The 110,254-nt window shown below is 62.1% G+C and carries 114 protein-coding genes, 1 tRNA gene and 2 pseudogenes (1 of these 117 cut by a window edge); 57 read left to right on the forward strand and 60 right to left on the reverse strand.

Going from position 1 to position 110,254, the window contains the following annotated elements; translation table 11 throughout:
• Window positions 1-107 precede the first annotated feature (107 nt).
• The 7 genes and pseudogenes from CO667_RS02465 to CO667_RS02495 all read right to left on the reverse strand — a co-directional run bounded on the left by CO667_RS02465 (window position 108) and on the right by CO667_RS02495 (window position 7,053).
• Window positions 108-643: pseudogene (locus CO667_RS02465) on the reverse strand (glyoxalase superfamily protein).
• Between the two features lie 194 nt (window positions 644-837).
• Window positions 838-2,016 carry a GGDEF domain-containing protein gene (locus CO667_RS02470; RefSeq protein WP_097616909.1) on the reverse strand — a complete coding sequence of 393 codons (1,179 nt, stop codon included), beginning with the start codon at window positions 2,014-2,016 and terminating at the stop codon, window positions 838-840.
• Window positions 2,017-2,232: 216 nt separating this feature from the next.
• Window positions 2,233-3,288 (reverse strand): dihydroorotase, encoded by a 1,056-nt coding sequence (pyrC, locus tag CO667_RS02475; RefSeq protein ID WP_097616910.1) that lies wholly within the window; start codon window positions 3,286-3,288, stop codon window positions 2,233-2,235.
• 111 nt (window positions 3,289-3,399) lie between these two features.
• Complete coding sequence (locus tag CO667_RS02480) at window positions 3,400-4,032, reverse strand: nucleoside triphosphate hydrolase (protein ID WP_097616911.1); 633 nt, start codon at window positions 4,030-4,032, stop codon at window positions 3,400-3,402.
• Window positions 4,029-4,811 (reverse strand): ATP-binding cassette domain-containing protein, encoded by a 783-nt coding sequence (locus tag CO667_RS02485; protein WP_097616912.1) that lies wholly within the window; start codon window positions 4,809-4,811, stop codon window positions 4,029-4,031. Before CO667_RS02485 ends, CO667_RS02480 begins: the two co-directional genes overlap by 4 nt.
• Window positions 4,812-4,813: 2 nt before the next feature.
• Entirely contained in the window at window positions 4,814-5,878 is a 1,065-nt protein-coding gene (locus CO667_RS02490) for an ABC transporter permease (RefSeq protein ID WP_028756640.1), read from the reverse strand.
• 155 nt (window positions 5,879-6,033) lie between these two features.
• Complete coding sequence (locus CO667_RS02495; RefSeq protein ID WP_028756641.1) at window positions 6,034-7,053, reverse strand: sugar ABC transporter substrate-binding protein; 1,020 nt, start codon at window positions 7,051-7,053, stop codon at window positions 6,034-6,036.
• Window positions 7,054-7,281: 228 nt separating this feature from the next.
• Here CO667_RS02495 and CO667_RS02500 point away from each other — a divergent pair, with 228 nt between their 5' ends.
• Both CO667_RS02500 and CO667_RS02505 read left to right on the forward strand, forming a co-directional pair.
• Window positions 7,282-8,529, forward strand: a complete 1,248-nt coding sequence (locus CO667_RS02500) for an ROK family transcriptional regulator (RefSeq protein WP_097616913.1) — start codon at window positions 7,282-7,284, stop codon at window positions 8,527-8,529.
• Window positions 8,513-8,986 carry an RbsD/FucU domain-containing protein gene (locus CO667_RS02505; protein ID WP_097617292.1) on the forward strand — a complete coding sequence of 158 codons (474 nt, stop codon included), beginning with the start codon at window positions 8,513-8,515 and terminating at the stop codon, window positions 8,984-8,986. The genes CO667_RS02500 and CO667_RS02505 overlap by 17 nt, the downstream gene beginning before the upstream one ends.
• A 346-nt stretch (window positions 8,987-9,332) precedes the next feature.
• Here CO667_RS02505 and CO667_RS02510 read toward each other — a convergent pair whose 3' ends face one another.
• Window positions 9,333-10,223 carry a type 1 glutamine amidotransferase domain-containing protein gene (locus CO667_RS02510; RefSeq protein ID WP_097616914.1) on the reverse strand — a complete coding sequence of 297 codons (891 nt, stop codon included), beginning with the start codon at window positions 10,221-10,223 and terminating at the stop codon, window positions 9,333-9,335.
• A 231-nt stretch (window positions 10,224-10,454) separates the two neighbouring features.
• On the opposite strand from CO667_RS02510, the gene CO667_RS02515 reads away from it, so the two are divergent.
• Entirely contained in the window at window positions 10,455-10,934 is a 480-nt protein-coding gene (locus CO667_RS02515) for a MarR family winged helix-turn-helix transcriptional regulator (protein WP_245433044.1), read from the forward strand.
• Window positions 10,935-11,059: 125 nt separating this feature from the next.
• Here the strand turns inward: CO667_RS02515 and CO667_RS02520 are convergent, their stop codons facing one another.
• Window positions 11,060-11,599 carry a MarR family transcriptional regulator gene (locus tag CO667_RS02520; RefSeq protein WP_097616916.1) on the reverse strand — a complete coding sequence of 180 codons (540 nt, stop codon included), beginning with the start codon at window positions 11,597-11,599 and terminating at the stop codon, window positions 11,060-11,062.
• A gap of 88 nt (window positions 11,600-11,687) precedes the next feature.
• Between CO667_RS02520 and CO667_RS02525 the strand changes: the two genes are divergently transcribed.
• The 3 genes from CO667_RS02525 to CO667_RS02535 all read left to right on the forward strand — a co-directional run bounded on the left by CO667_RS02525 (window position 11,688) and on the right by CO667_RS02535 (window position 14,814).
• Window positions 11,688-12,488, forward strand: coding sequence for an SDR family oxidoreductase (locus CO667_RS02525; RefSeq protein WP_097616917.1), 801 nt, complete (start codon window positions 11,688-11,690; stop codon window positions 12,486-12,488).
• A gap of 104 nt (window positions 12,489-12,592) precedes the next feature.
• Window positions 12,593-13,690, forward strand: a complete 1,098-nt coding sequence (locus CO667_RS02530) for an NADH:flavin oxidoreductase/NADH oxidase (RefSeq protein WP_097616918.1) — start codon at window positions 12,593-12,595, stop codon at window positions 13,688-13,690.
• A 116-nt stretch (window positions 13,691-13,806) separates the two neighbouring features.
• The gene (locus CO667_RS02535) at window positions 13,807-14,814 is read left to right on the forward strand and encodes a helix-turn-helix domain-containing protein (protein ID WP_245433045.1); all 1,008 of its coding nucleotides are present in this window, start codon (window positions 13,807-13,809) and stop codon (window positions 14,812-14,814) included.
• 49 nt (window positions 14,815-14,863) lie between these two features.
• Here the strand turns inward: CO667_RS02535 and CO667_RS02540 are convergent, their stop codons facing one another.
• Window positions 14,864-15,766: an alpha/beta hydrolase gene (locus tag CO667_RS02540; protein ID WP_097616919.1), complete on the reverse strand. Its 903-nt coding sequence runs from the start codon at window positions 15,764-15,766 to the stop codon at window positions 14,864-14,866.
• Between the two features lie 254 nt (window positions 15,767-16,020).
• Between CO667_RS02540 and CO667_RS02545 the strand changes: the two genes are divergently transcribed.
• Window positions 16,021-16,602 carry a TetR/AcrR family transcriptional regulator gene (locus CO667_RS02545; RefSeq protein WP_097616920.1) on the forward strand — a complete coding sequence of 194 codons (582 nt, stop codon included), beginning with the start codon at window positions 16,021-16,023 and terminating at the stop codon, window positions 16,600-16,602.
• Between the two features lie 43 nt (window positions 16,603-16,645).
• Here the strand turns inward: CO667_RS02545 and CO667_RS02550 are convergent, their stop codons facing one another.
• From CO667_RS02550 to CO667_RS02560, 3 genes are all read right to left on the reverse strand, one after another.
• Complete coding sequence (locus CO667_RS02550; protein WP_097616921.1) at window positions 16,646-17,740, reverse strand: alkene reductase; 1,095 nt, start codon at window positions 17,738-17,740, stop codon at window positions 16,646-16,648.
• A 76-nt stretch (window positions 17,741-17,816) separates the two neighbouring features.
• Window positions 17,817-18,821 carry an NADP-dependent oxidoreductase gene (locus tag CO667_RS02555; RefSeq protein WP_097616922.1) on the reverse strand — a complete coding sequence of 335 codons (1,005 nt, stop codon included), beginning with the start codon at window positions 18,819-18,821 and terminating at the stop codon, window positions 17,817-17,819.
• Between the two features lie 32 nt (window positions 18,822-18,853).
• Window positions 18,854-19,717: an alpha/beta hydrolase gene (locus tag CO667_RS02560; protein ID WP_097616923.1), complete on the reverse strand. Its 864-nt coding sequence runs from the start codon at window positions 19,715-19,717 to the stop codon at window positions 18,854-18,856.
• A gap of 677 nt (window positions 19,718-20,394) precedes the next feature.
• Between CO667_RS02560 and CO667_RS02565 the strand changes: the two genes are divergently transcribed.
• From CO667_RS02565 to CO667_RS02585, 5 genes are all read left to right on the forward strand, one after another.
• Window positions 20,395-21,942: an EAL domain-containing protein gene (locus CO667_RS02565; protein WP_097616924.1), complete on the forward strand. Its 1,548-nt coding sequence runs from the start codon at window positions 20,395-20,397 to the stop codon at window positions 21,940-21,942.
• Between the two features lie 196 nt (window positions 21,943-22,138).
• Entirely contained in the window at window positions 22,139-22,549 is a 411-nt protein-coding gene (locus tag CO667_RS02570) for a GFA family protein (RefSeq protein ID WP_097616925.1), read from the forward strand.
• A 156-nt stretch (window positions 22,550-22,705) separates the two neighbouring features.
• A complete protein-coding gene (locus tag CO667_RS02575; protein WP_097616926.1) occupies window positions 22,706-23,287 on the forward strand; it encodes a TetR/AcrR family transcriptional regulator in 582 nt (193 codons plus the stop codon).
• Window positions 23,284-23,646: a nuclear transport factor 2 family protein gene (locus tag CO667_RS02580; protein ID WP_097616927.1), complete on the forward strand. Its 363-nt coding sequence runs from the start codon at window positions 23,284-23,286 to the stop codon at window positions 23,644-23,646. The genes CO667_RS02575 and CO667_RS02580 overlap by 4 nt, the downstream gene beginning before the upstream one ends.
• Window positions 23,639-24,019 carry a TfoX/Sxy family protein gene (locus CO667_RS02585; RefSeq protein WP_097616928.1) on the forward strand — a complete coding sequence of 127 codons (381 nt, stop codon included), beginning with the start codon at window positions 23,639-23,641 and terminating at the stop codon, window positions 24,017-24,019. The genes CO667_RS02580 and CO667_RS02585 overlap by 8 nt, the downstream gene beginning before the upstream one ends.
• A gap of 42 nt (window positions 24,020-24,061) precedes the next feature.
• On the opposite strand, the gene CO667_RS02590 is transcribed toward CO667_RS02585, so the two are convergent.
• The 9 genes from CO667_RS02590 to CO667_RS02630 form a co-directional block, all read right to left on the reverse strand.
• Window positions 24,062-25,099 carry a 4-hydroxyproline epimerase gene (locus CO667_RS02590; RefSeq protein ID WP_097616929.1) on the reverse strand — a complete coding sequence of 346 codons (1,038 nt, stop codon included), beginning with the start codon at window positions 25,097-25,099 and terminating at the stop codon, window positions 24,062-24,064.
• Between the two features lie 40 nt (window positions 25,100-25,139).
• Window positions 25,140-26,390: an FAD-dependent oxidoreductase gene (locus CO667_RS02595; RefSeq protein ID WP_097616930.1), complete on the reverse strand. Its 1,251-nt coding sequence runs from the start codon at window positions 26,388-26,390 to the stop codon at window positions 25,140-25,142.
• Window positions 26,391-26,469: 79 nt separating this feature from the next.
• Window positions 26,470-27,747 carry an alpha/beta hydrolase gene (locus tag CO667_RS02600; RefSeq protein WP_097616931.1) on the reverse strand — a complete coding sequence of 426 codons (1,278 nt, stop codon included), beginning with the start codon at window positions 27,745-27,747 and terminating at the stop codon, window positions 26,470-26,472.
• 561 nt (window positions 27,748-28,308) lie between these two features.
• On the reverse strand, window positions 28,309-29,190 hold the full coding sequence (locus tag CO667_RS02605) for an aldo/keto reductase (protein WP_097616932.1): 882 nt from the start codon (window positions 29,188-29,190) through the stop codon (window positions 28,309-28,311).
• 263 nt (window positions 29,191-29,453) lie between these two features.
• Complete coding sequence (locus tag CO667_RS02610) at window positions 29,454-30,086, reverse strand: TetR family transcriptional regulator (RefSeq protein WP_097616933.1); 633 nt, start codon at window positions 30,084-30,086, stop codon at window positions 29,454-29,456.
• Between the two features lie 19 nt (window positions 30,087-30,105).
• Window positions 30,106-30,777, reverse strand: coding sequence for a methyltransferase domain-containing protein (locus CO667_RS02615; RefSeq protein WP_097616934.1), 672 nt, complete (start codon window positions 30,775-30,777; stop codon window positions 30,106-30,108).
• 464 nt (window positions 30,778-31,241) lie between these two features.
• Complete coding sequence (locus CO667_RS02620) at window positions 31,242-31,538, reverse strand: hypothetical protein (protein ID WP_097616935.1); 297 nt, start codon at window positions 31,536-31,538, stop codon at window positions 31,242-31,244.
• A 154-nt stretch (window positions 31,539-31,692) separates the two neighbouring features.
• Window positions 31,693-32,064: a cell surface protein gene (locus tag CO667_RS02625; protein ID WP_097616936.1), complete on the reverse strand. Its 372-nt coding sequence runs from the start codon at window positions 32,062-32,064 to the stop codon at window positions 31,693-31,695.
• Between the two features lie 191 nt (window positions 32,065-32,255).
• On the reverse strand, window positions 32,256-32,576 hold the full coding sequence (locus CO667_RS02630) for a hypothetical protein (protein WP_097616937.1): 321 nt from the start codon (window positions 32,574-32,576) through the stop codon (window positions 32,256-32,258).
• Window positions 32,577-32,753: 177 nt separating this feature from the next.
• Here CO667_RS02630 and CO667_RS02635 point away from each other — a divergent pair, with 177 nt between their 5' ends.
• Window positions 32,754-33,455 (forward strand): class I SAM-dependent methyltransferase, encoded by a 702-nt coding sequence (locus tag CO667_RS02635; RefSeq protein ID WP_097616938.1) that lies wholly within the window; start codon window positions 32,754-32,756, stop codon window positions 33,453-33,455.
• Between the two features lie 86 nt (window positions 33,456-33,541).
• Here CO667_RS02635 and CO667_RS02640 read toward each other — a convergent pair whose 3' ends face one another.
• Window positions 33,542-34,141: a hypothetical protein gene (locus CO667_RS02640; protein WP_097617294.1), complete on the reverse strand. Its 600-nt coding sequence runs from the start codon at window positions 34,139-34,141 to the stop codon at window positions 33,542-33,544.
• Between the two features lie 280 nt (window positions 34,142-34,421).
• Between CO667_RS02640 and CO667_RS02645 the strand changes: the two genes are divergently transcribed.
• Both CO667_RS02645 and CO667_RS02650 read left to right on the forward strand, forming a co-directional pair.
• Window positions 34,422-34,847: a hypothetical protein gene (locus tag CO667_RS02645; RefSeq protein ID WP_097616939.1), complete on the forward strand. Its 426-nt coding sequence runs from the start codon at window positions 34,422-34,424 to the stop codon at window positions 34,845-34,847.
• Window positions 34,848-35,081: 234 nt separating this feature from the next.
• A complete protein-coding gene (locus tag CO667_RS02650; RefSeq protein WP_097616940.1) occupies window positions 35,082-36,572 on the forward strand; it encodes a hypothetical protein in 1,491 nt (496 codons plus the stop codon).
• An 18-nt stretch (window positions 36,573-36,590) separates the two neighbouring features.
• Here the strand turns inward: CO667_RS02650 and CO667_RS02655 are convergent, their stop codons facing one another.
• The gene (locus tag CO667_RS02655; protein WP_097616941.1) at window positions 36,591-37,199 is read right to left on the reverse strand and encodes a pyridoxamine 5'-phosphate oxidase family protein; all 609 of its coding nucleotides are present in this window, start codon (window positions 37,197-37,199) and stop codon (window positions 36,591-36,593) included.
• Between the two features lie 8 nt (window positions 37,200-37,207).
• The gene (locus tag CO667_RS02660; RefSeq protein WP_097616942.1) at window positions 37,208-37,912 is read right to left on the reverse strand and encodes an SDR family oxidoreductase; all 705 of its coding nucleotides are present in this window, start codon (window positions 37,910-37,912) and stop codon (window positions 37,208-37,210) included.
• A gap of 116 nt (window positions 37,913-38,028) precedes the next feature.
• Between CO667_RS02660 and CO667_RS02665 the strand changes: the two genes are divergently transcribed.
• The gene (locus CO667_RS02665) at window positions 38,029-38,904 is read left to right on the forward strand and encodes a LysR substrate-binding domain-containing protein (protein ID WP_097616943.1); all 876 of its coding nucleotides are present in this window, start codon (window positions 38,029-38,031) and stop codon (window positions 38,902-38,904) included.
• A 25-nt stretch (window positions 38,905-38,929) separates the two neighbouring features.
• Here CO667_RS02665 and CO667_RS02670 read toward each other — a convergent pair whose 3' ends face one another.
• From CO667_RS02670 to CO667_RS35740, 4 genes are all read right to left on the reverse strand, one after another.
• The gene (locus CO667_RS02670; RefSeq protein WP_097616944.1) at window positions 38,930-39,109 is read right to left on the reverse strand and encodes a hypothetical protein; all 180 of its coding nucleotides are present in this window, start codon (window positions 39,107-39,109) and stop codon (window positions 38,930-38,932) included.
• A gap of 148 nt (window positions 39,110-39,257) precedes the next feature.
• Window positions 39,258-39,725 (reverse strand): SEL1-like repeat protein, encoded by a 468-nt coding sequence (locus CO667_RS02675; protein WP_245433046.1) that lies wholly within the window; start codon window positions 39,723-39,725, stop codon window positions 39,258-39,260.
• A gap of 84 nt (window positions 39,726-39,809) precedes the next feature.
• On the reverse strand, window positions 39,810-40,070 hold the full coding sequence (locus CO667_RS35735) for a hypothetical protein (protein WP_245433047.1): 261 nt from the start codon (window positions 40,068-40,070) through the stop codon (window positions 39,810-39,812).
• A 36-nt stretch (window positions 40,071-40,106) separates the two neighbouring features.
• Entirely contained in the window at window positions 40,107-40,598 is a 492-nt protein-coding gene (locus CO667_RS35740) for a hypothetical protein (protein WP_245433049.1), read from the reverse strand.
• Between the two features lie 218 nt (window positions 40,599-40,816).
• Between CO667_RS35740 and CO667_RS02685 the strand changes: the two genes are divergently transcribed.
• The gene (locus tag CO667_RS02685) at window positions 40,817-41,338 is read left to right on the forward strand and encodes a hypothetical protein (RefSeq protein WP_097616945.1); all 522 of its coding nucleotides are present in this window, start codon (window positions 40,817-40,819) and stop codon (window positions 41,336-41,338) included.
• Between the two features lie 143 nt (window positions 41,339-41,481).
• Here the strand turns inward: CO667_RS02685 and CO667_RS02695 are convergent.
• From CO667_RS02695 to CO667_RS02710, 4 genes and pseudogenes are all read right to left on the reverse strand, one after another.
• A pseudogene (locus CO667_RS02695) lies at window positions 41,482-41,719 on the reverse strand (transcriptional regulator).
• Window positions 41,720-41,842: 123 nt separating this feature from the next.
• A tRNA-Arg gene (locus CO667_RS02700) sits at window positions 41,843-41,919 on the reverse strand.
• 139 nt (window positions 41,920-42,058) lie between these two features.
• The gene (locus CO667_RS02705; protein ID WP_097616946.1) at window positions 42,059-43,579 is read right to left on the reverse strand and encodes a HAMP domain-containing sensor histidine kinase; all 1,521 of its coding nucleotides are present in this window, start codon (window positions 43,577-43,579) and stop codon (window positions 42,059-42,061) included.
• A 241-nt stretch (window positions 43,580-43,820) separates the two neighbouring features.
• On the reverse strand, window positions 43,821-45,818 hold the full coding sequence (locus tag CO667_RS02710) for a methyl-accepting chemotaxis protein (RefSeq protein WP_097616947.1): 1,998 nt from the start codon (window positions 45,816-45,818) through the stop codon (window positions 43,821-43,823).
• A 436-nt stretch (window positions 45,819-46,254) separates the two neighbouring features.
• Between CO667_RS02710 and rpmH the strand changes: the two genes are divergently transcribed.
• The 6 genes from rpmH (at window position 46,255) to CO667_RS02740 (ending at window position 50,399) form a co-directional block, all read left to right on the forward strand.
• Entirely contained in the window at window positions 46,255-46,389 is a 135-nt protein-coding gene (gene rpmH / locus CO667_RS02715) for a 50S ribosomal protein L34 (RefSeq protein WP_003570740.1), read from the forward strand.
• Window positions 46,390-46,410: 21 nt separating this feature from the next.
• Window positions 46,411-46,812, forward strand: a complete 402-nt coding sequence (gene rnpA / locus CO667_RS02720; protein ID WP_097616948.1) for a ribonuclease P protein component — start codon at window positions 46,411-46,413, stop codon at window positions 46,810-46,812.
• The gene (gene yidC / locus CO667_RS02725; protein ID WP_097616949.1) at window positions 46,812-48,605 is read left to right on the forward strand and encodes a membrane protein insertase YidC; all 1,794 of its coding nucleotides are present in this window, start codon (window positions 46,812-46,814) and stop codon (window positions 48,603-48,605) included. The genes rnpA and yidC overlap by 1 nt, the downstream gene beginning before the upstream one ends.
• A 155-nt stretch (window positions 48,606-48,760) precedes the next feature.
• Entirely contained in the window at window positions 48,761-49,414 is a 654-nt protein-coding gene (gene yihA / locus CO667_RS02730) for a ribosome biogenesis GTP-binding protein YihA/YsxC (RefSeq protein ID WP_097616950.1), read from the forward strand.
• A gap of 261 nt (window positions 49,415-49,675) precedes the next feature.
• Window positions 49,676-49,885 (forward strand): cold-shock protein, encoded by a 210-nt coding sequence (locus tag CO667_RS02735; RefSeq protein WP_179874046.1) that lies wholly within the window; start codon window positions 49,676-49,678, stop codon window positions 49,883-49,885.
• A gap of 238 nt (window positions 49,886-50,123) precedes the next feature.
• The gene (locus CO667_RS02740) at window positions 50,124-50,399 is read left to right on the forward strand and encodes a hypothetical protein (RefSeq protein WP_097616952.1); all 276 of its coding nucleotides are present in this window, start codon (window positions 50,124-50,126) and stop codon (window positions 50,397-50,399) included.
• 184 nt (window positions 50,400-50,583) lie between these two features.
• Here the strand turns inward: CO667_RS02740 and CO667_RS35745 are convergent, their stop codons facing one another.
• On the reverse strand, window positions 50,584-50,748 hold the full coding sequence (locus CO667_RS35745; protein WP_245433062.1) for a hypothetical protein: 165 nt from the start codon (window positions 50,746-50,748) through the stop codon (window positions 50,584-50,586).
• Here CO667_RS35745 and CO667_RS02745 point away from each other — a divergent pair.
• The gene (locus tag CO667_RS02745) at window positions 50,692-51,720 is read left to right on the forward strand and encodes a histidine kinase dimerization/phosphoacceptor domain -containing protein (protein WP_245433060.1); all 1,029 of its coding nucleotides are present in this window, start codon (window positions 50,692-50,694) and stop codon (window positions 51,718-51,720) included. The genes CO667_RS35745 and CO667_RS02745 overlap by 57 nt on opposite strands.
• 116 nt (window positions 51,721-51,836) lie before the next feature.
• Here CO667_RS02745 and CO667_RS02750 read toward each other — a convergent pair whose 3' ends face one another.
• The 3 genes from CO667_RS02750 to CO667_RS02760 form a co-directional block, all read right to left on the reverse strand.
• The gene (locus CO667_RS02750; protein ID WP_097616954.1) at window positions 51,837-52,391 is read right to left on the reverse strand and encodes a fasciclin domain-containing protein; all 555 of its coding nucleotides are present in this window, start codon (window positions 52,389-52,391) and stop codon (window positions 51,837-51,839) included.
• 124 nt (window positions 52,392-52,515) lie between these two features.
• Complete coding sequence (locus tag CO667_RS02755) at window positions 52,516-53,235, reverse strand: anti-sigma factor (RefSeq protein WP_097616955.1); 720 nt, start codon at window positions 53,233-53,235, stop codon at window positions 52,516-52,518.
• A complete protein-coding gene (locus CO667_RS02760; protein ID WP_097616956.1) occupies window positions 53,232-53,771 on the reverse strand; it encodes a sigma-70 family RNA polymerase sigma factor in 540 nt (179 codons plus the stop codon). The genes CO667_RS02755 and CO667_RS02760 overlap by 4 nt, the downstream gene beginning before the upstream one ends.
• 144 nt (window positions 53,772-53,915) lie before the next feature.
• Here CO667_RS02760 and argB point away from each other — a divergent pair, with 144 nt between their 5' ends.
• Complete coding sequence (gene argB, locus CO667_RS02765; RefSeq protein ID WP_010065789.1) at window positions 53,916-54,803, forward strand: acetylglutamate kinase; 888 nt, start codon at window positions 53,916-53,918, stop codon at window positions 54,801-54,803.
• A 431-nt stretch (window positions 54,804-55,234) separates the two neighbouring features.
• Window positions 55,235-56,383, forward strand: a complete 1,149-nt coding sequence (locus tag CO667_RS02770; RefSeq protein ID WP_097616957.1) for an alpha-hydroxy acid oxidase — start codon at window positions 55,235-55,237, stop codon at window positions 56,381-56,383.
• 65 nt (window positions 56,384-56,448) lie between these two features.
• Here the strand turns inward: CO667_RS02770 and CO667_RS02775 are convergent, their stop codons facing one another.
• From CO667_RS02775 to bchE, 3 genes are read right to left on the reverse strand one after another with little or no spacing between them, the layout of a single operon-like run.
• Complete coding sequence (locus CO667_RS02775) at window positions 56,449-57,219, reverse strand: isocitrate lyase/phosphoenolpyruvate mutase family protein (RefSeq protein ID WP_097616958.1); 771 nt, start codon at window positions 57,217-57,219, stop codon at window positions 56,449-56,451.
• Window positions 57,216-58,289, reverse strand: a complete 1,074-nt coding sequence (locus CO667_RS02780; RefSeq protein WP_097616959.1) for a trifunctional transcriptional activator/DNA repair protein Ada/methylated-DNA--[protein]-cysteine S-methyltransferase — start codon at window positions 58,287-58,289, stop codon at window positions 57,216-57,218. The genes CO667_RS02775 and CO667_RS02780 overlap by 4 nt, the downstream gene beginning before the upstream one ends.
• 55 nt (window positions 58,290-58,344) lie before the next feature.
• On the reverse strand, window positions 58,345-59,874 hold the full coding sequence (gene bchE, locus CO667_RS02785; protein WP_097616960.1) for a magnesium-protoporphyrin IX monomethyl ester anaerobic oxidative cyclase: 1,530 nt from the start codon (window positions 59,872-59,874) through the stop codon (window positions 58,345-58,347).
• Window positions 59,875-60,062: 188 nt separating this feature from the next.
• Here bchE and CO667_RS02790 point away from each other — a divergent pair, with 188 nt between their 5' ends.
• Together CO667_RS02790 and CO667_RS02795 are read left to right on the forward strand one after the other, a co-directional pair.
• Complete coding sequence (locus CO667_RS02790; protein ID WP_097616961.1) at window positions 60,063-60,776, forward strand: pyrimidine 5'-nucleotidase; 714 nt, start codon at window positions 60,063-60,065, stop codon at window positions 60,774-60,776.
• 120 nt (window positions 60,777-60,896) lie between these two features.
• Window positions 60,897-61,547, forward strand: coding sequence for an EF-hand domain-containing protein (locus CO667_RS02795; RefSeq protein WP_097616962.1), 651 nt, complete (start codon window positions 60,897-60,899; stop codon window positions 61,545-61,547).
• 79 nt (window positions 61,548-61,626) lie between these two features.
• Here the strand turns inward: CO667_RS02795 and CO667_RS02800 are convergent, their stop codons facing one another.
• Window positions 61,627-62,493, reverse strand: a complete 867-nt coding sequence (locus CO667_RS02800) for an LOG family protein (protein ID WP_097616963.1) — start codon at window positions 62,491-62,493, stop codon at window positions 61,627-61,629.
• Window positions 62,494-62,686: 193 nt separating this feature from the next.
• Between CO667_RS02800 and dapD the strand changes: the two genes are divergently transcribed.
• The 3 genes from dapD (at window position 62,687) to CO667_RS02815 (ending at window position 65,421) form a co-directional block, all read left to right on the forward strand.
• Complete coding sequence (dapD, locus tag CO667_RS02805; RefSeq protein ID WP_097616964.1) at window positions 62,687-63,547, forward strand: 2,3,4,5-tetrahydropyridine-2,6-dicarboxylate N-succinyltransferase; 861 nt, start codon at window positions 62,687-62,689, stop codon at window positions 63,545-63,547.
• 97 nt (window positions 63,548-63,644) lie between these two features.
• The gene (gene dapE, locus CO667_RS02810) at window positions 63,645-64,838 is read left to right on the forward strand and encodes a succinyl-diaminopimelate desuccinylase (protein WP_097616965.1); all 1,194 of its coding nucleotides are present in this window, start codon (window positions 63,645-63,647) and stop codon (window positions 64,836-64,838) included.
• The gene (locus CO667_RS02815; RefSeq protein ID WP_097616966.1) at window positions 64,825-65,421 is read left to right on the forward strand and encodes a hypothetical protein; all 597 of its coding nucleotides are present in this window, start codon (window positions 64,825-64,827) and stop codon (window positions 65,419-65,421) included. The genes dapE and CO667_RS02815 overlap by 14 nt, the downstream gene beginning before the upstream one ends.
• Before the next feature lie 6 nt (window positions 65,422-65,427).
• Here CO667_RS02815 and truA read toward each other — a convergent pair whose 3' ends face one another.
• From truA to CO667_RS02845, 6 genes are all read right to left on the reverse strand, one after another.
• A complete protein-coding gene (truA, locus tag CO667_RS02820) occupies window positions 65,428-66,246 on the reverse strand; it encodes a tRNA pseudouridine(38-40) synthase TruA (RefSeq protein WP_097616967.1) in 819 nt (272 codons plus the stop codon).
• The gene (gene fmt, locus CO667_RS02825) at window positions 66,246-67,181 is read right to left on the reverse strand and encodes a methionyl-tRNA formyltransferase (RefSeq protein ID WP_097616968.1); all 936 of its coding nucleotides are present in this window, start codon (window positions 67,179-67,181) and stop codon (window positions 66,246-66,248) included. The genes truA and fmt overlap by 1 nt, the downstream gene beginning before the upstream one ends.
• A 20-nt stretch (window positions 67,182-67,201) precedes the next feature.
• The gene (locus tag CO667_RS02830) at window positions 67,202-67,624 is read right to left on the reverse strand and encodes a type II toxin-antitoxin system VapC family toxin (protein ID WP_097616969.1); all 423 of its coding nucleotides are present in this window, start codon (window positions 67,622-67,624) and stop codon (window positions 67,202-67,204) included.
• Complete coding sequence (locus CO667_RS02835) at window positions 67,621-67,905, reverse strand: plasmid stabilization protein (RefSeq protein WP_097616970.1); 285 nt, start codon at window positions 67,903-67,905, stop codon at window positions 67,621-67,623. Before CO667_RS02835 ends, CO667_RS02830 begins: the two co-directional genes overlap by 4 nt.
• Window positions 67,906-67,970: 65 nt before the next feature.
• Window positions 67,971-68,486, reverse strand: a complete 516-nt coding sequence (def, locus tag CO667_RS02840; protein ID WP_085735894.1) for a peptide deformylase — start codon at window positions 68,484-68,486, stop codon at window positions 67,971-67,973.
• 97 nt (window positions 68,487-68,583) lie between these two features.
• Window positions 68,584-70,080, reverse strand: a complete 1,497-nt coding sequence (locus CO667_RS02845) for a globin-coupled sensor protein (RefSeq protein WP_097616971.1) — start codon at window positions 70,078-70,080, stop codon at window positions 68,584-68,586.
• Window positions 70,081-70,284: 204 nt separating this feature from the next.
• On the opposite strand from CO667_RS02845, the gene CO667_RS02850 reads away from it, so the two are divergent.
• The 3 genes from CO667_RS02850 (at window position 70,285) to CO667_RS02860 (ending at window position 75,093) form a co-directional block, all read left to right on the forward strand.
• Entirely contained in the window at window positions 70,285-71,511 is a 1,227-nt protein-coding gene (locus tag CO667_RS02850; RefSeq protein WP_097616972.1) for a DNA recombination protein RmuC, read from the forward strand.
• An 80-nt stretch (window positions 71,512-71,591) separates the two neighbouring features.
• Entirely contained in the window at window positions 71,592-72,491 is a 900-nt protein-coding gene (locus CO667_RS02855; protein WP_097616973.1) for a ribokinase, read from the forward strand.
• A gap of 241 nt (window positions 72,492-72,732) precedes the next feature.
• Complete coding sequence (locus tag CO667_RS02860; protein WP_097616974.1) at window positions 72,733-75,093, forward strand: methyl-accepting chemotaxis protein; 2,361 nt, start codon at window positions 72,733-72,735, stop codon at window positions 75,091-75,093.
• Between the two features lie 72 nt (window positions 75,094-75,165).
• On the opposite strand, the gene ptsN is transcribed toward CO667_RS02860, so the two are convergent.
• The 7 genes from ptsN to lptC all read right to left on the reverse strand — a co-directional run bounded on the left by ptsN (window position 75,166) and on the right by lptC (window position 81,430).
• Window positions 75,166-75,630 (reverse strand): PTS IIA-like nitrogen regulatory protein PtsN, encoded by a 465-nt coding sequence (gene ptsN / locus CO667_RS02865; protein WP_003570770.1) that lies wholly within the window; start codon window positions 75,628-75,630, stop codon window positions 75,166-75,168.
• Window positions 75,631-75,700: 70 nt separating this feature from the next.
• Window positions 75,701-76,276: a ribosome-associated translation inhibitor RaiA gene (raiA, locus tag CO667_RS02870; RefSeq protein WP_003570772.1), complete on the reverse strand. Its 576-nt coding sequence runs from the start codon at window positions 76,274-76,276 to the stop codon at window positions 75,701-75,703.
• Between the two features lie 292 nt (window positions 76,277-76,568).
• The gene (locus tag CO667_RS02875) at window positions 76,569-77,489 is read right to left on the reverse strand and encodes an EamA family transporter (protein ID WP_097616975.1); all 921 of its coding nucleotides are present in this window, start codon (window positions 77,487-77,489) and stop codon (window positions 76,569-76,571) included.
• 80 nt (window positions 77,490-77,569) lie between these two features.
• On the reverse strand, window positions 77,570-79,132 hold the full coding sequence (rpoN, locus tag CO667_RS02880; RefSeq protein ID WP_097616976.1) for an RNA polymerase factor sigma-54: 1,563 nt from the start codon (window positions 79,130-79,132) through the stop codon (window positions 77,570-77,572).
• A gap of 152 nt (window positions 79,133-79,284) precedes the next feature.
• Complete coding sequence (lptB, locus tag CO667_RS02885) at window positions 79,285-80,061, reverse strand: LPS export ABC transporter ATP-binding protein (RefSeq protein WP_097616977.1); 777 nt, start codon at window positions 80,059-80,061, stop codon at window positions 79,285-79,287.
• Between the two features lie 40 nt (window positions 80,062-80,101).
• Window positions 80,102-80,749, reverse strand: coding sequence for an LptA/OstA family protein (locus CO667_RS02890; protein WP_097616978.1), 648 nt, complete (start codon window positions 80,747-80,749; stop codon window positions 80,102-80,104).
• Window positions 80,750-80,764: 15 nt separating this feature from the next.
• The gene (gene lptC / locus CO667_RS02895) at window positions 80,765-81,430 is read right to left on the reverse strand and encodes an LPS export ABC transporter periplasmic protein LptC (protein ID WP_097616979.1); all 666 of its coding nucleotides are present in this window, start codon (window positions 81,428-81,430) and stop codon (window positions 80,765-80,767) included.
• A 224-nt stretch (window positions 81,431-81,654) separates the two neighbouring features.
• On the opposite strand from lptC, the gene sppA reads away from it, so the two are divergent.
• From sppA to CO667_RS02910, 3 genes are all read left to right on the forward strand, one after another.
• Complete coding sequence (gene sppA, locus CO667_RS02900; RefSeq protein WP_097617295.1) at window positions 81,655-82,605, forward strand: signal peptide peptidase SppA; 951 nt, start codon at window positions 81,655-81,657, stop codon at window positions 82,603-82,605.
• 29 nt (window positions 82,606-82,634) lie between these two features.
• The gene (locus CO667_RS02905) at window positions 82,635-82,934 is read left to right on the forward strand and encodes an integration host factor subunit beta (protein ID WP_003544934.1); all 300 of its coding nucleotides are present in this window, start codon (window positions 82,635-82,637) and stop codon (window positions 82,932-82,934) included.
• Window positions 82,935-83,050: 116 nt separating this feature from the next.
• Window positions 83,051-83,383 carry a LapA family protein gene (locus CO667_RS02910; protein ID WP_097616980.1) on the forward strand — a complete coding sequence of 111 codons (333 nt, stop codon included), beginning with the start codon at window positions 83,051-83,053 and terminating at the stop codon, window positions 83,381-83,383.
• Between the two features lie 24 nt (window positions 83,384-83,407).
• Here CO667_RS02910 and CO667_RS02915 read toward each other — a convergent pair whose 3' ends face one another.
• Together CO667_RS02915 and CO667_RS02920 are read right to left on the reverse strand one after the other, a co-directional pair.
• A complete protein-coding gene (locus CO667_RS02915; RefSeq protein ID WP_097616981.1) occupies window positions 83,408-83,842 on the reverse strand; it encodes a GNAT family N-acetyltransferase in 435 nt (144 codons plus the stop codon).
• A 64-nt stretch (window positions 83,843-83,906) separates the two neighbouring features.
• Window positions 83,907-84,362, reverse strand: a complete 456-nt coding sequence (locus CO667_RS02920; RefSeq protein ID WP_097616982.1) for a carbon monoxide dehydrogenase subunit G — start codon at window positions 84,360-84,362, stop codon at window positions 83,907-83,909.
• 103 nt (window positions 84,363-84,465) lie between these two features.
• On the opposite strand from CO667_RS02920, the gene CO667_RS02925 reads away from it, so the two are divergent.
• The 6 genes from CO667_RS02925 to CO667_RS02950 all read left to right on the forward strand — a co-directional run bounded on the left by CO667_RS02925 (window position 84,466) and on the right by CO667_RS02950 (window position 90,986).
• On the forward strand, window positions 84,466-85,056 hold the full coding sequence (locus CO667_RS02925) for an NUDIX hydrolase (RefSeq protein ID WP_097616984.1): 591 nt from the start codon (window positions 84,466-84,468) through the stop codon (window positions 85,054-85,056).
• Between the two features lie 153 nt (window positions 85,057-85,209).
• Window positions 85,210-86,307 (forward strand): class I SAM-dependent methyltransferase, encoded by a 1,098-nt coding sequence (locus CO667_RS02930; protein WP_097616985.1) that lies wholly within the window; start codon window positions 85,210-85,212, stop codon window positions 86,305-86,307.
• Entirely contained in the window at window positions 86,304-87,164 is an 861-nt protein-coding gene (locus CO667_RS02935) for an RNA methyltransferase (protein ID WP_097616986.1), read from the forward strand. The genes CO667_RS02930 and CO667_RS02935 overlap by 4 nt, the downstream gene beginning before the upstream one ends.
• Window positions 87,161-87,664, forward strand: coding sequence for a signal peptidase II (gene lspA, locus CO667_RS02940; RefSeq protein ID WP_097616987.1), 504 nt, complete (start codon window positions 87,161-87,163; stop codon window positions 87,662-87,664). Before CO667_RS02935 ends, lspA begins: the two co-directional genes overlap by 4 nt.
• Window positions 87,665-87,719: 55 nt before the next feature.
• Complete coding sequence (locus CO667_RS02945) at window positions 87,720-89,999, forward strand: ATP-binding protein (protein WP_097616988.1); 2,280 nt, start codon at window positions 87,720-87,722, stop codon at window positions 89,997-89,999.
• 108 nt (window positions 90,000-90,107) lie between these two features.
• Window positions 90,108-90,986, forward strand: coding sequence for a GNAT family N-acetyltransferase (locus tag CO667_RS02950; protein ID WP_097616989.1), 879 nt, complete (start codon window positions 90,108-90,110; stop codon window positions 90,984-90,986).
• A gap of 80 nt (window positions 90,987-91,066) precedes the next feature.
• Here CO667_RS02950 and CO667_RS02955 read toward each other — a convergent pair whose 3' ends face one another.
• Entirely contained in the window at window positions 91,067-92,056 is a 990-nt protein-coding gene (locus CO667_RS02955) for an AraC family transcriptional regulator (RefSeq protein WP_097616990.1), read from the reverse strand.
• A 228-nt stretch (window positions 92,057-92,284) separates the two neighbouring features.
• Window positions 92,285-94,567, reverse strand: a complete 2,283-nt coding sequence (locus CO667_RS02960) for an NADP-dependent malic enzyme (protein WP_097616991.1) — start codon at window positions 94,565-94,567, stop codon at window positions 92,285-92,287.
• A 113-nt stretch (window positions 94,568-94,680) separates the two neighbouring features.
• Here CO667_RS02960 and mutS point away from each other — a divergent pair, with 113 nt between their 5' ends.
• The 4 genes from mutS to murJ all read left to right on the forward strand — a co-directional run bounded on the left by mutS (window position 94,681) and on the right by murJ (window position 102,342).
• Window positions 94,681-97,407, forward strand: a complete 2,727-nt coding sequence (mutS, locus tag CO667_RS02965; RefSeq protein ID WP_097616992.1) for a DNA mismatch repair protein MutS — start codon at window positions 94,681-94,683, stop codon at window positions 97,405-97,407.
• A gap of 12 nt (window positions 97,408-97,419) precedes the next feature.
• The gene (locus tag CO667_RS02970) at window positions 97,420-97,695 is read left to right on the forward strand and encodes a hypothetical protein (RefSeq protein WP_097615071.1); all 276 of its coding nucleotides are present in this window, start codon (window positions 97,420-97,422) and stop codon (window positions 97,693-97,695) included.
• A gap of 135 nt (window positions 97,696-97,830) precedes the next feature.
• A complete protein-coding gene (locus CO667_RS02975; RefSeq protein WP_097616993.1) occupies window positions 97,831-100,737 on the forward strand; it encodes a [protein-PII] uridylyltransferase in 2,907 nt (968 codons plus the stop codon).
• Window positions 100,738-100,761: 24 nt separating this feature from the next.
• Window positions 100,762-102,342, forward strand: a complete 1,581-nt coding sequence (gene murJ / locus CO667_RS02980) for a murein biosynthesis integral membrane protein MurJ (protein ID WP_097616994.1) — start codon at window positions 100,762-100,764, stop codon at window positions 102,340-102,342.
• Between the two features lie 27 nt (window positions 102,343-102,369).
• Here the strand turns inward: murJ and CO667_RS02985 are convergent, their stop codons facing one another.
• Window positions 102,370-102,774: a nuclear transport factor 2 family protein gene (locus tag CO667_RS02985; protein WP_097616995.1), complete on the reverse strand. Its 405-nt coding sequence runs from the start codon at window positions 102,772-102,774 to the stop codon at window positions 102,370-102,372.
• A gap of 181 nt (window positions 102,775-102,955) precedes the next feature.
• Here CO667_RS02985 and CO667_RS02990 point away from each other — a divergent pair, with 181 nt between their 5' ends.
• A complete protein-coding gene (locus CO667_RS02990) occupies window positions 102,956-103,549 on the forward strand; it encodes a TetR/AcrR family transcriptional regulator (RefSeq protein WP_245433052.1) in 594 nt (197 codons plus the stop codon).
• Window positions 103,550-103,628: 79 nt separating this feature from the next.
• On the opposite strand, the gene CO667_RS02995 is transcribed toward CO667_RS02990, so the two are convergent.
• A complete protein-coding gene (locus tag CO667_RS02995; protein ID WP_097616997.1) occupies window positions 103,629-104,057 on the reverse strand; it encodes a D-Ala-D-Ala carboxypeptidase family metallohydrolase in 429 nt (142 codons plus the stop codon).
• 187 nt (window positions 104,058-104,244) lie between these two features.
• Here CO667_RS02995 and CO667_RS03000 point away from each other — a divergent pair, with 187 nt between their 5' ends.
• The 9 genes from CO667_RS03000 to miaB form a co-directional block, all read left to right on the forward strand.
• Window positions 104,245-104,643 (forward strand): VOC family protein, encoded by a 399-nt coding sequence (locus CO667_RS03000; protein ID WP_097616998.1) that lies wholly within the window; start codon window positions 104,245-104,247, stop codon window positions 104,641-104,643.
• A gap of 127 nt (window positions 104,644-104,770) precedes the next feature.
• Window positions 104,771-105,835, forward strand: a complete 1,065-nt coding sequence (gene trpS / locus CO667_RS03005) for a tryptophan--tRNA ligase (RefSeq protein ID WP_097616999.1) — start codon at window positions 104,771-104,773, stop codon at window positions 105,833-105,835.
• 130 nt (window positions 105,836-105,965) lie between these two features.
• On the forward strand, window positions 105,966-106,457 hold the full coding sequence (locus tag CO667_RS03010) for a universal stress protein (RefSeq protein ID WP_097617000.1): 492 nt from the start codon (window positions 105,966-105,968) through the stop codon (window positions 106,455-106,457).
• 105 nt (window positions 106,458-106,562) lie between these two features.
• Entirely contained in the window at window positions 106,563-107,129 is a 567-nt protein-coding gene (locus CO667_RS03015; protein WP_097617001.1) for a NifU family protein, read from the forward strand.
• Between the two features lie 88 nt (window positions 107,130-107,217).
• Window positions 107,218-107,880 carry a tRNA (adenosine(37)-N6)-threonylcarbamoyltransferase complex dimerization subunit type 1 TsaB gene (gene tsaB, locus CO667_RS03020; protein ID WP_097617002.1) on the forward strand — a complete coding sequence of 221 codons (663 nt, stop codon included), beginning with the start codon at window positions 107,218-107,220 and terminating at the stop codon, window positions 107,878-107,880.
• Window positions 107,877-108,377, forward strand: a complete 501-nt coding sequence (locus CO667_RS03025) for an N-acetyltransferase (RefSeq protein ID WP_179874047.1) — start codon at window positions 107,877-107,879, stop codon at window positions 108,375-108,377. The genes tsaB and CO667_RS03025 overlap by 4 nt, the downstream gene beginning before the upstream one ends.
• An 82-nt stretch (window positions 108,378-108,459) precedes the next feature.
• The gene (locus CO667_RS03030; RefSeq protein ID WP_097617004.1) at window positions 108,460-108,888 is read left to right on the forward strand and encodes a Fur family transcriptional regulator; all 429 of its coding nucleotides are present in this window, start codon (window positions 108,460-108,462) and stop codon (window positions 108,886-108,888) included.
• A gap of 27 nt (window positions 108,889-108,915) precedes the next feature.
• Window positions 108,916-109,713 (forward strand): 1-acyl-sn-glycerol-3-phosphate acyltransferase, encoded by a 798-nt coding sequence (locus CO667_RS03035; RefSeq protein WP_097617005.1) that lies wholly within the window; start codon window positions 108,916-108,918, stop codon window positions 109,711-109,713.
• 49 nt (window positions 109,714-109,762) lie between these two features.
• Window positions 109,763-110,254, forward strand: partial view of a tRNA (N6-isopentenyl adenosine(37)-C2)-methylthiotransferase MiaB gene (gene miaB / locus CO667_RS03040; RefSeq protein ID WP_097617006.1) — the 5' end (the start) only. Its footprint extends 930 nt past the window's final position; only the first 492 of its 1,422 coding nucleotides appear in the window; the start codon lies at window positions 109,763-109,765; its stop codon lies beyond the right edge, outside the window.

The following is a 110,254-nucleotide window of genomic DNA, read 5'->3' on the forward strand; positions in this document are numbered from 1 at the left end:
CAATTCTCCTGCTTGCAACAAGAGAATCAGAAGGCAATCCCATAGGCAATTTTAAATGTGTGAATGCCATAGCCCCGCTGGGGAGAAGAGGGAGTCCAGCCCCCAGCCTACTTCTGCTCGCAAAAAGCAATGCGGTTGCTGAAAGGATCGATCACCATCATCTCCAGCCCCCAGGGCGCCTCCTCCACGCCGGCTTCATATAGCGGTAGTCCTTGCCGGCGAGTTCGGCGTGGTAGGCGCGGACATTGGCGACGCGGACGAAGGCTTTGGCGCCGGGGCTGGCATCGCCGGAATGTTCGCTCAGGTGCAGCGCCATGCCGTCGCGCGAGACCTGGCAATAGAGCAGGAAGTTTTCGCCGAAACGGTGTTCCCAATCGAGCGTGAAGCCGAGGAAGCCGCAATAGAATTCCATCGCCTTTTCCACGGAGAAGATGCGGAAGATCGGCATCGGCGGCTCGATGCCGATGACGGAGGGGGCGGCACCCGCCGCATCGATCTTGGCCGAGAGGATATTCCATTGATCGAGCCCGAACTGGCGGGCGACGATTTCGAGGGTCTCGCTGTGGGTCAGCGAAATGTCGCGGTCGGCGAGAGCCTGCCGCAATGTCTTTGCCATGAGCTTGGCATCGCGAAAATCGCGCATCATGTCATCCTTCCGTTGGCGGCAAACAGGAAGATCAGTGCCCGCGTCTGCTGACCCGTTCGCCATCGATCGCCAAACGGCAAGGGATGTGAAGGATGTTTCTGGATGCATTCACCATAACGCCAGGGTCGGGCGTCGCGGGGCGGCTGGCCGCATCCGGCCGAGGGCGATATTATGAGAGGGTCGGTCAGGAATCAAGACGCGGTGCGCGATGCCTCGAGCGGAACCGCCTGTAGGTGGCCGGCAAGCTCGACCCGGTTGCGGCCGGCGCGCTTGGCGGCGTAGAGCGCCTTGTCGGCGGCGCTCAGCATGGCGTCGAAATCCAGCGGCTTGGAGCGGCCGGGCGCGACACCGACGCTGACCGTGCATTTGAGCATCTCGCCGTCAACAGGGATCTCGCGGGTTTCGAAGGCCCGGCGGATGTGTTCGGCCGCCAATTCCGCCCGGCCGGGCATGATCTCCTTCAGCACCATCGCGAATTCCTCGCCGCCGAGGCGGGCCACGGTGTCGCCGGCGCGGCAGTTGGCGGCGAGTTCGGCGGCAAAGACCTTGAGCACGTCGTCGCCGGCGGCATGGCCGAAGCGATCGTTGACAGATTTGAAATGATCGATATCGAAGACGATGACGGCTGTGGTGGTGCCCATCGGCCGCGTGCCGTATTCGTCGAACAGGGCGCGGCGGTTGAGCAGCCCGGTCAGCGGATCGGTGATCGCCTCAAGGCGATGGCGGGCGGCGAGCCGCCATTGATGCAGCGCCAGCGACAGCGCGCCGATCCCGGTCATGCCGGCGATGCAGACGGCCAGACTCAGATCTTCGGCCCAGTTGCTGGGGGCCTTGCCGAGCACCAGCTTTCCATCGGAGATCAGCACGGCGGCGCAGAGGACGAAGGAGATCGCCGTCAGCGTATAGAGCGCCGCGATACCGAGGATCGGCGCCGGCGCCTCGGCGCGGGCGAGCCAATATTGCCGGGCGGTGGCAAAAAGCAAAAGAGCGATGGCGATATTGTCGGCGATGAAGGCGAGGCCGTCATACCCTGATAACATCGGCACGACGGAGAAGACCATCGCCGCAAGGGCGCGGATCACGATCGCCGGGACGGACGGGCGGCCGGTGAGGAACTGTCTGCCGGCCCCCCATATGGTGGCAAAACCGGCATGAAACAGCACGAAATTGGCGACGCCCAGCCATGTCTCCGGCGTATTGACATAGGCGCTGTAGACAAAAATACCGCTGACGACGAGGACCAGGCCGACAGTGGCGGTCAGCAGCACCGTTTCCGCCCGACGGGCAATCCAGCTGCCCATCAGCGTCACGGCCAGGCATGCCGTGGAAACGCCGAGCGCTAACAAGAGGGAGTTGTAGTCAAGCGTCATGCTTTTTCACTCTCCGCAGCTATTCAAAGTGCTACAGCGTCCTTTGCGCGTCTGAAAAGATGCGTGGCGCCGTCGCGTCGGATGTTGGCAGCTTATGGGGTCCGCGGCGAGGAATGTCTTATGCATCCGTTAACAAATGATGCACTGCACAATGCAAATGTTACGCGTTTAACGTCGCGCCGAAACTTAAGATGAATATTCTATTTAAAATTGAATTCAGAAAGCTTGTGCCCGTTGCATCACCTGCCAATGCAGGGGAAACATCGGATCGAACACCGTCACCGGACCGGCGCCGGTTTCAATCCTCGCGGGAAAGACGACCGGCTCGGCCTGCCGCGAGAGCGTGATGCGCTCCTCGTTCGGCGGAAGCCCGTACCAGGCCGGTCCGTTCAGCGAGGCGAAGGCTTCGAGCCTATCCAGCGCGCCTTCCTGTTCGAAGACATGGGCAAGGCAGCTCATCGTATTGATCGAAGTGTAGATGCCGGCGCAGCCGCAGGCGCATTCCTTCAGCGGGTCGACATGCGGGGCGGAATCGGTGCCGAGGAAGAAGCGGGCGTCACCGCTTACGGCAGCAGTGCGCAAGGCCAGCCGATGGTTTTCGCGCTTGGCGACCGGCAGGCAGTAATAATGCGGGCGGATGCCGCCGACCAGGATGGCGTTGCGGTTGATAATCAGGTGATGGGTGGTGATCGAGCCGGCGAGATTTGATTTGGCCGCCTTGATGTAATCAATGCCGTCTGCGGTCGTCACATGCTCCATCGTCACCTTCAGCTCCGGCAGGCGTTTCCGCAACGGATCAAGCACGGTGTCGATGAAGACGGCCTCGCGGTCGAAGATATCGACATCAGGCGTCGTCACCTCGCCATGGACGCAGAGCGGCAGGCCGATCTCAGCCATGCGCTCCAGCACCGGCATCGCCTTTTCCATGTCGCGCACGCCGCCATGCGAATTGGTGGTGGCGCCGGCGGGGTAAAGCTTGACGGCGGTGATGAGGCCGCTTCTGGCGCCCTCCTCGACATCGTCGGGGCTGGTGTGTTCGGTGAGATACAGCGTCATCAGCGGCTGGAAGCGGTGGCCTAGCGGCAGGGCCTTGAGAATACGCTCGCGATAGGCCTTGGCGTCAGTGGTAGTGACAACGGGCGGCACGAGATTGGGCATGATGATGGCGCGGGCGAAGGTGCGGCTCGTATCGGCGATCACGCCTTCCAGCATGGCGCCGTCGCGCAGATGCAGGTGCCAGTCGTCAGGACGGCGGATGGTGATCGATTGCATGGCAGGCCTCCGAAGCGATGCGTCTGCGGCCTCGATAGCACTAAAGCGCGTCGCATTGAAATTGATTCATGCGATGCGCTTTCGCTCTTTTTTCGTGCATGTCGCGCGGCATCACGCCAGCGCGATCTCCAGCGTCACATCGGCCGGGCGGCGGTTTTCGAGGATCAGCCGGCCGTTCGGCAGGTCGTTGCCGTAGACCTTGGCACTCGCCTCTTCCTCGGTCAGCTTGTAACCGCGCCAGCGATCCCAGAGCCGCGCTTCCAGCACCTCGATCGGCGGGGCGAGCATGATCGTGTAGTCGAAGATGCCGTCGAGTTCAGCCCATTTGCCCAGAGTGAAGAGCAGATAATTGCCTTCGATGATGATGAAACGATCCCCGGGAGCGATCGGGCGGGCAGAGGCAATCGCAAGCTCGCGCGCGCGGTCGAAAACGGGAACGAGAACTTCCTGATCTGCGGGGCGAACGGCGCGGACGATATCCAGGAAGCCGCGCACATCGAAGGTTTCCGGAATGCCCTTGCGGGCAAGCAGGCCGCGTTCGATGAGAATGGCATTGTCCATGTGGAAACCATCCATCGGCAGTACCGCGACGCTCTCGCCTTTTGCCTTCAGGGCGTCGGCGAGATTGTCGGCCATGGTGGATTTGCCGGCACCGGGCGGCCCGGCGATCGCCACCAGGAAACGCCTGGAGTTGCCGGCGCGGCTCAGGACCTCGCCGGCAATTTCGTCTACTCCAGCCGTCATGCAGCAACCGGCTCCGTCGGCACCGCCTTGGCGCCGGTCATGAAGGCAACGGCATCGGACATGGTGTATTCCTTCGGATCGATCACCGTGAGGCGCCGGCCGAGGCGGTGGATATGGATCCGGTCAGCCACCTCAAAGACATGCGGCATGTTGTGGGAGATCAGCACGATCGGCAGGCCGCGAGCGCGCACGTCGAGGATCAGTTCCAGCACGCGGCGGCTTTCCTTGACGCCAAGGGCTGCCGTCGGTTCGTCCATGATGATGACCTTCGAGCCGAAGGCGGCCGCACGGGCGACCGCGACACCCTGGCGCTGACCGCCGGAGAGCGTTTCCACCGCCTGGTTGATGTTCTGGATGGTCATCAGGCCGAGTTCGGACAGCTTGTTGCGCGCCAGCTTTTCCATGGCCGGCCGGTCGAGCATGCGGAACCAGGAGCCGAGCGGACCTGGTTTGCGGATCTCGCGGCCGAGGAACATGTTGTCGGCGATCGACAGCGCCGGCGACAGAGCGAGGTTCTGATAGACGGTCTCGATGCCGGCCTCGCGCGCTTCCATCGGCGAGCGGAACTGCACCTGCTTGCCTTCCAGCGTGATCACCCCCTCGTCCGGGGTGACGGCGCCTGAGATCGCCTTGATCAGCGAGGATTTTCCGGCGCCGTTGTCGCCGATGACGGCGAGGATTTCACCCGGATAGAGATCGAAATCGGCATTGTCGAGCGCGGTCACGCGGCCATAGCGCTTGACGAGACCGCGGGCGGTGAGAAGGGGTTCGCGAGCCATGATTACACCGAAACCTTTCTGATCCACTGGTCGATGGCGACGGCGGCGATGATCAGCACGCCCGTCAAGAGGACTTTCCATTGCGGGTCGGCGCCGAGCATGTTGAGGCCCATCGACACCACGCCGACGATCATCGCGCCGAAGAGCGTGCCGAGAATGGAGCCGCGGCCGCCGAACAGCGAGATGCCGCCGATCACGGTTGCGGTGATCGCCTGCAGGTTATAATCGGTGACCGCCGAAGACGGCGAGATCGAGCCGTTGCGGCCGATCGAGACCCAGGCGGCGAAGGCGGCGATGACGCCCGAGATGGTGTAGACGGTCAGCAGCACCTTCTTGGTCTGGATGCCGGAGAGCTTGGCGGCTTCCGGATCGTCGCCGACCGCGTAGACATGCCGGCCCCAGGCGGTGTGATTGAGCACATACCAGAGCAGCAGGACGAGCAGCACCATGGCGATGACGCCGAGGGTCAGCACAGCGGTGCCGGCTTTGAAGCTCATGGCGAACAGATGCAGCAGCGGCGCCTGTTCGTCGACGTCGGTGTCGCGGATCGTCTCATTGGCGGAATAGATGAAGTTCGTCGCCATGACGATATTCCAGGTGCCTAGCGTGACGATGAAGGGCGGCAGTTTCATGTAGGCGACGAGAAAGCCGTTCAGCAAGCCGCATAGGCCGCCGACAAGCATGCCAGCCGCGACTGCGATCGGCGTCGGTATGCCGTAGGTGATGGCGACATTGCCCATGATCACCGCCGAGATCACCATGATGACCCCGATCGAAAGATCGATGCCGGCCGTCAGGATGACCAGCGTCTGGGCAGCACCCAGAATGCCGACGATGGCGATCTGCTGCAGGATCAGCGTCAGCGTGTAGGACGAGAAGAACCGTCCGCCGATGGCGATGCCGAAGATGATGATCGCCAGCACCAGCACGATCAGCGGCACGGCGGCCGGCGTCGAGTGCAGAAAATGCTGGGCGCGCTTGATCAGCGAGACATCCTGGTGCTCGAAGGAGGCGACGCTCTTGTCGCTGCCGTCGAGAACGCGTTCGAATTCCTGTGTTCCGGTCATGGTTCCTCCTCCGCATCCGCGCGCCGAACTCGCGCGGGGGCCGTCACCGATATCATTCCGGTCTTTGCTGAGCCGGTTCGTGAGGCGACGGTACATCGTCCGTCGAAAACGGCCGGGGATCAAGCCCCGGCCGGTCTGCTTTCAATAAAGCGGGCTCAGCCCCAGCACTTGTCGGTGCCTTCCTTGGTGTCGATCGACTTGACGCCGGAGACCGGCTTGTCGGTGACGAGCGAAACGCCGGTGTCGAAGAAGGACTTGCCTTCGGTCGGCTTCGGCTTTTCACCGCTGTCGGCGAACTTCTTGATCGCCTCGATGCCGAGCGACGCCATCAGCAGCGGATATTGCTGCGAGGTGGCGCCGATGACGCCTTCCTTGACCGACTTGACACCCGGGCAACCGCCGTCGACCGAGACGATCAGCACGTTCTTTTCCATGCCGACGGCCTTCAGCGCCTGATAGGCACCGACTGCAGCCGGTTCGTTGATCGTGTGGATGACGTTGATGCCAGGATCCTTCTGCAGAAGGTTTTCCATGGCCTTGCGGCCGCCTTCTTCATTGCCGTTGGTCACGTCATGGCCGACGATGCGCTTGTCGTCTTCGTCGCCGATCTTGTCGGGGTTCTTCGGGTCGATGCCGAAGCCGATCATGAAGCCCTGGTCGCGCAGAACGTCGACCGTCGGCTGCGACGGGGTCAGGTCGAGGAAGCCGACCTTGGCGTCCTTGGCCTTGTCGCCGAGCGTTTCCTTGGCCCACTGGCCGATCAGCTTGCCGGCGAGCAGGTTGTCGGTGGCGAAGGTGGCGTCGGCGGCATCGGCCGGCTCGAGCGGCGTGTCGAGCGCGATGACCAGCAGGCCGGCATCACGGGCCTTCTTGACCGAAGAGACGATGCCCTTGGTGTCGGAAGCGGTGAGCAGGATACCCTTGGCGCCGTCGGCGATGCAGCTTTCGATCGCGGCCACCTGGCTTTCGCTGTCACCATCGATCTTGCCGGCATAGGACTTCAGCGAAACGCCGAGTTCCTTGGCCTTGGCCGTCGCACCTTCCTTCATCTTGACGAAGAAGGGGTTGGTGTCGGTTTTGGTGATGAGGCAGGCAGCAACATCAGCCGCCATGACAGGAGCTGAAAAAGTGACACCAAGCGCGAGCGCGCCGAAAGCGAGAACAGATTTCTTCATGGAACTCCTCCCAGAGTTTGCCGGCGCCGCCCCTGCGGGACCGGAATCTTAAGATATGACACTTCGCCGTGGATCGCTAATGCCTCCCAGCGGTCCCGTGCCCTTGACGACAGCAATTTAGAGCGAAAAGAAATCAGCTTGTCAATAAATAAATCCAATTGAATTATTAATTCGATGTGGCATGCTCCATCGAATTAGGGCATAGGCCAACAATCGGGAGGAGCGGCCATGTCGTCCTTGGATGGACCGGCGAATATACCGGTCCCGCCACCAATTCTGAATCCGGCCGGCGGTGCGAACCAGGTCAGGGTGCGAGCCTATAACGAACGGCTCGTGCTGTCGCTGGTGCGTCTCTACGGCGCGCTGTCGAAGGCCGATATCGCGCGCCGCAGCGGCCTGTCGGCGCAGACCGTCTCCGTCATCATGCGGGTGCTGGAGAAGGAAGGGCTGCTGTCGCGCGGTGAACCGGTGCGCGGCCGGGTCGGCCAACCGTCGATCCCGATGCATATCAATCCCGACGCCGTCTATTCCTTCGGCCTGAAAATGGGCCGGCGCAGCGCCGATCTGGTACTGATGGATTTCGTCGGCCGCATCCGCATGCAGCTGCACAAGACCTACGCCTATCCGCTGCCGGAAGAGATCCTCACCTTCGTCACCGCGGGCATCCAAGAACTCGAAGACCGGCTCGACGACAAGCAGCGCGGCCGCATTGCCGGCCTCGGCATCGCCGCGCCTTTCGAGCTCTGGAACTGGGCCGAGGAGGTGGGCGCGCCGCCGGGCGCCATGGAGGTCTGGCGCGAGGTCGACCTGCAGGCCGATATCGCCGCGCGCGTCTCCCATCCGGTCTTCATGCAGAACGATGCGACCAGCGCCTGCGGCGCCGAACTCGTCTTCGGCGTCGGGCCTTCCTACCCGGATTTCGTCTATTTCTTCATCGGCTCCTTCATCGGCGGCGGCATCGTCCTGAACTCGGCGATCTTTTCCGGCCGCACCGGCACGGCAGGCGCGATCGGGCCGCTGCCGGTGCGCGGCAAGAACGGCGAGACCAAGCAGCTGCTCGAAATCGCCTCGATCTTCGTGCTCGAAAACATGCTGCGCGAACGCGGCATCGATCCCGAGCCGCTCTGGTATTCCGCCGACGACTGGGTGGATTTCGGCGAGCCGATGGAAAGTTGGATCCAGGACAGCGCCAAGGCGCTGGCGCAGGCGATCGTGGCGGCTGCCTCGATCCTCGATTTCAGCGCGGCCGTGATCGACGGCGGCTTTCCCCATTGGGTGCGCAGCCGCGTGGTGCAGGCGACGATCGACGAAGCCGCCAAGCTCGATCTGCAGGGCGTCGTCATGCCCGAAATCATCGAGGGCGCGGTCGGCGCGCAGGCCCGCGCCATCGGCGGCGCCAGCCTGCCGATCTTTGCGCGTTACCTCACCGACCAGAACGTTCTCTTCAAGGAGGTAGACCATGCTGAAAGGACTTGACCCGCTGTTGAGCCCGGAGTTGCTTTCGACACTTCGGGCCATGGGCCACGGCGACGAGATCGCCATCGTCGACGGCAATTATCCGGGCGTCGAACATGCGCGCCGGCTGATCCGGCTCGACGGCCACCACCTCATCCCGGTGCTCAACGCCGTGCTCAGCGTGCTGCCGATCGACGATTTCGTGCCCGAGGCGATCTTCCGCTCGACGGTCAAGGCCGAGCGCGACAAGCTCGACCCGGTGCATGAGGAGATGATCGACTGCTGCGCCCGCCACGAGCCGCACCGGCAGGTGGTGCCGCTGATCGGCCAGGATTTCTACGGCCGGGTGAAAACCGCCCATGCGCTGATCCAGACCAGCGAACCAAGGCTCTATGCCAATATCATCCTGCGCAAGGGGGTGATTTATCCGAGGGAGCCAGGTGCGCAGGCGGCCGAGGTGGATCCGTTCGTGTATTAGGACAGGAATGGCTTCAGGCCGAGTCAGTAGATTTCGGCCTGCAGACAAGGTGGGCCAACTGCTCTTTGTCGTAGGCATGCGTTACAAGAGAACCGAGAGGCTGCGGCATGCCCTCTTCTCCCCGCTGGGGAGAAGTGCCGGCAGGCGGATGAAGGGGGCCACACGGCGCATTACTAAATAGCCCTTACACGCATCCTTCGCGTACTTTCCTGCATGCCCTGAACAGAAATCAAAATGGTTTCTTAGCGCAATTTGCGGAGTCCCGAGCATGATGACTCGCCAGAGCGAACGCAAGGCGGGCGACAGCCGACGGGTTAGCCGCCGGATCGGGTCGCCCGCCGCGCCGTCACTTCGTGGCGAGCTGTGTGTTCAAGGCCTGAACAAACGCTGTGCCGAACGCCGCGTCGGACATCGGCTGTTGGCCGGTTATCAGTTCGCGATCGACCACAACATTACTTGCCCAGGGTGCCGACGCATTCTGCACAACGGCTCCCGCGGAGGCTAGCGCCTCGTCAGCGTAGAACACGACATTACCGCCCAGTAGCACATCGCCTTCGACCTGCTTTTCCTCGGCGGCAGAGAACGCTGTCAGGCGATAGCCGGCATAAGCCCAACCCTGGCTGAGCGATTGCAGCTGCGTGCTGTCGTTCGCGCTGAGTGCGAGACGATAAGCCTGCGGGTCAGGTAGCGTGGAAAGCAGTGCCACCGGGCCATGACAGATAATGCCCGTCGGTCGGCCGCCGTCGTGGAATGCGCGCAATATCTGTCCCAGCGATCGATCCTGGACAAGGTCCTGCATCGGCGCATGCCCACCGGGAATAAAGACGCCGACGAACTCCCTGACGCCTGCAGATTGAACAGCCGAGAGGCGAAGCGGTTGCTTCAGGTTGTCGAAACCGTTGATGTAATTCTCCGCCTCGGCACGCTTGGCATCGTCGCCCCCGAAATAGTTCTTGTGATTCGAGTTCGAGTCCATTTGCGGTGTATCGCCGTTTGGATTGGCAAACACAGGTGTGTAACCAGCATCGACGATCTGCTTCAGCGGAACGGCGAGTTCATTCAGGAAATAGCCGGTTTTGTAGGTCTTGCCGTCTCGAAGTTCGAGCTGATGGGCGCTCGACATCACCACCAGAACTTTGCCCTTGCTCTGCGCGGAGGCCGCCGTTGGCGCTACGATCGCCAGTCCCATCGCCAATCCCATCGCGAGGACAGCGCTACCCATACGTACAATACTCATCTGCTTTTCCTTTGTGTTGATCGGTTTGGTCGAGCTCTCTCGGAGCCGATTCGTCCGAGAGCAATCCCTTCAACGGTTTAGGAAGCACCTGGCCAAACCAATTTCAAAATACCGGCATATGCCGATAATTTATCTATGGCATATGCGGTTATCTTGTCAAGACGACGGAATAGGGCTAGTGAAAATGAGAAAACAATCGCCTGTGTCCGAGGCTCAAAGGAGGTTTGTCGGTTGAAGAAGAAAGCCAGTGTCGACCCGAATTATTGCAACAACACCGTTTTACGGCAGGCCACGCGGCGAATGGGCCAGCTCTATGACAGCATCATCGCACCGAGCGGTTTGAGGGCCACTCAGTTGGGATTGTTGACCCATGTGGTCTCACTGGGCGAGCCTACAATGCGGGAACTCGCCGAGGATATGGTCATGGACCAGTCTGCGCTTGGCCATACGTTGAAGCCGCTTGAGCGCAGCGGCTACCTTGAGCTGATCGTCGATCCTCAAGATCGCCGTGCCCGTCGGATTCGTCTTACCCAAGCGGGGACACGCAAGTTCGAAGACACGTTGGTCCTGTGGAAAACGGCCCAGGATAGCTTTGAGGCCGCCTTTGGGGCAGAGAAGGCGGCCGAATTACGGGCGGTCCTGACGTTCCTGGCATCGGACGATTTTGAGTTGGCGTTTAACGCGCCAACACCCAGGGCCCCCGGCGATTGATCGAAACATCGCTTGCCGGTTCTTCGGTGCCAGGCAGCCGGCATTTCGCTTCCCTCGGATTGAGAACAAGCCACGACACCACCTGTCCCAAGCGAAAGGCGTTCACCGAGCTTAGGACAAGGCGGTCAGTCTTTCAGACTGCGACGCGCCTCATAGGCTTCTAGGAATTCCGGAGAGGCGACGTCATCCGCCAGCGTGCGGAGCGCAGCCGCGGAAGGACCTAGTACGACCTCAACGCGCTGATTGGCGTCAGCCCAATGGACCAACGCCTCATGCATGCGGTGCTCGCCAGAGCTCGTCAGCATTGCGTGCTTCGTTCGGCCGTCATGTTCGTCAGGCACGAGTTCGACGAGCCCGTCCCGGACCAGCGGGCGAAGCGCGTGGGTCAAAGCGGAAATGCTGACGGCAAGGCGCTCGGCGAGCGATTGCAAGGTGGGCCATGGATGGCCGCCCTCGCGCAACGCGGCTATCTGGGTCAGAAGCCCGACTTGAGTAGCCTTTAGCCCGGTTGGCGCTACCGCATCATCGTAAAGCTGGCTCAGCCGCCGTGACGCGCGCCGAAGAGCAGTGTTGGTGCACACGAGTTCAGACAGAAGCTCCGGCGGGCTCAGCCTGCCTGTGCGCAGCTCCTCTGCCGCATCGTCAATCGAAAGTTTCTTACCCATCACACGAAAATAGTTGAGCACTCAGCCATTGACAAGGGCCAAACGTGGCCATACTTAAACTTGAGCACTCAACAAAAAGGAACTTCACATGTCTGCATCATCGCTCAAGCCCGTTGCTGTCGTTACGGGCGCCTCTGCCGGCATCGGCGCCGTCTATGCCGAACGCCTCTCCGAAAGGGGCTATGACCTTATCCTTGTTGCTCGGCGCGCTGAAGGCTTGAAGGCGCTCTCGGACAAACTGGGTGCGGCCCACGGCACGAAAGTTGAGGTGGTGGAAGCCGACCTCACGAAAGACGCCGACCTGGCGCGTGTCGAAATGGTGTTGAAGGCTAATTCGGCGATCACGCTCCTCGTGAACAATGCCGGCAACGCGACGCTGGCTCCCATCGCCAAGACCTCTGAGGAAGACGCGGCCTCAATGATCGCACTCAACGTCATCGCGCTCACACGCCTGACGCACGCCGTTCTGCCGGAATTCCTGGGCCGCGGTGAGGGTGCAATTATCAACGTTGCCTCGGTCCTGTCCTTCCACGCACTGCCGATCAGTGCGATCTACAGCGGCACCAAGGGCTATGTGATGAACTTCAGCCGCGGCCTGCAGCAGGAATTGGCTGGGACCAATGTTCGCCTGCAACTCGTCATGCCGGCATCTACGGCAACCGAACTCTGGGACTTGTCGGGAATCCCGTTGGCGTCCCTCAACCAGGCCGCAGTGATGACGTCCGAAAACTTGGTGGATGCTGCTCTGGCCGGGTTCGACAGCGGCGAAGACATCACGTTGCCATCCGTTGCCGACGACACTCTCTGGGACACGTTCGACGCAGCCCGGTCCAAGCTGTTCGCAGCGACGCAGACCGGTGAACCTGCACCCCGCTATCGCACCGCCTAAGCCAGCGGTGTACCCCCCCGATCGACTGCACCGGGTGACGCGTGCGCCAGCCGGCGTAAGCAGGTCCATGCAGAAAATCTGCTTTCCTTATTGAGGAGAACCAAATGCCCCATTTATTTGACCAATTCACGCTGAAAGGCGTGACACTCCGAAACCGGATTGCGGTTTCCCCCATGTGCCAATATTCTGCGATCGATGGCATCCCCAACGACTGGCACAACGTCCATCTCGCGAGCCTGGCGCGTGGTGGCGCTGGCCTCGTCAACGTCGAAGCCACAGCGGTCTCTCCCGAGGGCCGGATCACGCCGGGCTGCACCGGTCTTTGGAACGATGACCAGGCCGAGGCTTTCGCGCCAATCGTTGCCGGCATCGACAAGGCCGGTGCGGTCGCAGGGATCCAGATCGGCCATGCCGGCCGCAAGGCCAGTGCAAACCGGCCGTGGGAAGGCGACGATCATATCGCCGAGGGCGACCCGCGCGGCTGGGAGACCATCGCACCCTCCGCCATTGCGTTCGGCGGCGGCTTGCGGAAGGTACCACGGGCGATGACAAAAGCGGACATCGATCGCGTTCGTGGCGATTTTGTCGCTGCGGCGATCCGCGCGCGCGACGTCGGATTCCGCTGGCTCGTGCTGCATTTTGCCCATGGCTATCTCGGCCAGAGCTTCTTCTCGTCGCATTCGAACCAACGCGACGACGAATATGGCGGCAGTGCCGAAAACCGCGGACGCTTCCTCCTCGAAACACTGGCGGCCGTTCGTGAGGTCTGGCCCGAGGACCGTCCGCTTACGGCTCGCTTCGGCGTCATCGAATTTGACGGCCGTGACGAAGAAACTCAGCAAGACGCGATCGATCTTGTTGGGAAATTCAAGGCAGCCGGCCTTGATTTCCTCGACACCAGCCTCGGCTTTTCGACGCCGACGGCCAACATTCCGTGGGGTCCTGGGTTCGTCGCGCCCTACGCCGACCGCGTCCGGAAGGCCACTGGCCTCCCCGGCTCGGCGAGCTGGAGTATCACTCAGCCGGAGCAAGCGGACGAGCTCATTCGCAGTGGACAGCTCGACCTAGTCATGATCGGCAAGGCGATGCTCGCCGATCCGCATTGGCCGTACTCAGCCGCGCGCAAGCTCGGTATCGAGCGTCCGTCCTGGACATTGCCCGCCCCCTACGCACATTGGCTCGCATCCTACCGCGCGGCTTGAATGATCGGGCGCCTTCGACATTTTTCGAAGGTGCCCGTTTTCTGGATGTCGATATACGCAAACAGGACGACGCGCCTCATCTCAACCTGTTCGCATTCCACTCTGGAGAGTTTCTCATGTTCGATAATTCGGAGTTGGCTCCCAGATGGGCCGGAACAAACTTCGAAAGTATGTTGGAAACCTTGGTCGAAGTCGCGCCTTTTGAGGGGTACTCGACTGATGCCATGGAAGGCTTCACTTGGAGCGCCAACGCGTGGTCGGATGGGACTTTGACCCTCACCGAGATGGCTTGCAACAGGCCGTGGCATCTCTCGGCGACATCGGGCACGCCGGAGTGGCTGACGATCATGGTCCCGCGAGACGGCATCTGCGGCGTAACCCTGGGGCAGAACACCGCCACAGCGTTGCCGGGTCAACTTCTGCTCGGCCAGAATCACGAGGTGGATCGTTTCTTCGTGCAGGGTACCCTTCATCGATCCGAGAAACTTCATCTGGACTGGAGCGTGATATCGCAGACAGTTGGGGAACTGCTCGAGGCGCCAGTGAGCGGATCGCTTGATTTGTTGCCTCAAGTTGACCAGCATAGCCCCGCTGGGATTCTGTTCAAGAATCTGGTCGAGACCATCATCTCCGGCATGCGTGAGGACGGCGTCCTGCTTCATTCGCCGATCGCGATGACCAACCTCACACAAGCGCTCGGTCATTTGGTCGCGCGCTCAATGCCCCACCGTTATTCCAGGCAACTGGAAAAGAAGATCTTTGCGCCGGCACCTTGGCACATTCGTCGCGCCATCGATTTCATGCGCGCGAACATCAGCACGCCAATTACCATGTCGATGGTGGCTCATGCTGCCAACGTATCGGTTCGGACATTGGAAACCGGTTTCCGCACATTCAAGGAAACAACGCCGGCGGCCTACCTGAGAACATTGCGGCTACGAGCCGCCAGGCAAGACCTTCTCGACCCGTCGAACCGACTAGAGATCAAGGACATCTGCCTGAGGTGGGGCTTCTTCCACGGCGGCCGCTTCTCGGCAATGTATAGATCGGTTTACGGGGAGACGCCCCAGGAAGCGAGAAGGCGTCGAGGTCACCCGCTTGCCAATAGTCGCCTGAAATCATAGCTGCCGCGACCTGACCGCGTGACTGCGCTCCGGTGCAATGGTCCGAATTTTACTCCGACGCAGGGGTAAAAGGATGACGCCTGAGAAACGCAGCCACTTGTTCTGTAACCTCGCCCGGTGAGGAATCAGGGAAAAAATGCCCGCCCGGTATAGCTCGGGCGTCCATGGTCGTGCAGCGATCCGCCCAGGTGGCTGGGAGATTATAGAGTTTGGCCATCACGCCACGAGCGCCGTAGAGGATCAGCGCCGGCGCGGATATACGTCTGCCCTGTTCCGCCAGATCGTCGGCGAGATCGACGGCCAGCGCCGCGCGATAATCGTTGCAGCCGCCGGCAATCGCCTTGGCATCATGCCATGACGCCCGGTAGGCGGCGAGCTGGTCGGCGTCGAAATCCTGTCGACCCGTCGCGCCCCATCCAAACAGGCAGGTTTCATAGAAGAGATCGGGGCTTGCTTCGATCATTCGCTCCGGGAAGGGCGCGGGTTGAGCGAGGAAGAACCAGTGCCAGTAGCTTTGAGCGACCTCCCTGCGCAGGTCGGTCAACAATACGGCCGTCGGCACGATGTCCATCAGAATGACACTCGCCACAGCCGCAGGATGGTCAAGCGCCAGCCTGTGCGCTACTCGGGCACCACGGTCGTGACCCACGAGGTGAAACCGCTCATGCCCCAGGGTTTTCATCAAACCGACCTGATCGGCGGCCATGGCGCGGAAGCTGTAGTTGGCCAGATCAGTTCGAGCCGGTGGTTTGTCGGAGGCGCCATAACCGCGTAAATCAGCACAAATCACCCGATAGCCGAGGGTGACCAGCTCCGGTGCGATCCGTGCCCACAACGCCTTGGTCTGCGGAAAGCCGTGCAGCATCAGCAGTGGCTCTCCCGCGCCCGCGGCGACATAGGCGATCTCCACGCCATCGACGGCAATGCGGCCGCTTTCAAAACCGTCAAACATACTCCCCTCCCCGCTTTCGCAACGACAACAGTGCCTCAACGGTCAGGGCGCCAACCCTGGCCGCGGCCGATGGAGAGAGCCACAACAGGAGGCGGTTACCCCGACCTCGACGAAACGGGCGGGTTCCGTGAGATGCGTATCTGCCATCAAGTACTCGTACTGGCTACCGTTATTAATGATATACATCATCAATAAGTCAAGCTACAATGACACATGACATCATAGCTCGGAATAGCGGTCGAAAGGGCTGTAAAGTGCGGATCACCAAGGAAAAGAAGCAGGAAAACTACGAGCGGATTATCGCCACCGCGTCGGAGCTGTTTCGCGAGCGCGGATTCGACGGCGTGGGCGTGGCGGAATTGATGGAACGTGCGGGGCTCACCCATGGCGGCTTCTACAATCACTTCGGCTCCAAGGAGGAGTTGATCGCGGAGTCGACCGAGAATGGTTTGAGCGAGACCCTGAGGCGCTATGGCGGTCATGACGTCCTCGCCGTCATGGAACTTTATCTGGCGCGCGAACACCGGGATGGACGCGGCCAAGGATGCACGGCCGCGGCGCTGAGTTGCGATGCCGCTCGACAGCCTGAAGAAACGAAGGCCGTTTTTGCTGAGGGAATAGACAATCTGGTGCGCGCACTGGAGGGAGGCATTGCAAGAAGACACGCTTCCGGCGTCGGCGGGCGCGCGCAAGCCATCACCATCCTCGCTCAGGCCGTTGGAGCAATCGTGCTTTCAAGGGCCTGCCCGGACGATTCCCCGCTGGCGGACGAACTGCTCGACGCCTGCCGCGCGGATTGCCGCGACGCCATCGAAAATCGGGCGCGCAAGCAATAGGGCCGCGCATACGCGGCCCTATTGCTTGGTTTTCCTCATGCCGTCAGGGGTTTACGAGCGCGGCCATGGTAGGATAGTCGGTGTAGCCCGCAGCACCTCCGCCATAGAGCGTCGCCATATCGAGATTGGCGAGCGCCGCACCGGCTTTCAGGCGGTCGACAAAATCCGGATTGGCGATGAACGGCTTGCCGAAAGCGAACAGATCCGCCAGCCCCTGCTCCAGCCTGGTCGCCGCGAGTTCCAGATCGTAGCCGTTATTGGCGATGTAGGTATTCCCGAACCTGCGGCGAAGCGCCTCATAGTCGAAGGGTGCGATGTCGCGCGGGCCGCCGGTGGCACCTTCGACGACATGGAGGTAGGCAATGCCCAGCTCGTCGAGCTTCTCGACGATGTAGTTGAACTGCGCCTGCGGATCGGTTGCCGATATCCCATTGGCCGGCGATACCGGTGAAATCCGAACGCCGGTTCGCTCCGCCCCAATTTCCTCGATGACCGCGGCCGTCACCTCGAGCGTCAGCCGGGCGCGGTTTTCGATCGACCCGCCATAGGCGTCGGTGCGGGTGTTGGCTCCGTCCTTGGCGAACTGGTCGAGCAGGTAGCCGTTTGCGCCGTGAACTTCGACACCATCGAAACCGGCGGCAATCGCATTGGCGGCGGCGCGACGGAAATCCTCGACAATGCCGGGGATCTCGTCCAGTTCGAGCGCGCGCGGTTCGGATACGTCGACGAAAGCATTGTGCACGAAGGTCTTCGTCGCAGCCCTGATCGCCGAGGGCGCGACCGGCGCCTGGCCATTCGGCTGCAGGTCGACATGCGATACCCGACCGACGTGCCAGAGCTGCAAGAGAATACGGCTGCCCTTGGCATGCACCGCCTCGGTCACCTTTCGCCAGCCGTCGATCTGCGCCTGCGTGTAGATGCCGGGTGTGTCCTGATAGCCCTGGCCCTGCTGCGAAATCTGGGTCGCCTCCGAGATGATCAGGCCGGCCGAAGCCCGTTGCCCATAATATTCGGCCATGAGATTGCCCGGCACAAAACCGACGCCGGCTCTGTTGCGCGTCAACGGCGCCATGACGATGCGGTTGGATAGCGTGAGGGAGCCGAGTGTGGCGGGCTCAAAGAGTGTCTTGCTGGTCATTTTTCACTTTCACCAAGAGTTGGAAGTTATGTCTGGCGTTCGCCTCACAACAGACGCCGCGTCGGTCAGGTCGACCTCAGTCCGCGACCGTGATGACCACCTTGCCCTTCGCACGCCCGGTCTCGACATAGGCCAGCGCATCGCCGGTCTTCTCGAACGGGAACACCTTGTCGACGACCGGTCGGATCACGCCTGACTCGATCAGGCGGGCAATCTCGCCCAGTTGCTGCCCCTCGGCGCGCATGAACAGGAATGAATAGGTGATGCCGAGACGCTTGGCCTTTTTCCGAACCCCGCGGCTCAGCAGGCGCAGCACCAGTTTCAGGAACAGGTTCAGGCCGAGTTCCCCCGCGAAGGCAGGATCGGGCGGACCGGAAATGGAAATGAGCCGGCCACCCGGCTTCAGCACGCCCAAGGATTTTTCGAGCGTCTTTGGATCCTGACTGTTCAGCACGAGATCGTAGCCCGACAGGAGCTTCTCGAAATCCTGCGTCTTGTAGTCGATCACCACATCCGCCCCGAGGCTTTTGACCAGCTCGGCATTCGCAGCGCTCGTCGTCGTCGCCACCGTCGCGCCGAGATGCTTGGCGAGCTGAATGGCGAAAGTCCCGACACCGCCGGAACCGGCCTGAATGAAGACCTTCTGGCCGGGCCTTACCTTGCCCACCTCGACCAGCGCCTGCCAGGCAGTCAGCCCCACCAGCGGGATGGATGCCGCTTCGCTCATGCCGAGGTTGTTCGGCTTCAGCGCCACATCGGCTTCATCGACGGCAATGAATTCGGCGAACGTGCCGACCCGATGATCGCGCGGCCGTGCATAGACCTCGTCGCCCACCTTGAAGCGCCTGACCCTGGATCCGGCTTTGACGACCGTTCCGGCAAGGTCGTGCCCGAGGATGAAGGGCGGACGATAGGGGAGAATGAGCTTGAATTCTCCGTCCCGGACCTTGGAGTCCAGCAGGTTTACGGCCGTCGCCTGAATCCGGATCAGGACATCATTGTCCTGCAATTGCGGTTCCGGCAGATCGGCCAGGCGCAGAGCGCCCTTCTTCTTGTACTTATCAACGACGAATGCCTTCACGGGGCCTCTCCAATTCGAATTTTAGTGCGGCGTCAGGCGCCGAGGAAGGACAAAGCCTTCGGCACGAAATCGGCGTGGTTCTGGAAAATCCCGCCATGCCCGGCGTCGTCGTAGATCACCAGTTGCGCGCCGGGGATGCGGCGGGCCATATCGGTGCTGTTTACTGTGGGGACCATGATATCATTGTCGCCATTGGCGATCAGGACCGGGATATCGATGCGGCCGAGATCCTGAGGCGCCTGCTGCCCCCAGGCCTTGATCGCCTTCAGCTGCCGCAGGAAGGCCCTCGGCGTCGGGCCCTTGTCCCTCCCCGCCTTCCGCTCTTTCAAGCGATCCAGAAAGGCTTTCGCGGCTTGCCGGCCATTGGCCGTCGAGGTGAAAAACAGATAGGTTTTCGGATCGCGCAGCGTCAGCAGGCCTTTGATGATCAGCGGCCAGGACACCGCTCCGACCTGCTTGATCCCTTTGCCCCCGGCCGGGCCAGTTCCGGTCAAAATGAGCTTCCGCACAAGGTCCGGCGCCTTCAGCGTGATGTCCTGTGCGACAAATCCCCCGAGAGAAAAGCCGAGCAGATCGACTTTTTGGAACCCAAGCGTTCGGATCAGCGCGATCGCGTCGTGCGCCATCTCGGCGATGGTGAGCGGGGCCGTGCCGCCCGAGGTGCCGATGCCCCGGTAATTGGTGGCGATGACGTGATGCTTGGTGGCAAGACCATCGACAATCCGGGGATCGAAATTGTCCAACACCGCGCCCCAATGGTTGAGAAGAACGACCGGCACGCCGCCTTGGGGGCCAAGGTCGCGATAGGCAAAAGCTGTTTCCCCCACATTAATCCAGAGATTGGGCGCCTCGGCATAGCAGGTAGCAGGCCGAAGGTACCTGATAGACGTGTTCATCGTTTACTCCATTATCCCGGAACCGGCACGCTTGAGAGCCTTGCCGATGCCGCTCGATGTCCCGGCGAGAAACGCCGTTTTCCCAATCATCGCCTTAGCCTTCCGTATGACCGCCGACCGTCGCGGTGGTCAGCTTCAGTCACTCCACTATAATGACAACTATCATCATAAAGATTAATGATATTCATCATCAAAGCTGTCAAGCGGAATTTTCCGGGAAACGCCGACATTCAAGAGAGCCTCATCGGCATTCCAACGCTCGATGCGTGCAAGGAGCGTCGTTGCGGCGTGTCCTTCGAGGCTTCGCCTACGGGCTTCGCGCGGGATGAGGGAGGTTGGAGGGTGCCGCAGCCCGGCCCCTCTTCTTCTCATCGCGCTCATCCACGAGGGAAGGCACGATGGAATCGAAGAACCGTCCGATTTGCGGGAAGAATATCCGTTTCGCGCAGGGAACCGCCCGCGCCTTCATCAATGCAACGCGCCATTAACCTTCAAAGGTCAGACGATCTTACGGATTTGTCGGTACTGTGCAGCTTGATCAATGACTGTAATGCCCGACCCTCTTAATTCCGCCCGAATGAGTTGTGGCGGTCTTCGATCACGGTAGGACGACCGGGGACGATGCGGTCCTGCAAACTGGCCATGACGGCTCTTCACATAAACAGGAGCCTGTTCATATGCCTCGCATCCAACCGACCAGACCCCAGGTGGAGATCGTTGCCTGGCTCGCGGTCTTCCTGCTTCTCCTCTGCCTGTCCTGGTCCTTCCATTGGCATGAGGGGCTGGATGCGTTCATCGAGGCGCATCACGACTATCCCTTGGACCACGCGCTCCTCGCCCTGAATATCTCCGGCTTTCTCGGGCTGATTTATTCGGCGCTGAGGATCAGGGATCTTTCAAGAGAGATCAGTCGCAGACTGCAGGCCGAAAAGAATGTGGACTGGATTGCCTGTCATGACACGCTGACCGAACTGCCGAACCGCAGATTTCTGGAATCCATCTGCGCGCAAGCAATGAGCGATCAGAGGGCGCAAGAGACCTATGCCGTGTTCAGCATCGATCTCGACGGCTTCAAGAAGATCAATGATCTGCTGGGGCACGATCACGGCGATGCGGTGCTGAAGACTGTTGCTCAGCGGCTCTCCTCGCTGTTTCCGCGGGAGCACGTCTTCCGCCTTGGTGGAGACGAGTTTGTCGTTCTGGCCCGGCGCACGGGAAATCCCGATCTTGCCGCACTGGGGAACCGCATCGTGAGCGTGATCGGCAAGCCGTTCACATTCAATGGCGTCGCCGTCGACCTCGGCGCCAGTGTCGGCTTCGCGCTTTATCCGGAGAACGGCGACGACCTCAGCCAGGTCATTCGACATTCGGATTGCGCGATGTATGTGGCCAAAAAGCAGGGGCGCAATCTGGTGAAGCCCTTCGTGCCTTCGATGCAGGACGAGTTGGCGAAGCGGGTCCGGGTAGAAGCCGATCTCCGAGCCGCCATCAAGAAGGCTGAGATCATTCCCTATTATCAACCGCTCGTCGACCTGAAGACGAACAAGATCATCGGCTTCGAGGCGCTGGCACGCTGGAAGACCGCTTCCGGCGAATTCATCCCGCCGAACGAATTCATTCCTGTGGCGGAGGAAGCCGGGCTGATCGTCGAACTGACCGACCAATTGCTACGCCACGCCTGCACCGATGCGCTGTCCTGGCCAAGCGAACTTGTCCTGTCATTCAACCTTTCTCCGATCCAGTTGAGCGACCGGCTGCTGGGGCTCAGAATTCTCAAGATATTGGGCGATGTCGGTCTGCCCGCGCACAGGGTCGAGCTTGAGGTGACGGAGAGCGCCATCATCCAGGACGCCGTCACCGCACGCATCGTCCTCGACGATCTGGTGAACGCCGGCGTCAGGATCGCTCTCGATGATTTTGGAACAGGCTATTCCAGCCTCTCGCAGCTCTCCAACTACCGGTTCGACAAGATCAAGATCGACAGGAGCTTCGTCGCTTCATTCGAAACCAACGACAAGCAGGACAAGGTGATCAAGGCGATCATCGCTCTCGGTGCCGGCCTTGGCGTGACGATCACCGCCGAAGGCATCGAAGAGGAGAGCCAGCTGCAGCGGCTTCAGGATTTGGGTTGCGACATCGGCCAAGGTTATCTGCTTGGCAGGCCGGCCCCGGTCGAGGAGCTCGCCGCAGACAGCGTCAGCGCCAGACTTTCGCAACGCCGGTGATGGAACGACCCTAAACGGTCAGATGGGTTTTCCCGTAGACTTCGGCATTTCCGCGATCTAAGTTGGTGCTCGTTGAGCCTGAAGTCGCATCAGGTCTCAACCCCTTCGCAACGCCTACCGCAATGAATTTCGGTTCCGGCCTGCGCTTCAGCCCTCAATTCAACGTAATCTCACCGCGCAAGCGGGAGGAGTTTCCATGGCCAATGCACAATGCGCCTGTGGCGCTCTCAGATTGATGCTTAGCGAACCACCGCAATTGACTGCGCTCTGCCACTGTTTGGCTTGCCAGCGAAGAACGGGTGCGCCGTTCAGCGCGAATGCGTTCTACTCGATTGACTGTGTCGCAATATCGGGAACGTCTACAGAATTCATTCGTACCGCTGAGAGCGGTCGCCAGGTCCGAATGCATTTCTGTCCAACTTGCGGTTCGACCGTCTATTGGAAGGCCGATGCCGCGCCATTCTGGATCGGCGTGGCGGTAGGTTCACTTGCCGACCCGGCCTTCGCGCCACCTGCCCTCTCTGTATTCGAGCAATCGAAACATAGGTGGGTGCAGCTCAACGAAACGGTAGAGCATTTCCAAGGCCTCCCAATCGACCGATATTAGCATCGACGTGGGAACTGGAATTCGGCGACCGTGCTTTATCGCCTGGCATGACCGAGGTCGACCAGGCGAGAATTCTCGCCGAAAGTCATGGGAGGCGATTGCGTTTATATTCTTTATCAGTCATTCTAGAACAATCGATAAAGAATCGGAGTGACGATGGGCCGAACGCGGGAATTCGATGAGGAGGCGGTGCTGACGGGGGCGATGCACATCTTTCGCAAGCAGGGCTATCAAGCTGCGTCCATCCGAGACCTCGAGGAGGCGACGGGGCTCAAAGGCGGAAGCATCTATCACGCCTTCGGCGACAAGGCCGGCCTCTTCGACGCGGCGTTCGGGCATTACAACCGGACGGTCCTGGAGGGACGCATCGAGCGGTTTGCGCCGCCAGGAAGCGGGCTTCAAGGCCTGCGCGAATTGTTCCTGTCGCTCCTGCATGAGCCCGACGATGGCTCCCTCGGTTGCCTGATCACCAACATGGCGGTGGAATTTGGCGGCGGCGTCGAACCGCATCCCCGTGTCGAAGCAGCGCTCGGCCTCCTTCGCACCACGTTCCGCTCGCGGCTCACCGAGGCGTCAGCCTTTGCTCGGGGCGCCGACGGAGCCAAGGCGACGTGGACAGCCATCCGCCTTCTTGCCCTCTATCAGGGCCTCCTCGTGCTCATTCGCGGCGGCGAAGACAAGACCGGCCTGCGGCAAGCGATAGAAGACGAATTCAATCAACTGGAGACTCTCCTATGACACCTGAGGCCTTATGGAATCGATATGCGGCCATCTGGTCGCTGGATGCCGACGCTCGCGAGCCGGAAATGTTGGCTTGCCTCGCTGACGATGTGACCTATTGCGATCCCAATGGAGCGATCGCCGGACGAGCCGGTCTCTCGGCCTACATGGCCGGATTTCAGCAGAGCGTACCAGGAGGCCGGTTCAAGATATTGAGCGTTCTCCATCATAATGAACGTTCGCTGGCGCGCTGGGCGCTGCGCCGGGAGGACGAGAGGGTCTTGCAGACGGGCACGAGCTTCGGGGTGACTTCCGATGGCCGGCTCGGCGCGATCACCGGCTCCTTCGATCCTCTGGCGGAGCAGCCGCATGAGTAGCGAGACGACACGCAGGCTGGCGCTCGACTTTGCGAGCCAGCTCGCCCCGCCCGGCTCCGTCGATGTCCGACGCTTCTTCGGCGGATCCGCCTTGGTCCGAAACGGCGCGCAATTCGGATTCGTCATGAAGGGCACGCTGTATCTTCGCGTCGACGATGCGATGCGCGCGGAGTTCGAGGCAGATGGTTCCGAACCGTTCAGCTATCGCGCCGCCGGCAGGGAGGTGACGGTTCGTCGCTACTACGCCGTCCCGGCACATGTGATCGACGATCCCGCATTGCTGCGCGCGTACTCAGAGCGAGCATTGCACGCTACCTCCTCGGGCGGCCGCCGACTCTCCGACACGACCCTGGCCGTGAGCCCATGTGGTTAATGCCGATGCCCACGCCCGCCCCGCGGATTCATGCCCGAACGCTCAAATCTCCCCAGCCGAGGGTCCCCAGACATCCGTCAGGGCGAAGCCGCCGGGATGGGGGTCGAAGGGGTCGAGGGCTACCTGGGTCAGGCCGAAGGTGAAGCCGCGGCCGGTGATGGTGGGGATGACGGCGGGGCGGCCGGCCACTTCAGTGACGGCCTGCAGACCGACCTCGAACTCGGAGCCGATGATCGATTTCGAGGTGAAGATATCGCCGACCTTGGCCTTGCCGCGGGCATAAAGCGTGGCGAGATTGGCGGAGTTGCCGGTGCCGCAGGGCGAGCGGTCGGCGCGACCCGGCCACATGGTGGTGCAGGTGCGCACCGTGCCGTCGGCCTCGGTATCGCGGAACATCACATAGGCGACGCCTGAGATGGCCGGGATCTCGGGATGGACGACCTTGATGTCGCGGTTGATCAGTTCTTTCAGGATCATGCCAGCCTGGACGAGGCCGGCGGCATTGGCCTTCTCGATCGTCAGACCGATCTGGCCGACATCGACGAGCGCATAGAAGATGCCGCCATAGCAGAGATCGGCCTTGATTCTTCCCCAATGCGGCGTGTCGATCTCGACATCGAGCTCATGCACAAAGGAAGGCACCATGGTCAGCCGGACCTTCTCGCAGCGCCCGTCGCGGCAGGTTGCCGTCGCCTTGACGAGGCCGGCGGCGGTTTCGAGCGTGACGATCGTTTCCGGCTCCTGCATCTCGACGATGCCGGATTCAAGCAAGGCGGTGGTGACGCAGATCGAGTTCGAGCCGGAGCTCGCATGCGCCTGATCGGGCTGCAGGATGATGAAGGCCGCGTCGGCCTCCGGGTGCCTCGCCGGCAGCAGCAGATTGACCGAGCCGATCGGGGCGCCGCGCGGCTCCAGGCAAAGAAAGCGACGAAGCTCGTCGCCCTTCGGATCGGTGTTCAGCCAATGCAACTGGGCGGCGATGGTGTCGCCCGGGATTTTCGGCACGCCGCCGATCGCCACACGGCCGATCTCGCCTTCGGCATGAACATCCAGCAGCTGAATCGTGCGCTTCCATCTCATATCGAAATCTCCAGATCAGACGCGGCGGATGATGCCGCCCTCAATATCGGTCTATGCGGAACGGGGTCATGTCGAGCGGCGGCTCAGTGCCGGTCACCATATCGGCAATCACGAGCGCTGTCGTTGCGGCATAGGTCAGGCCGAGATGGCCGTGGCCGGTCGCATAGAAAACACCTGATATCTTCGAGGACGGCGAAATGATCGGGATGGTATCGGGCAGCGCCGGGCGATGCCCCATCCATTCCGTCGTCTCCTCGGCCTTCAGCCCCGGCAGCGCCCGCTGGGCATGGCGCACCAGCACCCTGGGGCGGCGGAAATCCGGAGCCGCATCGAGGCCGGCGAGTTCGACATTGCCGCCGACGCGGATGCCGCCCGCCGTCGGCGTCACCATGAAGGCGCGATGCGGCCAGATCACCGAATAGCGCATGGAGATGCCGGGCTTCATGATCTGCGTGTGATAGCCGCGCTCGGTCTCGAGCGGGATCGGCTCGCCGAGCTTTTCGGCAAGGAAGCGGGTGTGGACGCCGGCGGCGAGCACCACCGAACCAGCCTCGATGCGCCTGCCATCCTCGAGAAGAACGACGGCGGTGCCATCGCCCTTGCGCTCGATATTCCTGACCGCGCCGGAGATGAAGGCCGCGCCCGCAGCTTTGGCGGCGTCGGTGAGTTTCACCACCAGCTGGTAGGGATCGCGGATCGACTTGTTGTCGGGCAGCAGCACGGCTTTGGCGATCGCCGGCGATAGGGCCGGCTCATAATATTGGATGGCGCCGTTGCTCAACACCTCGAATTCGAGACCGTAGCGCTGCATCATGGCGAGATGGCCGCGATCGGCGGTAAATTCCGCCTCGGTCTCGTAGATGGCGAGACAGCCCTCCTCGGTCATCAGCTCGGGCGCGCCGATCGCCTGCAGCATTTGCCTGAAATCGCCGAGCGCCCGGTGCGACAGGCTCATGCCGGCATCCTCGATCGCTCGCAGCCGCGACGGCCGGCCGGCGGCGAGGAAGCGCAGGAACCAGGGCAGCATTTTTGCCGCATAGGACGGCCGCAGCCAGACCGGGCCTTCCGGATCGAGCAGCCAGCCGGGGATCTTCTTCCAGGTCGAAGGGCCGGAACCGGCGGCAAAATCCAGTGCGATGCTCGCCATATTGCCGAAAGAGGTGCCGCGTCCCGGCTCACCCTTGTCGATCAGCGTCACCTGCAAACCACGCCGCTGCAGCTCGAAGGCGATCGCGGCGCCGATCACGCCCGCGCCGACGACAACCACGCTTTTCTTCGTCTCATCCGCCATGAATCAACCCATCGCACGGCAGACAGGATTGCCGTCGCGACTCTGATATATCAGATCAGCGGTACTGCCTACGAAATTTTTACTGGCTTTCGGGCAGGCCGGCGCCGACGCTGTCGCCGACCGAGCCGACGGTATTGTTCATCGACTGGCCGAGACGTTTCAGCTGGGCGTCGTAGTTGCGCCTTGTGCGCGGATCGAAGATCGCGATCGGTGTGCTGACGGCGACGCTGACCGCGCTTCCGGCGGTCTGGGCGGCGCCCATCGCCACCGCGCCGACGGCCTCGCCGAGCCCGACATTGGAATCGGTGATCGTCTGGCCGGCGATCAGCCGGTCGCCGATCAGCTTCACCACTTCGGGGCTTTCGGCAAACTTGCCGTGGTTCAGCCGGTCGCCGCCCTTGAGCTTGGTAAGATCGAGCACGGTGATGCCGGCTGCCTCGAGCTTGCTGCGATAGGGTTCGGCGGAGGGATCGATCTGGCCGAGCCGGTCGACATTGCCGGAGATGCGCCGTGACAGCGCCAGAGCCCGGTCGTCCTGCGAGACGAAGATGGTGAAATGCGGCCGGTCCTTGCCGAGGCTTGCGAACTGGCGGCCGAAGACGTCGACATCGAGATCCGGCGAAGCGAGGATGACATTGTTGATCTTCGAAGCGACGTGACCATTGCGGATCGCCATCTGCCGCAGCGCCTCGACGGTCAACCACGTGCCCATCGAATGGGCCATGATGGTGACGTCGCTGACGGCCGGATTGGCGGCGGTGCGGGTCAGCAGCTCTTCCAGCGCATCGCGGGAATAGTTGGTGCTTTCCTTATCGTAATTGTAATCGAAGATGCTGGCGCGCGACGGCCAGGTGAAGACGACGGGCGCGACGTCCGCATGGGAATCATGGACGATCTGCGCGAAGCGGTAGACGGCATCCTCATAACGATTGTTGAAGCCGTGCACGAAGACCAGCACGCGGCGGCTCTTCGGCATATGGCCTTTCAGCCAGGTCTCGCCCGCCCGCTCGCCCTCCAGGGGATCGACGGATACGGTGACGAAATCGCGTAAGGGATCGGCCGGCAGCCGCTTTGGCCATTGCACCTGCCCGACCTTGCGATTGGCTTCCGGCGGGATCGAGACATCGACGGCATTGACGGCGAGCCCGGTGCCACGCTCACCGGAGAACAGCACGGCGGGATTGTCATCGGCAGCGCGCGTCGTCGCGACGAGAAGATCGACCTTGGAGGTGCCCGGCGGCACGGTGCCGGCCGCCTGCATGACGCCGACCGGCCTGCCGCCGCAGCTGGAAAGCACAAATGCTGTAACCAGAAGACCTGTCAGGGCTGCATGCGAGGCGCGCCATTTGCCGATCATGACCAAACTCCAACCGGTTCACGCGCCGGACAGGCGGCACACGTTCAAATAGTCCGACGACGCCGGCCGAGTCAAACCGGATGAGGTGGAAAGCCTGAGCGGAAAATGAAAAGAGCCTGGCGCGGGAGGAGGTGCGCCAGGCTCTTGATCCTGACTGACAACTGGGAGGAGGAGTGTTGTCAGTCCGATGTAAGAGCGCTGGGAGGAGGAGTGCGCTGCTTACGAAGATAGTGATACCCCATTCATTTAATCGGGAATAGCGAAAATACCGCAATGCAGCAATGCAGGAAACGCATAGCATGCCCTTGAAATGACAGGTAATCGCCTCATTTTGCAGCATGTTTGACCATGTGGTCAAAATTGTGCTGAAAAATGTGGCCGGGGGAGATCGCCGATGGCTTGCCCCTCCGGCTGCCGCCACCGACCGGGGTCGAGCCACGTGTCTCGACCCGTCCTTCGGACCCCCGTAAACGGGGCGAAGGGGATAGCCGCGACCTCTCGACTCCCTCTTCTCCCCAGCGGGGAGAAGAGGGCATGCCGCGCCCTCTCCGTTCCCACCCATCAAGCCGCCTTGAAAACCCTCCGACCCTCAGCGTCGAGCGCCGAAAACTCCTCGTCCGACAGCGTGATCTCCACCGCCGCAACGTTTTCCTCCAGATGCTTGACCTTCGAGGTGCCGGGGATCGGCAGCATGACCGGGCTGCGCTTCAGCACCCAGGCGAGCGCGATCTGGCTCGGGGCGGCATCGTGCTTCCTGGCGATGGTATCGAGCAGCGAGCCGGGTTTGGCGAGATCGCCGGCGGCCAGCGGGTACCAGGGGATGAAGCCGATATTGTGCTTCGTGCTGTAATCGAGCACGTCCTCGCTGGTGCGGTCGACGAGATTGTAGCGGTTCTGGACGGTTGCGACCTTGAAGTGCTTCGACGCCGCCTCGATCTCGGCAACGGACACTTCGCTCAAGCCGGCATGGCGGATGAGACCGGCATCGAGCAGCGATTTGATCGCGTCGAACTGTTCCTTGGCCGGCACCTTCGGATCGATGCGGTGCAGCTGCCAGAGATCGATCTGCTCGAGGCCGAGATTGCGCAGGCTCTTATGCACCTGCTGAATGAGATATTCCGGACGGCCCACGGGCAGCCAGATGTTCGGGCCGTGGCGGGTGAGGCCGCCCTTGGTGGCGACGACGGATTTGGCGGCATAGGGATGCAGCGCCTCCTTGATCAGCCATTCGGAGACATCGGGACCGTAGGAATCGGCCGTATCGATGAAATTGACGCCGAGTTCCGGCAGGCGCTTCAGCGTGCGGATCGATTCGGCATGATCGGCGGGCTCGCCCCAGATGCCGTCACCGGTGACGCGCATGGCGCCGAAACCGAGACGGTTGATCTCGATCTCGCCGCCGATCTTGAAGGTGCCTGACTTGGCTGCATTGTGACTGGACATGGTCTTTCCTCTCTTGGTCAATGAAATCATCAAAGTCGGTGGAGCGGTGGGGAGCCGCCCGGCTCAAGGGCCGCGACATGAATGCCGGGGCTTTTGGAGATGCCTTCGAATTCGAAATGTCTGCGCTGATCGAAGCGATGCCCGGCATGGCGAGGGGATGAATGAGAATGCGGGCGCTGCGACGCCTGCACATATAGGACGGCACCGCCGGGATTACAGTGACGGCGCTGAAAACATCGACAGCGCGGCTGAGGCGAGATCCGTCAAAGCCTGGGCTTGGCCTCGTCGCCGAATTCCGCCAGGATTGTCCAGAGCTCGGCGAGGATCTCATGCGCGAAATCCTGCAGCGAGGCGCCCGGCGGGCGCTGCTGCCAGAGTTCGCTGCCGACGCGCAGCGCACCGATGACGACTGCCGCAAGGACCCGCATGCGCGCGCGCTCAGGATCATTTCCCTTGCGCAGCAGCAGCGCCTCGGCGAGCTTCTGTTCGAGCCTGGCATATTTCAGCTGGTCGCGGGCCCTCAGCGCCGGCGTGTCATGGATGAGTTCGGCGAGCGCCAGACCCCGCTCGTCGACAGAGGCGATAACGGTTGCGGTGAGCGCCGCCTCGACCGCCGCGACGGACGATTCATCGGCAGGCCTTGCGGCAATTTCCGCCATCAGCCGATCGGCGAAACTATCCTGCCAGGCGAAAACCACCTCTTCCTTGGAGGGGAAATAATCGAAGAAACTGCGCTTGGAGACGTCGGCCGCCTCGGTGATGTCCTCGATGGTGGTGGCCTCGAAACCGCGCTGGAGAAAGAGGGTCATCGCCGCCTGCTCGATGCGCTCGCGCGTCTGCCGCCGCTTTCGTTCCCGCCGGCCTTCCCCCGTCTGCGTCCGCTTGCTCTCAGCCATTCCTGCCCGGCATCACAGTTCAGCCGCCGGTTTCGTTGGAAAAGGCGGCGACATCGTCGAGTTCGGCTTCGCTCTCACGATAATTGAAGCGCTCGCGCGACAATTCCAGCGGCTCGCGGCGCGAGATCCGATAGACCGAGGCCGGCGGCAGGTTGCGCACCGTGCCGCCGATGCGCACCGCCTCCAGGCCGAGGCGGTCGAGGATCGGCCGCGGCACCGGGCAGCGCGGACCATAGGTAAACTGATAGACGGCCCCGCCCGGCCTGACATAGGCGAAGGCGCCGGCCAGGATCGAGGCGATCTTGCCCGGCGACATGGACAAAAGCGGCAGGCCGCTGACGACAGCGCCGACCGGCTCGCCTTCGAAAATATCGGCATGGGCGAGTTGGGCCGCATCCATCTGCAACACGCGCGCGCTGGGGAAACGCGCCTGCAGCGCCGTGATGAACTCCGGACCGTATTCGATCAGGGTCAGATCCGCTTCGCTGACGCCGCGCGCCAGGAGCGCCCGGGTGAAGACGCCGGTTCCGGGACCGAGTTCGATGATCGGCCCGTCGAGTGCGGCAATCTCACTGGTCATGATCCTGGCAAGCGAATCGCCCGAGGGCGCGATGGCCGCGACCCGCAGCGGGTTGCTGATCCAGGAGCGGAAAAAATGCAGGAAATCGGCGCATGCAGCCTTTGCGGTCATGACTATCCCACCCGTTTGAAATTCGATTGATTATGAAAAGCGACCATCGCGGCGAGCATGGCAATTCCAAGGCAGATGCGTCAATCACTCTTCGATGCGGCGTTTCGCAGCGCCACCATCGGCAATTTGCTTGATTCTGTACTTATTGCATTTTTGCACTTGATGCAATATGTGCGCGTGTGAGTTGGGGAAAGACAGGCCGCTACTCCAAGCAAAGGGTGGCCCAAGGCGGCGAAAAATGTGGACTGGTGCAGCCCCTCATCCGGCTGCCGCCACCTTCTCCCCGCTCGCGGGGCGAAGGGGATATGCCGCACCCTCTCCGGTGCCACTCGCTCTCGCAAGGCAAGTCCCCTCTCCCCGTTTTTTACGGGGGGTCCGAAGGACGGGTCGAGACGAGTGGCTCGACCCGGTAAGGTTAGGGTGAGGGGCAGCCACAAGCGCGAACCGGACTGCCGCAGACGTCCTCAGTAATTGCAGCTGGAGCTGCTGGTCGGGTTGAAGCCGAGTTTGCAATCCATGTTGAGCGGCTTCTTCGGGTTCGTCATATAACGTGTGGTCATGCCCGAGTTTTGCTCGCCGATCGAGCCGGTCGTGCGCCGGTCGTGGTCAACCTTGGTTTCTTGGCTGGCAACCGGGCGGGCAGTCGCACCCTGCTCCGTCGCGCTCGACTGGAGGGGAGCTGCCGCGGCGGAAAAGGCCGAGAGGCCGAGCATTGCACCGAGCGTCGCGGCGATCAGGCCGGTCTTGAAAGTGGTGGTCATCATCGTCTCCTTGGGAGGATTCAGGGAATTTACGCCCCGCAGTTAGGAAGGCGATCTGTCACAAACCACGGCCCGCAAGCAGAGATCACAGACATGTGAGCGGAGACCATGATCGAGAAAAAGGCGGCTCATCGCCGCCTTTTCATTTGCCGGCTCAATAGCCGTTATCGCAGGGCATGCTGCCGGGACCGATCGATCCTGAGAACGTAGGGTTGCACATTTCCGGGGCTGCAGGTCTGTTCACCGGCTGGCGGATAATGGAGCCCGTGGTGCCGGGTTCGACGCCGAAGGCGGCCAGCGGATACCAGTAGCCATCGGAATGGCGGCGGGTGCCGGGGCGTTCGGTGCGGAAGCCTTGATAACCATGCCAGGACCCGGCATGTGGTTTATATTGCACCATTTTTACATCAGAGATACCGGGCGGGAAAGCCGTCTGGACGGGGGCCGCCTGCGCTGATGCAATCGACGCGAAGGCGAAAAGGGCACCGAGCGCGACGGTGGAAGGGGCAAGTCTGAGCATCTTCATGATAAACCCTCCTTACTGGATTTATCCGACGAAAATGCCTTTCCCACCTGTGGAGTTCCGCGCTCCCATGCAACTTCCAAAACTCGTGATTGCAGGCGATCCGGCGTGACTAAATCGCCGAAAAACGTGAAAAGTCGCGATCAGCAGAAGGGCTCAACGAACACCGGGGCGGAAACGTGAATTCTCTGTTCTCAATTCGCGTATAATGTCCGGTAGCCCTGGCCGGAGAGGCAGGCGACATATTGCCGATGGGCAGCGGCACGCGCCGTCGTTTCCGCCTCCAGCTCATCGGCTCCGGCATAGCCGGTCAGCTGGGCGCGCAGCTGATACTGCTTCCTCGCCTCATCATACATGGCGTTGCCGTCGGTCATGCAGATACCGTGGGCAACAGCAGGCGGATTGACCGGCACGCCGATCGCCAGGAGCACGGGATCGTTGGCGTGGTCGATGCAGCCGGCAAGCGCCGTCATCATCGCCAGGGCTGCCGGAGCCCGAAAAATTCCCACCGTCATGCATTCCTCCGGCCGAAGCGCCTCTGAGATCATCAAACCCGCGGATACATCAGGAAGGTTGCGCGAAACTAATGCCTGTCGCCGTGGGCTAAGAACGGCAGCGCTCCGAGAGTTTAAATATTGCTTAAAATGCTTACTTATGGTCGCAGACACTAATCTCTTCGGGGGAGGAAGATTATGGCTTCGCCGTGGGTAAACGACGCGCTGTCGCATGCGCAATCAGCGTTTTCCGGCAAGATCAACACGGATATTCTTGAGGTTGGCGGCGGCTCCCGCACGCACATCCCGCTGAAAGGCGCACGATATACGGTCCTCGACATCTCGAAGGAGCAGCTCGAGAGGAACAAGGATGCCGCGGAGCGGATCCTCGGCGATGCTCAAACCATAGATTACGGCGATCGCTACTTCGACGCCTGCGTCTTCTGGGACGTTCTCGAGCATCTGGAAAGCCCGCGCTCGGCCTTGTTGAGAGCCCATGACACCCTGTCTCCCGGTGGCCTGGTGTTCGTCAAGGGCCCGATCCTCAGCTCGGCCAAAGGCATCTTCACCGATCTCACGCCCTGGTGGAGCCACGTGTTGTTCTATCGCTACGTCCTCAGGCAGAAAAACGCCGGCAAGCCAGGCTATGCCCCATTTCGCGTCGAGCACGCCGCCGAGGCATCCCATTTTGAGATTGCCGGGACATTGAAGGATCTCGGCATGGATATCGTCTTCGTCGGCGAATATGTGTCGACCCAGGTGCATGCCCTCAAGGACCGAATTCCCCCGCTTTACTGGCTCTATGAGGCTTTCGGCCTTCTGCTTCGCACCGTTTCGGCCGGAAAGATCGGCGGGCGGGAGACGGAGTTTCTGATCGTGGCAAAGTGCCTTCGTCAGTAACTCCCCACCAGAATCTATATAGCACCTCGGAATCCCGAAATTGGCTGCGGTATTGAAATCCTTCAATATTTTTCCTGGCTCACCCCTCAGGAAGCGCGGCGCATTTCGGAATCCCGAAGCGGCAGTATTTCGGGATTCCGAAGCGGCGTTTTTTTCTTCCTGCCGAGGCGGCCGCGTTTGTCGGCGGCAAGCTTGCGGTCGGTCTCGGACCATTTCCGGCAGTTTTCGGCCGTGCACCGCTTCCACTCGTCGGTGGGTGGTGCGCCCTCGTGGTCGCCGACAAATGTCAGCGTGAACCGGTTGGGATGCGCGACGCCGCTGCCTGCCCGGCCGCGGCGAACTTTTATCAGCCCCTTATATTCCAGCTCATCGAGCGCATCGGCGACATATTCGCCGGTGACGCCGTAGGACACGAATTGCGGATGGGTCACGACAAGCTTGCCGTTTTCCAAGGCGGCGTGCGCGGTGTGCTCGATGACGATGCGGAAGAAGGCGCGGCAGGCATTGGCGCTCAATGTCGTGAAAGCCAGCGATTCCAGCAACTGAATGGTGAACCATTGCCAGCGAAGGCTGCCGTCATCGGGCCCGCTTTCTTCCGATCTGGGCGGAGCGGTATGCTTGCGCACCATCGCCCGCGTCTTGCCGGCACTGGTTCGGCTCTTGTCACGAGGGTTGAATTCCCCCATCAGCCCCTCGCCCCCGTCGCCGGCCGATCCTTCGGCAATCTGCCTGTGCTGCGAGACCGGCAATTCTGTTTATAAGGCGGGCGACGGCCCAGGCTCGTCCGGGCGATCACCTCGCCGATAGGGAAAAATTTGCTCGACATCCGGCATTCCATGGTTGCAATTGCGGGCAACCTAGCGCAAGAACGATCCATGAACTAGGAAAATATTCTTAGTTTTGATCTTACATTGTTCGGTTGCGCCTGCTACGATCAGGGCCTGAATATCGAGGGGTAGGAGCGCGATGCGAATGATCGGCATGGGGGAAAAGAGCGTGGTGGTTTGCGGCAAGCGATTGCTGGCCTTGTTTTCGATCTTACTGGGAAGCGCCGTCCAGGCCTTTCCCTGCGATCAGCCGATCATGATCTCCAATTGGTCGCTCTGTGCGATCGCCAATGTGAGCGCTGAGGGCGGTGCCGCTGATTGGAAAGCTGTGCCTGCGTGGACTCGCGAGAAAACCATAAGCGCGTATTTCGAAAACGAGCCGCGGCTCTTAGCAAACCACGGACTTTGCAACGCCAAATTCCATCGCGTTGTACTCTGCCAGCCGGGATGGGAAACGGGCGACCCGGATGAGTGCTCATATCTGATTTGCAGTGGCTATTACTCATCCGTGTTCGGGAAGGAAGAGAGGGAAGCCTATGAGAGAGACCACCCGACCGCTCAATAGTTTTTCGCTTCGCTGCCTTGGGGCTTTTCGCTTCGCTGTCTTGGGGCAGAGACTAGAGCGGCCGATGAGAAGTGCTTAACCTTGATCTCTCGATCTCGATCTTGAAAACCTGAAGCAGTTTCGCGCAGAACGATTATCGCAGCGTCGGCACTACCCATCCTCCTCATCGGCAAATATGCTCGCTGCCGGCAGCCGGACGGCCGCCATAAGCTGCACTGTCAAAGGTCCGCCAGCATGACATCATTGTACTGGAAGAGTTTTGTCTGGTTTTGCGTGAGCGTCACACTCTCCCATCCGGCATGGTCCGCCGATGGCATCACAATCCCGGCCTATGCGCCGGCGACCGGCGTCGAGCACGGCTACAGCGTTCAAAAAGCCACCGAAACCGATATGTCGTTCTGGTTCGACAAGCCAGGCGCCTCGGTGACTGTGCGCAGTGCGTTTCGCCAGCGCATGACCGTTCTGTCGCGGGATGAAAACGGCATGCGGGTCCGCTGGTCCCTCAGCGCCGATCTGCCGGCAGACATCGCGGGCTCTCCCGACAGCTATCAGATGAACCTGCTCTATCGGAATTCGCTGACAGCCTATGGCACCACAACCCTCGAGCTGGAAACGGAGCTGAACGGCCATCCCAACACTCTGTTCGGCGTCGATCAGATCCTGGCACATATGCGGGAGATGGCCGCCAATGGGCCGGGTGGGGTCGCCGCAGCAGGCGCCTCCGCGACGCGGGCAAGCGGTGTCGATGACATCATCAGCAAAATAGAGCAGAATCCTCTGCAAATCGTGGCCGCCTTGGTGCCGGAGGCATTGCTGCTTGCGACGGGGCAATCCTATCAGGACGAGGTCATGCAGATCGGCCAGGCCCTGGCGGTGTCGCAAACCGAGGATTATGGCGGTATGGATGTCCCTGTGGTGTCGACCTGGATCCTGGAATCCACCGACGCGGTCTCGCGCACCGCGACCCTTTCCCTGTCGGACGAATTCGATGCCGCGGCGTTCAGCCAGTCGCAGCAGCCGGCGATCGCAAAGATGATGATGGCTTTCCCCGACCGGGTAAAAAATCTTGCCGCCGATCAACTGGCTTCAGTCAAACGCGCCAGCAAGACCCGAAGCGGCAAGTTCGTGGTGTCGCTGGACGATGGTTCGGCGGTCGAAGCAACCGAGATCATCACCCTCACGACCGGCGGGGCAACGTTCCGCACATATACCCACATCCTGCGCGGGGATATGCCTGCGCGCTTGCCGCTTCCCACGGCCCTGACGGCAAAGGATCTGCCGACACCCGATCTGCGCGTGGAGCCCCTGCCATCGGCCAAGGCCGAGCCGGGCATCCTGGATGAACTTTCGACACCTCCTGCCCCGCCGACGGCATCGCAGGAGACGACCGTTGCCGCAGGCAATGGGGAGGCCAAGGCGATCGCGCCGGTCTCGCTTAAGGTGAAGAGCGCGGAGATAGTCCGGTCTCCCGTGTCCTCCGACCAGGGCCTGAATATCGTGCTCACCCCGGAAAGCGCCGCCACTTTCCACGATTTCACGCAGGCAGCACTGGGACGGCAGACGCAGGTGCTGATCAACGACAAGGTGGTGATGGAACCCTGGATGAGGGAGCCGATCATGGGCGACCACTTTGTTCTGGGGGGAACGGGTGGGAAAGAGTTGGAGGCGCTCGCCGAACAGTTGCGGATTCCCGAAGCTTCGATTGTCGTGCGGCTGGCCCCGTGAGGGCGCCACCAAGCTCTGTCATGGATTGACCCATCGACTGGCTGCAAGAGCGCCCGTCTCGTCATAGGTCAGCAACGCCCTTCGGTTGCCCTGGCTGCGCAACTGGAACCAGTCCAGCGCCCGGGCGCGAAAGATCAACAGGCCGAAATGCGGCTTTCCCTTAGCCGCATCCACAGGCTTCGGCAGAGCCGCCTCATCGATGGCGTCAAAGCCAAGCTCGTCGCCAGGCGGACCGCCGGCATAGGTCATCCCAGTCCAGGCGGAGAGCTTGTCCCAGGCGGCGTTGGCCTGATTGCTGCCGGCGGCATGGCGTTCGACCGTCCCCTGCAGCCGAAACTGCAGCCGTGTCTGCGCGCAGAAGCCGAGGACCGTGGCATGGGGATTTGCCGAAAGCTCACGCCATTTCGGGCTGCGCATATCGGTGTGAAATTCCAGAAGCCGCAACGACCGGTCAGCGCGCCGCAAGACCACCATGCGCGCCTGTGGCCTCGCCTCGGCATCGACCGAGCAGAGGTTCAGGAACCGGAAACCCGACTGCGGGTTTGACCCCGCCGCTTCCAGTTCTCGCCATGTCGAAGCGTCTATCTCGGCGAGGTTCGGCGGCACGGCTTCGTGCTCTATCTCCATGACCTGGCTCAGACGGAACGGGTAATGCCGCCATCGACGCGGATGTTCTGGCCGGTGATGTAGCCGGCGCCTTCGGAGAGCAGGAAGGCAACCGTCGCTGCGATTTCCTCGGCCGTGCCGTAGCGGCCCATCGGCACGCTGTCACGCCGCTCGTCGGTGGCGGGCAGGCTGTCGATCCAACCGGGCAGGACGTTGTTCATGCGGATGTTCTTGGCCGCATAAGTATCGGCGAAAATCTTGGTGAAGCTCGCCAGCCCTGCTCTCGCAAACGCCGAAGTCGGGAACATCGCCGAAGGCTCGAAGGCCCATGCCGTCGAGATGTTGACGATGGCGCCGCCGCCTTGCGCCTCCATGATCGGCGCGACCAGCCGGATCGGCCGCACGGCGCTGAGGAAATAGACCTCCAAACCCTTGTGCCAGTCCTCGTCCGATATTTCGAGGATCGGCGCACGCGGGCCATGGCCGGCGGAATTGACCAGCGCGTCGATCCGCCCCCATGTCTTCATCGCCAGATCGACGAGCCGCTTCACATCGTCGTTCTCCAGGTTCGAGCCGGTGACGCCGACACCGCCCAATTCCCTGGCGAGCGCTTCGCCCTTGCCCGAGGAGGACAGCACCGCAATGCGATAGCCATCCCCAGCGAGTTTTCTGGCCGCGGCGGCGCCCATGCCGGAACCGCCTGCGGTGATGAGAGCGACTTTTTCGTTCGGCATCAGAGTCTCCAATCGTTGAATTGCGGAGCAGTATGCCAGAGACAGCGCCGACTTTCGCGTCAGAAAGAAACGTGTCAGACTGTAGAAAATCTACTGGATTACCCTCGGAAAAACCAATGGTCCAACCCCGCCGCAAACTGCCGCCGCTGAATGCCCTGCGCGCCTTCGAGGTCTCGGGCCGCAGGTTGAATTTCCGCGCCGCCGCCGAGGAGCTGGGCGTCTCGCAAGGGGCGGTGGCGCAGCAGGTGCGCGCGCTGGAAGATCAACTCGGCCTGATGTTGTTTCAGCGGCTGCCGCGCGGCCTGGCTCTGACCCCGCAGGGGGCGGCCTATCTTGCCGATGTGAGCCGCGCCTTCGATACGCTCAACGACGCCACGGGCCGCCTCCTCGCGCGGCCGGACGCCGTGACGATCAGCGTCACCCCGACGGTCGCCGCCAAGCTGTTGATCCCCCGCCTCGCCGAGCTCAAGGCGGCCCTTCCCGACGTGGAGCTGCGGACGGTCGCCACCGAGGCGCTGTCCGATTTCGATCGCGATCAGGTGGACATTGCGGTGCGGCTGACCCGCCAGCCTTTTCCGGCCTCCCTGGAGGCAAGGCTGCTGTTTCGCCAGGAACTCGTCGCCGTCGCCAGCCCCCATCTGGTCAAGGATCTGATCCTTCCGCTGACGGCCGGTGCACTTGGCAAGCTGCCGCTTCTGCATGACACACTCAGTCCCTGGCCGCTGGTGCTGCAATCGCGCGAGAAGCTGCCGGGTGCGGTGTTCAACCACACGACGCTGGCGCTGGATGCCGCCCTCGCCGGCCAGGGCGTCGCCCTGGCCTGCCGGGCTTTCGTGGCGGCGGATCTCGAAGCCGGGCGGCTGGTGCAGGTGACGGATGCGACGACGACAATCGAGCCCGACTATTTCCTGATCCGCAAACGCTCGTCATCACAGCGAAAGGCGGTCGATGCGGTATGGCACTGGTGTGCAGCACGGCTGTCGGTCGGTTAGGCCAGGCATTTGGAAGCTGATCAGCCTATGAGGCGGCGGCCAGAACGATGGCGATAGCAAGCAGCATGGGACCCATCCACTTGAAGTGGCGCACCAGCGGCGGATTGGCCGGGTAGCCCGGCATCGGCAGATAGCCAAAGCCCACGGATGTCATCCACAGGCCGGCGCAAAACATGATGATTTCATCGATATAGGCTGCGATCATGGCTCTTCCTGCTTTCGAATGGCGTCGCGATAATCTCTGTCTCCGCTAAAGCGCATCGCGATCTTTAGATTCGCTTGGCCACAGTTTAGGTCTCTGTTTTGCGCATGTCGTGGTCGCAAAGCCGCTGCACGGTTTTGCGCGGCATGCTTTAGCGGAGCCGTTCATCATATGCATCGGCACGGGCCAGACGGAACAGATCGGGATAGAGACCCAACCATAGGGCCAAACCCTGGCGCCGTGTGCCAAAACGCTTGTGCCCTTTCATCATTCGAAAAGCCACATCGCGTTTCGCGAACAGATGGCCGCGATCGGCTGCCGCCAACAGAATGTCGTCGGCTTCGTCGGCATGCCCCGCCAAATGGGGATGCGCCTCGATCGTCCTGTATTGCCAATAGAGCGACGATATCGGGCGATGGTGGTCTTTGCGGAACCATTCCAGCGCGCGTTCGGCGCGTCCCGCGTCGAAATGGCCGAGCCCAAGAGGATTTGCAGCGGACTCGTCTCCACCATCATAGGCAAGCTGGTAGTGGTGAAGCGATCGGTCCCTGTCCTTTCGAACAGCCTGGCCATACCAATACATCCAGCCAAGCACACCATGAGCCCGCAGATCCGGCATTTGCGGCCTCCTCCAGCAGAGGCAAGGCTTCCTTATAACGCTTCTGTTTGTACAATTGCTGGGCCATTTTCTCCTTCGACGTTGTCATGCCAGCATCGCTCCGATCAATTGGACAGCCTCTCTGACCTCAGGGCCGTGACGCTTGTCGAGCCGCTCCGCCAGCCCCCGCCCCAATTTCTGCCACCGGTCGAGATGGGTGTCATAGCCGGTTCCCGAAACCAGCCACGGTCCGCTCGAGCCCACGCCGATGGATTTACGGCCCTCGCTGTCCATGATCCATTCACAGAGGCGGAGAAGCGCTGCGTCGTCCCATTGGTTCGGGCGACCGAGCGCGAACCACAGCATGGCCAGCCCGAAGAAGGGGATCTCTCCCGCTTCATGTTAGGGCAGGCGCGGAATCAGCCAGGACAACAGTGACAGAACGTCATCCTCGACGCCCAAGCCGAGGGCTTCCAGGCTGCCGAGCAAATTTATGAGCGTCTGGTTGCTGCCATAGGAAGCACCGGCGTTGCGCGCGTCGCCGTAGGAGAGGAGGAGAACCGTGCAGGCAAAGGCGCATTGCCTGGATATTCTCGCCGCCATGCCGGGATCCTGCTGCTGAGGTTCGGACCACCGGGTCAGTTCCAGAACCTCGCGGGGATGCCATTGCAATGGCGACGGCAATTCGTACAGCCGAACGATGTCGATGAGCCGGGCCAGATGTTCCTCAGTGTCGTTGCCATAGTCGGCGCCCGCGATGATCCGCAGATCGCCTTCATCCAGCAAACCGGCCACGGTCTTGAGAAGAGAGGTTGGATCGCTTGGTGAAATCGGTGGAACACGCTTTGCGATGCTCTGAAATTCGGCGATTTGCGCCTGGCTTAGTGACGTCATTGAAATTTCCGTCTCCGCGACATCTGCCCGACTCCGATCCGGACGCGTCGGATTGGTCCCATTCGCCATCGATCGCGACCTTGAAGCTAAACATTTGGCAGCCCTTCAGAAAATGTCGAGAGGCTAAACTTAAGGTAGCACGATTGCTTCAAATCCCCTAAGCATCCGATGCATTGCGACGAATACCAGCCCGCCACATCAACTCTCAGGAATATTCCATGCACAACGCTAAATTCACTCGCTACGCCGGCTTTTCTGCGTGCGTCGCTTTTGCGGCATTTCAGGCCGAACAGGGCATGGCCGGTCCGGCCCGTGACAAATTCTTTGACGCGGCGCTGTGCAAACCACCATACACGATGACCTCGGCAATGGAGATCTATGATGCCGCGGAAGCTCTGGCCAAGCCGGACACCTCGTCGCTCGGTGCGGCGATCTACAAGATCCCGAACCAGATAGGCCGCGACGGCTTCAAATCGACCGAGGTTTTCTTTGCCAGCAACGCCGTCGGAATATTGGTCGAAGGCCAACGCGCTGACGATCTGGCCGCAAAATACGGGTTGAAGCCCGAGACCTCGGACCTGCTGGGGACATCCACCAAAGGCTATTCGCGCGAACTTCCGGCAGATCAGCAGCCCGAACCGGGACTTGCCGGCCCCGGCAAGGTCTCGATCGTCGCCCGCCAGGGGGACGCCTTGCCAGGCAAAACATTGCTGGCATGTGAATTCGTTCAGGATTTCTAAGAGGCAGCACGCAAGCCCGCAATCGGCACCTCGGCGGCGTTCACCACACGAGTAGCCGCGCGCGGATTGCGTTCCCCGATGTAGTCACCGACAGCGGCCAGTTCTCGAAGATAACGTCTCGTCCAGACGATGCGCACGCTTTGTTACGCCGGATTGCATTTATTGAGAACGGCAGCGATTTCTTCATCGGCTGCGAATTCGCCTCTGTCCGCGTCCTCAATCCCGGCCTGAACGCCCGCAATCCACTTTTCCTGCCAAGCCAGAGAACGACCCATGGGCCAGAGCATCCTCGATGATCTGGCTGCGCGTCAATGCCGAACACTCGGCCAGCACATCGATCCGGCGGCTCAGCTCTTCTGCAATCTCGACGGTGTTTTTCATGGATCTATTCCGTCATGCCCTGTAACCGCCTGCCAAGCCGTTTCAGGCCAAAGTTCGGCCGGACGGCGGATTTGGTCCTGCCGTTCGAGGCGTTAACGCGTATCTGCAGTGACAGAAGAAAAATGGCGCACCCGAAGAGATTCGAACTCCTGACCCCCAGATTCGTAGTCTGGTGCTCTATCCAGCTGAGCTACGGGTGCGTGCAACTGCGGCGGTGCCGCTTGCGTGGGCGATCCTCTAAATCGTCCTTCGGGACAATGCAAGAGCAATTCTGAAAAAAGAGCAATTCTGAAAAAATCGCGTCTTTGCCTGTTTGCATCAGCGCCTTCTCAAGGCCTCTCACTTTTCGCTGTGCGTCCGGCTGCGGTAATCCTCCAGTGAAACCGGGCGATCGGGGATCTCGATGCGGAACTGCGTGCCGACCGTCGGTTTTTCCACAAGCGCGATCGTACCGCCATGGGCGAGCACCAGCTCGCGGGCGATGGTGAGGCCGAGGCCGGTGCCGCCGGAGCGGGCGGAGCCGCGGAAGGCGGCAAAGAGGTTCTGGCGCGCCTTCAAAGGCATGCCGGGGCCAGTATCATCCACGGTGATGCTGACGACGCTGCCGACGCGCTGGGCGGCGACGGTGATGCGCCTGACGGCGCCCGGGGCGGCCTCGCCCGGCGCGGTCAGCGCCTGCAGCGCGTTGCGGCAGAGATTGTGGATGACCCGGAACAGCTGCTCGCCATCGGCATCGACCTTGAGATCGGCGCCGATCTGCTCGGTGAATTCGATGCCGCTTTGCGGATCGATCGCCAGCATGTCCTTGACGTCCTGGGTGAGCTCCAAAAGCAGGATATGGCGGCGGCGCGGGGCCGATTCGCTCGCCTTGCCATAGGACAGCACCTCGGTGGTATAGCCGACGGCGCGGTCGATGGTGCGCAGCAGCTTCGGGGCGAAGCTCTTGACCATCGGATCGTCGACATCGACCAGCCGGTCCGACATCAGCTGCGCCGAGGCCAGGATATTGCGCATGTCGTGATTGATCTTGGAGACGGCGAGGCCGAGAGCGGCAAGGTTCTTCTGCTGCTTCAGCGTCTTCTGCAGCTCCATCTGCATCGAGGTGAGGTTGCGGCCGGCGACCGCCAGCTCGTCGCGGCCGCCGTCGCCGATATAGATATGGGCAGGGTTTTCGGGATCGGAGGAGAATTGCTGCATGCTGCCGGTCAGCCGGCGGATCGGGCCGATGAGGATGCGGTTGATCGCAAAGAAGATCAGCGTCGCGGTGAAGAGCGAGATCAGCACCGACAGCAGCAGGACGTTGCGGGAATAGGCAAACATCGCCGTGCGCAGCTGCCTGTCCCTCATCACCACCTCGACGCCGGTATTGGTGTCGCCGACCGGGCCGTAGACGCGGATCATCCTGGCGCCGCCGAAGATCAAGGTGTCGAGCGCATCGCGGATCGCCGTCATTGGCGGCACGTCGGTGAGATCATAGGCTTCGTCGACCGAGGTCGGCATATCGGTGGTCGCCAGGAGTCGCGAGGTGCCGTCCTTGCGCAGCACGATCGCCTTGGTGCCGGTCGCCTCCAGCGTTTCCTTCTGCAGCGCGCGCGGCAGCTCGACCGGCTGCAGCCCGTCGATGACGATGGCGGCGGCGGCGGCCGTGTTCAGCCTCTCCTGCAGCCAGCGGATGCGCATGCTGGCGACCGAGGGAAAGAAAATCAGGATTTCGGCGAGCATGATGAAGACGACGGTCAGCCAGAGCAGTTTGCCGGACAGGCCGCCGAACATGCCGGCAGACGGGCACGGTGCCCTTGCGGCCTCGCCGGCCGCCGGGATTTCCGCCGAAGGATTGTCGCCCTGATCTTGAACAGGCATTCTCGTCTCGCCCGATCGGCAGCACGTCGGCCGCCCTCACCGTTGGAGCTCTATATTAGACCAAAAGCCTCCGCTTTCAAATCTTTGCGAGCAGCGTCACGTCGTCACAAAGAAACGTCCGCCGGGGAGGAGGTGCGGATCGGGCAGCGGTGGCGCAAGCTCGAAGAGGACTCCGAACGATGCTGTCAAAAAACCAACGCCACCCGGAGGCGGCGTTGGAAGACGGTGTGATCGGTAAAGCTTAGAACTCTTCCCAGCTCTGTTCGGCGGCTGCCGCATTGCCGCCGAAGGCGCGGGCGACCTTGGCGATGGCGCGGCGGGCCGGCGAGGCGACCGACCGGTGCGGCTCGCTGCGGACGAGCGCCACGGGTGCCGGCGCGTCATCCGACAGTTTGAAGCGGGCAATGAGGCTCACCAGCCCGTTGGCTTCGGCCGAAAGCCGGTGCGTGGCGGCGGAGGTTTCCTCCACCATCGCCGCATTCTGCTGGGTCACCTGGTCCATCTGGTTGACGGCGGTGTTGACTTCCTTGAGGCCGGTCGACTGTTCGGTCGCAGCGGTGGCGATCGAATGGATATGGTCGTTGATGGCGATGACGCGGGTGCCGATTTCGGCCAGCGCCTCGCCGGTCGCCTGGACCAGCTTGACGCCGACCTGCACCTCGTTGCCCGACTTGGTGATCAGCGCCTTGATGTCCTTGGCGGCCTTTGCCGAGCGCTGGGCGAGCTCGCGCACTTCCTGGGCAACGACTGCAAAACCCTTTCCGGCCTCGCCGGCGCGTGCCGCCTCGACGCCGGCGTTCAGGGCCAGCAGGTTGGTCTGGAAGGCGATCTCATCGATGACGTTGATGATCTGGCTGATTTCGCGCGAGGCCTGCTCGATGCGGCCCATGGCCTCGACGGCATTGCCGACGACGACGCCGGAGCGGCCGGCATTCTCCTTGGCTTCGGACACCATGATGGTGGCTTCATGCGCCCGCTCGGTGGAATTCTGAACGACGGCGGTGATTTCGTCGAGGGCGGCCGAGGTCTGTTCGAGGGCGGCCGCCTGCTGCTCGGTGCGCTTCGACAGGTCGTCGCTGGCATTGCGCAGTTCTGCGGTGTTGCCGTTCATCCCTTCCGTCGTCTCGCGCACTTCGCGCATGGTCGCCTGCAGGGTGACGAAGGTATTGTTGACGTTCTGCTGCAGTTCGGCGAAGGCGCCCTGGAAGTTACCCTTCATCGTCTGGGTGAGGTCGCCCTCGGCAAGGCTGGCGATGACGCGGCGGGTCTCGCCGATACCGGCATCGACGCTCGACAGCAGCGTGTTGATGTTGCCGGCGAACTGATTGAGGTTGTCGTCCTCATAATCTTTGCTGATGCGGTGGGCGAAATCGCCGGCCGCAGCCGCGGCCACGACGACGGACATGCTCGACTGCAGGTCGTCGCTCTTGGCGCGCATCGCCGCTTCCTGGGCGTTCAGGCGCTTGATCGCCAGGCCGTTCTCCTTGAAGACGGCAACGGCCGCGGCCATCTCGCCGATTTCGTCGCGGCGGCCGGCAAAGGGAACCTCGGCCTCGAAATTGCCGTTGGCGACCTCGTTGATCGCACGGGTGACCCGCTTGATCGGCCGGCTCAGATGGCTGGTGCCGATATAGAAGCCCATGCCGATACCGGCCGCGATGCCGATGCCGGTAATGCTGAGGACGAGCATCAGCACCCAGGAGCGGAAACTTTCGATCTCGGCGTTGACGGCCTCGAGGGCGGCCTTGTCGGTGGCGACGACCGCGTCGATTTCCGCCTGGAACGCCTTGCGGTTGGCGCGGTTGGCGTCGTTGTTGCCCTGCTGGCTGGCGGCCTCGGGGCCGACCTCGGTGCCGAGGCGGGCCGTTTCGCTGCGGAAGGTGCGGAATTCGGCGGCGCGGGCGACGAGCTTGGCGAATGTCTCCTTTTCGCTCTCGGGAACGAGCGGCGTCCAGCCCGCGATGACCTTGTCGATCTCATCGAGGCCGGCCATCAGGCCCTTGGCGAAGTTCGGCGTATCCTTGATCGTCTTGGCCGCATAGATGCCGCGCGATTCCATCACCACCGCCGTGACGAAACGGTTGAGGCGCTCGCCGGCATAGGCGCGGGCGGCAGCCTCCTCATAAGCCGTCAGGTTGCGACTGTATTCGTGCATGGCGGACCATGCCGTTGCGCCGATCAGAAGCGCCACCGCGCCCATCACGCAAACCAGCAGATTAATTTTGCCGCGGATCTTCAATGCGATGCCCTCCTAGCTACAACACTGCCTGGAAAGCAAATTCCCAGCCCGTGACGCTAGATATCGGCGAAATTTATTAAAGTTAGATTTCCAATGTTTACGATTATGGCCGGTGAAAAATCGCCGTGTCGACTTGAAGGATGGGCGCGAGCGGCGCTGAAAAACCGAGCCATCAGCACCAAACAACCTGTACTTGCCACAAAAGATACAACCGTTCGGCGGGCGTTGAAATTCTTAACACCAGAGTGCGAAAAATAGCAGTCGGGCAGCGCCGCAAAGTGAAATTATCCGGTATAATTGACTTTCGCAGGCTTCATCCGTATAAGCCGCCGCACGTTCGGTCACCCAGGCCTTTCATGGCTCCGCCCGTTCGAAAAACAACGCTCCTTGCATTATGCAAATTCAAGAAGGGCCGCACTCCGCGGTGTTTAAATAAATGAAGCGTACCTACCAACCATCCAAGCTTGTCCGCAAGCGTCGCCACGGCTTCCGTGCGCGCATGTCCACCAAGGGTGGCCGCAAGGTCATCGCCGGCCGCCGCGCGCAGGGCCGCAAGCGTCTTTCGGCTTAAGGCCGGGTTGCCCGGTAAGAGATGGCGGGCGAATTGACGACCAAAGACCAGAAACACACTGTCGGGCGGCTGAAAAGCCGCCCGCAGTTTCTTGCCGTTCGCGAAGGCGAAAAACGCCGCGGCGGCCTCTTCCTGCTCGAAGTCCTCGACCGGAAGGAACCCGACAGCCAAGCCCGTGTCGGTTTTACAGTCACCAAAAAACATGGCAACGCGGTCGAACGGAACCGCATGCGCCGCCGCCTGAAAGAGGCGGTGCGGCTTCATGCGGGGTTTGCAATGCAGCCCGGACACGACTATGTGGTTGTCGCGCGCAGGGACGTGCTTGAGGCGTCCTTCAAGGAATTGGCCGCGGAACTGAAATTTCGCGTGGAAACCAGGCCGAAACACCGGCGCTCCGGAGACGGGCGCCCCAGGAACGTATGATGGAAAACAACCGCAATTACTTCATTGCGATCGCTCTCTCGGTGCTGATCGTCCTCGGCTGGCAGTTTCTCTATATGAATCCGCGCATCGAAAGCCAGCGCAAGGCGCAGGAAGCCCAGAAGGCGCAGCAGCAGACCGAACAGGTGCAGCAGCCCGCAGCAAGCGGCCAGGCACCGGCCCAGACGAACGGCGCGGCACCTTCCAGCCAGGCGGCCGCGACGGCGACACTCGAGCAGGCGCTGCAGAAGTCCCCGCGTGTCGTCATCGATACCGCGGCACTTTCCGGCTCGATCAACCTTGCCGGCGCCCGTCTCGACGATCTGAAGCTCAAAGGCTATCACGAGACCGTCGACGACTCGAGCCCGATCATCACGCTGTTCAGCCCGGCCGAAACCAAGGACGGTTACTTCACCGAACTCGGCTATATCGGCAGCGATGCGACGGGCAGCGTTCCCGGTCCCTCGACGCTCTGGACGGCGCCTGAGGGCGCCAAGCTCACCGAGAAGACGCCGGTCACGCTCTCCTACACCAATGACAAGGGTCTGACCTTCACCCGCACCATCTCCGTCGACGAACGCTACATGTTCACCATCGCCGACAAGATCGAAAATACAGGCCAGGCTCCCGCCTCGCTCAATTCCTACGGCCGTGTCACGCGCTACAACAAGCCGACGACGCCGTCGGTCTACGTCCTGCATGAAGGCTTCATCGGCGTCATCGGCGATGACGGCCTGGTGGAAACCAAATATACCGCCGCCGAGAAGGAAGCCGTGAAACCGGCTAAATCCACTGGCGGCTGGCTCGGCATTACCGACAAATACTGGGCGGCGACAATCGTTCCGCCGCAGACGAGCCCCTATGAGGCAAGCTTCTCGCATTTTCCCGACGGTCAGCCCCGCTATCAGGCCGACTATAAGGAAGATGCCTTCACCGTTGCACCGGGCCAATCGATCGAACTCAAGAACCTCGTCTTCGCCGGCGCCAAGGAAGTGCCCGTCATCGACGGCTATGAGGCCAGCTACTCGATCCCGAAGTTCGACCGCCTGATCGACTGGGGCTGGTTCTATTTCATCACCAAGCCGATGTTCAAGCTGATGGACTTCTTCTTCCGTTACTTCGGCAATTTCGGCGTGGCGATCCTGTGCACCACCATCGTCGTCAAGGCGCTGTTCTTCCCGCTCGCCAGCAAGCAATACGCTTCGATGGCCAACATGAAGCGCATGCAGCCGAAGATGGAGGAGCTGAAGGCGAAATTCGCCGACGACCGCATGGGGCTGCAGCAGGCGACGATGCAGCTCTACAAGGAAGAAAAGATCAATCCGATCGCCGGCTGCTGGCCGGTGGCGCTGCAGATCCCGATCTTCTTCTCGCTCTACAAGGTGATCTACATCACCATCGAGATGCGGCACGCACCGTTCTTCGGCTGGATCAAGGACCTTTCGGCGCCCGATCCGACGACGATCGTCAATCTCTTCGGCCTGCTGCCCTTCGAGGCGCCGACGCTGCTGCATCTTGGCGTCTGGCCGCTGATCATGGGCGTCACCATGTTCCTGCAGATGCGCATGAACCCGACGCCGCCCGATCCGACGCAGGCGATGATCTTCAACTGGATGCCGCTGGTGTTCATGTTCATGCTGGCAAGCTTCCCGGCCGGCCTGGTCATCTACTGGGCCTGGAACAACACGCTCTCGGTGGCGCAGCAGTCGGTGATCATGCGGCGCCACGGCGTCAAGGTCGAGCTGTTCGACAATCTGAAGGGTCTGTTCCGGCGAAAACCGGCGCCATCGAAATAAGGCTTGCAGAGCCCCGCTCCGGCGGGGCTTTTCGTTTCCGCTCGGCCGACGATGGTCGGTGAAGCATGGCCTGCGAACCGCCGCAAAGCTTGACATCTGCCCGCAAAACCACGAAGCCCGATAAAAGACCGAACCCGGAGATTGCAGAGCCCCGCATGCCAGACACCGAAAAGCCGCTCTTCGGCCATCCATGGATTTTCATCCGCGGCGTCCCGTCGCTCAACTTCCTGCCGCCGGAAGGGCCGTTGGAAGTGGCCTTCGCCGGGCGTTCGAATGTCGGCAAATCCTCACTGATCAATGCGCTGGTCGGCCAGAAGGGCCTGGCGCGCACCTCGAACACGCCGGGGCGCACGCAGGAACTCAACTATTTCGTTCCGGACGGCTATTCCGGCGAAGGCGGCGACATGCCGCCGATGGCGATCGTCGACATGCCGGGTTACGGTTATGCGCAGGCGCCGAAGGAGCAGGTCGACAAGTGGACCAAGCTGGTTTTCGACTATCTGCGCGGCCGCGCGACGCTGAAGCGCGTCTATGTGCTGATCGACAGCCGCCATGGCATCAAGAAGAATGACGATGACGTGCTCGATCTGCTCGACAAGGCGGCCGTCTCCTATCAGATCGTGCTGACCAAGACCGACAAGATCAAGGCGGCTGGTGTGCCGAAGCTGCTGGCCGAAACCGCGGAAAAGATCCGCAAACGGCCGGCTGCCTATCCCGGCGTGCTGTCCACCTCGTCGGAAAAGGGCGATGGGCTGGACGATCTGCGCCAGGCGATCGCCGAAACCGTCGGCATCGCCCGCTGGAAATAGAGCGCGCGCCCCGACGTGGTGCCCTGTTTGGTGTAAAGGCCTCCGCGACATCCCAAAGTTGAATCTGCGACAAATTGAAAACTAAAGGTTGACGGCACAGCTGTGTTGAGCTAGATAGCGATCATCGAATTTTGCTTGCTGGCTTGGTTATCGCGCGATTGGCACCGCGCTCTGAACGAACTTCCTTTCAAAAATCGCTATCACCATCCGCATCGCCTTGGCGCTGCGGTTCTTCAATATGCTATGAAAGGGTTCATCATCATGGCCACTGGCACAGTTAAATGGTTCAATTCCACCAAAGGCTTCGGCTTCATTCAGCCTGACAATGGCGACGCTGACGCCTTCGTTCACATCTCCGCCGTCGAGCGCGCCGGAATGCGCGATCTCGTCGAAGGCCAGAAGATCGGCTTTGATCTCGAGCGTGACAGCAAGTCTGGCAAGATGTCCGCTTGCAATCTCCAGAACGCTTAAATCGATATCTGCTTTCCTTTGACCACGGATGTACTGGCACTGCCGGAAGCACGTTATCAATTCAAGGCCAGGCGATTTGCCTGGCCTTTTTGTTTCCAACCATAAGGCAAGCCAAGCGTGGTTGGTCCACCGTCGCCGGGAGATCGCGTCCGGCACATGGACTTCACCGCATCGCCATCTCCGGAACATCGCGAAATCAGGTGATGCTCACGGTCCACTTGCACCCAAGGAAGCATCGATGACAGAGAATACGAAGGAACTTCAGGCGATCAATACGGCTTGGCAGATTGCCATTCAGGAGATCTTACGCATGGTTATCCGAGACATGTATCACGGCGGCGGCGAGGAATCATTCAAGACGCATATCAAGCGTATCGAAGAGGCGGCCGTGGACAGCATTTACACGGATTTGCGGCTGCGCGGGACAGATGAATGGACTGAAGTCCTGGTCAAGGATAAAGCCAGCAATTTCGTCACGATGCTGCTGACGTCCTTTGCATATGATCGGGCCTAGAGCAATTCCAGAAAAAGTGCGAAGCGGTTTTCCGTCCGGAATTGCGTAAAAACAAAAGGATAGAGCGGTTCTGCGCTTCCGTTAAAAGCTGAACCGCTCTAGATCACGGTCCGGCATAATCGCCGCACAGGAAACTGCCTGCATGGGCTGACCGGCGTTGATTGCGCTTGCCTCCCCGCAGTTTTTAAAGCAACCCTTCACTCTCATGCTGTGCAAGAGCAGCCGTGTCCGCGAGTAATGTTTGATGACTGATAGCAAAGACCAGCCCCTTTCGCCCGAAGGCGTCGGCAATTTGCCTCATCTTGCCGAAGCCCTCGATGACGACCGGTTTCGACATTTTCTCGATCATGTTCCATTCGCAGTGGCCGTCTCCGAACTCGGCGGCAACGAGGCGCTGATTTACGTCAACCTGGAATTCGAGCGGCTGACGGCGCTGGCGGCAACGCAGGTCCAGGGAAAACGCTGGTCGGAAATCGAATTGAATTCGACCGCAGTTTCAGGAGAAGCGACGCTCACCGCGGCTGTGACCTCTGCGGAGGAATATGTTGGTGCCTTCTCGCTGGCAGCCGAAGCTGAGAGCACGGCGATAATCGATGTCTGGTCGAATACCATCATCGACGACGATGACACTCCGCTTTTCCGATTGGTGGCCTTTGCGGCTCGCAATGAGGCGGCGGCTGATCAGAGCTTCAACGAGCTGCTGACGGAGAAAGATGTCCTCCTGCGCGAACTTCAGCACCGCGTGAAGAACAATCTTCAGATGATCACGGCGCTCATCCGGATGGAGGCGCGCAATGCTCAGCAGAGTGAGGAAAGCGAAAGGTTTGCACGCCTTGCCGGGCGGATTGAAGCCTTGGCTCTCCTCTACCGCTCGCTATCAGACGAAGAAAGGGGCGGGACAATCGATCTTGGCACCTATGTGAGCCAAATCGCCGCCTCGGTGATGGCAGCCCACGCAGTGGAAGGTATCCGGCTGGACATGAAGGTCGATACCTGGCCGGTTTCGGTCAATGTGGCCATGCCGGCCGGACTTGTCATCAACGAACTCCTCACCAATACGCTCAAACATGCCTTCGTCGGGCGTGATGGCGGGGAGATCACGCTTCGCTGTGTCGTCAGCGATACCGGGTGCAGGATCACCGTCGCCGATAACGGGATCGGTCTCCCCCTAGATGTGAACTGGCCGCACCCGGGAAAGCTGAGCGCGATGATCGTACAGTCCCTGAAACAAAACGCCCGCGCCGAAGTGGAAGTGACCTCGTCGCCGGACACCGGCATGAGCGTCTCACTCGTCTTCCCGAGAGCCGAAGCGGCCCAATAGCCTCGTCAATGGTTATCGCGCCCCTCTCCTGGAAGCATTAGAATTCACGACAGCACACATCATTCTCGCTCGCATTAGGGGCGCCCCGAAGAGCGCCCCATGTGACACGCGCCGGCTTACATCTTCGGCAGCAGCACCTTGTCGACGACGTGGATGACGCCGTTCGACTGTTTGACGTCGGCGATGGTCACATGCGAGACGCCGCCGTTTTCATCGGTCAGGGTGATCTTGCCCTTGCTTTCCTTAGCTTTCAGCACGCAGCCGCCGACGGTCTTGATGTCGTGCTCGCCGCCGTCATCCCTGATCATCTTGGCGACGGTCTTGGCCATCGCATCGGCGGCAACGACGTGGCAGGTCAGAACCTTGGTGAGCGTCGCCTTGTTTTCCGGCTTCAGCAGCGTGTCGACGGTGCCTTTCGGCAGGGCGGCGAAAGCCTCGTTGGTCGGTGCGAAGACGGTGAAGGGGCCTTTGCCCTCGAGCGTGCCGACCAGGCCGGCCGCCTTGACGGCTGCGACCAGGGTCGTGTGATCCTTGGAATTCACGGCGTTTTCGATGATGTTCTTGCTATCGAACATCGCCGCACCGCCGACCACCGGGTTCTTGGCGGCAGCAAGGGCGACGGCGGACATGGCGGTGGCGAGCGCGACGCCGCGCAATACGGACTTGATCATGATTTTCTCCTCACCGGACACCATCCGCGGGGCTTTATGCCTGAGCGTCGTCCGGACAATTCGAACTACGGAGGGCCGCGCCGAATAGTTTCAGACAGGAGAAATTTGATTGAGGCCGGTGCGATTATGGTCGGTGCAGGGGGCCGCTTGCGATCACCGGACCGGTCGCCTGGCCGGTCGGCGAACCTCCGAAGGGTTCGAGGCTGACGGCAAGTGTTGCGCCATCGGCGACTTGGCTGCGCAATTCGGCGGGAATGACGAGTTCACCGCTTTCGCCCGGCTGGAAGACGCCGAGCGATCTCGTCATGCCGCTGCCCGGTACCAGCCAGAGTTCCAGCGACTTCTCCTCCGGCTTGCCGGCGGCGACCGGCACGATCTTCAGCCGGCCGCTCTGCAGCTCGTAGGAGGCGAGAAGGTTGATGGTGCTGTTCTGGCCTGAAAGCGAGGCCACCAGCGGTGCCGGCCCCTGCGGCTGCGGCACCACGCCGGAAGCGAAGATGACGGCGCTGACGGCAACGACGATGCAGGCAAAGCTCAGCGAGCGCCAGAAACCTGCCGAATTCCAGAGCCCTTGTGAAAAGGATGCGGGTTTTCCAGCATCGCCGAAAAGCCGCGCCTCGATCTGTTTGAAGGTTTCCCGGCTTGGAGCAGCGGCTTCATACTCGTCATTGAAGGCGGAAAGATTGGTCTCCCAGCGGCTGACGATGGCGGCGAAGGGCCGGTCGTGGCGCATGCGCTCTTCCACCACCCGCCGGTCCTGTAGCGACAGGACGCCAAGCACATATTCGCCGGCGAGAACCTCGTCGCGGGAGCGGTCTCCCTTGCTTTTGTCGGGCGATGTCATCGTTCCATGCACTCTCTCAGTTTCAAGAGGCTGCGCCTGAGCCAGGTCCGCATCGTGTTCAGCGGGACACCAAACTGATCGGCCAGTTCCTGATAGCTCAGTCCTTCAACATAAGCCCGTTTCACCGCGACCGCACGATCAGCTTCCAACTCTTCCATGCAGGTGTCAATCCGCCTTCCTTCATCCTTCGTCATCGTCTGCATTTCCGGGTCGGGCAAGGCATCAGCAAGATCGTAGGCGCTGTCGAGTTCGTCGGCGACAGGTTTGCGCGCCCGCAGTGCATCGATCGACCGGTTGCGGGCAATCGCCGAGAGCCACGCCGAGGACGAACCCGTGGCTGCCTGGAAGCTTCGGGCTCGTTGCCAGATGCTGATATAAACTTCCTGCAGGGCTTCTCCGGCTTCCGTGCGATCCTTCAAGATACGCAGGCAGATCGCAAAAAGTTTCGGCCCGGTCTGGTTGTAGAGGGCCACGAAGGCCCTGCGGTCGCCGAGCGCGACGCGGCCGATCAGGTCTGCAATGTCATCGCCTTGCATGCCGTTCCTCATATCATGCTTGCGCTGTGCCCGACGGCGACAGCGTCCTGCTCCGCGCCAGATACGAAAAACTATTGCCCTCTGGATTATTCCCTCTGTCGGAAACTTGCGATAAAAGGCCGCGAACAATTCTGCGGGGTCCCCATGAACGAGTCCGAAAGCGAACTGCAGGCACGGCTTCTGGCCAAGGCGCTGCCCTTCATGCAGCGTTACGAGAACAAGACGATTGTCGTGAAATATGGCGGCCACGCCATGGGCAATCCCGAGCTCGGCAAGGCCTTTGCCAGCGATATCGCGCTGTTGAAGCAATCGGGCGTCAACCCGATCGTCGTTCACGGCGGCGGCCCGCAGATCGGCGCCATGCTGAACAAGATGGGCATCGAATCGAAATTCGAAGGCGGGCTTCGCGTCACCGACCAAAAGACGGTCGAGATCGTCGAGATGGTGCTTGCCGGCTCGATCAACAAGGAGATCGTCGCGCTGATCAACCAGACCGGCGAATGGGCGATCGGCCTTTGCGGCAAGGACGGCAACATGGTCTTCGCCGAAAAGGCGCGCAAGACCGTCAAGGACCCGGATTCCAACATCGAGCGCGTGCTCGATCTCGGCTTCGTCGGCGAAGTGGTCGAAGTCGACCGGACGCTGCTCGATCTGCTCGCCCGCTCCGAGATGATCCCGGTGATCGCACCCGTGGCGCCTGGCCGCGACGGCGCCACCTACAACATCAATGCCGATACCTTCGCCGGCGCCATTGCCGGGGCGCTCAACGCCACCCGGCTGCTCTTCCTGACCGATGTGCCCGGCGTGCTCGACAAAAACGGCCAGCTGATCAAGGAGCTTTCCGTCGCCGAAGCGCATGCGCTGATCGCCGACGGCACGATCTCCGGCGGCATGATCCCGAAGGTCGAGACCTGCATCGATGCGATCAAGGCCGGCGTCCAGGGCGTCGTCATCCTGAACGGCAAGACCGCCCATTCCGTGCTGCTCGAGATCTTCACCGAGCACGGCATCGGCACGCTGATCGTTCCCTGAGCGAGGCTGCGCAAGAAGCAGCGCTACGGCGTGTCCTTCGAGGCTCCGCCCTGCGGGCTGCGCGCCTCAGGATTAGGAACGTCGGAGGGTGCCGCGGCAAGGCCCAAGAGAGCCTCACCCTGAGGTGCCCCGCAGGGGCCTCGAAGGGCGGGGCGGGTGCGTTGGTGGTCGATGCATGCCAGGCGCAGCGCTGAGGCGCGTCCTTCGAGGCTTCGCCCTGCGGGCTACGCGCCTCAGGATGAGGGGCGTCGGGGTGCCGCGCCGGAGGAGAGGCGCTGGAGGGTAGCAACTGACCATCATCCGTCGTGTCTGCAAAGCTCCCGAGCCACGATATCCCCTCCGAGAGGTCGCAAATCGCCCGATCTGGCCTTGGCAAGATTTGGAATCGTGATTTAGGTTGCGGCCCGAAACAAAATGGGTCGAGCAAAAAGATGCGCCTGACAGACTGCTATAATTTTCACGATTTCCGGCGCATGGCCAAACGGCGGCTTCCCGGGCCGATCTTCGACTATATCGATGGTGCTGCCGATGACGAGGTGACATATCGGCGCAATAGCGCGGCCTTCGAGGCTTGCGATCTGGTGCCCGACGTTTTGCGCGGGGTGGCCGAGGTCGATATGTCGGTGACGGTCATGGGCCAGAAGCTCGCGATGCCGGTCTATTGCTCGCCGACGGCGCTGCAGCGGCTTTTCCATCACCAGGGGGAGCGGGCGGTCGCGGCGGCGGCGGGAAAACACGGCACGATGTTCGGCGTCTCCTCGCTCGGCACGATCAGCCTGGAGGAAGCGCGCCAGATCAGCAGCGGGCCGCAGGTCTATCAGTTCTATTTCCACAAGGACCGCGGCCTCAACCACGAAATGATGGCGCGGGCCAAGAATGCCGGCGTGCAGGCGATGATGCTGACGGTCGACAGCATTACCGGCGGCAACCGCGAGCGCGACAAGCGCACGGGATTTGCCATTCCCTTCAAGCTCAATCTCGCCGGCATGATGCAGTTTGCGATCAAGCCGTCCTGGGCGATCGACTGGATGACGCATGAGGCTTTCCGGCTGCCGCAGCTTGAAAACCACGTGAAGATGGACGGCGGCGCGTTGTCGATCAGCCGATACTTCACCGAGATGCTCGATCCCTCCATGTCGTGGAACGACGTGGCTGACATGGTGCAGGCCTGGGGCGGGCAATTCTGCCTGAAGGGCATCATGTCGGTCGAAGACGCCAAACGCGCGGTCGAGATCGGCTGCACCGGCATCGTGCTGTCCAACCATGGCGGCCGTCAGCTCGACGGTTCGCGCAGTGCCTTCGACCAGCTCGCCGAAATCGTCGATGCCGTTGGCGACCGGATCGACGTGATGATGGATGGCGGCGTACAGCGGGGAACGCATGTTCTTAAAGCGCTGTCGCTGGGAGCAAAGGCGGTCGGGCTCGGCCGCTACTATCTCTTCCCGCTGGCCGCCGCCGGACAGCCCGGCGTCGAACGGGCGCTGGAGACGATGCGCACCGAGATCGAACGCGACATGAAGCTGATGGGCTGCACCTCGGTCGACCAGCTGACCCGGCGCAATCTGCGCTTCCGTTCCTGAGCACAAGCGGAATGTTATTCCGGGCCGCAGCCCTTCGTGGGATGCGGCCCTCGCATGGATCGGCGTCAGATCAGGTTATAAATCGCCGCCGCTTCCTGCTTCAGCTTCTCCATCATCGACCGGTAAGGCCCCGGGCCATAGCTGATGCGGCTGACGCCGAGGCTTGCCAGGGTTTTCACATCGGGGGCGCCTGGCCGCATCATGATGTTGACCGGCAGCGGCGATGCGGCGCAGATCTTTTCGATCAAGGCGGGATCGATCAGCCCGGGCACGAAGAAGCCGTTGCCGCCGGCGGCGGCATAGGCCCTGCCCCGCGCGATCGCCTCGTCGACCAGTCCGGCATGTTTGGCAAGATCGCTCTCGGCCAGAAAAAGGTCGGTGCGGGCGTTGATGAAGAAGGGGATATCTTTGCCGTCGGCCATGGCGTGAATGGCGCGGATGCGGGCCGCCTGGCTCTCGACGGGATAGAGCCCTTCGCCGGCGACCACCCGATCTTCGAAATTGATGCCGACGGCGCCGATTTCCACCAGGCTGGCGACATTGGCGGCCGCAGCCTGAGGCTCCGCCGCATAGGCGCCTTCGAAATCGACCGAGAGCGGCAGGTCGATGACGTCGGCGATGGATTTCGCCGTCTCCACAAGCACCGACATCGGCAGCTTCTCGCCATCGGCAAAGCCATGGGCAGCGGCAACCGACCAGCTTCCGGTCGCAAGCGCCTTGGCGCCGGCATCGGCAACGGCCCTGGCCGTGCCCGCATCCCAGATATTGTAGAGGACGATCGGGTCGCCCTTGCGGTGAAGCGCGCCGAATGCCTTGGCCTTTTCAGTCTGGTTCATGCTGTCTCCTCCATCTTTGCCTGCGTGCTGATCTTCTCTTCATGCCGCAGCAGCCACTGCTTGCGCCAGAGCCCGCCGCCGTAACCGGTCAACGAACCATCGGCGCCGAGCATGCGATGGCAGGGCACGATGATGGCCAGCTGGTTGGCGCCATTGGCGCGGCCGACGGCACGCACCACCTCCGGCCTCTCCATCTCCCTGGCAAGATCGCCATAGGCGCGTGTCTCACCGACAGGAATATCGATCAGCTTTGCCCAGACATGCTTTTCGAACGGCGTGCCGCCGAGCGCCAAGGGCGTCGTGAAAACGGTGCGCCGCCCGTCGAAATAATCGCCGATCTCCGCCTCGATCTGATCGATAACGGGGGTGCGGCCGACCGCGACGGAGGAGCGGAGGCGCTTTTGCAGCGCGTCGAGTTCGCTCGGCAGCGCCTTGCGGTCGTGAAATTCGAGAAGATGCAGATGCGTCTTGTCGGCGACCGCGATCATCGGCCCGAGCGGGGTGTCGAACCAGTCGGCAAAAAGCAGTTCGCGGTTCTGCGCGAGCGCCGGCGCCTTGCCGACGAGCCGCTGGAAAGCCGCTCGGAAGCCGCTCGGCGACGCGTATCCGGCGTCGATCTGCGCATCGATGACGCGCGCGCCATCGGCCAATTGCCGGGCCGCCTCGCCGAGCTTGATATAGCGGACGATGTCGTGGAAGGTCATGCCGAGTGCCCGCTTGAAGGCGCGGCGCACCGTCGAGGGATCATGGCCGCGGCGCACCAGTTCATCCTCGCTCCAGCGAACCTCCGGCTCGCCGTCGAGTGCGGCAAGCAAAGCGTCGACCACAGGCTCCCTGCCCGGCTGCTCCAGCGGCTTGCAGCGCCGGCAGGGGCGGAAACCGGAATGCATGCAGGCGGCGATCGTCTCGCAGAACAGCGTATTTTCCCGCTTCGGCTTGCGCGCCGGGCAGGTGAGACGACAGAAGATGCCTGTCGTCTTGACGCAGACATAGGCCTGGCCCTCATAACCGGCGCTGCGCGCGATCAGGGCTTCATAGAGTGTATCGTCATCGGGGCGTTCGAAAAGCATGACCTCTTTCTAGCACCGCACGCCGGCCCCGTCCGCCGAAAATCGGGCGCCTATTTTATTCCGCCGCATCGAGGCTTTTCACATGCCGTTGCGGACGCAGCATGGATTCTTCCTCTGCATCCTGCGGCGCGCCCCAGAAATTCTCGAGCGTCGGGCCATCCCTGAGATGGCGGCGGCGGAAGAGGAATTCGACAATCTCGTGAAACCAGACGCGGCGCCCCATCTGCGTATACCAGCGCATCGAATGGCGCTGCTCGGGATCGCGATGGAGAAGGATGCGCAGCAGCGCCTTCGGCCGCGCCTGGACCGCCACCTCGATGAGCTTGACGCAGACGACCAGCACGATCGGGGTGAGATACCGCATCTTTAGCACCTGATGCTTGTAGTCCCATTTTCGGATATCGGTTTCGATGACCTGCCGATCGCGGGCGATGCGGAAGAACGGCGTCCAGCGATGCGGCGTCACATAGAGCGCCTGGATCTGGTCGGGATCATAGGAGAGCAATTGCCGGAAGCCGCGCCAGAGATGGCCCAGCGTCTCCTCCTCGAAACCGACGACCCAGGTCGCCATCGAGAGGATATCATGCTGGCGCAGAAGGCGGATCGCCTCCCGGTCGGTTGCCTTGGCTCCGCCCTTCCTGATCAGCGTCAAGGTCGCCTCGTCGGTGTTTTCCATGCCGATCAACCAGCGCACGACACCCGCCTTGCGGTAGAGATGCAGGATATCGGCATCGCGGACGATATCATCCGCCCGTGTCGATCCGACGATCTGCACCGGCACATTCTCGGCGATCATCGCTTCGAGAAAAGCCAGCCACGCCTTTCGCGAGGAGGTCGGATTCTCGTCGGCCAGGTTGATCAGTTCCACACCCTCTTGGCGATAAAGCCTGGCGATCTCGCGGGCAAACAGTTCCGGCGAGCGGTGACGCCAGCGGGTCCAGAAGCCGCGCTGGCCGCAATAATTGCAAAGATGCGGACAGCCGCGTGAAAACTGCATGACGACGGCACGCTTGCCGCCCCAGTAACTGTAACGGCGATGATCGATCAGCTCCCAACCGATGCGATAGGCATCGAGATCGGCGATCGCCTGTGCCGGCTGCGTCGCCAGGATTTCGCCATCACCATCGCGAAAGGCGATGCCGGGAATGGTTGCGAGCGGGCGGCCGGTCGCCAGGCAATCGGCAAGGCGCCGCATCGTTTCCTCGCCTTCACCGCGCACGAGAATATCGAATGCCGCCGTCTCGGCCAGAACCTCCCGCCAGTGATAGGTCGGAAAGACGCCGCCGTAGATGATGGAGGTTTTGGGATCACGCCATTTGATCGCCTCTGCGATCGCACGGGCTGTGGGATGGGCCGAGGTCGAGCCGGAATGGCCAATCAGCACCAGATCCGGGTCGCTGCCCACCACCCGGCTGACAATCTCCGCTATCGCCATCGGTCCGAACTCGGCATCGATGAGACTGACGATATGACCATCGTCGATCAGCGGGCCTGCGACCGAGAGAAGGCCGAGCGGTGGAAGGTGATCATCGGGAATACGACTGCCGATCGCCGTATGCGGCGGATTTATAAGAGTGATCCTCATTGCGACTTTACCCTTGCGGGTCCCCCTGTCTGACGCAGACAGAAAGTCACCAGCGATCGATGGCAATATTCAGCCGAAATCCTCCTAAAGTTGTGAAAATCTGACGGCTTTTTTGCGGAAATCGACGTCGGGCGAAGGCCGGAGGCAAAAGCCTTTGGTTTCCGCGGCAGCCGTGCCATAAGACCGCCATGACCAAGATCGACCGCACGCCTGATAAAGCCGATTTCGAGCACGTCACAGACTGGGTCTTCGACCTCGACAACACGCTCTATCCGCATCATGTCAATCTCTTCGCGCAGATCGACAAGAACATGACCGCTTATGTCGCCACGCTCTTACAGATGGAGCGGGAAGAGGCGCGCAAGCTGCAGAAGCAATATTACCTGGAACATGGCACGACGCTGCAGGGGCTGATGATCCATCACGGCATCGACCCGAACGACTTCCTCGAAAAGGCGCATGCGATCGACTATTCGGCGCTGACGCCGCAGCCCGAACTCGGTGCGGCGATCAAGGCGCTGCCGGGGCGCAAGTTCATCTTCACCAATGGCAGCGTCAAGCATGCGGAAATGACGGCGGAGGCGCTCGGCATTCTCGAGCATTTCGACGACATCTTCGATATCGTCGCCGCCGACTACGTGCCAAAGCCGGCGCAGGCGACCTACGACAAGTTCACGGCGCTGAAGCGGGTCGAAACCGCAAAGGCGGCGATGTTCGAGGACCTGCCGCGCAATCTGACGGTGCCGAAAGCGCTCGGCATGCAGACCGTGCTGCTGGTGCCGCGCAATCTGGAAGACACGGTCGTCGAATGGTGGGAAAAGACCAGCGGCGAAGAGGATCATATCGATTTCGTCACCGACGACCTCGCCGCCTTCCTCGGCAGGATTACCGCTCCGGGCTGATTCAGCCCTGAGCTGACGGATTACCAAAGTTTCACCCAGCTTACCGATGTTTAACTGGGTCTTTCCGGCCTGTTGCCATAGCTTTCGTCGTGAGGGGACACCTCACGAAAGGCCAATACGATGTACCGCAACAAGCTGATACTGGCAGCGCTTTCTTCCAGCCTCATCTTCGGCGCAGCCGCCGGGGCAGGCTATGCCGCACCCGGTGACGGGCCGCGTCAGCACCCCGGCAGGCATGGTTCCATGCACGATTCTATGCACGGGCCGGGGCCCGCCGCCTTCCGCGAAATCACCTATGTCAGAATGCTCAAGCAGTTCGACACCAACAAGGACGGACAGATCTCCAAGGAGGAAGCGACCGCCGGCATCGACAAGGTCTTCGCTGCGATCGACACCAATCATGACGGCTCGCTGACCCCCGGCGAAATCGGCGCATACCAGAAAGCGCAGATGCAGGCGATGAGAGATCAGCGCAAGCAGGACGCCGGTGATAACAAGGATGCCAATACCGCCGACGCGATGCTTGATAATAACGATCAGGGACGGCCGCCTGAGGGTGGTCGCGAGGGTCGCGACGGACATCGCTGGATGCATCACGGCGGCAACATCATGCGCGCCTCGATCATGATGCACCGGGTCGATACCGACCAGAACGGCCAGATTTCCAAACAGGAAGCCGAAGCCGCCATCGACAAGCTGTTTGTGCGGATGGACCGCAACAAGGACGGCGTCATCTCGATCGACGACATGCCGGACCGGCCGCTTCTGTAAGGCCGGACGCACCCTGCCTCCCGTTCTTTCCTGCCTGGGAAAGAGCGGGAGATTCGTTTTCAAATACCGCGCTGACGCTCTATTCGCGGTGTTCGTAGAAATCCTGGACGATCTTCCAGGCGGCTTCGGCCGTGTCGACGAAGCTGATCAGCTTGACGTCGTCGGGCGCGATCGTGCCGAATTCGGCCAATGCGTCGAAATTGATGATGCTCCGCCAGAAGGCCTCGCCGAAGAGGATCAGCGGCAGGCGCTCCATGCGGCCGGTCTGGATCAGCGTCAGGCATTCGAAGAACTCATCCAGCGTGCCGAAGCCGCCCGGGAAGACCGCGATCGCCTTGGCGCGGACCATGAAATGCATCTTGCGAATGGCGAAATAATGGAAGTTGAAGCTGAGCTCCGGAGTCACATAGGCGTTCGGCGCCTGCTCGTGCGGCAGCACGATGTTAAGGCCGATCGAAGGGGCGCCCTCGTCGGCCGCGCCGCGATTGCCGGCCTCCATCACGCCGGGGCCGCCGCCGGTGACGATGACATATTCGTGGAAATTGAAGGTGGCCGAATATTTCGAGCAGAGCCGGGCGAATTTGCGCGCCTCGTCATAATAGACCGAGGCCGCCTCCAGATTGGCGCGCTGGATATCGTTGCGGGCCGCCCAGGCGCTCTGGCCGGGGGCGGGAATGCGGGCGCCGCCGAACATCACGACGGTCGACCTGATGCCGCGTTCGGTCAGCATCATTTCCGGCTTCAACAGTTCCAGCTGCAGGCGGATCGGCCGCAGCTCCTCGCGGCAGAGGAAATCCTCGTCGACATAGGCAAGGCGGTAGGCGGGCGACATCGTCTGCGGCGTCTTCGGCACGGCCTCGGCGCGCTGCCTGTCGGTCGAGCTGCTCTTTAGCGGGTCCCATACGCCATCCTTGCGCCGCGAACCGCCGTTTCGTCCCTTCGCCATGTCGAAATGCCTTTCAGTAATGCCGGCCAAGAGACCGGATATGTCGCTATAACGCCTTGAAACCAGATATGATCTTGTCGGAAAAATCATTCCGTTCTACGGGTTCATGCTGTAGAGCAGGATAACCCCCGCCAACCGCACTTCCGGAGACCTTGCCGTCTCCACGATAAAGATCGAAGTTTAAGGAATTCTCATGAGCGCCACCGACCTCGCATCCCTCGAAAAGATCATCGAAACCGCCTTCGACAATCGCGACAATGTGAACACGTCGACCAAGGGCGAAGTTCGCGATGCGGTCGAAGCAGCACTCGATCTGCTCGATGCCGGCAAGGCCCGTGTCGCGACGCGCGGCGCCGACGGCGCCTGGACGGTGCATCAGTGGCTGAAGAAGGCCGTGCTGCTGTCCTTCCGCCTGAACGACATGGAGGTGGTCAAGGGCGGCTCGGGCAATTCCACCTGGTGGGACAAGGTTCCCTCGAAATTCGAGGGTTGGGGCGAGAACCATTTCCGTGCCGCCGGCTTCCGCGCCGTGCCGAACTGCGTCGTGCGCCGCTCGGCCTATATCGCGCCCAACGCAATCCTGATGCCGTCCTTCGTCAATCTCGGCGCCTATGTCGGCGAAGGCACGATGGTCGATACCTGGGCGACGGTCGGCTCCTGCGCGCAGATCGGCAAGCATGTGCATCTTTCCGGCGGCGTCGGCATCGGCGGCGTGCTGGAGCCGATGCAGGCTGGCCCGACGATCATCGAGGACAATTGCTTCATCGGCGCCCGTTCGGAAGTGGTCGAAGGTTGCATCATCCGCGAAGGCTCGGTGCTCGGCATGGGCGTCTATATCGGCAAGTCGACCAAGATCGTCGACCGCGCCACCGGCGAGGTGAGCTACGGCGAAGTGCCGCCCTATTCCGTCGTAGTCGCCGGTTCGATGCCGTCGGGCAATGCGACGATGGGCAACGGCAAGCCGGCGCCGCATCTCTACTGCGCCGTCATCGTCAAGCGCGTCGATGAACAGACCCGCTCGAAGACCGGCATCAATGAGCTGCTCAGAGATTGATGACATCGACAGAGTGATCCGGTAAACAGACGGCGTCTTTTCCGCGAGGCGCCGCCTTGCCATGTCTTTGCCATTCCCGCCGGATAGTCCGACTGCCATGACCGCTACCGATCCCGTCGCCAATCTCCAGACGCTGATTCGCTGCCCCTCCGTGACCCCAGCCGAGGGCGGCGCGCTGTCGGCGCTCGACACCATGCTTGCGCCGCTCGGCTTTGCCGTCGACAGAGTGAAGGCGAGCGAAGAGGGAACGCCCGATATCGAAAACCTCTATGCCCGGCTCGGCAGGGATGGCCCGCATCTGATGTTTGCCGGCCATACCGATGTCGTGCCGGTCGGCGACGAGGCCGCCTGGACGCATCCGCCCTTTGAGGCCCAGATTTCCAAGGGCGAGCTTTTCGGCCGTGGCGCCGTCGACATGAAGGGCGGCATTGCCTGTTTCGTCGCCGCCGTCGCCCGCCATATCGAGAAAAACGGGCCGCCCAACGGCTCGATCTCGTTCCTGATCACCGGCGACGAAGAAGGCCCGGCGATCAACGGCACGATCAAGCTCTTGCAATGGGCGACTGAGCGCGGCGAGCGCTGGGATGCCTGCCTGGTGGGCGAGCCGACCAATCCGAACAGGCTCGGCGACATGATCAAGATCGGCCGGCGCGGCTCGCTGTCGGGCAAGATCACCGTGCACGGCGTCCAGGGCCATGCCGCCTATCCGCATCTTGCCGACAATCCGGTGCGCGGCATGCTGCAGCTGACCCAGGCGCTGATGGACCCGCCATTTGACGGCGGCACCGACGACTTCCAGCCGTCGAACCTCGAGGTGACCACGGTCGATGTCGGCAATCCGGCGACCAATGTCATTCCGGCCAGGGCCTCGGCAAGCTTCAACATCCGCTTCAACGACAGCTGGACGGCCGAGACGCTGCGGGCCGAAATCCTCCGGCGCCTCGATGCTGCCGCCGGCAACGGCCAGCTGCGGCCGGGCCGCGAACCGGTGAAATACGATATCGTCTGGGCCGACCGGCCGAGCCATGTCTTCCTCACCCGCAACAATGCGCTGATCGCTTCGCTGTCATCGGCCGTCGAAAGTGTGACCGGCCAATCGCCCAAGCTTTCGACCACCGGCGGCACGTCGGATGCGCGCTTCATCAAGGACTATTGCCCGGTCGTCGAGTTCGGCCTCGTCGGCCAGACGATGCATATGGTCGACGAGCGCGTCGCTGTCGCCGATCTGGAGACGCTGACGGCGATCTACGAAATCTTCATCGCCCGTTGGTTCGCCAATGCCGGGGCTTAGGGAAGTCCAGTATTATCTGGCCGGCCTCTGGCTGCTGATCCGGCTGGATCCGCGCGGCTTCCGCTACCTCGACATGTCCGAGCGCGGCGTCAACCGGTCCTTCTGGGCGATCGCCTGGTGTCTGCCGCCAATGGGCATTTCCTGGCTCTGGTGGCGACAGGTCTTTCTGCGGTCGATGCCGCCGGAAGCCGATGTCGGCTTCGCCTTCTATATCAGGCTCGGCTTCGTCGAGCTCGCCAACTGGTTCGTGCCGCTGGTCTTTGCCGGGCTGCTGTTGCTTGCCTTCCGCATGGGCGAGCGTTTTGCGCCGGTCGTCGTCAGCGTCAACTGGCTCGGCGTGCCGCTCTCCTATATCAACGGGCTGCTGCTGGCGATGGTGGTCTTCCTGCCCGGCTCCGTCGGCCTCGTCTCGCTGCTGCTGCTGGCCTTCATGCTGGCGCAGGTCTTCGTGCTGGCGCGCATTCTCCGGATGATCTGCCACGGTCACGCGCTGCTGGTCGGGGCGATGACGCTGGTGCTGCTGGTGCCGTCGATGATCCTTTCGGAATATCTGCAGCACTTCCTCGGCATCTACCCCGCCTGAGCAATCTTACGACGGATCGTCAGCCTCTCCGTCATTGGCCTCGGTATCGCCGGCCGGCCTGCGACGGTCGATGATCACGTCGGGATAATCCACCTGCATGAAATAGAGCCCGTCGGGCGGCGCCACCGGGCCGCAGGCCTTGCGGTCGCGCGCCTGAAGCGCTGCCTCGATATCGTCTGGCGTCCACTTGCCTTCGCCGGCGAGCTTCAGCGTGCCGGCGAAGGAACGGATCTGATTGTGCAGGAAGCTCTGGGCCGTGGCGCGGATCTCGATCAGCTCGCCATTGCGCGTCACATCCAGCCGGTCGAGCGTGCGCACCGGGCTGTTTGCCTGGCAATGGGCGGAGCGGAAAGTGGAGAAATCGTGCCGGCCGACCAGCCTCTGGGCGGCGGCATGCATGACCTCGTGGTCGAGCGCCTTCGGCACCCACCAGGCCTTGCCGGCCTCGAGCGCCAGCGGCGCCCGGCGGCTGACGATGCGGTAGAGATAATGGCGCCGCAGCGCCGAAAAGCGGGCATCGAAGAATTCGGGAGCAGCCTCGACCTCGACAATCGAGACGCGCTCGCCGGCGAGCCTCAGATGCGCGTTCAAGGCATTCTGCAGCTTGTAGGGCGACCAGTCCTTCGAAAGATCGGCATGGATTACCTGCCCCATGGCATGAACGCCGGAATCGGTGCGGCCGGCGCCGCGGATCGATACCGTCTCGCCGGTCAGAGACAGCACCGCCGCTTCGATCGCGCCCTGCACCGAGGGACCGTTTTCCTGCCGCTGCCAGCCGACATAGGGGCCGCCGTCATATTCGACGGTCATGCGGAAACGCGGCATCAGCTAAGCCCCGTGCCGGCAGCAAGCGGCGTGCCTCTCAGGAAATCGGCGGCGGCCAGCGGCTTGCCGCCGGCCTTCTGCAGCCTGGTCAGCCGCACCGCGCCCGAACCGCAGGCGACCACCAGATCGTCCGTCAGCAATTCGCCCGATGCGCCTTGGCCGTCAGCCAGCTCGGACGCCAGCACCTTCACCCGCTCCGGCTTGCCGCCGATCGCAAGTTCGAACCAGGCGCCTGGAAATGGCGCCAGGCCGCGGATATGGTTGTGAACATCCCTGGCGTTTCCGGCGAAATCGATGCGGGTCTCGGCCTTGTCGATCTTGGCGGCATAGAGCACGCCCTCGTCCGGCTGCGGCGTCAGCGGCAGGTCGTTCATTTCGAGTTTCACCATGGCTTCCGCCATCGCCTTGGCGCCGACCTGCATCAGCCGGTCGTGCAGCTCGCCTGCCGTCATGTTCGGGCCGATCTCGACTTCGCGGGTCAGCGCCACGGCGCCGGTATCGAGCCCCTTATCCATCTTCATCACCATCATGCCGGTCTTTGCATCGCCCGCCATGATCGCCCGCTGGATGGGCGCGGCCCCCCGCCAGCGCGGCAGCAGCGAGGCGTGGCCGTTGTAGCAGCCATCCCGCGTGCCGTTCAAAATCGCCTCCGGCAGCAAAAGTCCGTAGGCGACGACGACGCCGACATCGGCATTCAGGCCGCGAAATCTCTCGCGCTCCTCGGGGTCCTTGAAATTGACCGGGGTGAAGACCGGCAGACCGAGCAGTTCGGCGGCCTGATGCACCGGCGATTTCTGCAGATCGAGCCCGCGCCGTCCACCCGGCCGCGGCGGTTGGGTATAGACCGCGACGATCCGGTGGCCGGCATCGATGAGCAGGCGCAGGGTCGGAACCGAGAACTCCGGGGTTCCCATGAAGATGATGCGAAGAGACATTTTATCTCGCCAATTGAGGATCAACCGTCTTCAAACGGGTTTACGAGCTTGAGATCAAGCCCCTCGAAATCTCTGGTGTTGCGGGTGGCGAGCGTCGCGCCGTTGGCAAGGCAGATGGCGGCAATCATGGCATCCTGGACCGAAATCGGCCGCCCTATGCTTTCGCGTTTCGCCCGCAAGCGACCGGTCACTATAGCCGTTTCCAAATCCCAGCCGACGATGCGGTCACGAAACTGGCCTTTCACCAAATTCTCGATCGCCCGAAAGAAGCGATCCGATCCGGTCTTCAAGAAAACCCGTTCGGCTCCGTATATCTGCTCCATCAAGCCGACCGTGCAAAGCCAGATTCTCGAACCATCCTGCCGCAATATCCAGGCCTTCACCTTTTCACTCGGCAACGGCCTGGCGAACTCGGAAATCACATTCGTATCGAGAACGATCATTCGAAATCCTCGAACGGCCGGCCGAAATCCTTTTTCCGCGCGACCTCGATTTCGTCCATGATTGCGGCAAATTCATCGTCCACGGCGTTTTCGCTGACGAAAGCGGCGCGTATGGCGTCATAGGCCGACAAAGTCTCGGGCTTTGCTTCGGTTTTCCTTTTCAGCGCTTCCCGCAGAAGCTCCTTGGCCTCGTCAGAAAGGCTGTTTCCGCTGCGCTGCGCCGATTCCGCAATGTCTCGCTTCATCGCCTCGGAAATATTTCTGATCAGAAAATCACCCATGCGGCGCCTCCATCATGATATCACTGATATCATAGTGCTTTGCCGACAAGTTTTCAATGTACCGCTCAGAGCGCCTTGGACTTTGCCGCCTTGGTGAATTTCTTGATCACCATCTCCCGCTTCAGCCGCGAGATATAATCGATGAACAGCACGCCGTTCAGATGGTCGATTTCGTGCTGCAGGCAGGTGGCGAGCAGGCCGTCGGCTTCAACAGTCTGTTCCTTGCCGTTGCGGTCGAGATATTTGACCGAGACGACGGCGGGGCGCTCGACCTCGGCATAATAATCCGGGATCGACAGGCAGCCTTCCTCATAAACCGAGCGCTCGTCGGACGATGTGACGATCTCCGGGTTGATGAAGACCTGCGGCTGCTTTTCCTCGCCCTCGCGCGACACATCGATCACCAGCATGCGACGCGGCACGCCGATCTGGATCGCCGCAAGGCCGATGCCCGGCGCGTCGTACATGGTTTCCAGCATGTCGTCGGCAAGGCGCTGCAGGTCGGCGTCGACCCGCTCGATCGGCTTGGAGAGCTGGCGGAGAAGGGGATCGGGAAGAATGATGAGTGGCTTGATGGTCATGGCGTTCCCATAACCCATCTTTTCCGACTATGGAATTATCCGGTGGGCGGGGAAGGCGCTTTTTTGCATCCCCGCCCGGAATTTCGCCATATTCGCCTCAGGCCGCCCGGCGGGCAGCGGTAACGGAACGGCCTTCCGGCCGGGCGCGGAAGCGCCGCAGCAGCTCGATCAGGTTTTCCACCTCGTCCTTGAGACGGCGGGTTTCTGCCGAGGAGTGCTCGACCATATCCGAATTCTGCTGGGTGATCGCACCCATGTTGCGGACCGCCAGGCTGACCTCGTTGACGCCGGTCGCCTGATCGCGGGCGGCGGCGGCGATATCGGCGACGAACCGGTTGATGATGTCGATGCGGCTGATCATGTCGTTCAGCGCCTCGCCGGTGCTGGAAACGATGCCGACACCCTCGTTGACCTGGGTCGAGCTCTGCGAGATCAGGTTCTTGATCTCCTTAGCGGCTTCCGCCGTACGCTGGGCGAGCTGGCGGACCTCCTGGGCGACGACGGCAAAGCCTTTGCCGGCATCGCCGGCGCGGGCCGCCTCGACACCGGCGTTCAGCGCCAGAAGATTGGTCTGGAAGGCGATCTCATCGATGACGCCGATGATCTTGGAGATCCCGGTCGAAGATTTCTCGATGCCGGCCATTGCCGAGACGGCGCTGGTGACGAGTTCGCCTGAGTTTTTCGCCTTCTCCTGCGTCTCGCGCACGGCGGCCGAAGCCTTCTCGGCATTGGCCGCCGTCTGACCGACGCTGACGGAGAGCTGCTGCAGGGCGGCCGAGCTCTCCTCGACGCCCGCCGCCTGCTGAGCGGTGCGCAGCGCCAGGTCGTTGGTCGCATTGGAAATGACGTCGGCGCCGCCCATGATCTGGCCCGAGGTCTCGCGCACGGATGCGAAGGACTTGCGAAGGGCGCCGACGGCGCGGTTGTAGTCCTCGGCCATCTGCCGGAAATTGCCCGGCAGGTCGGACGGCAGAGTGGCGTCGAGATCGCCGTTCGACAGCGCTTCCAGACCGCGGCGCAGTTGCTCCAGCGCCATCGCCTGATCGGCTTCGGCCCGGGCCTGCTGCTCTTCAAGGGCCTGGCGCTTGGCTTCGAGTGTGTCGAGATAGACCGAGATGGAATAATCCATGTCGAGCATGCCTGATTTGATGACGGCCGACAGCTTCTCGGCCAATGCCTTGCCCTGCTGGCGCGCAAAGACCGACGGCCACTGCTTCTCCATGATGCCCTTGACCAACTCGGACAGGACGATGGCGTAACCGCCGATATGCCAGCGCGGCTCCAGCCCGATGCCGGCATGCGCCCGGCCGACCGCGGTCACGCCGTCGACATAGTTCGCGTCGAATGCGCCGCCGGCTGGATTGGCCCAGTGATCCTGCTGGCGCTTCCTGGCGTGGCCGAGCTGGTTCTTATCGGTGAAAGCGCCTGATACAGCAGAGGTCTTGGCGAGCTTGGCGTAAAATTTGTCGAGAGCGCCACCGATCAGTTCCGATATGACAGGGCGCAGATCCCGCATCGACCTGCGCGCCGCCTCGTCCAGTTCGATGAAATCGAGGCGCTGCCTGAGGGCACTGTCGGTCTGCTGGGATGTCATGAGGATCTCTGTACTTGGCGCAAACGCGCGGGAAGGAATTCGCCGCCGCAGGTTTTGGCGAATATGGTTGAGCAATCGTTAAATCGGGCGGCGATTTCTTCTTCATCCGCTGGGAAAAGCAGCAGTCTGTGAAGATCGTAAGGACCACCAATTTTGTTCACGTTTTGATCTATATATCGCCGTGTCTTCTGTTATGCTCGCTGCATGACCGTCCATTCCGAATCGCTCGCCCTTTCCCTTGCCTCGATCAGCCCGGCCATGCTGGCGCTTGTCGGCGGGGCTCTCGCCGCCCTCATTCTGCTGGTGATCGTGCTGCTGCTGCGCGGCGCCAGTCTTCGCCGCGAGCAGGCCGACGAGGCGAGCTTTCGCGCCGGGGAAAGCGAAGCCCGCATGGCCGAGCTTCTGAAGATCCAGGCGGAGATGCAGGGCCGCATCGCGGCGATGACCGAAGTCTTCGGCGCACGGCAGAGTGAGCTCAACCAGGCGATCAGCCAACGCCTCGACGGCATGTCGCAGCGCGTCAACTCGACGATCACCGAGCAGACCAGATCGACGCATGAGAACCTGCAGCGGCTGCAGGAGCGGCTGGCGGTGATCGACGCGGCGCAGAACAATATCCAGACGCTCGCGAGGGATGTCGTCGGGCTGCAGGCGATTCTGTCCAACAAGCAGACGCGCGGCGCCTTCGGCCAGTCGAGGATGGAAACAATCGTCGCCGACGGCCTGCCGATGGGCGCCTATGCCTTCCAGCAGACGCTGTCCAACGGCTCGCGGCCGGACTGCACGATCCGCATGCCGAACGGCGCGCCGCCACTTGTCATCGACGCGAAATTTCCGCTCGAAGCCTGGAACGCCATCCGCGACGCCGGCAGCCCCGAGGCCGGCAAGATCGCCGGCCAGCAGTTCCGCCGCGACATGGAGGTCCATATCAGGGACATTTCCGAGAAATACCTGATCCAGGGGGAAACCCAGGATACCGCCTTTCTCTTCGTGCCGTCGGAATCGATCTTCGCCGAGATCCACGAGAACTTCGAGGCCCTGGTGCAGAAGGCGCACCGGGCGCGCATCGTCATCGTCTCACCGTCGCTGCTGATGCTGTCGATCCAGGTCATCCAGGCCGTGCTCAAGGACCAGCGCATGCGGGCGCAGGCGCATCTGATCCAGGGCGAGGTGGCGATCCTGATGGAGGATCTCGGCCGCCTCGACGAGCGGGTGCGCAAGCTGCAGGGTCATTTCGCCATGGCGCAGAAGGATGTCGACATGGTGGTCACCTCGGCCGACAAACTCACCAGGCGCGGCGCCAGGATCGAGGCGCTGGAATTCGAGGCCGGCGGCGGCGAGGCCAAGCCTGCCCGCGACAGCGAACCCGCCGCCAAATCGGTGGAAAGCCGCACCGGTCTTCTCAAGCTCCGGGTGGTTGACGAGGAGTGACCGCTTCGGGCAGTGTCTCGCCCGCAAGAAATAGCAGGAGCATGACGTCAGTTGCCGGCTCCAAAAGACGGGACACCCTGATGATCACAGTTTTCGGGTCCATCAACATGGACCTCATCGCCACCACCGCGCGCCTGCCGAAGCCCGGCGAAACGGTGGCCGGCAACGGTTTTGCCACCGCCGCCGGCGGCAAAGGCGCCAACCAGGCGCTGGCCGCCCGCCGCGCCGGCCGCTATGTGCATATGGCCGGCGCCGTCGGCAAGGATAGCTTCGCCGCGGATGCCCTTTCCCTGCTCGATGCGGCCGGCACCGACCTTTCTCTCGTCAGGCATGTCGACGGCCCCACAGGCACGGCGCTGATCCTGGTCGGCGGCGACGGCGAAAACATGATCGCCGTCGTTCCCGGCGCCAATGGCCAGGTCACGCCTGGCGATGCCGCAACGGCAATCGGCCGCATGAGCGAAGGCGACATCCTGATGCTGCAGCTCGAGGTGCCGGCGGCCGCCGTCGAACGCGCATTGTCGGCCGCCCGCGCCAAGGGTATCACCAGCATCCTCAATCTCGCACCGCTGATCCCCGATGCGGCCCGCCTCGGCCGGCTCGCCGATATCGTCATTGCCAACGAGACCGAGTTCGAGCGGCTTGCCGGACAGGAGGGCATGGACGCGCAGGCGCGTGAGGCAGCCCTTCAGCGCCTGCATGCCGAAACCGGCCAGACGCTGATCGTCACGCTCGGCGGCGACGGGGTTATCGCCATCCGCGACGGGGCAATTTCGCGGGCGCAGGGGCTGAAGATCGAACCGGTCGACACCGTCGGCGCCGGCGACACATTCTGCGGCTATTTCGCTGCAAGCCTCGACGACGGCCTCGATTTTCCGACGGCGCTGCGCCGCGCGGCCGTTGCCGGCTCGCTCGCCTGCCTCAAATCGGGCGCGCAGCCTTCAATTCCTTTGAGTGAGGACGTCGCAGACAGAATATAGCCTGCGCGCCTCGCGACACATCGTCGGACCTCCCTCAATTTTGAGGGGGGTTTCTGCGGTTTTCCTCATATGAACCCCTAAAGTTTCATTCAAATTTAAGAGGTCGCCGGCGATCTTCCCGGAGATCGCCGGATCGTCGCGCTTGCGGATCCGCGGCTCACACGGCTGCTCCATGACGGGGCGATGCCTTTGCTCCTGCGCCGGAGAATGCCCGTTCGGCGCATGCTTGCCCGAGGATCCCATGTTCATTTTTAAAATGAAATCGCTTGCCGCGAAACTCATCGTCATCACCGGCATCGCCATCGCACTTGTCCTGATCGTTTCGAATTTCTTCCTCATCGACCAGACCCGGGATCGGGTCCAGACGCTGACGATGGATCAGGCCAACCTCGAGGCAAAATCGATCGCCAATGAAATCGCCGCCAATGTCGGCGAACTCGCCAGCGCCGCGCGCAGCATGATGGGTGTCGTCGGCCGCGGTCATGAAGGCAAGTCGCTCGATCGCAAGGGCATGATCAACGTGCTGAAGGCCAATCTCGAGCAGAATGCTTTCGCCTTCGGCAGCTGGTTCTGCGAGAAACCCGGCGCGCTTGACGGCAAGACCACCGAACTTGCCAACAACAAGGACGAAGGCGTCAACAAGAACGGCGTCTTCACGCCCTACTGGTCGAAGACCAAGGATGGCGGCGTGCAATATTCGACCTTCGATGAAGATTATACCGCCGAATGGTGGAAGCTCGCCGCCGACAGCGGCAAGGGAGCGATCACGACGCCTTATATGGCCGAGGGCACCGACGTGCCGACATTGCTGACCTCGATTGCCTATCCGGTCATATCCGGCGGCAAGATGATCGGTGTCGGCGGCGTCGACATTTCGCTGAAGTCGCTGACCGACAAGCTGCAGGCGCTGCATCCTTTCGGATCCGGCCGCGTGACGCTGCTGTCGCAGGCCGGCAACTGGATCGTCGCGCCGGTCCCCGACCTGATAACCAAGCCGTATGACGGCGAAGGCGCCGACGTCGTCAAGTCGGCCCTGTCGAGCAAACAGCCCGGCCTGGTTAGCAACCTCACCTATGACGGCCTCGCCCCCTTCGACCGTGTCGTCTATCCGTTCGCGGTTCCCGGCGTCAACGCCACCTGGGTCGTGCTCGTCGACGTGCCGCACACGGCGATCAACGCGCCGGTACGGGACCAGACCTACATGATGATCACCAACGGCCTGATCGTGCTCGGCGCTGTCATGCTGGCGCTCTATTTCGCCGTCCGCGCGCTGGTGCAGCGGCCGCTCGGCGGGCTCGTTGCCAGTGTCGAAGCGCTCGGCAACGGCAAATATGACCAACCGGTCGCAGCCCAGCACCGCACCGACGAAATCGGTTCGGTCGCCAAGGCGCTGGAAGGCTTCCGCTTCACGCTGGCCGACAGCCGTCGCCTCGAAGACGAGGCCGCCAGAGAGCGGCAGGCGGCGGAGAGCGAGCGCGGCCGTTCGGAATCGGAACGCCAGCAATCGGTGTCGCTGCAACGCCATATCGTCTCGATCGTCGGCGCCGGCCTTTCCGAACTGTCGCAGGGCAATCTCGGCTACCGCATCACCGACGAATTTCCCGGCGAATACGGCAAGCTGAAACAGGATTTCAACGCCGCCCTTGCGAGCCTTGAAGAGACCATCAACACGATGACCCTCAGCGTCGCCAATATCGGCTCGGGCACCGGCGAGATCAGCAACAGCGCTTCCGACCTCGCCAAGCGCACCGAACAGCAGGCGGCAAGCCTGGAGGAGACGGCGGCCGCGCTCAACGAGCTCACCGCACAGGTCGATTCCAGCGCCGATCATGCCCGCACCGCCGCCGACAATGTCAACCTCGCCTGCCAGGATGCCGAAAAATCCGGCGAGGTGGTGCAGAAGGCGATCGCCTCGATGCAGGGGATCGAGCAGTCTTCGACGGAGGTTTCCAGGATCATCGGCGTCATCGACGAGATCGCCTTCCAGACCAACCTGCTGGCGCTGAACGCCGGCGTCGAGGCGGCGCGCGCCGGCGAAGCCGGCAAGGGTTTTGCCGTCGTCGCCCAGGAGGTGCGTGAGCTGGCGCAGCGCTCGGCCAATGCCGCCAAGGAAATCAAGACGCTGATCAACACCTCGGCCGTCCAGGTCAAGGAAGGCGTCGATCTCGTCGGGCGCGCCGGCGGGACGCTCCACAAGATCGCCGAACAGGTGATGGGCATCAACGACCTCATCCGGCAGATTTCGGCATCGGCCAGCGAACAGGCCGTCGGCCTGAAGGAAATCAACCAGGCCATGAATCAGATGGATCAGGTGACGCAGCAGAACGCGGCGATGGTGGAGGAAGCAACGGCCGCGAGCGTCGCACTCAATGACGAAGCACAGACGCTGAAGACGCTCGCCACGCGCTTCAACGTCTCGGGCTCGGGCAACGCCGCGACCCTTGCCTCCGTCGCGCAAAAGATGCGGACGCCCGTTGCCACGGTCGCCTCGCACCGCGTGGTCCCTCCTGCGGTCCGCGCGGCCGCTCCTGCGGTCCGCCGCGCGGCTGCCCCGTCGCGGGGTTCGGCGGCCGTGGCTGAGGACAGCTGGGAAGAGTTCTGATCGTTTCGCCGTCTCAATGAAAAGGGCGCCTGATTTCCCAGGCGCCCTTTCACATTTCGGGGATGATGCGGCTTAAGCGGCGTTCGACGTCTGCTCTTCGTTGAGGAAGGCGTAGATCGCCGAAGCGGAATCGGTGGCGCGCAGCTTGGCGACCAGATCGTGATCGCGCAGCACGCGGGCGATCCGCGACAGCGCCTTGAGATGATCGGCACCCGCGCCCTCCGGCGCCAGCAGCAGGAAGACGAGATCGACGGGCTGGTCGTCCAGGGCCTCGAAATCGACCGGCTGCTCCAGCCGGGCGAAGATGCCGACGATCGAATGGATGTTGACCAGCTTGCCGTGGGGAATGGCGATGCCGTTGCCGACGCCGGTCGAGCCAAGGCGTTCGCGCTGCAGGATAACGTCGAAGATCTCCCGTTCGGAGAGCCCGGTGATCCTGGCGGCTCTTGCAGCCAACTCCTGAAGCAACTGTTTCTTGGAATTTACTCTGAGGGCGGGAATGATCGCATCCTGATGGAGCAAATCTGCCAATGCCATTTCTTTTTCCTTCTGTCGCCGGGATCAAATGCAAGGAGCGGCGGCATCACCGCCGCTCACCGCCCTGATCTCAGCCTTTGATATTGGCTGAATCGATCCAGCCAATATTTCCGTCGTGCCGACGGTAAACGATGTTCAGATGTTCCTTGCCGGGGCTGCGGAACAGGAGAAGCGGCTCGTCGGTCATGTCGAGCGCCATCACGGCGGTAGCGACCGACATGGTCTTCAGCTGCTTCGTGCTTTCGGCGACGATTGCCGGGGCGAAATCGTCGGGAATTTCATCCTCGTGGTCAGGAACGGAATCCATGACCGTGTAGGAGACTTCTGCAAAACCGTTCAGATGGTTTCCGGCATGATGGTCCTTCAGCTTGCGCTTGTAGCGGCGCAGCCGTTTTTCGATGCGCTCCGAAGCGGCGTCGAAAGCCAGCTGGGGATCGGTCGCTTCACCGGCCGCATGCAACACCACCCCGCTGTCGAGATGAAGCTTGCAGTCAGCGGAGAAACGAGAACTCGCCTTTTCCACGGTCACCTGACCCGAGTATCCCCCGTCGAAGTATTTCGTGATGGCCATACCAATTTGGTCCTCGATCTTTTGACGGAACGATTCACCAATTTCCATATGTTTACCGGACACACGCACACTCATGGAGTTTCCCTTCTTATCGTCGTTTGCGGGTATCAGTTTACGCCAAGCCTCAGGTTCATCCAAGCACTTCGCGCAATCTCAAGCAAGATCGGCGTAGGCCTGCGGCTCCCTGGTGCCCTTCTGATGCTGGGGATAACTCCAGACGCCGTTCACGGCATCAATTGCGGCGGGCTTCTAGCCAGCCGCTGCCGAAAAGTCAATAGGACGAAAAATCGTCATCGCTAATACTCTCAACACGTGTGGCCAACACCCAGCGACGCAGTGCCTAGCACCGATCAGGAGCCAACGACTTCTAGAGGCTTCCCTCTTGAGTTGTTCCGACCCGTGCCGGGATCGTCATGGCTGCGACACCCGCGATGACGCAAAAGAGTCCGATCCAGGCCGTCGAGCTCAGCCTTTCGCCGAGGAAGACGATGCCGATCGCAACGCCGATCGGCACCCTGAGATAGGCTTGCGAGGTCGTACCGACCGAGCCCAGCGTCTGGACGAGACGGAAATAGATGGCAAAGGCAAGGGCGGTCGAAAAGGCGGAAAGGGCCAGCAGCGCCACCATCGATTCGGCCGAGGGATCGAGCGTCCACGGCCGATCGACGGCAAGGCTGACGGGCAAAAGAATGACGGCGCCCGAGATCAACGAGCCGGCCGCCGGCACGGCGGGATCGAGGCCCTTGAAGTTCTTGCCGAAAATCGCGGCACCTGCATAACAGACGGTCGCCAGGATGATGGCAAGCTGGGCCATCAGGCTTTCACCGAGGCCGCCGAGCGCTTCGACGCCGATGACGAGGCAGATGCCGGCAAGTCCCGCCATGACGCCGAAAAGCTTTCGCGGCGTCACACGCTCATGGCGGGTGATCAGCACGGTCAGCAGGAAGGCGAAGATCGGCGTTGCCGAATTCAAGATCACCGCCAATCCCGCGTCGACGGTCTGTTCCGCCCAGGCGATCAGGGTGAAGGGAATGACGCTGTTCAGGCAGGCCTGGAGGAAGAACCGCCGCCACGTCGCGCGGTCACCTGGCAGGCGGATTTGGCGGTGGCGGAGGACGGCAAGCAGAATGGCGCCGGCAATCAGCGTGCGGGCGGCGATCATCGTCACCGGCGGAATGGTTTCGACCCCGATCTTGATGAAGGTGTAGGAGGAACCCCAGAGGGTCGCCAGCGCCAGCAGCAGGGAAAGTTCCCTGGCAAGGTTCGGATTTTGCGGCATGGTTGGCATTTCGCTATTGGTTCAAAACACCGGAGGAATAGCGCAATTTGCGGGCGGGATGCTTCGATCGAGGCCGAAGCATTGCCGCGTCAGAAACCGGCGACCTTGGCGAGCGCCCGCTTTTCGCGGCGGCGCTGGACCGAGGAGGCGATGTTCATAGCCTCCCGGTATTTCGCAACCGTGCGGCGGGCGAGATCGATGCCGCCCTTTTTCAGCATGTCGACGATATCGTCGTCGGAGAGCACGGCGTCCGGGCTTTCCTGCATGATCAGCGCGCGGATCTTGTGCCGCACCGCCTCGGCCGAATGGCTGTCGCCGCCGGCCACGGCGCTGATCGAGACGGTGAAGAAATATTTGAGCTCGAAGAGGCCACGCGGCGTCAGCATGTATTTGTTCGAGGTGACGCGGCTGACGGTGGATTCGTGCATCTTGATCGCTTCGGCGACCGTCTTCAGGTTCAGCGGGCGCAAGTGGTCGACACCGTTCAGCAGGAAGGCGTCCTGCTGGCGAACGATCTCGCTTGCCACCTTCATGATGGTCTTCGCCCGCTGGTCCAGGCTGCGCGTCAGCCAGTTGGCGCTCTGCAGGCAATCGGAGAGGAAGGCGTGATCCTCGCCATTCCTGGTCACGCGCGAAAAATAGGACTGATTGACAAGCACACGCGGCAGCGTATCCGGATTGAGCTCGACCAGCCAGCCGCCGTCCGAGGAGGGCCTGACGACCACATCGGGCATGATCGCTTCGGAAACGCCGGCCTCGAAACCGCTGCCGGGCTTGGGATTGAGCTGGCGGATTTCGCCGAGCATGTCGAGAAGGTCTTCCTCGTCGACACCACAGAGCCGCTTCAGCGTGGCGAAATCGCGCCGCGCCAGCAGTTCGAGGTTTTCGACCAGCGCCTGCATGGCGGGGTCGTAGCGGTCCTTCTGCCTGAGCTGGATCGCCAGGCATTCGGCGAGGCTGCGGGCGAAAACCCCCGGCGGATCGAGCGTCTGGAGGGCGGCAAGCACGCGCTCGGCCGCGGTGAGGCTCGTGCCCAGCCGCTCGCCGGTCTCGACGATATCGGCTTGCAGATAACCGGCATCGTCGAGCTGATCGACGAAGTTCTGGGCGATCAGCCGATCGGCCATGTCGGGCAGGACGAAAGGGATCTGCTGGGCGAGATGATCGCGCAGCGACACCTGGCCGGCGACGAAATCGTCGAGATCGTAATCGGCGCCCTCGCCGCCGCTGCCCGGCATCGATTTCCACTGGCCGACGAGCTCCGGCGCATCGAGGCGCTGCGGCGCGCTGTCATCGGGAAAGACATTGGTATAATTGGCATCGAGCTCGTCGTTCAGGCGGCTGGTGCTGGCGCTGCCGCCATTGTCGTACCAGTCGCTGGAGAGCGCCTCGGTGCGGTTGTCGTCACCGTCGTCCGAGCCTGCATCCTCCGGTGAATGAGCATAAGGCTCGTCTTCGGCTTCGCCGCGTTCGGACCCTGCCTCGCCGTCATTCGACGGAAATTCGAGCAGCGGGTTCTTTTCCACTTCCTGGGCGATGAACTGGCTGAGTTCGACATGCGTCATCTGCAGCAACTGGATGGATTGCATCAGTTGCGGTGTCATCACCAGGGATTGGTTCTGGCGCAGGAAAAGACTGGCGGACAGTGCCATGACGGACGCGAAACTCCCTCAATTCCTCCGGGAAACCGCGTCCGATCAAGGCTTCAGGCCGCGGAAATCCAACTTGGCCCAAAAATTGCTTTTTTATCTCATTTGGTCAAGCGGAACTATGCCGCAAGGTGAATTTCTGACGGATCAGCCGCTCAGAGGCTGAAATTGTCGCCGAGGTAAAGCCGGCGCACTTCGGGATTGTTGACGATGTCGTTGGCCCGGCCATGGGTCAGCACCTCGCCGGCATGGATGATGTAGGCGCGGTCGATCAGGCCCAGCGTCTCGCGCACATTGTGGTCGGTGATGAGAACGCCGATGCCGCGCGCGGTCAGGTGGTGAACCAGATTCTGGATGTCGGCGACCGAGATCGGATCGACGCCGGCAAACGGCTCGTCGAGCAGCATGAAGGTCGGGTCGGTCGCAAGGGCGCGGGCGATTTCGAGGCGGCGGCGCTCACCGCCCGACAGGGCGACAGCGGCACTCTTGCGCAGCTTCTGGATATGGAACTCCTCCAGCAGCTCGCTCAGCTTCTGCTCGCGCTCGGCCTTGTCCTTGACATGCACTTCGAGGACGGCGCGGATATTATCTTCCACCGTCAGGCCGCGGAAGATCGAGGCTTCCTGCGGGAGATAACCGACGCCGAGGCGCGAGCGGCGGTACATCGGCATGGTCGTGACATCGTTGCCGTCGATCTCGATCGTGCCTTCATCGACCGGTACGAGGCCGGTGATCATGTAAAAACAGGTGGTCTTGCCGGCGCCGTTCGGGCCGAGCAGGCCGACGGCCTCGCCACGGCGCACCACCAGCGAGACGCCATTGACGACGCGACGCGTCGCATAGGTCTTCGTCAGACCGCGTGCGATCAACGTTCCGTGATAGCGGCTCTTGTCGGCGGCACCCGCAGCTTGTGGCCCGGGTTTACCGAACATGGTGGATAGCGATGATAATTTCACGTGGGAGGCCGGCTTCTCAGTTCTGCTTCTGCTGCGTATTCGGCTGCGACTTCGGATCGAGCTGAATCTGGACACGCCCACCGCAGCTTTCAAGCTCCGCCTGGCCGGTTTGCATGTGAACCGTCAGTTTGCAGCCGGTAAAGACGTTCGGCCCGTCCGACAGAATAACCTTATTGCCCTGATCCGCGGTGAGAACGAAGGTCTGCGAGGCCATGTCGAAATTGCCGTCATCGGCAGTCGCCGTCTGCGTGCCCGAGGTCAGCAGCACCTTGTCCGTGACCAGGATCTTGTCGATATCGGCGCTTCCCGAGGCCAGCGAACCCGACTGCTGCGGTTGCGCTGCGGGCTGGGCGGCGGCTTGCGTCCCGTCCGCGGCCGGCTTTGCCGCCTTGTCCTTGTAATAGACGGTCATCTTGCCGGACTGCATCGTCGTCGTCCCCTGGACGACCTTGACCTTGCCGGTGAACAGCGCCGTGTGTTCCTGGTCGTGAATCTCCAGCTTGTCGCTTTCGATCTGGATCGGCTGGTCGTTGGAAAGCTTCATGCCCGACATCGTGGCGGCCTGCTGCGCGCCTGCGCCCGAGGCCGTCAGAATAAGGGCAAATGCGCCGGCAATGAATGCCATGCCGGTCTTGCAGGTGGAAATGCGACAATCTTTTGTCATGGATGACCCGGCTGGTTAAGTGCCCTGTTTATGAATGGTGGATGGATCGACATTCATGCGAACGTTCCCCTCGAATGTGATCACGCGCCCCTTATCGGTTATCTCCATCGTCTGCGCAAGAATGGAGGCATTGTCCTTGGTGATGGTGACGGGGTCGTCGCTGCGCATGTTTCCGCCCTTGATGTCGAGCCGGGCGGACTGGAATTTTGCATTGAGGCCGCTGCTCAGCACCAGAGTGAAGGGGGCCGTCATATGCAGATTGTCGGTGGCGCGATTGTAATCGGCGGTCGAGGCGACGACCCGGGCAATCAGGCCGTCATTCATCGGCACGGCGGCCTTGATGGTTTCGAGCGTGATGAGATCGGGATTGCGGATATCCTGCAACGCCCGTTCGGCCAGCATCGAATAGTTGATGCCGTCGGAATTGCGTCCTGATATCGCCGGCTTTTCCATCACGACCTTGCCGTTCTCGATCTTGGCGCCTTCTATCTTGATATTCTCGGGCAGATAGATGCTGACCAACGCCACCGCCGCGAGGCCGGCGGCGATGATGAGGGCCGCCACCGGCAGCAAAATCTTCAGCCGCCGCACCCGGGCGGAATGGAACAACGCATCGCCATAGGCGCTCTTGCCGGACCCGGCATAGGCGGCATGTCCGTTGTTCTTCAGGGTATCGAGCATAGGCCTCGTCCATGTGCGGTGATCGCCGCGCCTTCAGAACAAAGCCGGCCGCCAATCACAGTTCGTTTCGCATTATTACATTGGCTTGCCAATATGGAATTTTTTCTGCAACAAGCAACAAAACGGAAAAACATCAAAAAGTGGCATTCGTACGCGCCGCTGCCACCTATTTCACCGGAGCTCTCGGCGGCATGCCGAAGCCGGTGCCAGCGCTGGAGGTTTCTATGGACAGTTCGATGATTGCGGATCGCCGGCGGCTGCGCCGCAAGCTCTGGTTCTGGCGCCTCTTCACGGTCGCCCTCGTCGTGGCACTCGGTTTCGCCTTCTACCGCTTTGCCGTCGGCGATGCCGGGACGGAGCGCCCGCACATCGCCCATGTGACGATATCAGGGCTGATCGTCGATGACGACGAGCTTCTGGAGCGGCTGAAGAAAGTCGAGACCAGCGACCAGGTGAAGGCCGCGGTGATTTCGATCTCTTCGCCCGGCGGCACGACCTATGGCGGCGAGAAAATCTTCAAGGCGATCCGTGCGATAGCAGCCAAGAAGCCTGTCGTCTCCGATGTGCGCACCCTTGCCGCCTCCGCCGGCTACATGATCGCCACGGCCGGCGATACGATCATTGCCGGCGACAGCTCGATCACCGGCTCGATCGGCGTCATCTTCCAGTATCCGCAGATCCAGCCGCTGCTCGACAAGATCGGCGTCTCGCTGCAGGAAATCAAGTCCTCGCCGCTGAAGGCCGAGCCCTCGCCCTTCCACGAGGCGAGCGAGGAGGCCAAGGCGATGATCCGCAACATGGTGGTCGACAGCTATAACTGGTTCGTCGACCTGGTCGCCGACCGGCGCAAGCTGCCGCGCGACGAGGTGCTGAAACTGGCCGACGGCACGATCTATACCGGCCGCCAGGCACTGAAGGTGAAACTCGTCGATACGATCGGTGGCGAGCCTGAGATCCGTGCCTATCTCAAATCGCGCGGCGTCGATGCCGACCTGCCGATGGTGGATTGGGACAAGAAGAGCAATACGCCCTTTCTGCTCGCTGGGGCTGTTTCGCGGTTGATTACGATCTTCGGTTATGATGATCTCTTGAAAGGCCAGGATATCAATGGAATCCTGCCCCCAAAGTTGCTTCTTGACGGGCTGCTTTCAGTTTGGCAGGTTGGCCGCGATTGATAAGAAATCAATAATTTAAGGGGGCGAACGTGATCAAGTCCGAATTGGTGCAGATTGTTGCAGCACGCAACCCGCATCTCTATCATCGCGACGTCGAGAATATCGTCAACGCGGTTCTCGACGAGATCACGGATGCACTGGCTGCGGGCAACCGCGTCGAATTGCGCGGCTTCGGCGCGTTTTCGGTCAAGAACCGCCCTTCCCGTTCCGGCCGCAACCCGCGCACCGGCGATACCGTCTTCGTCGAGGAGAAGTGGGTTCCCTTCTTCAAGACCGGCAAGGAGCTGCGCGAGCGGCTGAACCCCGGCCAGGCCGACGAAGAGGATTGAGCGACAGCCGCCTGCGGCGAAACCGCACTTGAATTCGAGCGCCGTTTTTCTATCCTGCCAAGCATCAAACGCGCCCTTCAAAAAAACCGGCGCACTATGCCGCGTGGAGACCTCAAATGGCCAAGAAGATCGTCAACCTGTTGATTTTGCTGCCGCTCGGCGTTATCCTCATCGTCTTCTGCGTCGCCAACCGGCAGAGCGTCACGCTCGCCTTCAATCCGTTCCGGCCTGACGATCAGGTGCTTGCGGTTTCCGCACCCTTCTTCGTCTTCCTGTTCATCGCCCTGATCGCAGGCATGCTGATCGGCGCGGCCGCCACCTGGTTCAGCCAGGGCAAGCACCGCAAGCGCGCCCGCACCGAAGCCAAGGAAGCCATCCGCTGGCAGGGTGAGGCCGACCGCCACAAGAGCCGCGCCGAGGAAATCGCCGGGCAGCTGCCGACGCGGTAAAACCGACGACGCGCCCGCGAGCGGTCAAACCGGAAAAAAGCTCAGCTCCTCATAGTCGCCTTCCGGCGATGCGCCGTTGCCGGTCACGCGGAACCCGTGGGCGAGGTAGAACGCCTTCGCCCGGCGGTTCTTCACCAGGCACTTCAGCCGATACCGGTGTTGCGGCCATTCGGGCAGCGCCCGCAGCAATGCCGTGCCGGCGCCCTGTCCCTGGAAATCCGGGCTGATATAGAGCATGTGGATGAAATCGTCCTCCGGCCAGAGCGACAGGAAGCCGGCTACACCGCCGTTTTCATGCGCGCAGACGAAGACCGTCTCGCCACTAGTGTGGGCGGCGAAATCCTCGCGGTGGAACTTGCCGGGATCGACCCAGACGAATGTTGCGCGGCGCACGGAAAGATAAATCTCCGCGAGCATTTCCTGATCTTCCGCCCGCGGCGGCCTGATGGTCCACGTCATCTCGTCGATTTACCCCAAGCCCCCTACCCGCGCCAAGCCCAAAGCACATGGTGTTGTGCCAGGATCAGCCGGCCGCCACCTTCGCGACGACGGCGGCGTTGAAATCCGAAAAGAACCCCTCGGCTAGCCTCTGCGAGGTCGAATCGAGCAGGCGTGCGCCGAACTGGGCAAGCTTGCCGCCGAGTTCGGCTTTTGCCCGATAATGCAGGATGGTCTCGCCGCCGCTTTGCTCGAGCACGATATCGGCGCTGCCTTTGGCGAAGCCGGCAAGACCGCCCTTGCCTTCGGCCGACAGCGTGTAGCTCTTGGGCGCATCGACATTGGAAAGCGTCAGCAACCCATGGAAGGTGGCCGACAGCAGGCTGAACCTGACCTTGATCGTCGCCTCGAAGACATCGGGCGACAGCCGCTCGATGCCCTGGCAGCCTGGAATGCAGCCGCGCATGATCTCGGGATCGTTGAGCGCTGCCCAGACGACGTCCCGCGGCGCGGCGATGCGTTCTTCGCCGGTGAAATCCATTCGATAGCCCCATCTCCGATTCGCTCACCTTATCTCAGCGCGGAGGCTATTTGCCACGCCGGAGAGGAATGTTATCTGGCGCGTTCGAAGCAAGGAGCCGGCGATGGACGATGAACTGAAGCCCTGGAGCGTGACGGCGAGCCGCATCACCTATGAGGACCGCTGGATCAGGCTCCGCAGCGACGATTGCGTCACCGCCGATGGAATCGTCGTCGCGCCCTTCCATGTGCTCGACTATCCCGACTGGATCAACGTCATCCCTGTCATGCCCGACGGGCGTGTGCTGCTGACGCGGGAGTACCGGCACGGCCGCGGCGAGATCGTGCTCGGCCTCGTCTCCGGCGGCGTCGAGGCCAGCGATGTAGAGACCGACGATGCGGCAATGGCGGCGGCACGGCGCGAACTGCGGGAAGAGACCGGTTATGAAGCCTCGACCTTCGTCAAGCTGCTGACCTCCTATCCGAATGCCGCCAGCCAGAGCAATATGGTGACCAGCTGGCTGGCGCTCGGCGTCAGCAGAGCCGGCGAACCGCGTTTCGACTCCGGCGAGAAGGTCGAGCTGCTGTTTGCCGATCTTGCCACCATCCTCGGCGACATCAAGTCCGGCGCGGTCATCCTGCAGTCGATGCATGTCGCCGCACTTTATGCAGCCGAGAGCTGGCTTCTTACACGGGCGACCGATGGCTTGAAGTAGCTGCCACGCCTGGACAAGCTGTGCTCTTGCCGCCAGCCAGGTTGACGCGCAGTTGATCCGGTACGGTTTTCTGGGCTACTGCATAATTCCAAGGGCACTGCAGTGGACGCAGACCCTTGTGAAGACACCCCGACAGACACGCGGAAAAACACGTTGAAACAGAGAGAACGCCGGCCGGGCCAGAAGAAGACATCAGGTCCTTCCGGTGAAAGCCGCAGGGACGATCGGGCCGGCCGGCCGCCGAAGCCGGTGGCGCGGCCTGCGGCTACCCGCGAGAGCGTGCGCGAGGCTACTGCACCAGCCGCCGTCGAGCGTCCGCTGATGACGCGCAGCGGCGAGCGTCCGGCTGAGCGCGTGCCTGTCATCCTCGAATCGCTCGGGGCCGGCGACTTCCACCTGATCGACAGCGGCAACGGCGAAAAGCTGGAGCAATACGGCCCGTACCGCATCATCCGCCCGGAGGCCCAGGCGCTGTGGCGGCCTTCGCTGCCCGCGCATGTCTGGGAAAAGGTCGACGCCGCCTTCACCGGCGATACCGATGAGGAAGGCACCGGCCGCTGGCGTTTCCCGAAGGAGGCGCTCGGTGAGACCTGGCCGCTCAATCTGCTCGGCGTCGATTTCCTCGGCCGCTTCACCTCCTTCCGCCATGTCGGCGTCTTCCCGGAGCAGATCGTGCACTGGAGCTGGATGAAGGATCAGGTCGAAAAGGCCGGCCGGCCGCTGAAGGTGCTGAATCTTTTCGGCTATACCGGCGTCGCTTCGCTGGTTGCCGCAGCAGCCGGCGCCGAAGTCACCCATGTCGACGCCTCGAAGAAGGCAATCGGCTGGGCGCGGGAAAACCAGGCGCTCGGGCGCATGGAGAAGCTGCCGATCCGCTGGATCTGCGAGGATGCGATGAAATTCATCCTGCGCGAGGAGCGCCGCGGCAGCCAGTACGACATCATCCTCACCGATCCGCCGAAATTCGGCCGCGGTCCGAACGGCGAAGTCTGGCATCTCTTCGAGCATCTGCCATTGATGCTCGATGTCTGCCGCGAGATCCTATCGCCGAAGGCGGTGGGCCTGGTGCTGACGGCCTATTCGATCCGCGCCAGCTTCTATTCGATCCACGAGCTGATGCGCGAGACGATGCGCGGCGCCGGCGGCGTGGTCGAATCCGGCGAACTGGTGATTCGCGAGGCGGGCACCGACGGCAAGACCGAGGGCCGCGCGCTTTCCACCTCCCTCTTTTCCCGCTGGGTGCCGAAATGAGCAAGGACTTCCACGATCAGGGACCGCGCAGGGTCGGGCAGGTGAAAGAGGTCACCTCGCTCGCCAATCCGATCATCAAGGACATCAAGGCGCTGACGAACAAGAAGTCGCGGGAGGAAAGCGGGACATTCCTCGCCGAAGGGCTGAAGCTGGTCATCGATGCGATCGAGCTCGGCTGGACGATCCGCACGCTGGTCTATGCCAAAGCGGCCAAGGGCAAGCCGCTGGTCGAGCAGATGGCGGCAAAGACCGTCGCCTCGGGCGGGCTGGTACTCGAAGTCAGCGAAAAGGTCATCGCCTCGATCACCCGCCGCGACAATCCGCAGATGGTCGTCGGCATCTTCGAACAGCGCTGGAAGCCGCTGCGGGACATCCGGCCGAGGGATGGCGAGACCTGGGTGGCGCTCGACCGGGTACGCGACCCCGGCAATCTCGGCACCATCATCCGCACCGCCGATGCGGCCGGCGCTTCCGGCATCATTCTCATCGGCGAGACGACCGATCCCTTCTCGCTCGAAACCGTACGCGCCACCATGGGCTCGGTCTTCGCCGTACCGGTCGCGCGGGCGACGCCGGAGGAATTCATTTCCTGGCGGAAATCGGCCGGCGTCTCCGTCGTCGCGACGCATCTTGCCGGCGCGGTCGATTACCGCACGATCGACTACCGGAAGAAACCCGTCGTGCTGTTGATGGGCAACGAGCAATCCGGCCTGCCGGACCAGCTGGCGAGGGAAGCCGATGCGCTTGCCCGTATTCCCCAGCAGGGCCGCGCCGACTCCTTGAACCTCGCCGTCGCCACCGCCGTCATGCTTTTCGAGGCGCGCCGCCATCTCCTCTCACTTGCCGAGGGCAAATGACCGAACAGACGCTTGCACGCCCCGCACTGTTTTCGCGCCCGGCGCCGATCCTCCTTTTCATCGTCGTCGCCGTTCTCATCGACCAGGTCGTCAAGATCACTGTCGATCATTACCTGCCGCTGCAGGAGGCCGTGCCGGTCATTCCGATGCTGGCGCTCTACCGCACCTACAATCTCGGCGTCGCCTTTTCGATGCTGTCGGGCATGGACGGCTGGTTCATCGTCGGCATGCGGCTCATCATCGTCGCCTTCGTCATCTGGCTGTGGTACCGCACGGCGAAGGACCGCTGGCTTGCCCATCTCGGTTATGCGCTGATCATCGCCGGCGCGATCGGCAATCTGGTCGACCGCTTCGCCTATGGCCATGTGATCGATTACATTCTGTTCCACACCGAAAGCTGGTCCTTCGCGGTGTTCAATCTCGCCGACAGCTTCATCACCATCGGCGCCGGCTGCGTCATTCTCGACGAGCTGCTGCTGCCGAAAAAGACCGGCCGCTAAAATCTTATCGAATTCCTGAAGGCATTCGGAAGAGGCCTCATGTTAGCCATATACCATGCAAAGTCTGGGACAGTTGCAGGAAACCTTGTCCGCCGCCTTCGGCGGACCCGCCGCCAAGCCGCATGAAGAGCGGATGGGGGGCTTCTCCCTGCGACCCGGCGCCTCGGCGCGTCAGACCGCCGACGACCGCAATATGGGGCCGGCAACGACACGGCGCCTGCTGTTCTACTGGCTAGGTGGCGCCGGCCTTCTTGCCGCGATGATCCTGACGCTGCTTGCCCATGCCGGCGATCCGCTGCTGCTGTCGGGCGGCCTTGTCGTTCTCGGCCTTGCCGTCATATCAAGTTATGCCGTCCTGATGGTTCGGCGGCGGAGAGCCCCGCGCGACGGCAAACCCCTGCCGGATTGGAACGATGGTGCAAAGCTGTTTGCCGACGTGCACGACGTGCTCGGCGACATCACCGTCAGCCGCAGCATGGACCGGCGCATCATCTCCGCCAACGACACGTTTTGCCGCCTGACCGGGCGGCTGCATCCGGAGGGATTGAGCTGCGAGGAGATCGGGCTTGCCTTCCGCCCCGGCCCGATACCGCACTGCTACGACGTCGAGATTTCGACGCCGGACGGCCAGCGCATCTTTCTCTGGCGCGACGTCGTCACCCGCGACCCGGCAAACGGCCGCCTGCTGCTGCAGAGCGTGGCGCGTGATGTGACCGACGAGCGGCTCATCGCCCAGGGCCGCGAGGAGGCCCGCCAGAAGGCCGAATATAACAGCGCTGCCAAATCGAGGCTGCTTGCCACCGTCAGCCACGAGGTGCGCACGCCGCTTTCCGGCATCCTCGGCATGACGCATTTGCTCGCCGAGACGCGGCTGACGCAGGAGCAGCAGGACTATCTGGCGAATATCCGCCAGTCCGGCCACGCACTGACGCAGCTGGTCGAGGATCTGCTCGATTTCTCCACCATCGAGGTCGGCCGCTTCGCGCTGCATCCGCGTTCGGAATCGCTGCGCAAGCTCTTGGAGAGCGTCGTCGAGATGCTCGCCCACCGGGCGCATGAAAAAGGCATCGAGATCGGCGCCACGGTGTCATCCGATGTGCCGGAGAATATGAATTTCGATCCGGCGCGTCTGCGCCAGGTCCTCTTCAACGTCATCGGCAATGCCGTGAAGTTCACCCAGGTCGGCGGCGTTTTCATTCGCGTGTCGCTCGACGCCGACGACCTGTCGATCACCGTCACCGACAGCGGTCCCGGCATGACGGCGGAGGAGCAGGCGCGCGTCTTCGGCGAGTTCGAGCAAGGCGGCAGCGTTGCCGACAAGAGCAGCGGCACCGGGCTCGGCCTTGCGATCTCCGCCCGGATCATGCGCGAATTCAACGGCACGCTGACAGTATCCGGCGAAAAGGGCAGAGGCAGCGAATTCACCATCCGCTTCCCTATCGATATCGGCAGCGAGCGCCCCGACCGGCGAAATACGCTGCTTGCCGGCAACAGCGTCGTGCTTTTGGCGCCGGCAGGTGCAGCGCGCGCCGCCATCGCCGAGACGATCACCGCGCTCGGCGGCCTCTGCCATCTCGTCGCCGACGGCGAAAGCGCGCGGGCAACGCTGCTCGGCCTGGCAAAAGGCGGAAAGCGGCCGACCGATATCATCATCGACCACCGCATGTCGGCGGAATTTTCCGCCCATCTTGCCGATCGTGCCGAAATCGCAGCCCTTGGCCTGCGCAAGGTCCTGCTCGTCAATCCGGAAGAGCGCAACGCCCATCCGCTCGACCTTTTCGATGCCTGGCTCATCCGGCCGCTGCGCGAACAATCGCTGATCGACGTGTTGCGCGGGCGCATGCGCGGCATGGAGAAGCGCGACGCGCTGAACGACAATCAGCCGGGTTTCGGCCTTTCGGTGGCGGAGACGCTGGCGACAGCAAGCGGGCTCAACATCCTGCTTGGCGAGGACGATCCGATCAATGCCATGCTGGTGCGCGTCGTCCTGGAAAAGGGCGGGCACAAGGTGCGCCATGTCGAGGATTTCGAGGCGCTGCTCGATTGCGCCCTATGCGAGGCGAATGCCCGGCCCGACATCATCATCAGCGACCTGTCGATGCCCGGTGGGAACGGCATCGACATGCTGGGGCGTCTGCGCGGCCACGAAAGGCGGCTCGACCTCGTCTCGGTGCCGGTGATCGTTCTCACCGCCGACAAGAGCGACGAATCGCGCCGCCAGGTCTTACTCAACGGCGCCAACCGCGTCATGGTCAAGCCGGTCGACCCGGTGCGGCTGCTGACCGAAGTTCAGGCGGTCGCCGCACTTTCCGCCCGCCGGGCAGAGGCGCGGTAACGTGCCGCGGGACCGGCATGCTTCTTGCGTTGGGAAATTCAATATGTCACTTTCCTGTCGCAGAGAAGTGTTTTATGGCGTCGATAAGCCGGCAACGGGAGAATCGCCATGTCCGCCATCGACATCCTGAATCGTGACACCACCGCGGAGGCTGCACGGCCCTCGACGGCTGCTGCGCAGAAGGACGGCGACATCCTCGGCCGCATCGGCAATCTGGAAACCCGCCTTGCCCGCACGGCGCGCGAGATCGATGCCGCCCAGGCCGTGCGCTATCGCGTCTTCGTCGACGAAATGAAGGCGCAGCTGCCGTTGGATGCCATGCGCCGCCAGCGGGATGTCGATGCCTATGACGCCTTCTGCGATCATCTTCTCGTTCTCGACCGCACGATCGAGGGCGACCCGGAAGACCAGATCGTCGGCACCTACCGGCTGTTGCGCCAGGATGTCGCCATCGCCAATGGCGGTTTTTACTCGGCTTCCGAATTCGAGATCGAAGGCCTCATCGCCAAACATCCGGACAAGCGCTTCATGGAGCTCGGCCGTTCCTGCGTGCTGCCGGAATACCGCACCAAGCGCACCGTCGAGCTTCTGTGGCAGGGCAACTGGGCCTATGCGCTGAAGCATGGCGTCAGCGCCATGTTCGGCTGCGCCTCTTTCCCCGGCGTCTACCTCGAAAGCCATGCGCTGGCGCTGTCTTTCCTCTACCATAATGTGCTGGCGAAGAACGAATGGGCCGTGGGCGCCCTGCCGGATCTCGCCCGCAACATGGATCTGATGCCGGTCGAGGCCATCAACCCGAAGCGGGCGCTGATGGCCCTGCCGCCGCTCATCAAGGGTTATCTGCGCCTCGGTGCGATGGTCGGCTCCCACGCGGTCGTCGATCATGCCTTCAATACGACCGACGTGCTGATCGTGCTGCCGATCTCCAGCATTTCCGACCGCTACCTGAATTATTACGGCGCCGACGCCGGCCGCTTCGCGAGCTGATGCCTGTCGCCCGGACATGTGCAGCCGTTCCGAGCCGCTTGTGAAAAACCAGTGACAGCCGGTCTAACGGATGAGCGCCCTCATCCACCATATCGCTTTCTCGTATCCGACGGCTTTTCTCCATAGGCCGCCCGATAGATTGCCGAAAAACGGCCGAAGTGAAAGAACCCCCACTTCAAGCAGATGTCCCGCAACGGTTGTCGGTTCGACGGATCGCGGAGATCCTCGCGGACGGCGTGCAGGCGGAGCGTCCTGAGATAGGCTGCCGGTGTGGCTCCCTTGAAGTCACGAAAACCGACTTCGAGAGCGCGAATGGAAATGCCTGCCGCCTCCGCGACGCTCTGCATCGTCAACGGCTGGGCGATGTTGGCATGCATGAATTCAATGGCTCGACGGATATGCCGCGGCGTTATCAGATGGATTTTCTTGTCGAGCAGATGCGAGAGCCGATGAGGAATCAAGCGCACCACGAGATCGGCAAGCGCCTGGGTCAGGTTCGCCATGGCGATTGGCGAGTGAAGCAGCGGCCCGTTGTTGCGCAGGCCCATGATCATCGTTTGGACGAGATTGCCGAGCAACTGTCCCGCTGCCGTGGAAAAATCGATGACGGGCGCCAACTCCATTGTCCCGATCAGCGGCCTCTCCAGTATGGCGGCGGCGGCCTGAGCGATGATTGTCCAGTTCAGACTGAGTGTGTCCGACCGGTGAGGCGCTGCTCGTATGGAAACCCATTCCGACTCAAGATTGTTCATCAACAGCAGCCGCCCGGGCGTGGCTTCGACCACTGTCCGACCAAGCCTGACATTGAGGGCACCCGTGCGCGGAACGACGATTGCCAGAGTTTCCGGCGTTCCATGTGCCGTTCTTGCACCCCAGTCGCCGGAATCCTGGTTGCTGACCAGCGACAAGCTTTCATCACCCCAAAACCCGACCTTCCAGTCGAGCGGTTTCTCCCGGCCATTGCGCCATGCGTCGAGCGAGCCAAACCCCTTGGTCAGGGCCTCGACCATATCGTCGAAAGTTGCCCCCTGGAATCGGGCGGTGAAATCGGCGGATGCGTCTTCTAGCATGGGAAACCAACCGGCTGATATTAAACAACTGAGCTGCGAAACCGCATCGATTGCCCGCAGTTTTAATGTCCCTGCGGGCAAATGCATGCCGCCCTATAGGCTTATTGTATCAAAAGTATGATTTATCGAAAGAGCCGTCTTCATCGCGGCTGCCCATGAAAACTTATGCCCGGCCGACGGGCAGTCGGCCGGGCACGGATACCGTCTGTTAGGTGGGCAGGACGCGGTTTACGAGCCGCTATAGGCCGCGATCGCCGCCATGTTGACGATATCGGAATCCTTGGCGCCCATCGAGGTGATCTGCACCGGCTTGTCGAGACCGACGAGGATCGGGCCGATGACGGTGGAGCCGCCGAGCTCCTGCAGCATCTTGGTCGAGATCGAAGCCGAATGGAAGGCCGGCATAACAAGCACGTTGGCCGGGCCGGAGAGGCGGCAAAAGGGATATTGCTCCATCACCTTGCGGTTCAGCGCGACATCGGCGGCCATCTCGCCGTCATATTCGAAATCGACGCGGCGTTTGTCGAGGATCTTCACCGCCTCGCGCACCCGCTCGGAGCGTTCACCCGAGGGATGGCCGAAGGTGGAATAGGCGAGCATCGCGACACGCGGCGGATAACCCATGCGCCGTGCCAGACCGGCGGCCTCCTCGGCGATGTCGGCAAGCTGCTCGGCCGTCGGCATGTCGTGCACTGCCGTATCGGCAACAAAGACGGTGCGGCCGCGGCAGAGCGCCAGGGATACGCCGATGACCCGGTGACCGGGCTTCTCGTCGATGCAACGCCGCACATCCTCGAGCGCCGTCGAATAGTTGCGGGTGATGCCCGTCACCATGCCGTCGGCGTCGCCGAGCGCCACCATGGTGGCGGCGAAATGGTTGCGGTCATTGTGGATCAGCCGCTGGGCGTCGCGGTGGAGATAACCGTGCCGCTGCAGCCTGGCATAGAGATAGTCGATATAGGCCTCGACCCGGGTCGAGATACGGGCATTGACGATCTCGAGGCCGGGGCGGTTGAGATCGATGCCGGCGCGTTCGGCCGTCGCCCGGATCAGGTCTTCGCGGCCGAGCAGGATGGCGGTGCCGAGCTGCTGGTTGGCGTAGGACAGTGCTGCGCGCAGGACCTGCTCTTCCTCGGCCTCGGCAAAGACGATCCGCTTCGGGTGCCGGCGGACACGCTCGTAGAGTCTGGCGAGCGTCGAGGCGATCGGATCGCGGCGCGCCGAAAGCTCGCGGGCATAACCGGCCAGGTCGGTGATCACCTTGCGGGCAACGCCGCTTTCGATCGCGGCTTCAGCGACCGCAACCGGGATCGCCGAGATCAGGCGCGGATCGAAGGGGACGGGGATGATGTATTGCGCCCCGAACCGCGGCCGGTTGCCCTGATAAGCGGCAACCACGTCATCCGGCACGTCCTCGCGGGCCAGGTTTGCCAGCGCCTTGACGGCGGCGATCTTCATCGCGTCGTTGATTGTCGAAGCGCGGACGTCGAGAGCGCCGCGGAAGATATAGGGAAAGCCGAGGACGTTGTTGACCTGATTCGGGTAGTCCGAGCGGCCGGTCGCCATGATGGCGTCGTCGCGGATGCGGGCGACCTCCTCCGGCGTAATCTCCGGATCGGGATTGGCCATGGCGAAGATGATCGGCCGGTCCGCCATCGAGCGGATCATCTCGGCTGAAAACGCCCCCTTCTGCGACAGGCCGAAAACGACGTCGGCACCTTTCATCGCTTCTTCCAGCGTGCGCGTGTCGGTCTTTGCCGCATGCGCCGATTTCCACTGGTTCATGCCCTCGGTGCGGCCCTGGTAGATGACCCCCTTGGTGTCGCAGAGGATGACGTTCTCAGGGGCAAAGCCCATCGCCTTGATGAGTTCGACGCAGGCGATCGCCGCGGCACCGGCACCGTTGCAGACGAGCTTCGTCGTCTTCAGGTCGCGGCCGGTCAGCTCCAGCGCATTGATCAGGCCGGCAGCGGCGATGATCGCCGTTCCATGCTGGTCGTCATGGAAGACCGGAATGTCCATCAGTTCGCGCAGCCGGCTTTCGATGACGAAACAATCCGGCGCCTTGATGTCTTCGAGGTTGATGCCGCCGAAGGACGGACCGAGGAAACGCACACAATTGATGAACTCGTCGACATTTTCGGTATCGATTTCGAGATCGATGGAATCGACGTCGGCGAAGCGCTTGAAGAGCACCGCCTTGCCTTCCATGACCGGCTTGGAGGCCAGCGCACCGAGATTGCCGAGACCGAGAATGGCCGTGCCGTTGGATATGACGGCGACCATGTTGCCGCGCGCGGTGTAATCATAGGCCGTCTGCGGATCGTCGGCGATCGCCTTGACCGGAACGGCGACACCCGGCGAATAGGCAAGCGAGAGGTCGCGCTGCGTCGCCATCGGCTTGGTCGGGTTGATCTCCAGCTTGCCGGGCCGGCCCATGGCATGAAATTCAAGCGCCTCCTGGTCGGTAACTGATGTCGCCGGCCGGTCCTTCTTATCGATATCGGGCATAAATCCTCCAACGTCCTGTGGGCGACGCTTTGCTCTTCCTCAAATGCTGTTGTCATCTATAGCGGCGGGCGGATAGGGTTGGCACCTGTTTTTTTGGGAAAAACTGCACCTCCGTGAACGCACGAATAGACACAGAGAACGAAGCCTTTTCGGCTGCCGAGCTTGCCACGGCGGAAAGCCGCGCCTCGGCGACGCCGATGATGGAGCAATTTATCGAGATCAAGGCGAACAATCCGGGTTCGCTGCTGTTCTATCGCATGGGCGACTTCTACGAACTGTTCTTCGAAGATGCGCTGGAAGCCTCCCGCGCGCTCGGCATCACGCTAACCAAGCGCGGCCAGCACATGGGCCAGGATATCCCGATGTGCGGCGTTCCGGTGCATGCGGCCGACGACTATCTGCAAAAGCTGATTTCGCTCGGTTTCCGCGTCGCCGTCTGCGAGCAGATCGAGGATCCGGCCGAGGCGAAGAAACGCGGCGGCAAATCCGTCGTCAAGCGCGACGTCGTCCGCCTGGTCACGCCAGGCACGATCACCGAGGAAAAGCTGCTTTCGCCCTCGGAATCCAACTATTTGATGGCGCTGACCCGCATTCGCGGCGGGGCCGAACCCTTGCTGGCGCTGGCCTGGATCGATATTTCCACCGGCGTCTTCCGGCTTGCCGAGACCGAAGCGTCGCGGCTGCTTGCCGATATCCTGCGCATCGATCCGCGCGAGCTCATCCTGCCCGACACGATCTTCCACGATCCCGAGCTCAAGCCGGTCTTCGACGTGCTCGGCCGCACCGCGGTGCCGCAGCCTGCCGTGCTCTTCGACAGCGCCAGCGCCGAAGGCCGGATCGCCCGGTATTTCGGCGTCGCGACGCTCGACGGCTTCGGCACCTTCTCGCGCGCCGAGCTGGCAGCAGCTGCCGCTGCCGTCGCCTATGTCGAAAAGACGCAGATTGCCGAGCGGCCGCCGCTCGGCAAGCCGGAGCGGGAAAGTGCGGCTTCGACGCTGTTCATCGACCCGGCCACCCGCGCCAATCTGGAATTGGCGCGCACGCTGTCGGGTGACCGCAACGGGTCGCTGCTGAAGGCGATCGACCGCACCATCACCGGCGGCGGCGCACGGCTTCTCGCGGAACGGCTGATGTCGCCGCTGACCGACCCTGCCCGCATCAACGCCCGGCTCGATTCGATCGGCTTCCTGATCGACGAACCCTTGCTCTGCGGCAATCTGCGCGACACGCTGAAACATGTGCCCGACATGCCGCGCGCCCTGTCGCGCCTGGCGCTCGACCGCGGCGGCCCGCGCGATCTCTGGGCGATCCGCCAGGGCCTGGAAGCGGCGGCGGGACTTGCGGACCTGCTCGCAAGCGCGATGCTGCCGGAAGAGCTCGGCCAGGCGCTGTCCGGGTTGCAAGCCCTTCCGGCGGGCCTGGAAAAGCTGCTGGCCGAGACGCTCGCCGACGAATTGCCGCTGCTGAAGCGCGATGGCGGCTTCCTGCGCGACGGCGCCAGTGCCGAGCTCGACGAGGTTCGGGCGCTGCGCGATCAGTCGCGCCGTGTCATTGCCGGGCTGCAACTGCAATATGCCGAAGAGACCGGCATCCGGTCGCTGAAGATCAAGCACAACAACATCCTCGGCTATTTCATCGAGGTGACCGCCGGCAATGCCGCGCCGATGACCGACACGGCGGAAGCCAAGGCGCGCTTCATCCACCGCCAGACGATGGCGAGCGCGATGCGCTTCACCACCACCGAGCTTGCCGATCTCGAAAGCCGCATAGCCAACGCCGCCGACCGGGCGCTGACGATCGAGCTCGCTGCCTTCGACAGGATGACGGCGGCCGTGGTTGCGGAAGCCGAAGCGATCAAAACGGGCGCCCGGGCGCTTGCCGTCATCGACGTCGCAGCAAGCCTGGCGCTTCTCGCCGAAGAGCAGGCCTATTGCCGGCCGCAGGTCGACGGCTCGAAGATGTTTGCGATCGAAGGCGGGCGCCATCCGGTCGTCGAGCAGGCGCTGCGGCGCCAGGCGGGCGGTCCCTTCGTCGCCAACAATTGCGATCTCTCGCCGAAAACAGGCGACAAGGACGGCGCGATCTGGCTGCTGACCGGCCCCAACATGGGTGGTAAATCGACCTTCCTGCGCCAGAACGCGCTGATATCGATCATGGCGCAGATGGGCTCCTTCGTGCCGGCGGCATCAGCCCATATCGGCATCGTCGACCGGCTTTTCTCCCGCGTCGGCGCGTCCGACGATCTGGCGCGCGGGCGCTCCACCTTCATGGTCGAGATGGTCGAAACCGCTGCGATCCTCAACCAGGCGAGCGACCGTTCGCTCGTCATCCTCGATGAGATCGGCCGCGGCACCGCCACCTTCGACGGCCTGTCGATCGCCTGGGCCTCCGTCGAACACCTGCATGAGGCCAACCGCTGCCGCGGCCTGTTCGCCACGCATTTCCACGAGCTGACCGTGCTTTCGGAAAAGCTTGGCCGGCTATCGAACGCCACGATGCGCGTCAAGGAATGGGACGGCGACGTCATCTTCCTGCATGAGGTCGGGCCAGGGGCGGCGGACCGCTCCTACGGCATCCAGGTCGCTAGGCTTGCCGGGCTTCCGGCCTCGGTGGTGACGCGGGCCCGCGATGTGCTCACCCGGCTGGAGGATGCCGACCGCAAGAACCCGGCGAGCCAGCTGATCGACGACCTGCCGCTCTTCCAGGTGGCGGTGCGCCGCGAGGACACCGCCCGCGGCCCGTCCAAGGTCGAGGAGGCGCTGAAGGCGATGAGCCTTGACGACATGACGCCGCGCGAGGCAATGGACGCACTTTACGACCTCAAGAAGAAGCTGAAATAGGAGCGGCGCGCCATGTTCATGGAAAAACTGGTTCGCGAAACCGAACGCTTGTCGCTCATCTGCTCCATGCTCGACACGATGCGGCGCGCCGATAAGGACCGCAATGCACGCGGCTGGACCTCGCCGATCGGCATGCTGAAAATCACCCGCTGTTGCGCTATGATCTCGGAGCTCGCAACGTCGATCGCCAAGGCGGGCTATCGCGAATGCGACAGGCAGTCGCTCGAGGAGATCATGAGCGAGACACGGCAGGTGCTGTATTTGCTGAACGCGCGGGCTGCCGGCTGAAGATTTCCGGAAAAGCTCTGCGGTTGCGTCAAAGCGCCCTCGCCTCTTGCCGTGAACCAACACCATTTCGCCAAATTTAAAGGTTCTTGCAGTATGAAAGCCCGTGTCAATCGCCGGGCAAAGGGGCTATAGCGCATGCAGACGAAACAAGCGGCAGGCCGTGAACCGGCCGTCCGGCATGAACAGGAAACCGCCCCGGCGACAGCGATGCGCAACCTCGATTTCTCCCATATCCTCGATGTCGAGCTGCTGCAGAAGCAGTGCGATGCCGTTGCCGAGGCCAACCGCAACCGCCCCGACGTCCTGCGCGCCGATCTTCTGGCGGTGCTGAAAAAGGCGAGCACGGAAGGCCGGCAGAAGGCGCGCGCCGCCCTCATGGCCGATGGCGGCGGGCTGAATTGCGCCTACCGGATTTCCTGGCTGCAGGACCAGATCATCACTGTCCTCTATAAATTCGTCACCGCCCATATCTTTCCGCAGCAGAAGGACAAGTTCGCGGTCACCGCCGTCGGCGGCTACGGCCGCGACACGCTGGCGCCGGGCTCCGATATCGACCTGCTCTTCCTCTTCCTGCCGCGGCCGGCGGAAGAGACGCACAAGGCGGTCGAATTCATGCTCTACGTGCTCTGGGACATGGGCTTCAAGGTCGGCCACGCCACCCGCACGGTGGAGGAATGCATCGCGCTTTCCAAATCCGACATGACGATCCGCACCGCCATCCTGGAGATGCGCTACATTTGCGGCCTGCAGCAATTGGAAACCCAGCTCGAGACCCGCTTCGACAAGGAAATCGTCACCGGTACCGGCCCGGAATTCATCGCCGCCAAACTGGCCGAGCGCGACGAGCGCCACCGCAAGGCGGGCGACACGCGCTATCTCGTCGAGCCGAATGTCAAGGAAGGCAAGGGCGGGCTTCGCGACTTGCACACGCTGTTCTGGATCTCGAAATATTATTATCACGTGCGCGACCAGGCGGAGCTGGTCAAGCTCGGCGTGCTGTCGAAACACGAATACCGCCTGCTTGAGAAAGCCGACGATTTTCTCTGGGCGGTGCGCTGCCATATGCACTTCCTGACTGGCAAGGCCGAGGAGCGCCTGTCCTTCGACATCCAGCGCGAGATCGCCGAAGCCTTCGGCTATCACACCCGTCCGGGCCTTTCGGCCGTCGAGCGCTTCATGAAGCACTATTTCCTTGTCGCCAAGGATGTCGGTGACCTCACCCGCATCCTCTGCGCCGCCCTTGAAGACCAGCAGGCGAAGTCGATCCCGGGGCTTACCGGCGTCATCAGCCGCTTCACCCACCGCAACCGCAAGATCGCCGGCAGCGTCGAATTCGTCGAGGACCGCGGCCGCATCGCGCTTGCCGACGCTGATGTCTTCAAGCGCGATCCGGTCAGCATCCTCCGGCTGTTCCACGTCGCCGACATCAACGGGCTGGAATTCCATCCGGACGCGCTTAAACGCGTCACCCGGTCACTTGCCCTGATCGACAACAGCCTCAGGGAAAACGACGAGGCGAACCGGCTGTTCATGTCGATCCTGACGTCAAAGCGGGATCCGGCGCTGATCCTGCGCCGGATGAACGAAGCCGGCGTGCTCGGCCGCTTCATCCCCGAATTCGGCAAGATCGTCGCGATGATGCAGTTCAACATGTATCACCACTATACGGTCGACGAGCATCTGATCCGCACCGTCGACATTCTCTCCGAGATTGACAAGGGGCGCGCCGAGGATCTGCATCCGCTCGCCAACAAGCTGATCTCAGGCATCGAGGACCGCGAGGCGCTTTATGTCGCGGTTCTGCTGCACGACATCGCCAAGGGCCGCCAGGAGGATCATTCGATCGCCGGCGCCCGCGTCGCCCGCAAGCTCTGCGCCCGCTTCGGCCTGTCGCAGAAGCAGACTGAGATCGTCGTCTGGCTGATCGAGGAACATCTGACCATGTCGATGGTGGCGCAGACCCGCGACCTCACCGACCGCAAGACGATCACCGATTTCGCCGACCGGGTGCAGTCGCTCGACCGGCTGAAGATGCTGCTGATCCTGACGATCTGCGATATCCGCGCCGTCGGCCCGGGCGTGTGGAACGGCTGGAAGGGCCAGCTGCTGCGCACGCTCTACTACGAAACCGAGCTGCTGCTTGCCGGCGGCTTTTCGGAAGTCTCCCGCAAGGAGCGCGCCAATGCCGCCGCCGAGGCGCTGCATGCGGCACTTTCCGACTGGAGCCAGAAGGACCGCAATACCTATACCAGGCTGCACTATCAGCCCTATCTGCTGTCCGTGCCGCTGGAAGACCAGATCCGCCACGCCGATTTCATCCGTCAGGCCGACAAAGCAGGCCAGGCGCTTGCCACGACGGTGCGCACCGACAGTTTCCACGCGATTACCGAAATCACCGTGCTGTCGCCCGACCATCCGCGCCTGCTCGCCGTCATCGCCGGCGCCTGTGCGGCGGCCGGGGCCAACATCGTCGACGCGCAGATCTTCACGACATCGGACGGGCGGGCACTCGACACCATCCATGTCAGCCGCGAATTTACCGACGATGCCGACGAGCTGCGCCGGGCCGCGACGATCGGCCGGATGATCGAGGACGTGCTGTCCGGCCGCAAGCGGCTGCCCGAGGTCATCGCGACGCGGGCGCGCAACCGCAAGAAAAGCAAGGCCTTCGTCATTCCGCCGTCGGTCAACATCACCAACAGCCTGTCGAACAAGTTCACCGTCATCGAGGTCGAATGCCTCGACCGGCCGGGGCTGCTGTCGGAGATTACCGCCGTGCTCTCCGATCTGTCGCTCGACATCCAGTCGGCCCGCATCACCACCTTCGGCGAGAAGGTGATCGACACCTTCTACGTCACCGACCTGGTCGGCCAGAAAATATCCGGCGACAGCAAGCGCGCCAACATCACCGCCCGGATGAAGGCCGTCATGGCCGAGGAGGAGGACGAGCTGCGCGAGCGCATGCCCTCCGGCATCATCGCGCCGGCCGCCACAGCCCGGACATCGCCTTCCGCCGAAAAGAAAGCCGATTCCTCCGCATGAGTCCCCAAGCATGAGCCCCCACGCATGAGCCTCGTCAAGAAATTCGCCACCGTCGGCGGCGCCACCCTCGGCAGCCGCATCTTCGGCTTCGCCCGCGAAACGATGATGGCGGCGGCGCTGGGCACCGGGCCGATGGCCGACGTCTTCTACGCCGCCTTCCGCTTTCCGAACCTCTTCCGCCGGCTGTTTGCCGAAGGCGCCTTCAACGCCGCCTTCGTGCCGCTCTTTGCCAAGGAGATCGAGGCGAACGGCACGGAGGGCGCCAAGCGCTTTTCGGAAGAAGTCTTCGGCGTGCTGTTTTCGGTGCTGCTGCTCATCACCATCGTGATGGAGCTTGCCATGCCGCTGCTGGTGCGCTTCGTCATCGCGCCGGGCTTTGCCGACGATCCCGACAAGTTCTCGATCACCATCCGCATGGCGGCGGTGATGTTTCCCTATCTGATGTGCATGTCGCTGACGGCGATGATGAGCGGCATGCTGAATTCGCTGCATCATTTCTTCGCCGCCGCCATCGCGCCTGTTTTTCTCAACGTGGTGATGATCGGGGCGCTGTTTTATGCGCTCTATACCGGCGCCGATCCGCTGGCGACGGCCTGGTATCTCTCCTGGGGCGTCCTTGCCGCCGGCGTGTTGCAGCTCGCCGTCGTCTATATCGGCGTGCTGGCCGCCGGCATGAGCATCGGCTTCCGCTTCCCGAAAATGACGCCCAACGTCAAGCGGCTGCTGATTCTCGCGGTGCCGGCTGCGGTGACCGGCGGCATCACCCAGATCAACCAGCTGATCGGCCAGGCGATCGCCTCGTCGCGCGACGGCGCGATCGCGGCACTGCAATATGCCGACCGCATCTATCAGCTGCCGCTCGGCGTCGTCGGTGTTGCCGTCGGCGTGGTGCTGCTGCCGGAACTTGCCCGGGCGCTGAAGGGCGGCAACCTGCGCGAGGCCGGCAATCTGCAGAACCGCTCGATCGAATTCGTGCTGTTCCTGACCATCCCCGCCGCCTTCGCGCTCTGGATCCTCTCCGACGAGATCATCCGCGTGCTCTACGAGCGCGGCGCTTTCCATCAGGAAAACACCGCCGTCGTCGGCGCGATCCTGGCAATTTACGGCATCGGTCTGCCGGCCTTCGTGCTGATCAAGGCGCTGCAGCCGGGCTTCTACGCCCGCGAGGACACCAAGACGCCGATGCGCTTTTCGGCGATCGCGGTGGCGACCAACTGCGCCACGGCGCTGACCCTCTTCCCCTATATGGGCGCGCCCGGCATCGCCGTTGCCGAAGCCACCGCCGGCTGGATCAGCACCGTGCTGCTGTTCACCACGCTGCTGCGCCGCGGCCATCTGACCTGGGAATGGGCGCTGGCAAAACGCACCGTTCTTTTGATCGTCGCCGCGGCGGTCATGGGCGCGGCCATCGTCTTCCTCAAGCAGTATTTTGCCCCCTGGCTCATCTCCGGCGCGCCGCTTCTGACCAAGATCGGCACGCTCGGACTGCTGATTGCGATTTCCATGCTGGTCTATTTCGCCGCCGCCTTCCTGATCGGCGGCGCGGATCTCGGCATGATAAGGCGCAATCTCAACCGCAAGCCGGCGCCGGCCAAGGACGGGTGAGGCCGGTCATAACCACCGTGACGCTGGCTACTTTATGGCTGTGGCTTGCGACCAGACAACCATCCATCGTTCGTCATGCCGCTCATACGTGTCAGTGTGCCAGTAATCATTGAGAGCGACTTTGTGGCCGCCGAAGACAACCTCCAGCTGAGCACGGTACCGAAGAACGGCGACCCCGTCATAAAGGCGCACGGCGATGTCAGCGGGCTGCCAGATCAGGTATTTGATCTGCCCGGAGGCGATCGCACCGAGATATTCCTCCTTTGAAAGCGCGGTACCGATTGGCGTGATCAGCTGGAAGTCCGGAGCGTGAAGCTGATGTGCCCGAGCAATATCGACGTTGACCAGGGCACGCAGCCTCGCGCGCTCCGTTTCGCGAAGAAGGTTGGCCTCACTGGCCGGTGAGGATGCGTCGACGGTCGGGATGATCATGTCCGTTCTCCAATTGAAAGCTAAGGATCAATCGATTCTCCCGGGATAGGCGGCGACGTGGCATCATAGTCACGGGTATCTCCTGACTGCGCACAGATGCGCCTTCATCGTCATAGACAGATAAACATTATTTGTCTACTCGTCTTTTGACAGAATGGTCATGAAGTGTCAATCTGTCCAAATGATGCAGAATGACCGGAAAATCGCCCAAATCCTGGATGCTGCCCTGCCGGTGTTCGTGCGGTTTGGCTTTCGCAAGACTTCCATGGCCGACATTGCGCGCGCCGCAGGAATTTCGCGAGCATCGCTCTATCTGAGCTTCAACAGCAAGGAAGAGCTTTTCCGAGCCGGTTCCATGCAAGCGCATACTCGCGCACTGGATGAGGTGGGAGCGGTTCTGGCAGGACAGGGGAACACCTTTGACCGCATGGAAATGGCCATAGCGGTGTTTCAGCGGGAGTTAATCGCCCCTTTTGGCGGCAGTTCCGATGCAGAAGAACTGTTTGCCGCCAATATGGCCTTGGCTGCGGATATCACGCTCGACGCGCGGACACGGCTATTGACGATGCTGACACAGACGCTGAATGCCGCCGCGGCAACCAGGGAAATCGATCTCGAACCACTGCAGGCCTCGCCTGTTCAGCTGGCCAATATCATGATGGCTGCAATGGATGGGATCAAACACGCGCAATGGAATGGTTCCAGCCTCGATGACGATACAAAACTATTCATGCGCCTCCTGCGGGTGGCGGTGACGCCGCGGAGCGGCCAATAGAGGCGGTCGCGGTAGGTTTTTCGCCGCCACTGAATCGGCGATCCTTGAACCGGAATGGGAAAAGGCGGACCGCAATTCCTCAGCAGTCGACCCATCGTCGCTGCGGTCCGACGTCGACATGAATGATGCCGTTGCAATAGCTGCCGATGCCGCCGATGCCCGGCGCGCTTCTTGCGGCAGCAATGATCGTGCGCTCCGATAGGCCGGGCATCCGGATATCGGCGGCCAGACATTTCCCGTGCAGGGACCCATGGCGGCGGGGATGCGGCCTGTGGCCGGAGGTGATCACCGGGCGGCGCCCGGTCTTTGCGGCGATATGCGACAGCACCGCGCGCAGGCGTGCGGGAAAGCAGCCCGCCCGGACGCTGACGGTCTGCACCGTATAGGCGGTGCGCGCCTCGTGTTTGGGAAGATGAACGGCGTGCCTTTTGATCTCTTGACCGATGGCGCCCGTTGCTGATTGTAGGGCGAAAAGGCCTGCCATGGCGAGCAAAGCTGCGTTCTGCATGGTCGCTCCGTTCGGCTATCCCGGCGACCCCAACGGCACCGGCACCATGCGGAGGATTTTCAGTTCAAAAAAAGCTTTTCTGTGAAATTTTATACTCAATTGTGAGTAAACACCTTGATCAATTGGGCTTAAAATCCAGGAAATTTCCGATCCAAAATGGAATAAACATCTCAATCGGGAGGTAGACATGACGATCCAGTCGCTTTTCCTCGTTACCCTCGTGGTCGACGACTACGACCGCGCCAAGGCCTTCTATTGCGATGCCCTCGGTTTCGATTGCCTGCAGGACGAGCCGCAGCCGGAGGGCAAACGCTGGGTGGTCGTGCGGCCCAAGGGCGGAGATGGGGCGGCGTTTCTGCTGGCGCAGGCGGCAAATGCGGCGCAGCGGGCGGCAATCGGCCATCAGACGGGCGGGCGTGTCGGCTTCTTTCTGAAGACCGACGATTTCGCCCGCGACCACGCCGCGATGCGGGCGGCCGGCGTGCGCTTTCTCGAGGAGCCGCGGCACGAGGTTTACGGCACGGTCGCGGTCTTTGCCGATCCCTACGGCAACAGCTTCGATCTGATCCAGCACCACGCTGCCTGACCCCCTTGATTGCGACGGGTTGCCCGTGCATAAGCCGCGGCGTTGGCAACATGGGCAAAAACCCTGCTGCATAATTTTACAGCGTCGCGCGGCGCTGTGGGCCCTCCACCAGCCTATTGAGGACGACATGAGCGAATTCAAGAAACTCGTATTCTCCGGCGTGCAGCCGACCGGCAACCTGCATCTCGGCAATTATCTCGGCGCGATCCGCCGCTTCGTGGCGCTGCAGGAAGGCAATGACTGCATCTACTGTGTCGTCGACATGCATGCGCTCACCGCCCAGCTGGTGCACGACGACATGCCGAGCCAGACGCGCTCGATCGCCGCCGCCTTCATCGCCGCCGGTATCGATCCGGAAAAGCATATCGTCTTCAATCAGTCGGCCGTGCCGCAGCATGCCGAACTTGCCTGGATCTTCAATTGCGTCGCCCGCATCGGCTGGATGAACCGCATGACGCAGTTCAAGGACAAGGCCGGCAAGGACCGCGAGCAGGCCTCGCTCGGGCTTTACGCCTATCCGAGCCTGATGGCCGCCGACATTCTCGTCTATCGCGCCACCCATGTGCCTGTTGGAGAAGACCAGAAACAGCATCTGGAGCTGGCCCGCGACATCGCGATGAAGTTCAACCTCGATTATGCCGAGCATATCGGCAGGACCGACTACGGCATCGACATCACCGTCGGCAACGAGCCGGTGCATGCCTATTTCCCGATGGTCGAGCCGCTGATCGGCGGACCGGCGCCGCGCGTCATGTCGCTGCGCGACGGCACCAAGAAAATGTCGAAATCCGACCCGTCCGATCTCTCGCGCATCAACCTGATGGACGACGAGGATGCGATCTCGAAGAAGATCCGCAAGGCAAAGACCGATCCGGACGGTTTGCCGAGCGAGATCGACGGGCTGCAGGGCCGTCCGGAAGCCGAGAATCTGGTGGCGATCTATGCCGCACTCGCCGACAAGTCGAAGGAGGACGTGCTTGCTGAATTCGGCGGCCAGCAATTCTCCGTCTTCAAGCCGGCGCTGGTCGACCTGGCAATCAACGTGCTCGCGCCGATCACCGGCGAAATGCGCCGGCTGATGGACGATACCAGCCATATCGACGCGATCCTGCGCAAGGGGGGCGAGCGCGCAAGGGCACGTGCCGAAGTGACGATGCGCCAAGTGCGCGACGTCATCGGCTTCCTCTATTGAGATAGATCTCCCCTTTTTCCCGCCAGGGGAGAAAGGGGACCTTCCCCTGGGGAGAAGGGGATTTCTTCTCGGGCATCAGGGCAAAAACTGGGCTTGCAAATTTTCCGCTTCGGGTGTCAGAGTCCGCGCCATGGTATCGAAGCGACTCTCACGGCTCGAAGGTCACCGCCGCAAATTCATGGCGGTGATTGACGGTACACCCGAATGCCAACGCGCCGTTCATTATGCCGGCCGGCGCGCGAAGAATTCCAATGGCGGGCTGGTGCTGCTCTACGTGATCCCGGATGGGGATTTCCAGCAATGGCTCGGCGTCGAAGAGATCATGCGGGCCGAAGCGCGCGAGGAGGCCGAGGCGGTGGTTGCCAAGATAGCCCAGATCGTGCGCGAGACGATCGGCATCGAGCCCGAGATTGTCATCCGCGAAGGCGGTGCGGCCGAACAGATCAACACCGTGATCGAGGAAGACCGCGATGTGGCGATCCTGGTTCTGGCCGCCGGTTCGGCGAAGGAAGGTCCGGGGCCGCTGGTCTCGTCGGTTGCCGGCCGCGCAGCGGCCTTTCCGATCCCGGTGACGGTGCTGCCGGATACGCTGACCAACGAGGAAATCGACGCTCTCTGCTAGCTTTTCTTGAGTACAAGTCTCTTGATTAGAACAGGCAATGAGCTTATCTTCTTTTGAAGAATTCTAAAGACGGCTGTGCTATGGGCCGGCCGCATGGAGAACCAGATGTTCATTCAGACCGAAGCCACGCCGAACCCCGCCACGCAGAAGTTCCTGCCGGGCAAGGTGGTGATGGAAAACGGTACGGCCGAATTCCGCAGCACTGAGGAGGCTCAGGCTTCGCCGCTCGCCGCCCGCCTGTTCGACATCCCGGGCGTCACCGGCGTCTATTTCGGCTATGATTTCATTTCCGTTTCCAAGGACGACGCCGAATGGCAGCATCTTAAGCCGGCTATATTAGGCTCGATCATGGAGCATTTCATGTCCGGCAAGCCGGTCATGGGCGATGCCTCCATCCTCTCCGAAGACGCCGATGCCGGCGACGAGTTCTTCGACGAAGGCGATGAATCGATCGTGCTGACCATCAAGGAACTTCTGGAGACCCGCGTGCGCCCCGCCGTTGCCCAAGACGGCGGCGACATCACCTTCCGCGGCTTCAAGGACGGCAAGGTCTATCTGAACATGAAGGGGTCCTGCGCCGGCTGCCCGTCTTCGACGGCGACGCTGAAACACGGCGTCCAGAACCTGCTGCGCCATTTCGTTCCGGAAGTGCAGGAAGTGATTGCCGCTTAAAAATCTTGAATCCATCCGGCCGTTCATCGCAGGTTCGGCTGGGCGGATTTATCGATAGGCGACAATAGTTTATTCGGAAATTGATGGCATGATCGTTCTGGCGCTGGACACGGCAGGTGTGGATTGCGCTGCCGCCGTTTATGACAGCGGCAGGAATACGGTGCTGGGGGAGGCATCGGACATGATCGGCAAGGGGCATGCTGAACATCTGATCGGAATCGTCGACCGCGCGCTGGATCAGGCGGGACTGGCCCTTTCTGATATCGACCGTCTTGCCGTCACCATCGGCCCCGGCTCCTTTACCGGTATCCGCGTCGGCGTTGCCGCAGCCCGCGGCTTTGCGCTTTCCCTCAATGTGCCCGCCGTCGGCGTCACCACGCTCGAGGTCATGGCATCAGCCCAGCGCGACAAGACGCCCGGGCGGGCAGTGCTGGCGGCGATGGACGCCAAGCGGGACGAAATCTACCTGCAGCCCTTTTCAGCCGATGGTTCGCCGCTCGATGAGCCGCGGGCGGTGAGCGTTGCGGAAGCGCAGGCATATGCCGCCGGCTTCGACGGCGAAATCACCGGTTCGGCGACGCCGCTCCTGAAGGCCGATGCCGGCGGCGATCACGCCAACCAATTCCCGATCTCCGTCGTGGCGCGCCTCGGTGCTGCCGCCTCCCCCGATGCCGGAAAGCCGAAGCCCCTTTATCTGCGCGGACCCGATGCCAAGCCGCAGGCCGGGTATGCGATCGCCCGACGAGTATGACCATGCTGGAAGCCTATCTGACGCTGAAGCCGGAATTCGAGATCATCGCCATGGAGCGCGAGGATTGCCGCGATGTCGCCGCCCTGCACGGCGAGCGCTTCGCCCGCCCCTGGGGCGACGGTGAATTTCACGGCCTGCTGATGCAGGAGACCGTCTTCGGCTTCGTCGCGCGCCAGACCAATGCCATCCTGAAAAAGCCGCTTCCGGGGTTCATCCTGGCCCGCCATGTCGCCGGCGAGGCGGAGATCCTGACGATCGCCGTGCAGGCGAAGGTCGCCCGTGCCGGGCTTGGCTGGCGGCTGATGCAGGCGGCGATGCGGGAAGCTCGGTCGCGCGGCGGCGAGAGCATCTTTCTCGAAGTCGACAACGGCAATACGGCCGCCCTTGGCCTCTATCGCAAGCTCGGCTTCGAAAAGGTCGGCGAGCGTCAGGGTTACTACAAACAGGAAAACGGCGCCCTCTCCACGGCGCTTGTCATGAAGCGCGTTCTTCGGTAGTTCCCTGTCAGCGAGATGACATGCAGGCCGGCGCAAACGCCGTGCGGCGTTGTCGAAACACGAATTTCTTTAAAGGCGGGCCATGTCTGATGTAGCCAAGACCCTTGAGGAGCTTTGCACCGAACGCGGCATGCGCATGACCGAGCAGCGCCGCGTGATCGCGCGCATCCTGGAAGAGTCGGAAGACCATCCCGACGTCGAAGAGCTCTACCGCCGCTCGGTGAAGGTCGATGCGAAGATTTCGATTTCGACCGTCTACCGCACCGTGAAATTGTTCGAGGATGCCGGCATCATCGCCCGCCACGACTTCCGCGACGGGCGCTCGCGCTATGAAACGGTGCCCGAAGAGCATCACGACCACCTGATCGACCTGAAGACCGGCACCGTCATCGAATTCCGCTCGCCGGAGATCGAGGCGCTGCAGGAGCGCATCGCCCGCGAGCACGGCTTCCGTCTGGTCGACCACCGGCTGGAGCTCTACGGCGTTCCGCTGAAGAAGGAAGATCTCTGAAGCAATGGCAGCCCGGGAGACCAGCATTTGATCGCCTGGCTGCGCATCACGTTGGCTGCGATCGTCATCCTTGCCGTCAGCATCGTGCTCATACCGCTGCAGGTGCTGGCGCTCAATTTCGACTGGCGGCTGCGCCGCAGGCTGCCACGCGTCTGGCACCGGATCGTCTGCTATTGTCTCGGCATCCGCGTCCGCGTCACCGGCAGGCTGGAAGATCGCCGGCCGCTGATGCTCTGTTCCAACCATTCGTCCTGGATGGACATCATGGTGATGTCGTCGGTTGCCGACGTCGCCTTCATCGCCAAGATCGAGGTGGCCGACTGGCCGATCTTCGGCACGCTCGCCAAGCTGCAGAAGAGCGTCTTCGTCGTGCGCGAAGAGAAGCGCAAGACCGGTCACCAGGCAAACGAGATCGCCGGGCGCATGGCAGACGGTGAGATCGTCGTGCTCTTCCCGGAAGGCACGACCTCGGACGGCAACCGCTTGCTCGAGGTCAAGTCCTCGCTGTTCGGCGCCGCGGCGATGGCGGTGCCTTATTCGCCGACCGGAACCGTCGTGGTGCAGCCGGTGGCGATTGCCTATACCAAGGTGCACGGCATCGCCATGGGGCGCTATCACCGGCCGCTCGCCGCCTGGCCGGGTGATATCGAGCTGCTGCCGCACCTCCTCGACATCGTGCGCTGCGGCGCAATCGACGCCGAGGTGTCCTTCGGCGAGGCGGTGGATTACCGCACTGACACCAACCGCAAGGAAGTGAGCGCAACGATCGCCTTGCGCATCCGCAAGCTGCTGAACAGCCGCCTGCGCGGGCGGGAAATCTCCTGAAAGAAGATTTCGATTTTCTCGGGCGGCAAAAACCACTAAATAGCGCGCCATGACACAGGACAGCGCCCTTCTCCAAGCCCCGGAAGCAATCATCAACGAGGGCCTCCGCGACGGCAGCAACAGCCGCAAGGTCTTCATCAAGACCTATGGCTGCCAGATGAACGTCTATGATTCCATGCGCATGAGCGATGCGCTCGCCCGCGACGGCTATGAGCCGACGGAAGACATGGAAGAGGCCGACCTCGTTCTGCTCAACACCTGCCATATCAGAGAGAAGGCGGCCGAGAAGGTCTATTCGGCGCTCGGGCGGCTGCGCGAGATGAAAAAGCGGAAGGCGGCGGATGGCCGGGAGATGATGATCGGCGTTGCCGGCTGCGTCGCCCAGGCCGAAGGCGAGGAGATCCTGCGCCGCGCACCCGCCGTCGACGTCGTCATCGGCCCGCAGACCTATCACCGGCTGCCTGAGGCGCTGCGCCGGGCCAAACAGGGCGACCGCGTCGTCGATACGGAATATGCGATCGAGGACAAGTTCGAGCACCTG

This window comes from Rhizobium sp. L43, from assembly GCF_002531725.1.
Lineage (GTDB): Bacteria > Pseudomonadota > Alphaproteobacteria > Rhizobiales > Rhizobiaceae > Rhizobium.

What these genes read in the sequence shown, in the direction of transcription:
- CO667_RS02470 (WP_097616909.1), bottom strand. Translation starts at nt 2,016, where the DNA reads ATGACGCTTGACTACAACTCCCTCTTGTTAGCGCTCGGCGTTTCCACG.
- pyrC (WP_097616910.1), bottom strand. Translation starts at nt 3,288, where the DNA reads ATGCAATCGATCACCATCCGCCGTCCTGACGACTGGCACCTGCATCTG.
- CO667_RS02480 (WP_097616911.1), bottom strand. Translation starts at nt 4,032, where the DNA reads ATGACGGCTGGAGTAGACGAAATTGCCGGCGAGGTCCTGAGCCGCGCC.
- CO667_RS02485 (WP_097616912.1), bottom strand. Translation starts at nt 4,811, where the DNA reads ATGGCTCGCGAACCCCTTCTCACCGCCCGCGGTCTCGTCAAGCGCTAT.
- CO667_RS02490 (WP_028756640.1), bottom strand. Translation starts at nt 5,878, where the DNA reads ATGACCGGAACACAGGAATTCGAACGCGTTCTCGACGGCAGCGACAAG.
- CO667_RS02495 (WP_028756641.1), bottom strand. Translation starts at nt 7,053, where the DNA reads ATGAAGAAATCTGTTCTCGCTTTCGGCGCGCTCGCGCTTGGTGTCACT.
- CO667_RS02500 (WP_097616913.1), top strand. Translation starts at nt 7,282, where the DNA reads ATGTCGTCCTTGGATGGACCGGCGAATATACCGGTCCCGCCACCAATT.
- CO667_RS02505 (WP_097617292.1), top strand. Translation starts at nt 8,513, where the DNA reads ATGCTGAAAGGACTTGACCCGCTGTTGAGCCCGGAGTTGCTTTCGACA.
- CO667_RS02510 (WP_097616914.1), bottom strand. Translation starts at nt 10,223, where the DNA reads ATGAGTATTGTACGTATGGGTAGCGCTGTCCTCGCGATGGGATTGGCG.
- CO667_RS02520 (WP_097616916.1), bottom strand. Translation starts at nt 11,599, where the DNA reads ATGGGTAAGAAACTTTCGATTGACGATGCGGCAGAGGAGCTGCGCACA.
- CO667_RS02525 (WP_097616917.1), top strand. Translation starts at nt 11,688, where the DNA reads ATGTCTGCATCATCGCTCAAGCCCGTTGCTGTCGTTACGGGCGCCTCT.
- CO667_RS02530 (WP_097616918.1), top strand. Translation starts at nt 12,593, where the DNA reads ATGCCCCATTTATTTGACCAATTCACGCTGAAAGGCGTGACACTCCGA.
- CO667_RS02535 (WP_245433045.1), top strand. Translation starts at nt 13,807, where the DNA reads ATGTTCGATAATTCGGAGTTGGCTCCCAGATGGGCCGGAACAAACTTC.
- CO667_RS02540 (WP_097616919.1), bottom strand. Translation starts at nt 15,766, where the DNA reads ATGTTTGACGGTTTTGAAAGCGGCCGCATTGCCGTCGATGGCGTGGAG.
- CO667_RS02550 (WP_097616921.1), bottom strand. Translation starts at nt 17,740, where the DNA reads ATGACCAGCAAGACACTCTTTGAGCCCGCCACACTCGGCTCCCTCACG.
- CO667_RS02560 (WP_097616923.1), bottom strand. Translation starts at nt 19,717, where the DNA reads ATGAACACGTCTATCAGGTACCTTCGGCCTGCTACCTGCTATGCCGAG.
- CO667_RS02565 (WP_097616924.1), top strand. Translation starts at nt 20,395, where the DNA reads ATGCCTCGCATCCAACCGACCAGACCCCAGGTGGAGATCGTTGCCTGG.
- CO667_RS02570 (WP_097616925.1), top strand. Translation starts at nt 22,139, where the DNA reads ATGGCCAATGCACAATGCGCCTGTGGCGCTCTCAGATTGATGCTTAGC.
- CO667_RS02575 (WP_097616926.1), top strand. Translation starts at nt 22,706, where the DNA reads ATGGGCCGAACGCGGGAATTCGATGAGGAGGCGGTGCTGACGGGGGCG.
- CO667_RS02580 (WP_097616927.1), top strand. Translation starts at nt 23,284, where the DNA reads ATGACACCTGAGGCCTTATGGAATCGATATGCGGCCATCTGGTCGCTG.
- CO667_RS02585 (WP_097616928.1), top strand. Translation starts at nt 23,639, where the DNA reads ATGAGTAGCGAGACGACACGCAGGCTGGCGCTCGACTTTGCGAGCCAG.
- CO667_RS02590 (WP_097616929.1), bottom strand. Translation starts at nt 25,099, where the DNA reads ATGAGATGGAAGCGCACGATTCAGCTGCTGGATGTTCATGCCGAAGGC.
- CO667_RS02595 (WP_097616930.1), bottom strand. Translation starts at nt 26,390, where the DNA reads ATGGCGGATGAGACGAAGAAAAGCGTGGTTGTCGTCGGCGCGGGCGTG.
- CO667_RS02600 (WP_097616931.1), bottom strand. Translation starts at nt 27,747, where the DNA reads ATGATCGGCAAATGGCGCGCCTCGCATGCAGCCCTGACAGGTCTTCTG.
- CO667_RS02605 (WP_097616932.1), bottom strand. Translation starts at nt 29,190, where the DNA reads ATGTCCAGTCACAATGCAGCCAAGTCAGGCACCTTCAAGATCGGCGGC.
- CO667_RS02610 (WP_097616933.1), bottom strand. Translation starts at nt 30,086, where the DNA reads ATGGCTGAGAGCAAGCGGACGCAGACGGGGGAAGGCCGGCGGGAACGA.
- CO667_RS02615 (WP_097616934.1), bottom strand. Translation starts at nt 30,777, where the DNA reads ATGACCGCAAAGGCTGCATGCGCCGATTTCCTGCATTTTTTCCGCTCC.
- CO667_RS02620 (WP_097616935.1), bottom strand. Translation starts at nt 31,538, where the DNA reads ATGACCACCACTTTCAAGACCGGCCTGATCGCCGCGACGCTCGGTGCA.
- CO667_RS02625 (WP_097616936.1), bottom strand. Translation starts at nt 32,064, where the DNA reads ATGAAGATGCTCAGACTTGCCCCTTCCACCGTCGCGCTCGGTGCCCTT.
- CO667_RS02630 (WP_097616937.1), bottom strand. Translation starts at nt 32,576, where the DNA reads ATGACGGTGGGAATTTTTCGGGCTCCGGCAGCCCTGGCGATGATGACG.
- CO667_RS02635 (WP_097616938.1), top strand. Translation starts at nt 32,754, where the DNA reads ATGGCTTCGCCGTGGGTAAACGACGCGCTGTCGCATGCGCAATCAGCG.
- CO667_RS02640 (WP_097617294.1), bottom strand. Translation starts at nt 34,141, where the DNA reads ATGGGGGAATTCAACCCTCGTGACAAGAGCCGAACCAGTGCCGGCAAG.
- CO667_RS02645 (WP_097616939.1), top strand. Translation starts at nt 34,422, where the DNA reads ATGCGAATGATCGGCATGGGGGAAAAGAGCGTGGTGGTTTGCGGCAAG.
- CO667_RS02650 (WP_097616940.1), top strand. Translation starts at nt 35,082, where the DNA reads ATGACATCATTGTACTGGAAGAGTTTTGTCTGGTTTTGCGTGAGCGTC.
- CO667_RS02655 (WP_097616941.1), bottom strand. Translation starts at nt 37,199, where the DNA reads ATGGAGATAGAGCACGAAGCCGTGCCGCCGAACCTCGCCGAGATAGAC.
- CO667_RS02660 (WP_097616942.1), bottom strand. Translation starts at nt 37,912, where the DNA reads ATGCCGAACGAAAAAGTCGCTCTCATCACCGCAGGCGGTTCCGGCATG.
- CO667_RS02665 (WP_097616943.1), top strand. Translation starts at nt 38,029, where the DNA reads ATGGTCCAACCCCGCCGCAAACTGCCGCCGCTGAATGCCCTGCGCGCC.
- CO667_RS02670 (WP_097616944.1), bottom strand. Translation starts at nt 39,109, where the DNA reads ATGATCGCAGCCTATATCGATGAAATCATCATGTTTTGCGCCGGCCTG.
- CO667_RS02675 (WP_245433046.1), bottom strand. Translation starts at nt 39,725, where the DNA reads ATGCCGGATCTGCGGGCTCATGGTGTGCTTGGCTGGATGTATTGGTAT.
- CO667_RS35735 (WP_245433047.1), bottom strand. Translation starts at nt 40,070, where the DNA reads ATGCTGTGGTTCGCGCTCGGTCGCCCGAACCAATGGGACGACGCAGCG.
- CO667_RS35740 (WP_245433049.1), bottom strand. Translation starts at nt 40,598, where the DNA reads ATGACGTCACTAAGCCAGGCGCAAATCGCCGAATTTCAGAGCATCGCA.
- CO667_RS02685 (WP_097616945.1), top strand. Translation starts at nt 40,817, where the DNA reads ATGCACAACGCTAAATTCACTCGCTACGCCGGCTTTTCTGCGTGCGTC.
- CO667_RS02705 (WP_097616946.1), bottom strand. Translation starts at nt 43,579, where the DNA reads ATGCCTGTTCAAGATCAGGGCGACAATCCTTCGGCGGAAATCCCGGCG.
- rpmH (WP_003570740.1), top strand. Translation starts at nt 46,255, where the DNA reads ATGAAGCGTACCTACCAACCATCCAAGCTTGTCCGCAAGCGTCGCCAC.
- rnpA (WP_097616948.1), top strand. Translation starts at nt 46,411, where the DNA reads ATGGCGGGCGAATTGACGACCAAAGACCAGAAACACACTGTCGGGCGG.
- yidC (WP_097616949.1), top strand. Translation starts at nt 46,812, where the DNA reads ATGGAAAACAACCGCAATTACTTCATTGCGATCGCTCTCTCGGTGCTG.
- yihA (WP_097616950.1), top strand. Translation starts at nt 48,761, where the DNA reads ATGCCAGACACCGAAAAGCCGCTCTTCGGCCATCCATGGATTTTCATC.
- CO667_RS02735 (WP_179874046.1), top strand. Translation starts at nt 49,676, where the DNA reads ATGGCCACTGGCACAGTTAAATGGTTCAATTCCACCAAAGGCTTCGGC.
- CO667_RS02740 (WP_097616952.1), top strand. Translation starts at nt 50,124, where the DNA reads ATGACAGAGAATACGAAGGAACTTCAGGCGATCAATACGGCTTGGCAG.
- CO667_RS35745 (WP_245433062.1), bottom strand. Translation starts at nt 50,748, where the DNA reads ATGATCGAGAAAATGTCGAAACCGGTCGTCATCGAGGGCTTCGGCAAG.
- CO667_RS02750 (WP_097616954.1), bottom strand. Translation starts at nt 52,391, where the DNA reads ATGATCAAGTCCGTATTGCGCGGCGTCGCGCTCGCCACCGCCATGTCC.
- CO667_RS02755 (WP_097616955.1), bottom strand. Translation starts at nt 53,235, where the DNA reads ATGACATCGCCCGACAAAAGCAAGGGAGACCGCTCCCGCGACGAGGTT.
- CO667_RS02760 (WP_097616956.1), bottom strand. Translation starts at nt 53,771, where the DNA reads ATGCAAGGCGATGACATTGCAGACCTGATCGGCCGCGTCGCGCTCGGC.
- argB (WP_010065789.1), top strand. Translation starts at nt 53,916, where the DNA reads ATGAACGAGTCCGAAAGCGAACTGCAGGCACGGCTTCTGGCCAAGGCG.
- CO667_RS02770 (WP_097616957.1), top strand. Translation starts at nt 55,235, where the DNA reads ATGCGCCTGACAGACTGCTATAATTTTCACGATTTCCGGCGCATGGCC.
- CO667_RS02775 (WP_097616958.1), bottom strand. Translation starts at nt 57,219, where the DNA reads ATGAACCAGACTGAAAAGGCCAAGGCATTCGGCGCGCTTCACCGCAAG.
- CO667_RS02780 (WP_097616959.1), bottom strand. Translation starts at nt 58,289, where the DNA reads ATGCTTTTCGAACGCCCCGATGACGATACACTCTATGAAGCCCTGATC.
- bchE (WP_097616960.1), bottom strand. Translation starts at nt 59,874, where the DNA reads ATGAGGATCACTCTTATAAATCCGCCGCATACGGCGATCGGCAGTCGT.
- CO667_RS02790 (WP_097616961.1), top strand. Translation starts at nt 60,063, where the DNA reads ATGACCAAGATCGACCGCACGCCTGATAAAGCCGATTTCGAGCACGTC.
- CO667_RS02795 (WP_097616962.1), top strand. Translation starts at nt 60,897, where the DNA reads ATGTACCGCAACAAGCTGATACTGGCAGCGCTTTCTTCCAGCCTCATC.
- CO667_RS02800 (WP_097616963.1), bottom strand. Translation starts at nt 62,493, where the DNA reads ATGGCGAAGGGACGAAACGGCGGTTCGCGGCGCAAGGATGGCGTATGG.
- dapD (WP_097616964.1), top strand. Translation starts at nt 62,687, where the DNA reads ATGAGCGCCACCGACCTCGCATCCCTCGAAAAGATCATCGAAACCGCC.
- dapE (WP_097616965.1), top strand. Translation starts at nt 63,645, where the DNA reads ATGACCGCTACCGATCCCGTCGCCAATCTCCAGACGCTGATTCGCTGC.
- CO667_RS02815 (WP_097616966.1), top strand. Translation starts at nt 64,825, where the DNA reads ATGCCGGGGCTTAGGGAAGTCCAGTATTATCTGGCCGGCCTCTGGCTG.
- truA (WP_097616967.1), bottom strand. Translation starts at nt 66,246, where the DNA reads ATGCCGCGTTTCCGCATGACCGTCGAATATGACGGCGGCCCCTATGTC.
- fmt (WP_097616968.1), bottom strand. Translation starts at nt 67,181, where the DNA reads ATGTCTCTTCGCATCATCTTCATGGGAACCCCGGAGTTCTCGGTTCCG.
- CO667_RS02830 (WP_097616969.1), bottom strand. Translation starts at nt 67,624, where the DNA reads ATGATCGTTCTCGATACGAATGTGATTTCCGAGTTCGCCAGGCCGTTG.
- CO667_RS02835 (WP_097616970.1), bottom strand. Translation starts at nt 67,905, where the DNA reads ATGGGTGATTTTCTGATCAGAAATATTTCCGAGGCGATGAAGCGAGAC.
- def (WP_085735894.1), bottom strand. Translation starts at nt 68,486, where the DNA reads ATGACCATCAAGCCACTCATCATTCTTCCCGATCCCCTTCTCCGCCAG.
- CO667_RS02845 (WP_097616971.1), bottom strand. Translation starts at nt 70,080, where the DNA reads ATGACATCCCAGCAGACCGACAGTGCCCTCAGGCAGCGCCTCGATTTC.
- CO667_RS02850 (WP_097616972.1), top strand. Translation starts at nt 70,285, where the DNA reads ATGACCGTCCATTCCGAATCGCTCGCCCTTTCCCTTGCCTCGATCAGC.
- CO667_RS02855 (WP_097616973.1), top strand. Translation starts at nt 71,592, where the DNA reads ATGATCACAGTTTTCGGGTCCATCAACATGGACCTCATCGCCACCACC.
- CO667_RS02860 (WP_097616974.1), top strand. Translation starts at nt 72,733, where the DNA reads ATGTTCATTTTTAAAATGAAATCGCTTGCCGCGAAACTCATCGTCATC.
- ptsN (WP_003570770.1), bottom strand. Translation starts at nt 75,630, where the DNA reads ATGGCATTGGCAGATTTGCTCCATCAGGATGCGATCATTCCCGCCCTC.
- raiA (WP_003570772.1), bottom strand. Translation starts at nt 76,276, where the DNA reads ATGAGTGTGCGTGTGTCCGGTAAACATATGGAAATTGGTGAATCGTTC.
- CO667_RS02875 (WP_097616975.1), bottom strand. Translation starts at nt 77,489, where the DNA reads ATGCCAACCATGCCGCAAAATCCGAACCTTGCCAGGGAACTTTCCCTG.
- rpoN (WP_097616976.1), bottom strand. Translation starts at nt 79,132, where the DNA reads ATGGCACTGTCCGCCAGTCTTTTCCTGCGCCAGAACCAATCCCTGGTG.
- lptB (WP_097616977.1), bottom strand. Translation starts at nt 80,061, where the DNA reads ATGTTCGGTAAACCCGGGCCACAAGCTGCGGGTGCCGCCGACAAGAGC.
- CO667_RS02890 (WP_097616978.1), bottom strand. Translation starts at nt 80,749, where the DNA reads ATGACAAAAGATTGTCGCATTTCCACCTGCAAGACCGGCATGGCATTC.
- lptC (WP_097616979.1), bottom strand. Translation starts at nt 81,430, where the DNA reads ATGCTCGATACCCTGAAGAACAACGGACATGCCGCCTATGCCGGGTCC.
- sppA (WP_097617295.1), top strand. Translation starts at nt 81,655, where the DNA reads ATGGACAGTTCGATGATTGCGGATCGCCGGCGGCTGCGCCGCAAGCTC.
- CO667_RS02910 (WP_097616980.1), top strand. Translation starts at nt 83,051, where the DNA reads ATGGCCAAGAAGATCGTCAACCTGTTGATTTTGCTGCCGCTCGGCGTT.
- CO667_RS02915 (WP_097616981.1), bottom strand. Translation starts at nt 83,842, where the DNA reads ATGACGTGGACCATCAGGCCGCCGCGGGCGGAAGATCAGGAAATGCTC.
- CO667_RS02920 (WP_097616982.1), bottom strand. Translation starts at nt 84,362, where the DNA reads ATGGATTTCACCGGCGAAGAACGCATCGCCGCGCCGCGGGACGTCGTC.
- CO667_RS02925 (WP_097616984.1), top strand. Translation starts at nt 84,466, where the DNA reads ATGGACGATGAACTGAAGCCCTGGAGCGTGACGGCGAGCCGCATCACC.
- CO667_RS02935 (WP_097616986.1), top strand. Translation starts at nt 86,304, where the DNA reads ATGAGCAAGGACTTCCACGATCAGGGACCGCGCAGGGTCGGGCAGGTG.
- lspA (WP_097616987.1), top strand. Translation starts at nt 87,161, where the DNA reads ATGACCGAACAGACGCTTGCACGCCCCGCACTGTTTTCGCGCCCGGCG.
- CO667_RS02945 (WP_097616988.1), top strand. Translation starts at nt 87,720, where the DNA reads ATGCAAAGTCTGGGACAGTTGCAGGAAACCTTGTCCGCCGCCTTCGGC.
- CO667_RS02950 (WP_097616989.1), top strand. Translation starts at nt 90,108, where the DNA reads ATGTCCGCCATCGACATCCTGAATCGTGACACCACCGCGGAGGCTGCA.
- CO667_RS02955 (WP_097616990.1), bottom strand. Translation starts at nt 92,056, where the DNA reads ATGCTAGAAGACGCATCCGCCGATTTCACCGCCCGATTCCAGGGGGCA.
- CO667_RS02960 (WP_097616991.1), bottom strand. Translation starts at nt 94,567, where the DNA reads ATGCCCGATATCGATAAGAAGGACCGGCCGGCGACATCAGTTACCGAC.
- CO667_RS02970 (WP_097615071.1), top strand. Translation starts at nt 97,420, where the DNA reads ATGTTCATGGAAAAACTGGTTCGCGAAACCGAACGCTTGTCGCTCATC.
- CO667_RS02975 (WP_097616993.1), top strand. Translation starts at nt 97,831, where the DNA reads ATGCAGACGAAACAAGCGGCAGGCCGTGAACCGGCCGTCCGGCATGAA.
- murJ (WP_097616994.1), top strand. Translation starts at nt 100,762, where the DNA reads ATGAGCCTCGTCAAGAAATTCGCCACCGTCGGCGGCGCCACCCTCGGC.
- CO667_RS02985 (WP_097616995.1), bottom strand. Translation starts at nt 102,774, where the DNA reads ATGATCATCCCGACCGTCGACGCATCCTCACCGGCCAGTGAGGCCAAC.
- CO667_RS02990 (WP_245433052.1), top strand. Translation starts at nt 102,956, where the DNA reads ATGATGCAGAATGACCGGAAAATCGCCCAAATCCTGGATGCTGCCCTG.
- CO667_RS02995 (WP_097616997.1), bottom strand. Translation starts at nt 104,057, where the DNA reads ATGCAGAACGCAGCTTTGCTCGCCATGGCAGGCCTTTTCGCCCTACAA.
- CO667_RS03000 (WP_097616998.1), top strand. Translation starts at nt 104,245, where the DNA reads ATGACGATCCAGTCGCTTTTCCTCGTTACCCTCGTGGTCGACGACTAC.
- trpS (WP_097616999.1), top strand. Translation starts at nt 104,771, where the DNA reads ATGAGCGAATTCAAGAAACTCGTATTCTCCGGCGTGCAGCCGACCGGC.
- CO667_RS03010 (WP_097617000.1), top strand. Translation starts at nt 105,966, where the DNA reads ATGGTATCGAAGCGACTCTCACGGCTCGAAGGTCACCGCCGCAAATTC.
- CO667_RS03015 (WP_097617001.1), top strand. Translation starts at nt 106,563, where the DNA reads ATGTTCATTCAGACCGAAGCCACGCCGAACCCCGCCACGCAGAAGTTC.
- tsaB (WP_097617002.1), top strand. Translation starts at nt 107,218, where the DNA reads ATGATCGTTCTGGCGCTGGACACGGCAGGTGTGGATTGCGCTGCCGCC.
- CO667_RS03025 (WP_179874047.1), top strand. Translation starts at nt 107,877, where the DNA reads ATGACCATGCTGGAAGCCTATCTGACGCTGAAGCCGGAATTCGAGATC.
- CO667_RS03030 (WP_097617004.1), top strand. Translation starts at nt 108,460, where the DNA reads ATGTCTGATGTAGCCAAGACCCTTGAGGAGCTTTGCACCGAACGCGGC.